We start from the raw sequence: 115,343 nt of genomic DNA on the forward strand, positions 1-115,343 counted from the left end.
CAAATTTTTGTTCCTCATCAACAATTAGCAAGCCAAGATTTTTAAACTTCACCGTTTTGTTGGCCAATTGATGTGTTCCAATGATGATGTCAACACCACCACTTTCTAGATTTTCTAGGGTAGTGCGCTTTTCTTTGGCGGTCCTAAAACGGTTGACATAATCTACGGTTACAGGAAAATCTTTTAAGCGTTCCCTAAAGGTGCGGAAGTGTTGGTAGGCCAAAATGGTGGTGGGTACCAAAACGGCTACTTGTTTTCCATTATCTACCGCTTTAAAGGCGGCACGAATAGCCACTTCGGTTTTTCCAAAACCAACATCTCCACAAACCAAGCGATCCATGGGGCGTTCACTTTCCATGTCCGATTTGATATCAGCCGTAGCAGTACTTTGATCTGGAGTGTCTTCGTAGAGGAAGGAGGCTTCCAACTCATGTTGCAGATAACTATCTGGATTGTATTGGAATCCTTTTTCCAGTTTTCTTTTGGCGTAAAGCTGAATTAGATTAAATGCAATTTCCTTAACTCTAGACTTCGTCTTTTGTTTTAGGGTTTTCCAAGCTTTACTACCCAGTTTGTGAACCTTTGGAGGCTTGCCATCCTTACCGTTGAACTTGGTGATTTTATGAAGGGAGTGGATACTCAAGTATAGTACATCTCTTTCACCATAAATGAGTTTGATGGCTTCCTGTTTTTTGCCTTCCACCTCAATTTTTTGAAGTCCACCAAATTTTCCTATGCCGTGATCAATGTGGGTTACATAGTCGCCAATTTCCAAATTGGTGAGTTCCTTTAAGGTAATAGCCTGTTTTTTGGCGTAGCCATTTTTAAGTTGGAATTTGTGGTAACGTTCAAAAATTTGATGGTCCGTGTAGCAGGTAATTTTATTGTCTTGGTCTACGAAACCTTGATATAAGGACAGTACAATAGTTTCGTAATGTACCTCCTGATCCATGTCGTCAAAAATGTCATGGAACCGTTTGGCCTGTTGCTCACTCACGCAGGCAATATAATTGGTGTAGCCTTTGCTGTAGTTGGTGTTTAGGTTGTCTATCAGGACATCAAATTGTTTGTTGAAGGACGGCTGTGGCGTGGTGTTGTAAACAATTTCTTTACCGTTGGAACCCGAATTGAAATAAGAAGTCGTACCAAATTCAACAATTGAAAAGTCTAAAAGTTGCTTTTTAAACAGTTCTGAATGACAAAACAATTCTTCAGGTTCGGAATGCTTGATTTCTGTGCTTAACTTCTCAAAGGCCTCTTCCGCCTTTTTGAAAAACTCATCGATACGGCCAAAGAGCATGTCGGCATTTTTGATAAACACCACCGATTTTTTCGAGATATAGTTGAAAAAACTCTGGCGACTTTCTTCCAAAAGCTTGTTGGCGACGTTCGGGATGATGGTGATTTTCTTGATCTGTTCTGTAGACAATTGGCTCTCTACATCAAACGTTCGGATACTGTCTACTTCATCTCCAAAAAACTCTATACGGTAAGGTTCGTCATGCGAAAATGAAAACACGTCTACAATTCCCCCTCGCACCGAAAACTCTCCTGGTTCGGTAACAAAATCGACACGTTTGAATTTATATTCAAACAGGATTTCATTGACAAAATCAATAGAAAGTTTATCGTTTACCGAAATCTTAAGCGTGTTTTTCTCAAGTTCCTTCCTGGTTACCACCTTTTCAAACAAGGCATCCGGATAGGTGACAATCACAGCCGGTTTTTTTCTGGAATTGATTCGGTTTAAAACTTCGGCCCTCAACAATACATTGGCATTGTCTGTTTCTTCTATTTGGTAGGGGCGCCTGTAACTTCCAGGGTAGAACAAAACATCCTTATCTCCCAACAGTAATTCCAAGTCGTTGAGGTAAAAAGCAGCTTCTTCCTTATCATTAAAAACCAGTAAAAAGGGAAGGTCTGTTTGTTGAAAGGTTTCGGCAATTACAAACGATAGTGACGAGCCCACCAACCCTTTTAAATGGGTTTTGGAAGAACTGTTTTGTTTGTCTGAATTTTGATTTTGGGCAATAGCAGTCTGCAGATTTTGCGTTTGCAACATCTGTGCATAGGTTTGCGAGAGAACGGTTTTACTCAAGGCAGTATATTTTATGCAAATATAAAGGTTAGAATTGAATTAAACCGTAATCTTCAAGGGCCTTAAATGAAGATGAAAATCATCATTTTTCGGTGTGTTTTTGGTGCAAAAAATTCTGTGGAAGGAATAGGAGGATTTGCTTTTTTAAGGAGTGGCAGGCTATTGATTGTGCTGTCTATTGGGAAAATGGGGCGTTTTTATAGGGTTGTATTGCAGGGTTTTATGTGTGTTTTAGAGGCTTTTGTGAAGTGATTTTAAAAAAGCGAAATTTATGTTTTAAAAGCCTACAAGTTTAACTATATTTGCACGACTTTTAAAAAAGAGAATATATGTCGATTTCAGATTTATTTGACAGTGGATTTAAAAAACGTAATGAAGATCATTTTGCAGCAATTGTAAGGGTTGCCATGAGTGATGGAATTATCAATGAAGAAGAACGCGCGTTTTTAGATAGATTGGCAAGAAACTTAGGTATTGATGACCATGAATATGCAACCATACTTAAGGATTATAAAACACATCCAATTAACCCTCCAACCTCTTACGAATTGCGTTTGGAGCGTTTGTTTGATTTGGCTAGAATGGTATGGGTAGATCACATCCAATCTGCTGACCAAGTGAACATGTTGGAGAAATTTTGTGTAGGTCTTGGTTTTAGACCAGACAACGCCAAATACATTACCGATAAGGCTTTACATTTGGTACAGGAAGGTGTGGACATTGAAATCTTCAAAGATGAAATGAAAGCAATGAACAAATAATTGCTTACAAATAAATTAAAAAGAAAAGCGAACCAAATGGTTCGCTTTTTTTATTTTGGGTCGGCTAGTTGAACGAATTCTTCTGCTTTTTCCACCATGTGTTTGCTGCCGCAGATAAAGGGAACGCGTTGGTGCAATTCGGTAGGCTGGATGTCCAATATTCTGGTGTAACCATCACTAGCTTTTCCGTTGGCTTGTTCAGCAATAAAGGCCATTGGGTTGCATTCGTATAACAAGCGCAATTTTCCGTTGGTTTTTGGTGAACATTTTGGATACATATAAATGCCGCCCTTAATCATATTTCTGTGGAAATCGGATACTAAAGAACCAATGTATCTTGAGGTGTAAGGTCTATCTCCTTCTTCCTTTTGGCAATATTTAATGTAGTCCTTAATTCCTTGTGGAAAGTGAATATAGTTTCCTTCGTTCACTGAGTAAATACTGCCGTCCAATGGAAATTGCATGTTGGGATGCGATAGGTAAAACGTTCCAATGGCGGGGTTCAATGTGAAACCATTTACTCCTGCGCCGGTAGAATATACCAACATGGTAGAGGTTCCGTAAACCACATAACCAGCGGCAACCTGTTGGTTTCCCTTTTGTAGGAAATCTTCCATAGTTACCGGAGTACCTACAGGGGTAACACGTCTGTATACCGAAAAAATGGTCCCTACAGACACATTCACATCGATATTGGAAGAGCCGTCCAGAGGGTCAATAAGTACTACATATTTGTTTTGGTTGTTTTTGTCCTGCGAGTTGATGGAAATGAAATCTTCTTCCTCTTCACTGGCAATACCGCAAACAATATTTCGTTTGGTAAGGGTTTGAATGAACTTTTCATTGGCTAGAACATCCAATTTTTGTTGGTCTTCACCCTGTACATTGGTGTCGCCAACAGCACCGATGATGTCTACCAATCCGGCTTTGTTCACTTCGTGGTTAACCACTTTGGCAGCTAACCTAATTGAGTTGATAAGTCGGGAAAGTTCTCCTGTTGAATATTTAAATGCGGCTTGATTTTCTATGATAAACTCACCTAGAGTTTGATGTTTATGAGACATGAAAGTAAATCCTTTGGTTTTTGCAAATATCGGAGAATTTTACGCAACTACAACGTTTTCGTAAACAATTATCACGGCATATTTTTAAGTTTAAATTATATTTGAAATTAGATATCTAATATTATGAATTGTACAATAAGGGAGGCACTTAAATCCGATATGCCCAAAGTGCTGGAGCTCATTCATGAACTGGCAATTTTTGAGAAAGAACCTGATGCCGTGGAAGTAACCGTTGAAGAATTGGAGCAAAAGGGATTTGGAGAAAACCCCAATTTTTATTGTTTTGTAGCCGAGGTTGATGATGTGGTAGAGGGGATTGCTTTGGTATATACGAGATTCTCCACTTGGAAAGGTGTCGTATTGCATTTGGAAGATCTTATTGTAAGGCAAAGCATGCGGGGTCATGGTTTGGGGACTAAACTTCTGGATGAGGTGATCAAGTATGGCAATGCCTTGGGAGTAAAACGAATTTGCTGGGAAGTATTGGATTGGAACACGCCTGCCATCGATTTTTATGAAAGTAAAGGCGCCGATGTAAAACGGGATTGGGACGTAGTGCATTTGGATGAACAAGGAATAGCTAACTACATTTCAAGATTGTAAGATGCAGGTATTTAAATTTGGAGGTGCATCGGTAAAGGATGCCAAAGGCGTTAAAAACCTTGTGTCGGTTTTGAAACATGTTGGAATGAAGGATGCCCTGATTGTGGTGTCTGCCATGGGTAAAACCACAAACGCTCTGGAAACGGTGATTCACAACTACTTTCACAAACCTAATGAGCTGCAAAGTTCACTTCAGGACGTCAAGAAATATCACAACGAAATTTTATTGGAACTGTTTGAGCAGGAACAGCATCCTGTTTTTCAAAAAGTAACGGCACTTTTTAATGAACTCTCCGGATTTTTCGATAGGAATAAATCGCCAGACTATAATTATGTGTACGATCAATCTATTGGGTACGGCGAGTTGGTGTCCACTACCATTGTTAGTGAATATCTTAATCATGTAGGAATTAATAATAATTGGTTGGATGTTCGAAACTGTATCAAAACCGATAATTACTATCGGAAAGCCAATGTTAATTGGGAAGAGACGTGGGCGAATATCACGGCACAGGTGAAACCAGATGTTTTGAATATCACTCAAGGATTTTTAGGGAGCGATGCCAATAATTTTACGACCACTTTGGGGCGTGAAGGGAGTGATTATACAGCCGCTATTTTTGCTTATTGCCTAAATGCCGAAAGTGTGACCATTTGGAAAGATGTTGCTGGGGTTTTAAATGCCGATCCACGGTATTTTGACCATGCCCAATTGTTGAATCGAATTTCTTACACCGAAGCTATAGAATTGGCTTTTTATGGGGCCTCGGTGATTCATCCAAAGACGCTTCAGCCTTTGCAGAAAAAGGAAATTCCTTTACATGTAAAATCTTTCTTGGAGCCCAAAAGTAAAGGAACTACGGTATGCAAGGGAATGGATATTGAGCCAAAGGTGCCTTGTTTTATCGTAAAGAAAAATCAAGTGTTGATTTCCCTGTCTTCTTTGGATTTTTCGTATATCGTGGAAGATAATATCAGTGCAATTTTCAACTTATTACATACTTACAAAATGAAGGTGGACGTTATCCAAAACTCGGCCATTAGTTTTTCCGTGTGTGTAGATAATTTGTACGATAATTTGGATAAGTTATTACAGGACTTGAAAGCAAATTTCAAGGTCACTTGTTACAAAAACGTCTCTTTGTATACCATACGGCATTACAATAATACGGCGATTGAGGCTTTGGAAGACGGTAAAACTTTGCTCTTGAAACAGTTAACGCAGGATACGGTGCAGATGGTAACCAATTGAACAATTTAGTACATTTGCTATTATGAGTAAACAACAAAATGCTGGTTTGGTAAGTGCTAAGGAAGTAGCCAAAGCCATACAAATGGATAAGTACGGGTTTGTAGGGACTTTCTCGGGATGGGTATTGATGAAGTTGCTGAAAATATCTAAATTAAACAAGATTTATAATCGTAATAAGCATTTTTCCGATCTTGAATTTTTGGATAAAATCTTGGAGGAATTTCAGATTAAATTTGAAATTCCAGAGGAAGATTTAAAGCGTTTGCCAAAGGATGGGGCCTATATCACAGTGTCCAATCATCCGCTGGGGGGCATTGATGGTATTTTGCTGTTGAAGTTGATGTTGGAGCAGCGCCAGGATTTTAAGATCATTGCCAATTTCCTTTTACATAGGATCGAACCTCTTAAAAAGTATATTTTACCAGTGAATCCTTTTGAGGATCGGAAGGACGTAAAATCAAGTTTGGCAGGGTTTAAAACAGCCATTAAACATTTAAAAGAAAACCATCCGCTAGGGATTTTCCCTGCAGGGGAGGTGTCTACGTATAGAGATGGCAAATTGGTAGTAGATAAGCCATGGGAAGCGGCCGCCATGAAATTGGTAAAGAAGGCAGAAGTGCCCGTGGTTCCTATTTATTTCCATGCCAAAAATAGCAAGTTGTTTTACGAATTGTCCAAAATCAACGATACGTTTAGGACCGCAAAATTACCATCGGAATTGCTGACGCAGAAACGTCGTGTGATCAAGGTGCGTATTGGTCGTCCAATTCCTGTTAGTGAACAAAGGGAACATTCAACCCTGGAAAGTTATTCAGAATTTGTACGCCGTAAAACCTATATCCTTTCCAATTCGTTTGATGAAAAAGGGAAGTTCCTCAGCAATATTTCTACAACGCTTAAAGCAACCAAACCACCAAAGCGTATTGTGACGCCTATTGCCACAGATGTGATGGTGACGGAAGTGGATGCCTTGCGAGAAAATGATATGAGGTTGTTGCAAAGCAAGAATTATGAAGTGTTTTTGGCACCGGCCAATGCCATCCCTAATATTTTAAGGGAAGTAGGAAGGCTGCGTGAAATAACCTTTAGGGAAGTAGGAGAGGGAACCAACGAGGCTATCGATTTGGATACTTTTGATACCTATTACCACCATATGTTCCTTTGGGATAATGAGCGCCAGTTGATTGCTGGAGCCTATCGTATGGGATTGGGAGCTGCTATATTTGAAAAATATGGAATTGATGGGTTCTATCTGCAGGATTTGTTCCGTTTTGAGCCGGAACTTTATAAAATGATGAGCCAGTCCATTGAAATGGGGCGTGCCTTCATCATTAAGGAATACCAGCAAAAACCGATGCCTTTGTTTCTTCTTTGGAAGGGGATTGTGCATACCACTTTGAGATATCCTGAACACAAATATTTAATAGGAGGGGTAAGCATTAGTAACCAGTTTTCAAATTTCTCGAAGTCTTTAATGATCGAGTTTATGAAATCGCATTATTACGATCCTTATGTGGCGCAATATGTACGCCCCAAAAAGGAGTTTAAGGTAAAGTTGAAGGATGCCGATAAGGATTTTGTATTTGACGAAACCGAAGCCGATCTGAACAAGTTTGACAAGATTATCGACGAAGTGGAGCCAGGAGCTTTGCGCTTGCCAGTATTGCTGAAAAAATATATCAAGCAAAATGCCAAGTTGGTGGCGTTTAATGTGGATCCGCTGTTCAATAATGCTGTGGATGGCTTGATGTACATTAAAATTGCCGACTTACCCGAAAGTACTGTGCGTCCGGTTATGGAAGAATTTCAAGCTGAGTTAGAGCAAAAACTCTCCGAACAAAATGACGTGGAGAGTGCGGGGTAACAGCATTGTGAACTTGGCTAGGCAATTAAAACCAAGGTTTTTTTCCTAATTGGTATGTTTTATAGAATTCCCCGTCGGTTTTCGTAAGGTAAATGATACCTTCTATAACGGTAAATACCCAGACCAAAAAGCCCAAGAACCCAAAACTAAGCACGGATAGTATGATGGTTGCTATCAATAGGATGAGCCCTTCTTTGTTGTATCCCAAAACAAATTTATGAATACCAAAGCCGCCCAATAAAATGGCCGTTACGCCAGCGAGTACTTTTTTATTAGTCCCCGTAGTTTTTTCGAAGGCTTCTTTGGCACTTTCTCTAAATTCCCTACTAGCTTCTTCGGCTTCCTTGCCAAATTCTTTAGCACTGTCCTTGGCTTCTTTACCAAATTCTTCGGCTTTTCCTGCAGCTTTTTTTGCTGTTTTTTTGGCGTCGCCCAACATTTCGTTAAGGTCGTCTCCTAGGCTTTTTTCATCAGACATAGCTTTGTGTATTAATGGTTAGAATATTAAAAGTACTAAAAAATACCATCCTTTTTGTTGATTATGTGTGATTTGAGTTCCAAAGAGAATGAGGTTTTGTTATTGGAATGCTTGATCGATAGGTTCCCAAAGTTCAATTTTGTTGCCTTCATTATCCAAAATCCAAGCAAATTTTCCGTAATCATAGGTTTCCATATCTCCAACAATGGTAACCCCTTCTTCCTTTAAAGCTTTCAGCAAAGCTTCCAAATCCTCAACCCGATAGTTGAACATAAAGTCTTTTTGAGAAGGTTCGTAATACTTGGTGTCTTTTGGAAAGGGACTCCATTGGGTGGAGCAATCGTTGCCTTCTTTGTCTTTCCACCAAAAGGTACAGCCGTAATCGTCTGTATTAAATCCTAAATGCTTGTTGTACCATTCTTTGGTAGCGTTTGGATCGTTGCTTTTAAAAAACAAACCGCCAATACCTGTTACTCTTTTTTTCATTTGATGTGATTGTGTGATTATTTTTTCTTTAAGGCATTTTCATATACCGAAATCCATGCGTCAGGCGTCATTTTACGGCATAATTCAGCAATAAGCTTCATTGGGATGTCATCAATTCTCTTAAAGCGAATACAGCTTTTACCCATGTCTAATTTGTACTTACTGTAGTTGGGATATTCCTTTACAAACCATTCATGGATTTCCGGTACGGCATAAATACCGCTATGGTAGAGATTGATGGAATTTTTCTGTGAAGCGAAACTCATAAACGGCAAGGGCTCTTCCGGAGTGCAATGATAACCGTTTGGATAGAGGCTATGCGGTACATAATAGCCTATCATGCCATATTGGATGCCTTCCTCGAATCCCTTTGGAAGGTTGTCTTTGATAGTCTGTCTGAGTGTTTTTAAAACGTTTTGACGTTCTTCAGGAACCTGACTGATATAATCCTCTGGAGAGGTGGCTTTATATTGCATATTGGAATTCTGTCGTGTTATATGCAACTAAAGATAGTATAAAAAGTAGTAATTCTGCTAGGGAACTGAAATGTGGTTTAGTAAAATTCAGCTTTGATTTTGTCCACTATGGTTTGTGCCAACTTCTCTTTACTTTCTACTGTCCAACCGGCAATGTGAGGCGTAAGCAATACGTTCTGGGCCTGTATCAAGTATTTGAAAGCTTCTGGCATTTCCTCTAAAAACAGATTTTCAAAGGAGGCCTTTTCATATTCCAAAACATCTAAACCTGCACCCAATATATTCCCTGTTTTTAGGGCATCTACCAAATCTTCGGTTACTACACTCTTGCCACGGGCTGTGTTGATAAACCAAAATGGCTTTTTGAATTTTTTAATGAATGCTTTGTCAATCATGCCTAGAGTGAGAGGTGTTTGCGGCGTGTGAAGGCTCACCACATCCACTTGTTTGCAGAACACTTCAAAAGGAACTTGTTCTGCATTGTTGTCGCCTACACCATCTTGTATGTCGTAGCACAAGACATCTACTTCAAAACCTTTCAGTTTTTTTGCGAAGGCTTTTCCCATGTTTCCATAACCAATAATGCCCACGGTTTTTCCGTCGAGTTCCAAGCCTCTATTGGCTTCGCGAAGCCATTTGCCTTGGCGCACTTCAGCATCGGCTTTATTGAGGTTATTGAATAGCGAAAGGAGCATGCCTAAGGCCTGTTCACCTACAGCATTTCGGTTACCTTCAGGTGCAGCAATCAATGAAATGCCTTTTTGCTCGGCATAATCACAATCTATATTTTCCAATCCAGCACCAACACGACCAATGAACTTTAGGTTTGTTGCAGCATCCAAAAACTGCTGGTCAATGGTAAATCTACTTCTAATAACGATACCTTCATAGTCCTTGATTTTGGATTCAATCTCGGTTTTTGAAGAGGAGTAATCTTCATGATTGGTGAACCCCAAATCATTGAGTTGCTCAATTAACAAAGGGTGATTGGTATCGAGGTGAAGGATGTTCATAATGGGTATTAAAAACCTAAAATCATTTTGGCGATTAGGAAGTAAATTAAGATTCCAAAAATATCGTTACTGGTGGTAATAAATGGTCCAGTGGCTACCGCTGGATCTACGCCGCGTTTATCTAAAAATATTGGGATAAAAGTGCCTACAAGGGCGGCAATTACAATTACCGTAATCAAGGCGATACAAATTGTAAGCGAAACCAAATAAGGAGTCCCAAAAAAGAAATGACTTATGGGGAGCACAATCAAGGCAATGCCAATACCATTTACCAATCCTAAAAGAAATTCCTTAAAAAGGCGTCTCACTATTTTTCCTTTTATCGTGTCATTTGCCAATCCTTGCACTACAATGGCCGAAGATTGTACTCCTACGTTGCCTGCGGTGGCCTGTATAAGCGGGACAAAGGATAACAGGATGGTATATTTTTCCATGGCTGTTTGGAACCCTGTAATAATGGTGGCAGCACCCAATCCGCCAAACATTCCAATTAATAACCAAGGCAAGCGCGCTTTGGTCAATTCAAAGATGGTATCATCGGCTTCAACGTCTTGCGAGATACCGGCTGCCAACTGGTAGTCTTTATCAGCTTCTTCACGGATAACGTCTACAATGTCGTCAATGGTAATGCGACCGAGCAATATCTGGTTTTCGTCCACAACAGGAATAGCTTCCAAGTCATACTTCTGCATTACTTTGGCTACTTCTTCCACATCTTCATCCACATGTACAAAATCCACATTTTTAATGTAGATATCGGCTATTTTTTGATCGCTTTTGGCTGTAATTAAATCTTTAAGGGAAAGACGCCCGATGAGTTTTTCCTGTTTGTCAACCACGTAAATGGAATGCACTCTGGTAACATTTTCTGCCTGACCACGGATACGACGTAAACATCCTGCAACGGTCCAAGTAGCATAGACTTTTACAAGCTCTTTGGCCATCAATCCACCGGCGGTGTCTTCATCGTAGGCCAAAAGCTCTGTGATTTCTGCCTTGTGGTCTTCATCCTCAATATTGGAAATAACCTCCAATTGACGTTCTTCGGAAAGTTCTGAAAGGATATCGGCAGCATCGTCGGTGTCGAGTTCTTCAATTTCTTCTGCAATTTCCTTAGCAGAAAGGTTTTTTAGGACTTTCTCCCGGTTGTCCTCATCCAACTCCATCAGGATGTCCGAGGTGGTTTCAGAATCGAGCAATTTGATGATATAGATGGCGTCTTCCAGATCTAATTCATCCAGAATCTCGGCAATATCGGCATAATGGAAGTCATGGAGGAGTTTGCGCAGCTCTTTGTTGTTTTGTTCTTCAATGAGTTGCTCAACCTGCTCGATCAGTCCATCTGTCAGTTCAAATTGTATGTGCTCTCTTTCTTCAGGCAACGTGGTATATGTTATTGGTTTTCAATTAGGGATGTGAGTTCGATAAACTCTTGAACGTTGATTTGTTCGGGGCGCTTGTCAAATATAACATTTGCTTTTAAATTTTCTGAAGAAATGAGTGTTTTTAAACTGTTGCGCATGGTTTTTCTACGTTGTTGAAACGCGGTTTTTACTACGTTAAAGAAAAGGGCTTCGTCTACTGGAAGTGTATAGTTTTCTTTGCGTTTTAAAAGCAGTACTCCAGAATCTACTTTTGGTGGTGGGTTGAAGACTGTTGGTGGCACGGTGAATAGGTATTCGGCATCATAAAAAGCTTGGGATAATACCGAAAGGATGCCGTAGACTTTACTGCCTTCTTTGGAACAAATACGTTGGGCGACTTCCTTTTGGAACATTCCCGAAAACTCAGGAATCTGGTCTCGCATATCCAAAGCCTTAAAGACTATTTGGGATGAAATATTGTAGGGGTAATTACCAATAATAGCGAAGGGTTGCTCTCCGAAAACTTCGGTAAGGTCGTATTTTAAAAAGTCCTTTTCAATAACGCGATCTGCTAGATTCAGGTAGTGACTTTTAAGATACTCTACAGATTCGGTGTCAATTTCAATAACATGTGTAGTGATGTTCTTTTTGAGAAGGTATTTGGTGAGAACTCCCATACCAGGGCCAATTTCCAACACGTGTTTGTAGCCTTCCAAGGAGAGGGAATCTGCAATTCTTTCGGCTATGGACTCGTCGGTTAAAAAGTGTTGTCCTAGATGTTTTTTTGCTTTTACCTGATGTTGATGTGCCATAATCGAAATGGTTTTAATAAGAATTTATGTAAGAACTGAGTGAGCTGTAAATTAGTTGAAATCTACCGTGTATTCATCGATGATTTCCAATTCGGTTCTAAAGGACAGCATCTTGTCTGCAAATTTTTTAAGCCCTTCATTTCTCAATTGCGTGGCAAATACTTCGTAATATTCGTTCAAGGCTTCTTTAGAAAGGGCTCTATATTGAACGGAAAAGGTCAACCCGCCTTTTTCTTCTTCTATCAAAACCCTGGTAAGTTTTGCTTCCTTAAACTTACCTGTGGCCAATACTTGAGGGATGTGCTCCGTTTTCATCCATTGCAACCATTCTTCTTTGATGGTATCTTCAATATGCGTGGTGACGTTGTAAATAATCATGATTTCGGTAATTTTTTGCAAATAACAGGAGTTCCCCGCCATCTTCAAAAGGTTTTATTCTTTTTTCATAAGATAAGCCTATTTTTTGTAATTCTAATCAAGGATCCGCGAATTGTTCAATTACAAAAAGTAGTGTTGTAGGTGAGAATGTTGCGGCTGAAAAAACGTGGTTAATTGATGGCATCACCACGTAGCATCCTAAACTTTTTTCTGGCATCGACAAAGTAAATACTGTCTTCGTGATTGAAAATGATTTTTTCATAAAGTTCTTTAGCTTTTTCGGGTTGCGCTAAATGGTTGCTATAGAGTTCTGCCAAATAATAATAGGCATCATCGGCCAGTATGTCATCGCGGTAATTGGCAATGATTAATTGATAGTTATTGGCTGCCTTTTCATATTGCTTTTTCTTTTCAAACAATTGGGCTTGTTTAAACAACGCTTGGTCTTCTATGCTTTCACCTTTGTGTTCTGTCAGTATTTTATCCAAGAGGTTGATGGCTTCTTCGTTTTTGTTTTGAAAGGCCATTAAATCGGCTTTTGCGTACAGTTTTAAAGCCACATGAAGTGAGTCTTCATATTTGTTGTCCGAAATCAGTAGCTTCAAGTCCAAAGCATCATTGGCGATAAGTTGGGACGTGGAGGCCTTTAGAATTTTCAGTTGGGATTCGGCCCATTCAAAATCTCCTTTGTAATAGCTGGTCTTTGCAACTTTAAAACGGGCTTCCTGTGAAATGGTACTGTTTTTAAGATTGGCTTGAATTTGTGAGTAGAATATCAAAGCTTCATTGAATTTTTCTTGGTAGACCAAAATGTCGGCCAATTTCAATTTAACAGTGGCTTCCTGAAAATCGGAAAGCTCCAATTGTAAAGATTGTTTTAAGAATTTACTCGCCGCTTCAGGCTCATGTTTGTAAAAGGCCAAAAAGTTACCATAGGCAATCTGAAGGGGGACTGTTTGTTCAAAAGTGCCATATTCTTTAAAAACGGCTTGGTATTGGGCATCTATGCTATTGTATTCCTTTGGGGAAGCATTGGCTGTTTTGATGTCTAGTAACAATTGATGAGCTTTCAAAATACTGGAAATGTCCTGTGAATTTTGAAGGATAAATTCTAAAATTTCAGTGGCTGTTTCATAGTCCTTTTCGGAGGTGGCTACCATGGCCAGTTCCATGATGCGGTCCAAACTTTCAGGATTTCTCTTGTAAAGAGCCTTTTCTTGGGTGAAGGATTTTGAGTAATCCTTTTCCTGAACATAGAGCCAACTCAAGAGTTCATACCAATAGACGTCCGGTTGCGATTGGATTTTCTTTAGCAGTAATTTTTTAAGGTAAACATTGTTTTCGTTCTCTTTGTTTTCCGAAACAAAATCGCTGAAAGCTCTTTTGGCGTTGTTGAGGAATTCTGGTTTATCTTCTATGTAGTCGATGTAATTGGAAAACATTTGCTCGACATCTCCTTGCTCACCATAAATTCTGGCCAATTGGATGTTGTAGTTCTGGTCTGGGTTGAGCTCTATACCGCGTTTGTATACAATGATGGCTTTGTCCAAAAGGGAATGTTCTTCAAACTGGCGGGCTATACTGCTAACATAAATGGGACGCTCTTCTATTTTTTGAATGGCTTGATCGTAATAATTATTCGCCAAGGCCATGCTGTCCTGCAGTTGGTAATTGTAGCCCATTTCAATTAGCAGGGTAGGGAAAGAACCTCTACTGATACGTTCAGAGAGCATTTGGCCAGCTTTGTCGTACTGTTCCAGCTGCTGATAGGTTTCTACGATTTTGTAGAGGTATTTGGTAGAGCCTGGTTTTTCTTCGTCCAATTGCTGGTAGATGATCAGGGCTTTTTCAAAATCACCTTGTTTAAAATAGTTGTCTGCAAGTTGTTCGCTTTGGGAAAAAACCAAAGTATTCCATAGCGCAATAACAAGTAAAACTATCTTTTTCATAAGGCTAATTTATGTAAATATAAGGAATGCGGCTGCTACTTGCTGTGAATGTTTTGATAAAAAAAATGCCCGAACCTAGGTTCGGGCATTACCAGCCAAAATAAATGTGCTATTAATCATTATTTTTTAAAATGATTCAATTATTCTGCTGTGGCAATTTTTAATGCTATATGTGGGCTTGTTGTAATTCTTTTTAAAAGAAAATTTTACTCACTAACACAATAAGTGACACAAGTATAATGATGCGCTTAAGATTTTTCATAAGTAGGTTAATTTAATCGCTGTACTAACTTCATACTTATTTACAAAAAATCAAAATAAAACTACAAAAAATCGACGAATGACATGTTTTTTTTGCCTTTCGTCGATTTTTTTAAGTATTTTCCTGCTAAATTATATTTTGTCGAAACCTGTATAAGGAATAAGCGCTTCTGGGATGTTGATACCATCTTCGGTTTGGTAGTTTTCCAGTATCCCTGCGAGTACTCTTGGTAGGGCCAAGGAACTACCGTTAAGTGTATGGCATAACTGCTTTTTGCCTTCCGCGTTTTTAAATCTTAATTTAAGGCGATTGGCTTGGAAAGTTTCAAAGTTTGAAACGGATGAAATTTCCAACCAACGATCTTGCGCCGTTGAGAACACCTCAAAATCATAAGTAAGGGCTGAGGTGAATCCTAAATCACCACCACATAGTCTTAAAATACGGTAGGGCAATTTTAGTTCTTGAAGAATACCTTTAACGTGTTCTACCATTTCATCCAAAGCCTTGTAAGATCTTTCTGGATGTTCCACACGCAGAATTTCAACTTTGTCAAATTGATGCAAACGGTTAAGACCTCTAACGTGTGCGCCATAACTTCCTGCTTCTCTTCTGAAACAAGGCGTATATCCTGTTAAGGCGATTGGTAAATCACTTTCATTCAACATTTCATCTCTAAAGATGTTTGTTGCAGGTACCTCGGCAGTAGGGATTAAGTACAAATTGTCTTCGGTAACATGATACATTTGCCCTTCTTTGTCTGGCAATTGGCCGGTACCAAATCCTGAAGCTTCATTTACCAAATGAGGCAATTGGTATTCGGTGTAACCTGCTTGGGTGTTTTTATCCAGGAAATAGGCAATCAAGGCACGTTGTAACCTTGCACCTTTTCCTTTGTATACAGGAAATCCAGCACCCGTAATTTTATTGCCTAGTTCAAAATCTATAATGTCATATTTTTTAGCCAATTCCCAGTGAGGCAATGCGCCTTCCGGTAGTTCAGGAACATCTCCTTCACGGTATACTTCTTCGTTGTCCTCATCGGTATTCCCTGCAGGAACAATTGCGTTAGGAACATTCGGTATTTTATACAAAAGCTGATTTAAAGCTTCTGTAGTTTCATTAAGCTGATCTGAAAGGGTCTTTGAATCTTCTTTCAGTTGGCCTGTTTTTTCCTTTAAGGCATTGGCTTCGGCTACTTTCCCCGATTTGAACAACATTCCAATTTCCTTGGAAATACTATTGGACTCAGCTAAAATGTTGTCCAATTGTGTTTGGAAACCTCTCCTGTCCTCGTCTAATTTAAGGACGGTTTCTATCATTTCGGTGGCATCGATATTTCGTTTTGACAAACGAGTAATGATATCGGCTTTGTGCTCTCTAATAAAAGGTACTTGTAGCATGTGCTTTAAAATTTAAGGAACAAATTTAAGGAATTAGCTATAAAATCAATCTTGTTTTGAAGGCAAAATCCAAGAACTGTGTTTGTAAGGTTCCCAAGGCACACTGGCCAAATCTACGTTGGAATCTATAAGCTCTTGTCTCGGTTTACCATTGACGCTTATATGGCAGGTAACATAGACTTCTACGTCAAATCCCTTCTCTGCAAAATCCTTTTTTAAATGTTGGGAAAACTGCCAGATGACGTCGGGTTTTACCATGGCTCCCCTTATTTGCTTTCTGGTAAGATAATCGCTCAGTCGTATAGGTAATTCTTTGCCTGTTGCCTTGTCAATTACTTTGTAGGTGGCCATGCCATTTTTGGCTCTCAGCATCATACGCCAAGAGAGACGATGGCCTTCTTCTGTCCAAAGTACATCATCCTGAATAAAATGATGGCGTAACGGAAGCGCAATTTGGAATAGAAAGTATACAGAAAAGACCCCGATCATAATTTTATGATACTTCGGAATGAAAATCTCTCCTTCGCTATAAAATTGTTTCTTTTTTAAGAATAGCTTTTGAATGGTTTTTGGTTCAAAGAAAAATAGGTTGAAGGCTAAGGATAAATAAGGGAAAATCCCAACTTGAAAGACAAATGAATTGAACAGGTGGAAGAAAATGGAAGCAATAAAAGCATATTTTCTAGTCCGTTTCCACAGCATTAATGGAATTACCAATCCATCAAACAAAATGCCTCCGTAACTCAAGCAGTAGTGTACCCATTTTTCTTGTAAAAGTTCACCAACTAAAAAATAGTGTTGTTTAGATTTTAAAATCAATCCTATGGCAGATGCGTTTAACCAATCGGGGTACATTTTAGCAATAGATGCATAGGTGTAAACGATAAACAGTTGCAGTACAAAAATGTATTTACACCATTGCGGCATGGAATTGCTTTTGATTTCGGGATGTAATTTAGCGTCCAAAGAAAAATATCTGTTGGCGGGTTGAATTACCATAATGGCGCTTAGAAGCATCAATAAATAATAATGATTATTGTAAGATGACTTCTGCATGAAATACGTTCCCGACCACATGATGGTGAAGGCAAGCATGCTCCATCTGTACTTATATCCCAACATGATAAACAATCCCAAAAGTCCCATAATGGCATAATAAACATACATGCCGTTTCCTGGTAAGGGCTGCAACCATTCAAAACCTATAAACGAAAAAGTGAATTTGGGTTCTATCAAGGTGCGCTTGATCCAGCCTGTAAAGATGGCTCCTATGCTTTCAAAAATTAATAACAACCCAAAAATGGCCCTAAATACAACAAGGGCACTGTTGTCTATATGTTTGAAGAGGATTTTATTCATCGATATTGGCAATGAATTTCAAGGAATTTTCTTGATCCAATTTCAACTGTTCTTGCAATAAGGCTACGGATGCAAATTTTTGTTCATCTCGAAGGCGGTGCAATAATTCAACCCGAATGGTTTTTCCGTAAAGATCTTCATTGGTTCCAAATAGATGAACTTCTATGGATTGTGTTTTGCCATCAACAGTGGGATTGGTACCGATGTTCATCATGCCGTAAACTGTTTGGTCGTTCCATTGTGACCTAACAACATAAACCCCATTTTTGGGAATGAGTTTATAGTCTTCTTCAATATGAATGTTAGCTGTTGGAAAGCCAATTTGCTTGCCTAGCCCTTTGCCTTGTGTGATGGCTCCCGTCAAAAAGTAAGGATAGCCCAAATAAGCATTAGCCGTGGCGATATCTCCATTGTTGAGGGCTGTTCTTATTTTTGTGGAACTTACCGCAACATTTTCAATGTCTTCTGCCGAAATTTCCTCGACTTCAAACCCAAACTGTTCTCCAAATACCTTAAGGTCTTCAATGTTGGCACTCCTGTTTTTTCCAAACCGATGGTCGTAACCAATTATAATGTGTTTGGCATGCAATTCATCAACAAGTATTTTTTTTACATAATCATGGGCTGATAAATTGGCGAAATCCTTTGTAAACCTTTTTACGATTAAATGGTCCAATCCAGTTTGCTCTAAGATTTCTTGGCGTTCAGTAATGGTGTTCAAAAGCTTGATGTTGGCATCTTTTTGAAGTACCATTCTGGGGTGAGGGAAAAAAGTGAGGATTACAGATTCCAGTCCTTTGCCTTTGGCCGTTGCAATGAGGCGCTCAATAATTTTTTGATGGCCAATATGTACGCCGTCAAAAGTGCCTATGGTAATTACGGAGGGTTTGTCTATATATGTTGTTGAAGAATTGTGAAGTTTCAAGCCTGCTTTTTTGTGTAAAAATAGGTATTAAAGCCATGAAAATAAAAAAGGAGGATTGAAAAAATCTATCCTCCCTTTTTAGTGATATATACTTCTTTTAGCCTTTTAATCAAATATAATTACCAAAGAAGATTAATATAAGCGGTTATTTCCTGATAAATCGCAATGTTGTACTACTTGATTCTTTAGTAAGTTTTATAAAATACATTCCATTGCTAAACGCAGAAGTATTAATGGACAAGTCAGAACTATTTGCTATTGATTTTTGTAGCATAGACTGTCCAAGAATATTAAATATTTCATACGAATCGGGAAGGTTATTAGAGCTTCCCAAAGATATATTCAGTTGCGAGCTAACAGGATTTGGGTATAAAGAAATAGCAGTTGTGCTAAAATAGTCTTCTGTACTGAGTGTAAATGTCGAAATTTTTGTTTCTTCGGAATTGCCGAAATCACTGCCAGTATAGATTACTGTATCATCATCTGTGGTTAAGGTGTAAGATCCGGCTCCTATTGTTAATCCATCTCCCCAAGAGTCTGTTATTAAAAATGTATAGCATTCATCTGCATTAACGTCAAAGGAGTAATTGAACGTCGTGTTCGAATCAAAATTTGAATAGCTTTCAGAATATAGAATTGTTCCTTCGCTGTCTCTGAATTCCCAATCTGTATCAGTAGCATAGTCGTCAGTTACTAAGGTTAAATGAACTTGCGTAGTTGAGGCATAGGATTCTGCGCTTGTGAACTGGTATGATATTAAATTGTTACAGTCGCGTTGATCTAAGTTGTTGTTGGCAGTTGCTACCTCGGCATTATAAATGTGATCTCCTCCCGTGGAATTTATTAATGTTGGGAGGGTTATATCTTCAAATTCACCGTACGCCAATGATCCGGTCCATGAATAAACTACAGAGTCTGATCCATCGATATCGCAGTTGATTTCAGTAGACGTCAATGTGCTTTCTCCATAGTTTGTGATTCTAACGTTAGCAGAAACGGTTCCTGTACAAGCATCAGTTTCCATGGCTCTTATCTCGATTGATGCGTCGTCATTTACAGCTGCTAAGGCTGTACAGGCATCTGAAGAGGTTGAATTAGGTCTGTTTGCCTCATTTTCCAATGTAGCCAAAATCCTTGCTTTTTGATCATTGGTAAAGACATTCATGCAGGCATCATTGGTGTAATCCATATAATTTTCTATCATGTCAGGCATGCCACTAGGGAAGGAGCAAGAATCTACATTGGAAGGACATCCGTAATTTTCGGAAGCAACGGCGGGTGTATCATCACAGTAATCCCCATTTCCAGTGCAACCATTACCTGTGCCACTACTTTGGAAGGTGTGATAGAGACCTAAATAGTGTCCAACTTCATGGGTCATGGTTCTACCTAAATTGTATACACCAGGAATAGTTACACCCTCGGCATCATTACTCCCGAAGAAACGATAGTCTGATACAACGCCATCTGTATTTGCAGGCCCACCAGGAAATTGTGCATACCCCAATAGGCCATTGCTTCCAAAGTTTACAGACCACATGTTCATGTATTGAGAAGGATCCCATACTGTGGCTGGTTTTAGAGTTGCATCAATGACGTCTGGAAATGCCCATTCGGTACTAATGTTTGACATGTCTATGCGATCTATTCCTGTGGTAATACAACCATCAGGAGTTCTTGAGGCGAGGCAGAACTCTATTTCTACATCTGCTCCATCTGGGTGGGTGTTAAATCCATTGGTGCCTACCATTCTTCGGTAATCCTCATTTAAAACTTGGATTTGTGAAAGTACTTGTTCGTCAGAAATATTGGCACCGGTCCCGATTGGTTCTCCATTATGGATAACGTGTACTACAACAGGTATAGTGTATTGAAGACTGCGTTGCCCATTTGAATTTTTAATTTTAGTTTTTAGCGTTTGAATTTTTGGAGCCAGACGATTTTCATAAGCTTCGCTACCCATCATATTTGGGTGCTTGTTCAATAATTCTTGGTTATGTTCATCTGTAAGACACATACGGAGTTGTGTAGGGCTATTCGTTTGTGCCTTAAGGGAAAGGGAAAGTCCTATGCAGGCCAAAAGAAGTAAGTTAAAAGTAGTTTTTTTCATTTTTGTAATTGTGTAATTTTGTGTTAGGAGGGCGAAAATATAAAATATTGACGATAAAAATGTTAAATCTCAGTAGGAATGTCTTGTGATTGCTTGGTGGCCTTTTGTGAAGTCTTCGTTAATTGTGAAATTTTGTGACGTTAATGAATTGGGGTAGCAAAAAAAATAAAAAGAGTTGTTTGCTGGAATTATGAAAATGAGAGTGTTAAAGTTCAGTATCCTAAGGGTACAAAATTTCTTGCTTATAATATTTAATAATATATTCGTACGGATTCCTAATAATTGATTGAAAATGAACATAAATTGCACTAAAGTTTTTTGGCTTTTGTTATTTGCACTAAGTAGCTCAATAATTTTTTCTCAGTCTAGAAATACATATTGGGCTAGGGCAGATTTAAGGAGTTTGGAAACGTCTAAAAAAATACAAAGGGCTTCTCAGCCCAATACATTTAAGGTGTTTACTTTAGATGTTGAAAAATTGAGGGGAGTGCTTGAAAATGCTCCCTTACGAGGTCTTATTTCTGGAAAATCCAATACCGTTATCGAATTTCCAACTGCTAATGGTGAGTTACAATCGTTCCGAGTTTTGGAGTCTCCAATTATGGATCCGGTTTTGGCTGAAAAATACCCGATGATTAAAACCTATAAGGCTTTTGGGATTGAAGATCCGACAGCCTCAATGCGTTTCAGTATTACACAATTTGGATTGCATGCAATGATTCTTTCAGGAAATCAGAGCACTTTGTATATTGATCCTTACACGGTCGATTATAGTGTCTATATGGTTTATGAGAAGGTTGCATTGGGTACCAATACACAAGATTTCTCGTGTCTTCAGGAGGAGGGTGCAAATTTGGATTCTTTGGAAGGTGATATCTCAACACAAAAAGCTGCCGATGATGAAACACTGAGAACCTTCAAGTTGGCATTGTCGTGTACTGGAGAGTATGGCGCTCTTTTTGCAGGAACAGGAACAATAGCAGAGCAAAAAGCTAATGTTCAGGCGCAAATGGTGATTACTATGAATCGTGTAAATGAAATTTATGAGCGTGATTTAGCAATTACAATGGAGTTTGTGGCAAATAACGATGAGGTTATTTACTTGAATGGAGCGTTTGATCCGTGGCAAGGAGAATATAACATTAAGACAGCTCAAACTCTAGATGATGTTATAGGTGTGGGAAATTATGATATAGGCCATAATTTTAATACTTCTGGAGGTGGAAATGCGGGGTGTATAGGTTGTGTTTGTGCTTCTACCTCCCAATATAGCTGGCACAAAGGAAGGGGGTACACTGGTAGTTCTAATCCTGTCGGTGATGCTTTTTATATAGATTATGTAGCTCATGAAATGGGGCATCAATTTGGAGGCTATCATACTCAATCTAGTGTCAATTGTGTTAGTGGTAATGGAGAAAGTGAAGTAGAGCCTGGTAGTGGAAGTTCTATTATGGGATATGCTGGAATTTGTTCCCCTAATGTACAAAGTAATAGTGATGCCCATTTTAATTATATAAGTGTTTTACAGATTACCGATAATGTAAAAACAGGTGTGGGTAGTAATTGTGCGGAGGAAACTGTCTTGGTAAATCAAGCGCCAATAGCCGATGCTGGTGAGGATTATACCATTCCAGCTAATACTGCTTTTGTTCTGACAGGTTCGGCTACAGATGCTGATGGAATAGAAACTTTAACTTATAATTGGTCGCAGAATGATCCGGCTGCATCTGGTAAATCTGGTTTCCCTCAAAGCAATTGGCTTACCGGACCTGTTTATAGATCATTGCTTCCTTCAGATTCTCCTCAGCGCTACCTTCCAAAACTAGAGGATGTTTTAAATGGTAATTTAACACCAACATGGGAGGTAACTCCTTCTGTGTCTAGAGATTTGAATTTTGCTTTCTTGGTTCGTGACAATGGGAGTGGAGTTGGGAATGGTGTTGGGCAAACAGATGCAGATCTTATGACCGTAACTGTTAATGCTGCTGCAGGTCCATTTGTGGTGACTTCTCAAAATGAAGAAGGTATTGTTTGGAATAGTGGTGAAACGGAAACTGTGACTTGGGATGTTGCGGGGACTACAGCAAACAATATTAACACTTCCCATGTCAATATTTTGTTGTCAACTAACGGTGGGGAAAGTTTTGATATCGTTTTGGCAGAAAATACTCTTAATGATGGGCAAGAGGATATCGTTATTCCTGATGTTCTGCCTTCGTTTTTTTGTCGGGTAATGGTGCAAGCGGTAGATAATATTTTTTATGCTGTAAATTCTCAAGTGTTTGCTTTGGGGTATACCTGTGCACAGTATGAGTCTGGAGATCTGAATTTAGGAATTCCGGATGGTGTTGGAGCAAACAGCCCCGGTGATATTTTGTTAAGTTCTATTAATATTGAAGATTCGCAGGTCATTCAAACAATTAAAGTGTACACAGATATTTCGCATAATTGGTCTGGGGACTTGTTTTTGGAATTGAGACATCCAGATGGGGAGACTGTAGTAACGCTTTATGATAGAAATTGCAATAATGGAGAAGATGACCTAGATGTCGTTTTTGATGATGAGGGAAGTGTTATTTCTTGTAGTAATCCTGTAAGCGGGATATTTATGCCAGAAACACCTTTAAGTACTTTTTTAGGTTTGAATGCGGAAGGAGAATGGCAATTGGCCATAACTGATTATTATTCATCAGACCAAGGAATTTTAAACTCTTGGTATATTGAATTATGTACCTTGACAGATAGTTCTTTGGGAGTTGGCGAATTTTCATCTAATGAATTTAGTATTTTCCCCAACCCTAATAAAGGAGAGTTTACTATTAAGTTGAATTCTCTATCGGGTAATGATATCAAGGTGGATGTTTATGATGTAAGAGGACGTTTGATCTACAAAAAATCATTTGCCAATTCATCAGATTTTAGCCAGACTATTGGATTAAATAATGTGCAATCTGGAATGTATTTGGTAACGGTAAATGATGGCGAACGCAGCGCTACCAAAAAGATTATCGTAGAATAATTTAAGAGAAGTTATTTATGTGAAAAAGGAGCGACAAATGTCGCTCCTTTTTTATTTCCCGTTGAATGTGTTCATGGTGTTGTTGACGCCTGCCAATCCAAAAGAGGTGATCAATTCTGTGGATTTTTCTAAGCGTTCCGGAAGCTTTTCGGTTTCTTCTGGAGTCCATTCTCCCAAAACATAGTCTACTTGTCTTCCTTTTGCGAAAGCATCGCTAATACCAAACCTAAAGCGGTTGTAATTGGTAGTTTGCAATTTGTCTTGAATGTCCTTTAGTCCATTGTGGCCGCCATCGCTTCCTTTGGTTTTTAGGCGAATAGAGCCAAAAGGAAGATTCAAATCATCGGTGATTACCAATAGGTTTTCCAATGGAATGTTTTCCTTGGCAAGCCAATACTGAACTGCTTTTCCGCTTAGGTTCATATAGGTATTCGGCTTTAGCAAAATAAATTGTCTTCCTTTGAATTTGTAAATAGCGATATCTCCCAATTTTTGGGTTTCGAATGTTAGGGCTTCCTTTTTAGCCAAAAAATCCAATACCTTAAACCCGATATTGTGCCTTGTTTCGGCATATTTGTCTCCTATGTTTCCTAAGCCTACAATAAGAAATTTTTTCATGGGGTGAATGTCTTTGTCTTTAACCGATGGGGTTCTTTTAAAGAAATTAAAAAACTTCTTACACATACCTGTTTGTTTGTGTAAAAATAAAAAAGCATCCCACAAATGGAGATGCTTTTTGAATATAAGATTTAAAATCTATTCTTGTGCTTCTGCTGCATCGTCTTCGTCTAGATCTTCATCATCGTCAGATACATTCATTGCTGCTCTAGAACGTCTTACTTGACATACTACAGTGTTGTCTGGGTGTAAGAATTTGTAAGCTTCGTTTTCTAAAGCTGTAATGTAAAGCTTGCTTCCAATTCTCAAAGGAGTAATGTCTGCCTCTACGAAATCTGGCAAGTTAGCAGGAAGAGCCTTAACTCTAAGTTTACGCTTGTTTTTACGTAATACACCACCATTCAATACCCCTCTAGAAGTACCGATAATGTGTACAGGAATATCCATAGTGATTTCTTTGTCCTCGAATAACTGATAGAAATCGATGTGAAGGATTTTATCGGTTACAGGGTGAAATTGGATGTCCTGCATTACGGCGTTGAAAGTGTCGCCATTTTCCAAAGCAATCACAACGGTATGCGCATCAGGCGTATAAACCAGTTTAGAGAATGCTAATTCAGGTGCTGAGAAATGAACTGGCTTGTCTCCTCCGTATAATACGCAAGGAACCTGTCCAGCATTACGTAGGGCTTTCGTTGCCTTTTTGCCCACGCTTTCTCTTTGAGATCCATTGATTGTAATTGATTTCATTTGTTGTTTATATTAAATTAAAAATTTATTACTAATTGATTTGTTGTAGTGCACGTTGTGCATTACATCGGCAAATAGTTCGGCGCAAGTCAATACGCGAATCTTTTTGTTTTCTTGTTTTAAAGGAATGGAGTCTGTAACGATCAACTCTTCCAATTTGGAATTTTCCAAACGCTCGTAAGCGCTACCAGATAGGATAGGGTGTGTACAGATAGCACGAACGCTCAATGCGCCTCTCTCTATCATCAAATCGGCTGCTTTGGTCAAAGTTCCTGCAGTATCCACCATATCATCTACCAAAACCACATTTTTACCAGTTACGTCACCAATGAGTTCCATGTGTGAAATCAGGTTGGCTTTGGCACGCTGCTTGTAACAAATTACCACATCACTACTCAAAGCTTTGGAATAGGCGTAAGCTCTTTTAGATCCTCCCATGTCAGGAGATGCAATAGTTAAGTTATCTAAGTTTAAGCTTTCCAAATAAGGTAAAAAGATTGTGGATGCAAATAAGTGGTCTACCGGTTTTTCGAAGAACCCTTGTATTTGATCTGCGTGCAAATCCATAGTGATGATACGGGTTGCCCCTGCAGCTTCCAACATTTTTGCCACCAATTTTGCAGCAATCGGCACTCTAGGTTTGTCCTTACGGTCCTGTCTAGCCCATCCAAAATAAGGCAATACCGCTGTAATGTGTCTTGCAGAAGCACGCTTGGCAGCATCAATCATCAATAACATTTCCATTAGGTTTTGAGGTCCCGGGTGAGTGGATCCAATAATGAAAATGCGAGTTCCTCTAATAGACTCTTCATATGAAGGCTGGAACTCTCCGTCGCTATAAGTTGAGGTAATCACGTTCCCCAATTTAACACCAAAGTTCTCTGCAATTTTTTCAGCGAGCTCCCTGCTTTGTGTGCAGGTAAAAATTTTGGCTTCTGTAGCTACATTAGGCATTGGTAAATGTTTGTTTTGTAACGAATTAAAATTCGGTTTGTTAAATGAGGTGCAAATTTAGGAATTTATTTTAAGTCTAAAAGAATAAAAGTTGCAAATTTTTCTTGTGAGAATGAAAATAATTTATAATTTTGCAATCCGATTTCAAGCCTTGGTGGCGGAATTGGTAGACGCGCTGGATTCAAAATCCAGTTTCTTCGGAAGTGTGGGTTCGATTCCCACCCAAGGTACAAAGACCCGGTTAATCTTAGATTGATCGGGTTTTGTGTTTTTAGTCTTTGTTATACGCTGTCTTCCTTTTTTTGTTTAAACCGATTTAAATTTCATACTTCAACAACCGTAAGGCATTTAGAACGACCACTAATGTTGAACCTTCATGACCTATAACGGCAGGACCAAGGTCCACCATGCCCAGTATTGTTAATGGTACAAGAATCGCAACCATTCCTAGGCTTATAATCAGGTTTTGCTTTATAATTTTCTTCGCTTTTCGACTAAGTCCAATGGCAAAAGGGAGGTTGTTCAATTTATCTGCCATTAAAGCGATGTCTGCAGTTTCCAAAGCCACGTCTGAACCAGCTGCTCCCATTGCGATTCCTACCGTGCTTTTTGCCATGGCAGGGGCGTCGTTAACTCCGTCTCCCACCATAGCGACACCGCCTTTTTCTTCCTCTTTTAATTTTTCAATGGCCTTTACTTTATCTTCGGGGAGCAGGCTGCCTAAAGGATCCGTAATACCTATGTTTTTGGCAATGGCATCCGCGACCTTTTGATTGTCTCCTGTTAACATTATCATTCTTTTAATGCCAAGTTCCTTTAAGGCTGAAAGGGTCTCTATGGCTTCTGGGCGGGCCACGTCCATCACTGATATGATCCCTAAATAGTTTTTGTCTTGATGAACAATCATGGCGGTATGCCCCTCGGACTCGAGCTTTGACATGTTTCGGTCAATTTCAGATGGAATTTTTTTACCTGTAATTTCTGTTAAGAGCCGCCTATTTCCTATATGAATAACGGAACCTAGCCAAAAGGCTTTAATGCCTCTTGCTACCAAGGCTTGTAGATTTTCAGCTTCGGAAATGTCTGTTGCTCCCAATTCTTTCTTTCCATCTTCCACAATAGCTGCTGCCAATGGATGGTCGCTCAATGCCTCTACGGCAATGGCTGCCTTCAATAGGTATTCCTTGGTCGTTTTTCCGTAAGGAATGGCATTGGTCAGTTTAGGTTTGCCTTCCGTTAATGTTCCTGTTTTATCAAAAGCAATGGCACTCAGTGCGCCTAAGTCTTCTAATGGTCTCCCGCCTTTTATCAAAACGCCTTGTCGGGCGGCTCTTGCTATTCCTGCCAAAACTGCACTTGGTGTGGAGATGGCTAGCGCGCATGGCGAAGCGGCAATTAATACTGACATGGCCCTGTAAAAGCTTTGCTGGAAGGTTTCGTCAATGATTAAAAATGCAAGCAATAGTAAAACCACCACTATTAAAACTATGGGTACATAATACTTTTCAAACTTGTCTGTTAAATGCTGTGTTGGGGATTTTTGAGTTTCGGCCTCTTTTACTAAAGTGATCAATCTGGATAGGGTACTGTCTTTTGCTTGCTTTAAAACTTTCACTTCCAAGACGCCACTGCCATTGATTGTACCAGCAAACACGCGATTTTCAGGGGCTAACTTATTTATGTCATTTTCATTTTTCCATTGTAGGCTGGGACGTTTGTCAATAGGAAGGCTTTCCCCTGTAATTGGCGCTTGGTTGACGGCACTTGTTCCTTTTATTATTACACCGTCCGCTGCAATTTTGGTGTTGGGCTTGACCACGATAAAATCTCCTATCATTAATTGCTCGATCCTTACTTCTGCCACATTATTATCTCTTTTGACCAAAGCTACGGGAGGTGTTAAATCGGAGAGGGCTTGGATAGATTTTCTAGCTTTCTTCATGGCATAGTGTTCCAAGGCATGACCCAAACTGAACAAAAATAGGAGTAGCGCTCCTTCGCCCCATTTGCCTAAGGCCGCTGCGCCTATTGCAGCAAATAGCATGAGAAAATCTATTTCAAAATGTCCTTTCAACAAATCTCTTCCTGCGGTGATGAAGGTGAAAAATCCACCCCAAAAACAACTGATAACAAAAAGGGAGGTGGGTATACTTTGGGCAGTGTTAAAAAACAGGGAAATGACCAACCCAAATAGCCAGAGTACACCGCTGATTATAGCAAAATATAATTCGGTGTTTTCACCAAAAAATAGCAGTTTTGATGAAATTTCGTGATGCTCAGTCGATTCATTTTTTATGAAGTCACTATGAATCTGCCCGATTTTAAACCCTAATTTCTCTATGGATTGGATGATGGAGGATTGATTGGTCTGACTATTTTTGTTGTCCCATTCTAATTGGACAATTCCCGAAGCTGAAACAGACACAAAATTGACGTCAATTTTCTTCCTTAAAATTTGCTCAATTCTACGAGCCTTCCTAGCATGTCTAATTTCTTTTATTTCAATATGTAGCTTTGGCATAATTAAAATATCAATGCTATTGGGTCGTTTTTTTTTGCAAAGGCGGAGAGCCGTTTTATAACTGATAGTTATAGGATAAATTTACTTTAATTTTGGTTTAGAGCGATTATATATTGTTGTGAGAAGTGCTTTTGGTGAATTTTTCTTTTTGATAAATTAATCTTAATTATGGTAAAAGTTAAGAAGCTATAATCAACCTGCGTTCTATTATTGGTTGAATGGATTAAATTTATAATCAAATATATAGTTCATGGCGAACCAAACAGTTTTCATGCTTAAATATTCATCACTCATTTCTGCATCACAGGCTTGCTTTAAAAATGAATTCAAATCTTCAATTGTATAAAACGCAGTGAATGTCCCTTTTGAAATATCATATATAATGCCCGCCCGATAAAGAGTGCCAACTCTCCAGTCAGTCAATCCCATACTGTGGAAAAAGCTTTCAATATAGATGTAGTTTTCATTACTACAGATGGCTCTGAAATAGCCATTTTTACTTACAGCTAATTTCTCATTTTCTTTATTGGTAAAATATTTTTTTATTGAATTCGCTCTAAAGTAAATATGTCTTCCGTCAGAGACTGCGAAAGGTTCTTTGATTCTTTTCCCTTGACTATCCCAGAGTTTAAATGTATTATTTGTGGGATTATAGTTCTTTTTTACTTTAATCGAGTCTTCTGCTCTAATATCGTTCATTAGAAAATTCATATGTGTTTTGAAAATACCTGGCAGATATTTTTTATCCGAAATTTGACCAAATGACAAACTTATATTTGTGATAAAAAGAATGATTAGGATTGTTTTCATATTACAATATTGAGCTAATTGGTTGGTGATTGTACTTTGCACAACATTTGATTGAGAGCTTTGGTGTGAGTATGCCTAAATCAATTTTTTCGAATAGTTCCTGTAGGTTACATTTAAAATAATTCAAACTATCATCCCGGCATTAATGCACTGGCTAATCAATTCTACAGTATTACTGGCGCCAGACTTTAGAGCAATATTCCTTCTGTGGGTTTTTACAGTTTCGGCAGAGATGTGTAACAAATTGGCAATGGTTTTGGTGCTTTCCCCTTTTGCCAAATGCTGTATGATTTCCTTTTCGCGTTTGGTGATGCATTCTATCCAGTCCTTTTTCTTGTCAATAGAGTTGTTTGGGCAAAAGCACCCCGATTGGCTGCAAATATTATAATAGGACTTTTCCCCATCCAAATGGATAAAGGATACCTCATTTGTCGATTTTACTTTTAGGTGACTAATGTCGGTATGGATACTAATAATATGTTTGGGGAGTATTTCTTCGCTTAGAGCTATGATTGAAGTTTGGACCATCATGGTTTTTATTTGCTCTGATTGATCAACCCGATTGTAAGTAAAAATGATTTTATAAGAAAGAATGTCACTTTTTGGTAAAAACCGGAAGAAGAAGTCCTGTATGGTCTGCTCTTTTTTTAGGATTTTTTGGAATTCGCATTCTTGAACTTTTTCAAGCATTTTTTCCATGGTGACTTCTTCAGGTGGGATGCCTAAAATTTTCTCAACGCTGGGGGAAATGTATTCTATGGTTAAGGTTTTAAGGTTGAGTATGTAATAGTAGCTGGCTCCGGGAGTAAAAATATTGGCAATTTTAATGAGTTGCTCCGAATTTCGGAAGGTATCATCAAGGGCAATGTTTTTGGTGTAATTTTCTTTCCAAAAGTTTATAATGGTGGCTGGTTGGTTGTTGGTTTCCATTTCATTTCATTTAAATTGTTTTAGCTTACTGGGTGTATTTAAATTATTGAGATATGCTAGTTGCAACAATTATTATAGATGAAGATTAAATTTCATCGACAAAATGCAGTTTGAAGGCTAAAGGGGGGCATAAATTAGATGAATATTTAAATGTAAGCTGTATTGGTTTCTATTATGTTGTTTGTTATCAATTGGTATTCATCATGTTACGTGTTTGGTTTCTTTGTTTTTTTAATAAGAAAGCAATAACTTCGTGAGACTAATCGAGATAACTAAAAACATAACAAGCGATGAAAAAGATTATTTTAATTGTAATGCTTTTGTTTGGTTTCCAGAGTTTTGCTCAGAATGCAGAAATGGAAGCCTTTAAGGATTTGTTCAATTCTGAAAAGAAAATGGCTCTTGGCGAATTTTTGGATTTGGAAACATCACAGAGCGCTAAATTTTGGGAAATCTATAATGATTATACCGAAGAACGAAAGGATTTGGCCAATAGGCGAATTGCCCTGTTGAAAAAATATGCTTACCAATACGGAACCTTTACCGATGAGCAGGCAGCAGACATTGTTAAGGAAACATTTTCCATTAGAGACCAGAGCGATAAAATCCTGTGGAAATATTATAAAAAGTATGAGAAGGAATTTGGAGCAAAAACGGCGGCTAAGTTTGTCCAATTTGAACTTTACGTTCAAACGTCTATAGATAATGAACTACAAACAGCCATGCCTTTAATAGAAACAAAATAAGAGTTGTTGATATTTTTTAAGAACCACCTATTAAAGGTGGTTTTTTTTGTTTTGTGTTATTTTTATTGAGCAGTTTGGGAATTCCTTTTTTAACTTTTTCCAAACTTTCGCTTGATAGCATGTTCTACTTTTAGTAGAATAGCAATTATTGAGACAATTAGCGCAGCGCTGCCTAAGGCATTAGCAGTTTCACGTGCCGGTTCGAACGCAAATCCCAGTAAACTAAATACTATAAGAAGGGCTCCAACTATCATTAATATTTTTGCGGCATAAACTTGGGCAAAATCCCAGCGTTCCTGATTTTTCATGGAACTGCCAGTTTTGTAACCGTAAATAGGGTTGATGGTTTTGGGTGGAAACTTAAGCATGACTAAGCCAAGTAACATAAAAATGGTTCCTGAGCTGGCTGGAATTAGAAATAAAGGATTGTCTACTGGCATCTGAAACTTTTTTGTCTAAAATACAATTTTTTCAAAAAGTAAGTAATGTCTGTACTTTAAAAAGGTGCTTCGCAAATGATGGTCATGACCTCTTTGGAAACAGGGTGCGTAAACGTTAAACGTTCGGCATGAAGGTGTAATCTATCGGTTTTGGTGCCGTACAAATCATCGCCTACGATTGGAATTTGCAGGCCTTTGCTATGCGCTGCATGGACACGTAGTTGGTGGGTGCGTCCCGTAATTGGGTAGAAATGAATGCGGGTTTTTCCGTTTTCTACAGACACTACTTCATACTGTGTTTTGGCAGGCTTTCCGTGGTCGTAGCAAACTAACTGTTGAGGCCTGTTGTCCAAATCAACGCGTAAGGGGAGGTCGATGGTGCCCTCGGTGGTTGCTAATTCACCGTCCAAAAGGGCTACATAGCGTTTTTTTACAGTACGTTCTATAAACTGTCTTTGCAGTAATTTGTGGGTGCGCTCGTTTTTAGCTACCAATAGTAAGCCAGAAGTAGACATGTCCAAACGATGTACTAGCAGCGGACCTTTTGCTTTTGGTAGGTATTGTTTCATTTTAGTCAACACCGATTCGTTTTGGGTTTTCCCTGGTACCGACAAAAATTCGTGTGGTTTGTTCACTAATAAAAGATGCTCGTCTTCAAACACAATGTCCAATTCCTTGTCATAGGTTATGGATTGTTCAATGGGATTGTCTTCCACGTTTAAGCCTTGCATCATGTGGCCTAAAATGGGTTCGCACTTACTACGGCAAGAAGGATAGAACTGTTTGTGTTTGCGTACTTCCGATTTAGGTGACGCACCCCACCAAAATTCTGCCATGGCAATAGGTTGCAATTGGTTTTGATAGGCGTATTGAAACAATTTAGGAGCGGCACATTCTCCCGATCCTGCTGGGGGAACAGGGGAAGATGTGTTTTTAAAAATGTCCAATAAATCTTTTGAAAGACCTTCGGCATTTAAAAAGCGGTACTGTTCATGAAGTCGCTTTTGTAGATTAGCCGATTGTGATGCGCGCTGTTCTTTTAGCTCGATTATGGGCGCTGTGACTTTGGCTAAGTTCAGTTCGGCAACTTTTATGGCGGTTTCCCAATGTTGTTTCAGTTGTTTCAACTGGATTTGATACCCGATACTTTCTGTTTTCAACCTTTCAAAAAGGGCTTGAAATTCACTGTCGCTTAAAATTTCTTTGGCTTCATCCCGTTGTTTATTGCGTTCTTTCTTTTTGGCCTTCATCATGGCCTTAAAGTCTGAAAGTTCTTTTTCTGCGTTTCTTTTACTATCAGCTAGCTGTTCTTTGGCCATTCGTAATTCGTCGGCGCTTTCAAGGGTTTCAATGGTTCTGTTGAGTTCATTAAGTTGGGCTTCTCCCTTTTTGTAAAAACCTTCTTTGTTTAAGGTGTCATATACGGTTGGAACAAAGCCTTTAAGGTGATTGCTTTCAGCCAGTTTTCCGGAAAAGGCTGCTAGATAAGCCAATTCGTCCTGTTGGTTTTTAACCACCATCACTCCAAACATTTTTCCAATAACCAAGCCTTGCATTTCTGGAGCTAAACCAAAATTATGCTCAAAATCGGTTTGGTTTTCCAAATAGATTTGCAAATCCTGAGCTGCCTGAATGCATAATGGATGGGGTTGGTAGTAAAATGGAAATGTGAATTTTTCCGGTAAGTCTACTCCCGAATCCGCCTTTAAAGGATGTATCAATGTGTCGCCAAAATGTTGCATAGCTTCTAAAAAAGTGCCGCAAAGAAACGAAATAATAATGAATGTTAGCTTTGTCGTTAAGGGAGGCTAAGGCTTGCAAGTGTGATTCTTAGGGTAACAAGTAGTTTCCGGAGTGGATCTGTTCTAGGTGCTCTGTGTCTAAATTGTAAATATACACCCATGATGAAACTGTGTTGCCATCTTCTAGATGGGAATCAACTTTCATACGTTTGTAGAGATCCGGTTCTGTGGAATGAGGATCCATGCCTTCGTAACTATCCAAAACTTCAAAAACACGAATGGTATTGCTAAGCTGGTAAATGCTTCCGTAGACTTTATCTTTGGAATCGTCACTTAAAATAGCTCCTGGATAATTGTCTACCTTAAACAGTTTACCGTAAAAATAACCATCGCCTATCCATTGAGCATGTTCAAGTAAAAAGCGGGACATCTCGTGTCCTGTATCTTTTAATAAAGTGCCATAAACAAATAAATAATCTTTTTCTAGGGGAGTCATGCTTAAAAGAATGTTGCCTTTTGGTTTTTAAAAATATAAAAAATTGGGTTTGACTTAGTGTAATTTTCTGTTCAATTACTGTAACCTAGGTCACGATAAAAAAGTTGGGTTTTCTTAACTTTGTATTTTAAATAACTGTAAATCAATCGATAAAAATATGAGTTATTATTTTTCAACAAACACAACGGGAACTTTTGATGAAACCATAGATAAAGTAACTGCTTTATTGAAACAGGAAGGTTTTGGTATATTAACGGAAATAGATATGAAGCAAACTTTGAAAAATAAGTTGGATGTGGATATCAAGAAATATAAAATTTTGGGCGCTTGTAATCCGCCATTTGCCTATAAGGCACTTCAGGCAGAGAATAAAATAGGAACCATGTTGCCCTGTAACTTTATTGTACAGGAATTGGGGCCTAACCAAATGGAGGTGTCATGTATCAACCCCATGGTGTCTATGCAGGCGGTGGGTAACGACACCTTGAAGGATGTTGCCCAAGAAGTGAGTTCCAAATTAGAAAATGTGATCAAAAACCTTAACAATGAAGCGTAGTTTTAATGATATTGTCAATGCCGATACCCCTGTATTGGTAGATTTTTTTGCAGATTGGTGTGGGCCCTGTAAAATGTTGGCGCCTATTTTAAAACAGGTCAAGGAAAGTCTAGGAGACTCCATTAAGATTGTAAAAATAGATGTGGATAAGAATAATGCCTTGGCAGCCAAGTATCAGGTTAGGGGTGTGCCTACAATGTTGCTTTTTAAAAATGGACAACAGGTTTGGCGACAATCTGGAGTGCTTCAGAAGGAAGATATTATTCAGGTGATTAAATCAAATTCTTAATTAGTTGGAATAAAAAAGGCGTGGGAGCTGAAACCACGCCTTTCATCTCGAGTTCATCGATGATTTAAGAAGACATGCTAATGACAGTCCCATCGATAGTTGTCCAGTTAAAGAGTGGCAAAGAAACTTATTACTGAGCGAAATGAAGGGTTTCTTGGGTTAAGGAATGCTTAACTTTAGGGGTGAAATGTTAAGTGATGGTTTTTGGAGTCTTGAAAATTTGCCTGTGGATAAATGTCGTATTTCCGCTGTTAAAACGAGTATATTTTTTCGTAACTTTCTGATAATTAAAATCATAGGGCCATGAAAATCAACAAAGAAAACATCCCCACTACCATGCAGTCTCCAGATTCGATTATGCGTGCTCAGGCCGATTTTGGAGCTATGACCGCTTGTTATAATGAGTTGCCAGCCGGAACCGATTTTACTCCACTTTTAGACGGCTTAGACAACAACAGTTGCCATTGCCCGCATTGGGGATACATTATTGAAGGGGCACTTTTGGTGCTTTACGATGATGGTAAGGAAGATCTATTGCAAGAAGGCGATGTATTTTATTTGCCTGCAGGTCACACGGCCATAGTTCAGGAAAATGTCAAGTTCATTGATTTTAGTCCTACTAAGGAATACAATGAGGTAATTACCCATGTTGGTAAGAAAATGGCAGAATTGGAAGGAGAGGCTTCCTGATTTCTTCGTGCGTTTGTTGCTTGTGTTTGGCCTTCGATTCATAAGTGTTTGCGATTTATTATTTTAGGGTTGGTCCTTTTTTCAGTATTTCTAAATTCAATCATCTAAAATCAGGGAATTCATAAAAGCAATACTTTTTTGCAAATTTTTAATGTTTAAAATTTGTTTGGGTTCTTCGCTTCTTTTAGTTTTGCCTCCCAAATGATTAGAACATTTCTCAAATATCTTTTATTTGTATGTGCGGTACTCGTGTTTGGGTACGGCCAAGCCTATGCCAATCTTACGGTGAATGGGCAAGGAGAAATTGTTGCTAATCAATCTCAAACTATCGAGCAACAACATCAGGAAGGAGCATTCGTTACCAAGGGATGGTCCAATTCCGAAAAGGAAACTCCACTATTGGAAGTTTCCATTGCGGAACCTGAAGAAGAAAGTGCTCACCTTTACGATTTTGATAAACTTCTCCAAAGCCAAGGCTATTACTTTGCGGCTATTTGTTTTGCCATAGCCACTGGCTTCATTCTTCTGGAAAAGAAGAAACACCTACCTTTTAGTAAGTGCCATGTGCATTTACCATCCCAAAAAATATCCGTCCTGTACCAAGTTTTCAGGATTTGATTTTTACGTATTAAGGCAATTTAGTATTGCCTAACTTCTGTAATGTGTCCTAAGGATCTAGACCTTTTAGCGGACATATTGCTTATTTCAATTCATACTTTTTTCAAACTATTCAAACATAAAGCCAAGGAGCTTTATACAAACAAAAATTATTATGAAGAGATTCCCAATTTACGTTGGTCTATTGGCCATGGTATGTAGTGTAGGTTGTAACTCGCACAAGGAAGAAAAGCACGAAGAACGGACCTTCCAGGTAACCAATCCTGTGTATAGGGACACTTCCATTACCAAGGAATATGTCTGTCAGGTGCATTCTATCCGAAATATCGAGATCAGAGCCATGGAAAAGGGCTACCTACAAGACATCAGAGTAGATGAAGGTCAAAAGGTGCAAAAGGGACAGATGATGTTCCAGATCATGCCGAATATCTATCAAGCAGAGCTTCAAAAGGCCAAAGCCGAAAGTGAGGCTGCTTCTATTGAATACCAAAATACCAAATTGTTGGCAGACAATGATGTTGTGTCTCCAAACGAATTGGCCCTGGCAAAGGCCAATTACGAAAAGTCTAAAGCCGAGGTTGCCTTGGCAGAAACCCATTTAGGATTTACCAATATTAAAGCACCCTTTGATGGGATTATGGACCACCTTCATGTACGGGAAGGTAGTATGTTGGATGAAGGAGAGTTGTTGACAACGCTTTCAGACAACAGTCAGATGTGGGTATATTTCAATGTGCCTGAAGCCGAATATTTGGATTATGTAATGAGCCAAAACAAAGACGATAATAAAGAGGTTCGTTTGTTAATGGCCAACAATAAAACATTCAACCAAAAAGGTGTTGTTGAAACTATTGAGGGAGAATTCAATAACGAAACAGGAAATATTGCCTTTAGGGCGACCTTTCAAAATCCTGATGGCATATTGCGTCATGGTGAAACAGGAACGGTCTTGATGACGACGCCTTTAAAACATGCCATGTTGATTCCACAAAAAGCCACTTTTGAGGTTTTGGATAAACGTTACGTGTTTGTGGTAGATCAGGACCACATTGTTAGACAAAAGGAAATAAAGGTAGGAGCAGAGCTCTCTCATTTGTTTGTGGTTGAAGACGGTCTTGATGAAAAGGATATCATTCTTTTGGAAGGCATCCGTTTGGTTAAGGACAGTCAGAAAATTGCCTATGAGCTAGAGCAACCAGATGAGGTTTTGGCCCATTTGGATGTTTACGCCGAATAATAATCACAAAAATTTTAGATCATGTTTAAAAAGTTTATTCATAGACCGGTATTGGCTATTGTCATTTCGGTAATGATAGTTTTTGTGGGGTTATTGGCGATAAAGCAACTGCCTATTTCGCAATTTCCCCAAATTGCCCCAACCACTGTTAACATATTTATTGCCTATCCAGGGTCGAGTGCCGACGTTTTGGTAAAGTCAACCTTGATTCCTTTGGAAACCGCCATTAATGGAGTGCAAGGAATGCGATATATTGCTTCCGATGCCACCAGTGCGGGTGAAGGAACGGTAAGAATTATTTTCGACCCAGGCACCGATCCCAACGATGCCGTCGTCCGGGTCAAGACCAGAGTGGACCAAGTAATGCCGCTTTTGCCAGAATTGGTGCAAAGGGAAGGGGTGATTATTACGCCGGTTCAGCCTAGTATGTTGATGTATGTGAACCTGTATAGCAAGAAGGACAATACAGATGAAAAGTTTCTTTACAATTATGCATACACCCGAATAGTTCCAGAGATTCAAAGGATCAACGGAATTGCGAGTGCCCAAATTTTAGGGAGCCGTAAATTTGCCATGAGGGTTTGGTTGAAACCAGACCGTATGCGTGCCTATAATATTTCGGCGGAAGAAGTGCTTGAGGCTATGGAGGACCAAAGTATTCTGGCACGTCCAGGACGTATTGGTAGGAGTTCGGGGAAAAAATCCCAATCCTTGGAGTATGTATTGACCTATCGTGACCGTTACAACGAACCTGAAGAGTATAAGGAAATCATTGTAAGGGCCAATTCCGAAGGGGAAATGATTACCCTTGGTGACATTGCCGATGTGGAACTGGGAAGTGAATTCTTCGATATCTATTCCAATCTCGATGGGGAGCCTTCAGCCTCCATAGTGTTAAAACAAACCTTTGGAAGTAACGGTAGTGATGTAATCAAGGCCGTAAAGGAAAAATTAAAGGAACTTAAGGAAGATTTGCCTCCAGGGGTGGATTATAAAATCAGTTATGACGTTTCCAATTTCTTGGATGCTTCCATAGAACAGGTATTGCACACGCTTCGAGATGCTTTCATCTTGGTGGCTATTGTGGTGTTCATATTCTTGGGAGACTGGCGTTCTACGTTAATCCCAATTATTGCCGTTCCGGTATCCTTGGTAGGGGCCTTTTTTGTGATGCAAATATTCGGCTTGTCCATCAACTTGATTACTCTTTTCGCCTTGGTATTGGCCATTGGTATTGTGGTGGATGATGCCATTGTGGTTGTGGAGGCCGTCCATATCAAGATGGAAGAAGAGCATCTCACGCCTTATCAGGCTTCCAGTAAAGTATTAAGTGAAATTGGAGGAGCTATTATTGCGATTACCTTGGTAATGGTTTCGGTTTTCATCCCTATTTCATTTTTGACTGGGCCAGTAGGGGTGTTCTACAGACAGTTCTCCATTACCATGGCAGGTGCTATTGTAATTTCAGCTGTAGTGGCCTTGACATTAACGCCTGTATTGTGTGCCATGATTTTAAAGAACAATCATGGGCAGCCTAGAAAGAAATCTTTGATGAACCGTTTCATTGATAGTTTTAACCGTCTTTTTGAAAGATTGACGGGACGCTATGTAGGATTTCTGAAGCTCATTGTTCATAGAAGGGTGATTACGTTTGGGGTGCTGATAGCTTTCTGTATTGGGACTGGATTGGTGAATAAAGTGGTGCCTTCAGGGTTTATTCCTAGTGAAGACCAAGGGATGATTTATGCCATCATTCAAACGCCACCAGGAGCTACTTTGGAGCGTACCAATGATGTCGCTAGAAAACTTCAGGCGATGTGTGAAGAGATTGAAGGCGTGGAATCGGTATCGTCTTTGGCAGGTTATGAAATTATGACCGAAGGTCGTGGTTCCAACGCAGGAACCTGTTTGATCAACCTTAAACCCTGGTCGGACCGTAAGCATTCGGTACACGAGATCATGGAAGAACTGGAAGAGGAAAGCAAGGATCTTGGAGCGGTCATTGAATACTTCGAACCACCTGCGGTACCAGGATTCGGGTCCTCGGGAGGTTTTTCCTTAAGATTATTGGATAAAACCAACGGTACCGATTATCATGAATTTGAAAGAATCAACAACGAGTTTTTGGAAGCGCTGGGACAGCGTAAGGAGTTGAGTGGTTTGTTCACCTTCTTTGCGGCCAATTATCCTCAATATGAGTTGAAGATTAATAATAAGGCCGCTATGCAAAAAGGGGTTTCCATTGGGAATGCCATGGAAAATCTCAATATTCTAATTGGTAGTACCTACGAGCAAGGGTTTATCAAGTTTGGACGCTTTTTCAAAGTGTATACTCAAGCGGCTCCGGAGTACCGTAGCTTGCCAACCGATTTGGAAAAGCTTTTTGTGAAAAACGAAGAAGGCGAAATGGTGCCCTATTCTTCTTTCATGACGTTGGAAAAGAAATTGGGACCTAACGAGATTACCCGATACAATTTGTACAATTCTGCTGCCATTCGAGGGTTGCCTTCTAAAGGCTATACTAGTGATGATGCCATTAAGGCCATTCAAGAAGTAGCGCAACAAACCTTGCCTCGAGGGTATGATATTGCTTGGGAAGGTCTTTCGTACGACGAAGCGCAACGCGGTAACGACGCCCTTTATGTATTTATCGTGGTGTTGATCTTTGTGTACTTTGTATTGGCAGCTCAATATGAGAGTTTCCTATTGCCGTTGGCAGTGTTGTTGTCATTGCCAATTGGAGTATTTGGATCGTTTTTAATGTTGAAGGCCATGGGGCTTTCCAATGATGTATATGCTCAAATCGGGATGATCATGCTAGTTGGATTACTCAGTAAAAACGCCGTGCTTATTGTGGAGTTTGCGGTGCAAAGGCACAGGCAGGGTGCTACCGTTTTGGAAGCGGCTATTGAAGGAGCCAAAATGAGGTTCCGACCTATTTTGATGACATCGTTTGCCTTTATAGCTGGATTGGTGCCCTTGGTAATCGCTACTGGTGCTGGGGCTATCGGAAATAGAACCATTGGAGGCTCTTCTTTGGGAGGTATGTTGATAGGAACTCTTTTTGGAGTGGTTGTCATTCCAGGGTTGTATTACATTTTTGGAAAAATGGCAGAAGGAAGAAGCTTGATCAAGGACGAGTACGAAGAGCCTATTTCAGAAGAATTTGTAAGACGTGGTGAAGAAGAAAGTGCTTTAAGACAGCGACTGAAAGAGATGAACAAACAAATCAAAAAACTAATGAAAGGAAACAATGAGAAATAAATCAGTTTTTAAAACCTTCAATTTCAAAATTGGAGCACTTGTGGGATTTGTGCTGTTCGCTTTTAGCAGTTGTGTGCCCACAAAGGAAGTTAGGGATGAGAACACAGCATTGCCAGAAACTTTCTCAGAGCAGGTTGTGGTAGATACGAGCAATTCTGCCAAGATCAATTGGAAGGAATTCTTCAAGGATGACTATTTAACAGCTTTGATCGATACGGCTTTGGTGAACAATCAAGAGCTTAATATCATGTTGATGAAAGTGGATATGGCTAGGAATGAAATTCGTGCTCGAAAAGGAGAGTATTTACCTTATGTCGATATTCAAGCCGCTGGTGAAGTAGAAAAAGTGGGACGTTATACCAGTCAAGGTGCCAACGATGCCAATACGGATATCAGACCTGGCGAAGAGTTTCCTGAGCCGTTGCCTAACTTTCAAGTGGCAGCTGTTGCTTCTTGGGAAGTGGATGTGTGGAAAAAGTTGCGCAATTCCAAAAAAGCAGCAGTCATGGAGTACTTGTCTTCGGAGGAAGGGAAGAACTTTATGGTAACCAATCTTATTTCTGAAGTGGCGGAATCCTATTATGAGCTTCAGGCTTTAGATAATAAATTGGCCATTATCACTCAAAACTTACAACTGCAGCAAGATGCTTTAAAGACCATTCGTCTTCAAAAGCAAGCAGCCAAGGCCACCGAATTGGGGGTTCAGCGTTTGGAAGCTGAGGTTTTCAAGAACAAGAGTGAACTGTATTCAGTAAAACAGGAAGTGGTAGAGGCCGAAAATCGAATCAATTTCTTGATAGGAAGGTCGCCTCAACATATCAATCGCGAATCTGAAGGGTTTATCGATACAGAAATGGACACGATTTTTGTGGGAATCCCATCGCAATTGTTAGCCAATAGGCCCGATATCCGTCAAGCTGAATATGAATTGGCAGCTGCCAAATTGGATGTCAAAGTGGCCAAGGCTAATTTTTACCCTTCCTTTACTATTAGGGCTGGTGTTGGCTTGGAGGCTTTCAGTTTAAAATATCTATTCAATACCCCAACCTCATTGCTGTACACTTTGGCAGGGGATATGGTGGCGCCGCTTATCAATAGAAATGCCATTAAAGCGGAGTATTTTAATGCCAATGACAGGCAGGTGCAGGCCATTTTTGAATACGAGAAGTCCATTTTGGGCGCCTACATTGAAGTGGTCAATGGGGTTTCCAAGATTGATAATTTGAGAGAAAGTTACCACTTGAAAGAGCAACAGGTGGAAGCTTTAACGAAGTCTATCGATATTACTAATAAACTCTTTAGGTCGGCGAGAGCAGACTATATGGAAGTGTTGTTGACCCAAAGGGATGCGTTGGAATCGAAGATGGAATTGGTAGAAACCAAAAAAGAGCAAATGACTGCTTTTGTAACAATGTATAAAGCCCTCGGGGGCGGATGGAATTAATTCCTTGGTATAGGAATTATGGTTGGTTGATGAGAACCCCCATGTGTACTGAAAAGTATAATGGGGGTTTGTTTTTGTTATTTCTTGTCTAATTTGAAGTTGAAACTCACTTTAACATCTTTGGAAATTTTATTCTCAACAATACTCGGTATTTTGATGTTGTAATCAGAAATGAGCACCACAAAACTTCCTGTTAGGACGAGTTGATCTCCTTGTTTTTCTATAGTCACGGGAATGTCCTTTAGGGTATTGGTAACCCCGTGAAAGGTCAGCTCACCATCTATAGTGAATTGCTGTTTCCCTGAAAGGCTATTCTTGTCAAAATCTTTGAAAGTGCCTTTAAAGGTCGCTTTCGGGAATTCTGAGGATTCCGCATAGTTTTCATTGAAATGTTCCTCCATGAGGGCATTTTTAAACCGAAATCCTTTTACCAATGCCAATGAGGCAAATTCACCATTGTCAGCATTTAAAATAGCGGTTACCGAAGTGTTTTTGGCGGCCACTTCCTCAAAGGAAGGTACTGAAGCTTCAAACTCTAGGGTTCCTGTTTTCGTGAGATACTTTTCCTGGGCAAAGCCTGTTGTAAGGCTTAGGCATAGCAGGAGGTAGGCAAGTGTTTTCATAATAATGGTATTTATTCTTCAAGTAGACCATCTGTTTCCCATTGCTCAACTTGGTCAATGAGGTTTTGTGGCAATTTAGGACCTCCAACAGGCATTAACAATGCTGTGTTATCTGTCGTGATACGTCCAAAAAGATTTCTGTTCAACATGGATTCTTTTACAGTTTCATAGGTTGTCAATGCCATTGGCGCCCCATTTACTGGTGGATTGCTGTGGCAGTTGATGCAATTATTATCCATGATTGGTTTAATATGCTCGTTATAGGTAATTGTTTCTGTAATAGGGGTATCGTCGGTTAAGTCGTCTTCGCTATCGCTAGAACAGTTAAACAATAGTAATAAGGCTAAAATTGAGGTGTAAGTTAATTTCATAGTTGTTTTTTTGTGTGTGTTATTAAAATACTCTACTTAAGTTAAATCCAAAATAAACGTCTCCATCGGCCCAGTCGCCAGTGCTTTGTCCTAAGAATCCGTTAGTGTTCATGGGTTGTGCATTAGTGAAATGCATTTGGAATACATGGCCTCCAGTTTCCAAATCTACCCCAATTGATAATGGGTTTTTGAATGGGGAATTTGAAGCACGGTTAAGATGCCATCCGTAGTCCATATTAAGGGACCATCTGGTTGATAATTTGTATCTCCCACCAAAACCAAGGGCAAATTGCGAATTGTCCTGTTCATCAAGCTGCACATAATTGTCATGGAAAAATGTTGGTGCCAATTCCAGAGATAGGTTTTTGGTCACTTTTCTTGAAATGAGTAATTGCGCTGTATATCCCAATCTATGTTTGAATTCTAATTTTGGAAGATTGTCTTTGTCCAAAGCAGTATTTATTAATAGGGAATTGTAACCCACAATAGTTAGGGGAAACCCATTGGTTTCCTGTCTGAAAAGGCGATACTTAATGGCGCTTTCATAAATTTTTTGATAGGAGCTTCTGGAAACGCTAATGTTGAAACCGTCACTAATACCATAGATGAAATTAAGTCGGGTTACGGCATCGTCAAGCCCAAAGAAGGTGTCAAAACCATTTTCGATACTGCCGAATCGGTGGGCCACTACAAAGGTAAATTCGTTTTTAGCGACGAGTTTGGTAGATTCAAAATTGACGATTTTAAGACCTTTAAATACGGCAGAAACATAAGGGTCTACAATAGTGTCTGTGTCTATTTCGCTTAATAAATCTTCTTGTGAAAAGGTTAAAAATGGAATGCAAAATAGAAAAAGTAAAAAATAGAGGTGCTTCATATGTGATAATAATTCAATAAAGGGTTGTTATGAGTTAGTTGTTGATTGGGTTGCATTGGTCTAATTTCAGTTCTTCCAAAAGATCATCATAGCCAATAACGCGTCCTTTGATGGTGATGGTTTGACCTTGTGCTATAGTTGTTTCAGCAGGTTGTGAGAGTTGGCAAAATATCTTGTCGTTAAGTGTGATACTTTGAGTTGAACTTTCGGTAACTATCCCAGATACTGCAATCGTGTTGTTTAGGTATTTTGTTTCAGCAGCTGTTGGGTCTGAATAGAATTCTGAGACTAAATCTTGGGCTTCCATTGTAAAGGTTGGAGCCTCATTTTCTATATTCCTATGGTCTTGATAAACGTAGTTGTATCCCAATATGGCCACGATGGCAATTATGGCGATAATGAAAAGCCAGTTGCGAGTTGATTTCATATAATGGAGGTTATATTTTTTGGAAAGTTAATGTATCGGTGCCTCCATTACCTCCACTAACATCGATGAGTTTAATTGTTGTACTACTATAGGTGTCTATATCCCAATCGTCATTTAGGTCTTCAAAATCATTAGTGTCTGGCACATTAAAAAAGATATTGAAATCGAGGTCATCGTCACTGTTGTTGTCATCGTCTGTACTATTACTACTATCGGTAATAGTCCAGATACCTGTATGGGTAGTTGTGCCGTTGGTTGCGGTTAGGGTGCCATTGCTTCCAAAAGTGAAGGTGTACCCTGTGAAATCACTGGTTTCATCCTCTCCCGAATCTATGAATGAAGTTATAATCCAATCTCCAGATTCAGCAATATTTTCAACCTCTTCAATAATTGCATTGTTGTTTGAATTATTGTTGTCATCATCAGAGGAGCAACTTGTAAGTATCCAAGAAAACCCTAGCGTAAGAAGCGCCAAAAGAAGTGATTTTTTCATAACAATTGAATTAAGGTTAAAGTTTAATCTAATTAGATTAAAGTGTCAAAATATCAATATTTTATGAGAAAGTTAAGAAAATAGTTGTGTTCTGTAAAATAAAATTGAAAAAATGCTATTTAGTCAGAGGTTGATAGGGTAAAGGAATCCATGGTTTGGCAAGACTAACTTTAAGGAAAAAGCCTTAAAATTGGTTGGGGGTATGATATGTGAAAATGTTAAAGATTACATTTTTTTGATCACATGGGTTACAATACCCCATATTTGGAAGTTACTTTCGCTAGAAACTTTTATAGGTTCATAGGCGGGGTTTTCTGGCATTAAAAAGATGCCCTCCGAAGTGACGTTAAGGCGTTTGACGGTAAATTCTCCATCAATAAAACACACAGCTATTTTATTATGCTTCGGGTTTATTCCTCTATCAACCACCAATAGATCGCCGTCGTCCAATCCAGCGCCTATCATGGATTGACCGCTAACTTTTGCATAAAAAGTCGTTTCCTTGTTGCGAACCAAGGTTTTGTCCAGACTTATTTTAGAGTCGTTGTAGTCTTCTGCTGGAGAAGGATACCCTGCCGAAATTCCAGTTTGTGCTAGTGTAATTTCAAGAGAATTTTCAGTGTCTGGAGTAAAAAACTCTAGGCTGTTTTTAGGGGTTAAAAACTTTAAGGGCATTTGGTTTAGTTTTGGATGTTAGTGTTTTGTAGAGTAAACGGAATCACGTTACACAAGGTTTTAAAATTACATTAAAAAGTATAAACATCTAGAAATTTTAAAGAGCTTCTTATGTTAAAATTTGTTTTGCCAGTTCCCTATTAATCGTAACTTTGACTTATCCCAAATTGTAATTAATTATGCTAGCCGATTTTTTGACTCACCTGCAGCAAGGCATGTACCACGTGCTGAATATTAAAGCCTACGATCACATTTTGTTTTTAATTGTTTTAATGGTGCCATATGCGTTTAAAGATTGGAAACGCATCCTGCTTCTCATTACGGTATTTACATTGGGACACTCCCTGTCTTTGGCCTTGGCTTCCTATAATGTGGTTAGGGTGAATGCTTCACTCGTGGAATTTTTAATTCCCATTACCATCTTAATTGTTGCATTGTACAATGTGTTTACCTCTGGTAAAAAAGCTCCGAATGAAAAAATAGGGATTTTGTTTTTTGCAACCTTGTTTCTAGGATTGGTCCACGGAATGGGCTATGTTGGGACTTTTGGTAAATTTGTACATGCATCGGATATGAAGCTGGTGACGCTTTTGGAGATTTCCTTGGGCTTGGAAATAGGTCAGCTCATCATTGCTTTTATTGTATTGTTTTTGGGATTTCTGTGCGAGACTATTTTTAGGTTCTCTAAACGTGATTGGGTCATGGTCATTTCGGCTATGGTTTTGGGTGCCATGCTTCCTATGCTCATGCGCAGCGGTTACCTTTCCTAAATAATGCATGAAATTTAGGGTTTTGATAAAACTTTAACTCTAAACGCATTGCAATTAAAATATGAACCCGTTATCTTCGTTATACCGTTTGCAGTCATGTAGGCGATATCCCTTTTTACCCCTTAAAGATTAATGGGGGAAACCATAATAGAATAAAATTTGTGCAAATATCCTGTACTTTTTTAGATAGGTACGGGAGCGGGCACACCCTGATATTGAAACTAAACTAAATGCCGAAAAAGAAACAGTTACGCTATGACAAGGCGTATTTAAGAATTGCTAAGGAATGGGGGAAATTATCACATTGTAAACGCAAACAAGTTGGAGCCCTAATAGTAAAAGATAGAATGATCATTTCCGATGGGTACAATGGAACTCCCACTGGTTTTGAAAATTATTGCGAAGATGATGAAGGATATACCAAATGGTATGTGTTGCATGCCGAAGCCAATGCTATTTTAAAAGTGGCCTCTTCCACGCAGTCCTGTAAAGGGGCAACATTATATATTACTTTGTCACCGTGTAAAGAATGTAGCAAATTGATCCATCAAGCAGGAATTGTGAGGGTGGTGTACCAACAGCCTTATAAGGATGATTCCGGAATTAAATTTTTGGAAAAAGCAGGGATTGAATTGGTGCTGATAGAAGCTTTGGAAGATTCATAAATTGTTGAGCTAAAAATGAATTGAAACCTCGAGAAGGGATTTGAGTTTTAAGAAAAAGTACATACCGCTTTTTATGGGAATGGCCGTGGCTATTGGCGTATTAATTGGAGGAAAACTGAATTTTGCAGATACCTCCGATAGGCTGTTTACGTCCAATAGCAAAAAGGACAAGCTCAACCGTTTGATAGATTATATTGAATACGAATATGTAGATGATGTTAATACAGACAGCATTGTAGACGTTACCGTGAATGGTATTTTGGATAATCTAGATCCGCATTCCACCTATATTCCTCAAGGGGAAATGGAACGTGTTACGGAGAATATGAAGGGGGATTTTGTAGGGATCGGCGTGAGTTTCTATACTTATAAGGATACGGTAACGGTCATCAGACCTGTGGAGGGCGGTCCTAGTGAAAAGGCGGGTATCAAGGGAGGTGATCGTATTATTGTGGCCGATGGGGATTCTATTTTCGGAAGGCAATGGTCTAACGATGATATCATTCAAAAGCTGAAAGGGGAGAAGAATACCAAAGTGCATCTAACGGTTTATAGAAAAGGGGAGGACGAGCTGCTTGACTTTGATGTGAAGCGTACCGTAATTCCTATCAAAAGTGTGGATGCCGCGTATATGCTGACTTCCAAATTGGGCTATATCAAAATCAACCGATTTGCAGAATCTACTTATCGCGAGTTTAAAGTTGCCTTGGACAAGCTTCAAGACCAAGGAGCGACGAAATTGGCCTTGGATCTTCGTGACAATCCAGGTGGGTTTTTGGGAATTGCAGAGCAGATTGTAGATGAATTTTTGGAAGATGATAAGTTAATTCTGTTCACCAAAAACAAAGCGGGTAAAATTGAACGAAGCTATGCTACTCGCAATGGCGATTTTGAAGAAGGCGAAGTCTATATTCTTATTAATGAAAACTCTGCTTCTGCAAGTGAAATAGTGGCGGGAGCACTTCAGGATAATGATAAGGGGACTATTGTAGGAAGGCGTTCTTATGGGAAAGGTTTGGTGCAACGGGAGATGGCTTTGGGAGATGGTAGTGCCGTTCGCTTGACAGTTTCTAGATATTATACGCCTACAGGGCGTTCTATACAGAGGCCTTATCATAATGGTGGTAATGATGAATATTATAACGATTATTATAAGCGTTTGCGTAATGGAGAGCTTAATGAAGAACAGAATATTGAAGTCGCCGATTCGTTGAGGTTTGTGACTCCTAAAGGGAAAATTGTGTATGGAGGTGGAGGCATCATTCCTGATATTTTTGTGCCATTGGATACTAGTTTTCAAAATGAAACTTTAAGTTATATCAAACGCAGAGGTTATATCAGCAATTTTGTATTTGAAGAATTGGATCGGGATAGAAGTGTTTATGGAGATGTAGACAAAGAGGATTTTATCAAAAACTTTGAGGTGAGTGACGATATCGTAGTCAAATTTCAGAATTACTTAAATCTCAAGGAAAGTACCAAAATGACCTTTGTGGCTTATCATGATGCCATTAAAAGAATGATCAAAGCAGATTTAGCAGACCAACTATATGGCGGCAATACTTACGAACGGATCATAAATGCCGCCGATGAAATGATCTTGGAAGTCGTTGAATTAAGCGAAGGTCAATAACTTCTTATAATTTGTCGTGCACGTGGCTATCTTGGCTGTTGTTCCAAAGTGTTAAAATGTCTGTGGCTACTTGAGCACCACTTCCTGCCGCAATATTGAATTGACTTCTCCAGCCTGCTAAAGTTCCAGCAACATAAAGTCCTTTTGTGATAAGGTGGTCTTCATTTTTTAGCCAAATGCGCTCTTTTTCAGCGGCGGCACGGGGATGAGGGCCTACAAATGTTTCAAGGCCCTTTATGTTCAAAAGATTGGTGTAGCCAACTGCGATTACGACTAGTTTGGAGGTGTAGCTGTGTTTGTTGGTGATAACCTCAAATCCTTCAGGTAAAGGTTTTATTTCCAAAACTTTTTCGCTTTCAATTTGCGTTACATGTGGATATTGAGTGGCGAGTTGTTTCTTTCCTAATTCTAGAACAGATTGCCCGGTAGTACCTGCCGGGAGCCCCAAAGCATTATTGAATAAAGCGGTTTGCAGATGGGAAGCCTTTTGGTGCATTATGATACCAATATGTTTGTCTTTGGCGTATTCTTTATTAACCGCGGAACCTAAAACCAAGGCGCAGGACATTCCTGCAGCGCCTCCTCCAATAATCAGGGCGTCAAACATTACTTTTTGTTTTTCAATTGTTTCTCAATACGCTTGGAAATGCGCAAAATTTGTAGCAAAACAATTCCGCAAAGGGCGGCTAGAATGGTAATTAGTGCAATGATACTTTGTCCTTGAAATGGTGCGCTAAAATCAATTTGGGTAATGTTGAATATAATAAGTGCCGCGGCAATGACTGTAAAAATGATAGTAAATAGTTTCATGATATAAGTGTTTAAGCGAGTTCAAAAAGGGCTTTAATGTTGTGAGCAAATAGTTTTACGGCTATGGCCAGCAAAATCACACCAAATATTTTTCTAATAACTGCAATCCCGTTTTGGCCAATCATTCGTTCAATCCTTGAAGAGGTTTTTAGTACAACGAAAATCAATAAAACATTCAGTATTACGGCTATGATAATATTCTCGATACGGTATTCTGCTCTTAGGGATAAAAGTGTTGTTAAACTTCCGGGGCCGGCAATCAATGGAAATGCTAAAGGGAATACACTCGCGTTCATAGCATTGCTTTCTTCCTCTTTGTAAAGGGTAATTCCTAAAATCATTTCCAAAGCAATAAAGAATAGTACAAAGGCGCCTGCTACGGCAAAGGAGTTCACTCCAATGCCAATCATGGACAAAATGCTTTTTCCTAAAAACAGGAACAGAATCATGATAATTCCTGCGATGATTGAGGCTTTTTCGCTTTGGATGTGACCTGCTTTTTTCCGAAGGTCTATGATGATTGGAATGCTACCTATGATATCAATCACGGCGAACAATACCATAAAGGTGGTGATGATTTCTTTTATGTTGAATTGTATCATGTTATGATGGAAATTTTTGGCAAATTTCGGCATTTACAAATTAATGGGCTTTATAAAGACTATAAAATTTAATTGCTTTTAAAGGGGTTACTTTTGACGGATTATTGACTTATCTTTGCGGCATGTTTCAGTTAGGTAAAACCATAGTTTCGGAGGAAATCATAGAGAATGATTTTGTGTGCAATCTTTCTGCCTGTAAAGGGGCTTGTTGTATCGATGGCGATGCGGGAGCGCCTTTAGATGAAGAGGAAGCTGCGATTTTGAAGGAGATTTATCCAAAAGTTAAACCCTATTTGCGTAAAGAAGGAATTGCGGCTATAGAGGCGCAGGGTACTTATATTACCACGGAAGATGACGAATTGGAAACCCCTTTAATAGATGGTGCTGATTGTGCCTACGTTATTTTTGATAAAAAAGGAACGGCCCTTTGTGCCATTGAAGAAGCCTATAACCAAGGCGATATTTCTTGGAAAAAACCGGTGTCCTGTCATTTGTATCCTGTAAGGGTGCAGGATTATAGTGAGTTTTCGGCAGTAAATTATCACAGGTGGCATATTTGTGATGATGCCTGTAGTTTGGGAAAGGAACTTCAGGTGCCTGTCTACAAATTTGTGAAGCAGGCGCTTATCCGTAAGTTCGGTGAAGATTGGTACGCCGAATTGGAAAAAGTTGCCGAAAAACTTCAGAAATCTAAATAGTTAGGCGGTTCTAAGTACATTGGATCGTGTTGGGATATGTATGATGACCTTGGTGCCTGTTGGTTTATGATTGGTGTCGTACAAATCTTCAACTTCAATTTTGTACGGACTTGTATAGGTTTTGTAAAAATTGGATAATCTTGCCTTCGTTAAGGCAATCCCAACCGACTTTCTTTTCAACAGTTTGTTCTTGTTGATCTTTTCAGATTCTATTCTTCCAATACCGTTGTCTTTGATAGAAATGGTTACGTAGTCATCGGTGGTTTTTGAGGCGTGCAGCACAATTTTCTTGTCTTCTTTTTTGGAGGAAAGCCCATGCCACAGCGCATTTTCCAAAAAGGGTTGTAAAATCAAAGAAGGAAGTTTTACGTTAGCAGTGTTGATGTTGTCGTCAATTTTAACCTGAAAATCTATTTCATTTGAAAATCGGATATTCTCTATGTTCATATAGAGTTTCATGGTGTCCAATTCGTCTTCCAAAGAGATTTCTTTCTCGGTGGAAGCAATCAAGATCTTTCTGATGAGTTTGGAAAATTTGTTGAGGTAATACACTGCATTTTCCTTTTCATTATTGATAATGTATAGCTTGATGGAGTTTAAGGAGTTGAAGATGAAGTGTGGGTTCATCTGACTTCTAAGCATGTCTTGCTCCAAGGTAAGAATCTGTTTTTCCTGTTTTAACTGGCGGTGTCTGTTTACGGTAATAATTCCTCCCGCAATAAGAATCAAGGCAATAAGGGAGTACCAAAATATTTTTTGGTTGCGCAGTAATTTTGATTTTACAAGTTCGTTTTCACTGGCAAGAACCCGTATTTGGTTGTTCTTGATTTCACTTTCGTATTGTATAATGATGTCGTTTACATATTGTAGGTTGCGTTCGTTTAATATGGTTTCTTCCTCAGCAATGTAGTCTTTATATTTTTCTAGGGCAGCTTTGTAGTTGCCTAATTCTTGGTAGAGTTCAGAAAGGTGTTTGTTGGCTTCCACTTTGGATCCTTTCAAACCGTATTTTGTGCCAATATCGAGGGCGGTTTTTAAGTTGTTTTCAGCCTCATTATGAAGTCCCAATTCGTTTTGTGCCCAACCTAAGTTGATGTAGGAGGACGCAATGTAAAGTTGGTCGCCTTCCATAAGGGCCATTTGCAAAGCGTCTTCTATGATTTCTTTTGCTTCTTGGGGTTTTCCTTGTTTAATGTAAATCTGGGCGATGCTATTGTTGCAGATGACACGGCCAATGTCTGAATTAATTTGATTGTTGTATTCCAGAGAGGTTTTGTAGTCAATCAGAGCCTCGTCCAAAAGGCCTTTGGCCTCGTTGGCATACCCTATGTTTTGGTAATTGATGGCTAGACCTAAAATATTATCCTGTTCCTTTTCTATGACCAAGGATTTGGTGAACTGTTTAAGGGCCATGTCATATTGGTTCAGGGCAAGGTAAATGTTTCCCATACTGTTTTGGGAAACCGCAATACTGTGTTTTAATTCGGTAGTGAGTGGTTGTTGTGAATTGGCTAGATCTAAAGCTTTTTTGTGGTAGTCTAGGGCCGGTTTTACCAAGTCCATCCTTCTGTAAACCACTCCCAGCATGTTAAGGCATATTACCTGTAGCTCGATATTGTTAGCCGATTCAGATAGTTCGTAGGCTTTCTTGTGGTTTTCTATGGCTATTTCGTAATGAGAAATATTTCGGTATATAACACCTAAAGAGTTATAGGCGTAACATTCGGCTTCCAAATAATTGGAGGCTTCAGCCATGGTGGCCAAAGTTTTCATTTTAATGCTGTCTCTTCTGAAATTTTTAAAGGCCTCGTTAATCTCTTCATAATTCTTTGGAGTTGTTTTCATGAGGGCCGTTGCTGTATCATAAAAGTCTCCCGAGGTCTGGGAATAGGCCTTTATACTAACAAGCATAAGTAGTCCAAAAAGTACTAAATTGTAGCTTTTAGACAGCAAGAGGGTTCTTGAAAATCCAGAAGAAAATGAAATTGACATTTTAAAATTTCTCTAAAAAATTTGATTTACGTTGCCTTGCTACAGGAATTTTATGGTTGGATTGCATGACAACATATCCATCGTTTTTGATGTATTCCTTAATTCGGTTGAGGTTGATGATAAAAGAGTTGTGGATTCTGAAAAAATACTGTTTTGGTAGAATGCTGTTCACCTCCTTCAGTTTTTTGGTGATAACGGTTTTCTGGCCATCGGCCATAACGATGGTACTGTAATTTCCATCAGATTCAATGAAAAGAATATCATCTACAGGGACGAACATGAGTTTCCCATCGGTATTGATGGTGATTTTTTTCTGGTCGAATTTGGTGTGAAAATTAATCAATACTTCTTCAATCTTGGAAGAATTGAGTAATCTGTAGTTGAATTTTTTAATGCGTTTGATGGTGTCCGCAAGATCGTCCGAATCTATCGGTTTCAGCAAGTAATCGATAGCTTCATGTTTTAGGGCCTTAATGGCATATTCGTTATAAGCTGTGGTAATTACAATGGCAAAATCCTTGTTTGGAAGTTTGTCCAAAAACTGAAACCCGTCCATTGTAGGCATCTGTATGTCTAAAAACAAACAGTCTGGCGGATTGGTTTCAAGATAGTCTAGGGCGGCCTCCGGAGAGGTGAATGTATTGACGATTTCTATATCATCGCTAAAGTTTGTCAGCTCCCAGGACAGACTTTGTATGGCTTTTGGTTCATCGTCAACTATAACGGCTTTTATCATAGCCTCAAATATAGTAATATTCTAGTATAGAAGTACATGCTGTTAATAATTTGAAATTAGTTAAAATAAATTGTGAATAATAGTATGGATTTTACACTATTTTGTCTAATTTAAAGAGTGTTCCAATTATACAGTTTTTTTAACCAACTATACAAGTAGGATATTATGGTTGAATTGAATTGAAGATATTTGAAGTGTTAAAGGGATAAATTTTTTGTAAAGTAAAAGTGATTTTTGTGATTCACTTTTTTGATTATACGCTATTAATCAATTGAAGCTAGAGCAATCTAGTTTCGTCATCACAAAATTTAAGGTAACTATTTCTTTAAAGTATAGTTTTAGTTAGTTTAGTTAATTATTGGGGAAAAGAGAGCTGGTCAGGCTCTCTTTTTATTTATGCCAATGGTAGATTGGCTTCTTCTCTTTTTATTGACCAAAATTTAATGTTTTGTTGTTGTCAATTGTTTGTGAAATTTGTAAATAATTGGGTAGTTGTATTTTGTTTAATTTCTTGGTATATAGGGGTTTGATGTATATTTTTTGTAAACTTTTGGCTTTTAGGTGATTTCTAACTTGTTAAAAACTTGTTGACAATGTTCATAAAATTAGCTTTCTTTTTCAGCTTCAATTTTGAATATTTGTTAAACCCAAATCAACAAAAATGTTCATTTAAATCATCAAAAAACCAAAACACTAATGTCTCAAACTACTGAACCAATTTTACAAGAAAACAAAGATCGATTCGTAATTTTTCCAATTCAACACCACGATATTTGGGAGTGGTATAAAAAATCTGAAGCTAGTTTCTGGACGGCTGAAGAAATAGATTTGCATCAAGATCTTACAGATTGGCAAAGTAAATTGAATGACGACGAGCGTTACTTCATAAAGCACATCTTGGCATTTTTTGCTGCCAGTGATGGGATTGTAAATGAAAATCTTGCCGAAAACTTCGTTAACGAAGTGCAATACAGCGAAGCTAAATTCTTTTATGGGTTTCAAATCATGATGGAAAACATCCATAGTGAAACCTATTCGTTGTTGATTGATACTTATGTAAAAGACGAAAAGGAAAAGAGCATGCTCTTTAATGCTATCGAAACATTTCCTGCGATCAAGAAAAAGGCCGAGTGGGCTTTGAAATGGATAGAATCACCAAGTTTTGCGGAGCGATTGATTGCTTTCGCAGCTGTGGAAGGGATTTTCTTTTCTGGAGCCTTCTGTTCCATTTTCTGGCTTAAAAAGCGTGGTTTGATGCCAGGGCTTACTTTCTCAAATGAGCTTATTTCAAGAGACGAAGGTGTACACTGTGATTTTGCGGTTCACCTGCACAATCATCACCTTGTCAATAAGGTTCCAAAGGCGCGCATCACCGAAATTTTGGTGGATGCTCTTGATATTGAAAGAGAATTTATCACAGAGTCACTTCCTGTTAGTTTAATTGGGATGAATTCTAAATTGATGACACAATACTTGGAGTTTGTTACAGACCGTTTGTTGAGTGAATTGGGTTGTGAAAAAGTCTATAATACTGCCAATCCTTTCGATTTTATGGATATGATTTCCCTACAGGGGAAAACCAATTTCTTTGAAAAGCGTGTGTCAGAATACCAAAAAGCAGGTGTGCTTAACAAAGAAGAGGAAGAAGATAAATTCAAATTTGACGCCGATTTTTAATATTTGGTGGTTTCTCAAATCTAAAAGAATAACCCTGTATTAAGGGAATCAATACTTATTATAAAAAATTAAGCTCTGCAGTTTTTAAGGTGGATTTTCTTGAAAACTTCAGGGCCTATCTTACCGAATTTTGAAAGCTTCAGGGTTCGGGCTAACTAATTAACCCATTTTCTGAAGTGATTCAGAAAGCTAAAAATTTGAAAAACATATGTATGTAGTAAAAAGAGATGGCCGAAAGGAACCGGTGATGTTCGACAAAATCACCGCTAGAGTTAGAAAATTGTGCTACGGATTGAACGAATTGGTCGATCCGGTAAAAGTCGCAATGCGCGTAATTGAAGGGTTGTATGATGGGGTTACTACCAGTGAGTTGGATAATTTGGCGGCCGAGATTGCTGCAACCTTGACGACTGCCCACCCGGATTACGCTCGATTGGCGGCAAGAATTTCGGTATCGAATTTACATAAAAATACAAAGAAGACCTTCAGTGAAGTCATGCACGACCTTTATACCTATGTCAATCCTCGTACTGGAAAAAAGGCGCCATTGCTTTCAGAGGAAGTATATAATGTAGTCATGGAAAACCGTGACATTTTGGATTCTACAATCATTTACAATCGCGATTTTGGTTATGATTATTTTGGGTTCAAAACTTTAGAACGTTCTTATTTGTTGAAGCTCAATGGTAATATTGCTGAACGTCCACAGCATATGTTGATGAGGGTAGCTGTGGGCATCCATCTTAATGATATGGATGCTGTAGTTGAAACCTATGAGTTGATGTCTAAAAAATACTTTACACACGCTACACCAACACTTTTTAATTCTGGGACGCCTAAACCACAGATGTCTTCTTGTTTCCTATTGACCATGAAGGAGGACAGTATTGATGGAATTTATGATACGTTGAAACAAACAGCGAAAATTTCACAATCTGCTGGTGGTATTGGATTGGCAATCCATAATGTAAGAGCTACAGGGAGTTATATTTCGGGAACCAATGGAACTTCCAATGGTATTGTGCCTATGCTGCGTGTATTCAATGATACAGCGCGTTATGTTGATCAAGGAGGAGGGAAGCGTAAAGGAAGTTTTGCTATTTATGTAGAAACTTGGCATGCCGATATTTTTGATTTTCTTGATTTGAAGAAGAATCACGGAAAGGAGGAAATGCGTGCGCGTGATCTATTCTACGCCATGTGGATTTCCGATTTATTTATGAAACGTGTGCAGGAGGATGGTCAATGGACTTTAATGTGCCCTAACGAATGTCCTGGACTGGATGAAACCCATAGTGAAGCTTTTGAAGAATTGTACTTGAGATATGAAGCTGAAGGAAGAGGGCGTAAAACCATTAAGGCTCGTGAATTGTGGGAGAAAATATTGGAATCCCAAATTGAAACTGGTACGCCTTATATGTTGTATAAGGATGCAGCAAATCGTAAGTCCAATCAACAAAATTTAGGAACTATCCGTTCGTCAAATTTATGTACGGAGATTTTGGAATATACGGCACCCGATGAAGTGGCTGTGTGTAATTTGGCATCCATTGCTTTGCCAATGTTTATTAAAAATGGAGAGTTCGATCATAAGGAACTGTTTAAAATTACCAAGCGGGTTACCAAAAATCTTAACAGGGTTATCGATAGAAATTATTACCCGGTTATAGAAGCTCAAAACTCCAATTTTAGACATCGTCCGGTAGGTTTGGGAGTTCAAGGTTTGGCAGATACGTTCATTAAATTGCGTATGCCGTTTACAAGCGATGAAGCTAAAAAACTGAATCAGGAAATCTTTGAAACCCTTTATTTTGCTGCTATTACCGCTAGTATGGAAGAGTCTATTGCGGATGGTCCTTACCAAAGCTATGAGGGGTCACCTATTAGTAAGGGGGAGTTTCAACATAACCTTTGGGGAATTAAGGATGAAGAGTTGAGCGGTCGTTGGGACTGGGAAAAACTTAGAAAGGAAGTTGTAAAACACGGGGTTCGCAATTCGTTGTTGGTGGCACCAATGCCTACGGCCTCCACATCCCAAATTTTGGGGAATAATGAGTGTTTCGAGCCTTATACCTCTAATATCTACACCAGAAGAGTGTTGTCTGGTGAATTTATTGTCGTGAACAAACATTTATTGGAAGACTTGGTAGATCTTGGGTTGTGGAATGAAACCTTGAAGCAGGAAATTATGAGAGCGAATGGCTCTATTCAGGATATTGATGGTATTCCAGAGGATATAAAAGAATTGTACAAAACGGTTTGGGAATTGAGTATGAAGGATATCATCGACATGGCGCGTCATCGTGGTTATTTCATTGACCAATCCCAATCATTGAATCTTTTTATGGAGGGAGCCACTATGGCTAAATTGACCTCTATGCACTTTTACGCATGGAAAAGTGGACTTAAGACTGGTATGTACTACTTGCGAACTAAAAGTGCCGTAGATGCCATTAAATTCACCTTAGATAATAGTAAAAAGAAGGAAGAAATTGTTGCTCCTAAAATAGAAACGGAAACCTTGATAGTAGAGCAACAGCAAGAACAAGCTGCTAAAACAGCAGCTAAATTTGTAAAGGAAACTACGGAAGTTGAAGTGGAGCCAATGAGTCCTGAGGAAATGAAAGCCTTGATTGAGGCTGCCAAAGCAAACGAAGGAGATGATTGCCTTATGTGCGGATCATAATAGAGTGTGTTTTATGGTTAAACAAAAAAAAGCCATCTCATTGAGATGGCTTTTTTAATTAGGAGTGTATAATTTATTCTTCTTCGTTTCCAGCAAATAGTTTTCCTAAGGTTGCTGGTTTCACAGAACTGTCATGGGCGTTGTGATACTCTTCCAATAAGTTCATAGTGGCATTAAGAAGGTCTTTTGTTTCCAATAGCATACTGAAATAAAGCGTCGTGTTTTTCGGGCTCGATTCTTCAGTTCTTGTACGCTCTACTTGTTTTTGGATTTTATCTGTTACCAAAGAAACAATCTCTTCTTTTCTGTTCAAGATTTTTCCGATTTCAGCAAATGAATGGGATTCAAAAGCATTTTTGGTGTTTTTGAAGAAACGCTCAAAACGCTCATCAACTTCCTTCAACTCCTTAATCTGGCTGAATTTTAATTTCTTGTGATTATTGTTGATGTGCTTATGACTCGCTTTCGAGATATAATCCAAAGACTGGGTCATATCTTGAAGGTAGCCTAAAATATTGATGTAAAAATTACTTGCGCTAACACTGGATTCGTCCAAGTTTTTGATGAAATAGAAGATGTTGTCACGTAATTCATCAATTTCTTCAGATAATTTAACTACCTGCTTTCTATTCTTTTTAAGCATTGCCAAATCTTGTCTTGCCAAACCGTTGATAGCGTTGGTGTAAATTCTGTTACCTCTCTCCACAACATTGGCAATATTGTTGGCGCTCTCATGGATAACTCCTTGTACAGAACTACTTTCTGCTTTTAATAGACGGTCTTCAGCTTTAAGCTCTTTGGATTTTTTGTTATGTTTTAGGTAGTTGCGTACCAAAATGATAGTAGCTAATAACAGCAATACAGGTACCATTACCTTTACATTCCAGTTTAGGAAGTAGGCAATAACTGCAGCCGATACAAAGGCGATAAGAGCTGTAAAGAACCATCCTCCAATAACATTCAATACTCCTGCTACACGATATACGGCACTTTCTGCTCCCCAAGCTTTATCGGCCAAGGATGTACCCATGGCAACCATAAAGGTTACATAGGTAGTGGAAAGCGGTAATTTCATGGATGTTGCAATAGAAATCAATACAGCGGCAACCATTAAGTTCACGGCAGCTCTTACCAAGTCGAATGCAGGCAATTCGTAAGTTTTGTCCTTTTTAAGGGTAATTACTGGTTTTTCAAATTGCTTGTCAATTTTCTCTTGCCATGATTTCGGCAATATATAAGAGGAAACTTGAGATGCTACGATAGTAGTTCTAACAAAGATTCTGGATAAGAAATTAGGTTGAAAACGCTCTTTGGTGGCTTCTTGACTTGAAAGGTCCAAGGATGTTTTTACAACGTCTTTAGCTTTGCTAGAGAACCAAAGTGTTACTACCATTACCAAACCTGCGATTACTAATAGGAAGGTTGGAGTTGGTACTTTGGAAGCTAAGCTGGCCATTGCAAAGGCATCTGGAGCAGCTCCTGACGCAGACCAAGCTTGGAATGACTGCCAACCTGCAATTGGTACACCAATAAAGTTTACCAAATCGTTTCCTGCAAAAGCTAGAGCTAGAGCAAAAGTTCCTACTAGGATTACTAATTTATAGATGTTGGTTTTAGCAAATTTGATTAAAGCTAAAGAGAATAAGGACCAAAATACCAAGCTGATTGCTACAATAAGTAACACTTGGTGCTCCAAAAAGTGGCTAATGGTTTCGCCTCCTAAAATGTCAAAACTTTCTTTGGCATAGTTGGTACCTTTGATACCCTTCATGAAGATGAAATAAGTAATGGCTGTTAGGGCAAATCCTCCGAACAATCCACCTACCCAAGATGCTTTCTTTTCAAAATCATAAGACAATAAAAGTCTAGAGACCCATTGTACCAAAGCTCCAATAGAGAAAGCTACGACTACCGAGAGCAGAATACCAAATATAATTTCAGTTGCCTTGGAAGTGTTGATGTAGTTAACAACATCAGTAAAGGTTCCGCCATCGTTGGCAATTTTAATCAGTGCCATGGCAACAGAAGCTCCAAGTAATTCAAATACAATGGAAACCGTGGTTGATGTTGGCATCCCGACAGAATTGAAAAAGTCCAGAAGCAGGATATCTGTTATCATAACGGCCATGAAAATGATCATGATTTCATTGAACATGAACTCTCCTGGGTTGAAAATTCCCTTTCTGGCAACTTCCATCATACCACTGGAAAATATGGCTCCAACGGCTACCCCAAGACTGGCAACAATCATGATGGTTTTAAAGGAGAACGCCTTGGACCCAATGGCTGAGTTCAAAAAGTTTACTGCGTCGTTACTTACCCCAACAATCAAATCGGCTATTGCCAATACGCCTAGGGCAACTATCATTAATAAATAAATGTTATCCATAATTTAACTTCAAATAATTTGCAAATATCTATAGTGTTTTTATTAGGTGCGTTACCTAATTGTTATCATTTGTAATGTTTAAAAATGGATCTCAAATTGCAGACGATAGCCTAATCTGTCCGATTGAACGGCAAAGTCTGCATAGGTGATATCCGATTGGACCTTAAGTTTATGTCCTACAATATACTTAGAAACTCCAAGAGTATACTCATTTGTGGTGTCTCTTCCTGTAATTTCTTTAAAATCGGTGTTTGCAAAGCGTCCTGCTACCTCCCAATTGTTCTTAAAAAGGTATCCCGCAGAAAAGTTGTATCCAGATCCCACTTGTACAATGTCTCCTGTAGGGGTTCCATCGCTGTTAACGGCTACAGGCGAATCAGCATTTCTATCGGCGTATTCTGCCATAATGGATAAACCACGGTATTTGAACATAGCATCTACAAATAGGGTTGTAATGTCGGTTTCAAATAAACCAGTGTCTGTTTCCATGTAAGAGCCGCTGTTGCTTCGGATTCTTACAGCATTGTCGTTAAAGTCGTAAGATACACCAAACGCCAACTTTGGGGTTGCTGTACGTTTAAGGTCACTTCCCATATAATCTTCTTTTCCTTCAAATTTACCAAAAGGATATAACTCTATACGACCCGTATATTGTTGTCCTCCTAAATTACCGGTAGTAACGTTTCTTCCTTCTCCTTGAGAAATGGCCAAGGCTTCTGTAATAATGAAATTTTCGGTGATTGCAATTTGGTGGTGTAATTGAATTCCCATATCACGATCGATGTTGAAACCAGCGTTAAGGATAGATCTGTCTACAAATTGCAAATTGGCAGATGAGATAACGCGCTCACGGTTTCCTGGCAATTTGGTTTGTCCAAACCAAAGTACAAAGTTACCATGGAAATTCCATTTCATCACAGCATCCATTACAAAACGAGGGGAATTGTGCGTGTAATAGGAAGCTCCAGACATATCACGGTTTGATAAACCCAATTCTATTTTATATTTAAGTTTTGGGGTCAAAGCATATCCGTCAAATTTTAAACGGGAACGTCTTACCAACATGTTAGTTTGTAAATTTCCTAAATCTCCGTCGTTTTCGGTCCAAGTGGTAGCGCCTAGTAATTGTACTCTTGCTCCAATCTTCATAGACCAGGTACTATCTTTACCTACGAGGTTGAAAAGTCCTTTACCAAATTTTGGGCTGTTTGTTTCAGTTTCTTGGGCGTGCGAAGTAAGCACACAACATAGCATAACTGCTAGGGCAGTAAGTTTAAGTTTCATATCAGGGTACTAGTTTTTGTCGGCGGCAAAGAACTGAACTCTATGTTAACTTAATGTTACGTGAAGATTAAGTTTATAACATTAAACAAAAGAGGCTACTTAGTTAAAAGTAGCCTCTAGAATTCACTATAATATAGTCGACAAAAACTAATAGATTATATGAATCTCTCATTGTTTGTCATAAGACTCTGCAAATCTGCCATTATAAAATGACTTTAATGTAATGATAATATTAACTAATTATTAATAACATTTAATATTCTCAAAGTCTTAACTGTCAGAAAAACAGTGTTATTGCGTTTCAATGTTAATTTAATGTTACGTAAATGTTTATTCAATGTAAATTTTTCGTAACTTTGAGTATATATGAACCTTAAACCCAAAGCAACATGAGAAAGATAGTCGTACTTGCAGCATTGCTTTTTGTAAGTCTTGGATTTGCACAGAGTGAAAGAACATTAACGTTAAATAAAGAAACCAATGTCATTGATGTGGTGTATTATCATGACAACGGAACCATTAGCCAAACGGGTAGTTATACCTTTGACGGCAAACTTCAGGGTGATTGGTATAGTTATGATGTGAATGGAAAGAAGATAGCTGCGGCAAAGTATGATAATGGTGTTAAGACCGGAAAATGGTTCTTTTGGGAAGAAAACACATTAAAAGAAGTAGATTATTTGAACAATAGAGTAGCTAGTGTAAATGAATGGGCTACCAAAAGTACTTTGGCTTCCAAATAATCGTTATATAGTTAATTAATAACAAAAAAAGCATCCTGGTTAGGATGCTTTTTTATTTGTATGGATATGGTTATTATAATCCAGTAGTCCAACCTGCAGCCCACTCAGGAGCGTCAGCACCGTTACCAGCACCAGTAGCAGTTCCTTCAGTGTAGAACGCTTGGTTAGCACCAGTATAGTCAGTTGCGATAAACCCTTCAGCAGTGTTATCGAACATTACGTTGGTCATGCTTAAGTCTCCGTTCTCAATTCTTACAGCAGCTTCAGCATCTGAACCTACAACTTTGATACCTAAGTTTACACCAGTAGTGTAGAAGTTATCAATAGTGAAGTTTCCTCCTCCTTCTTTGAAGTAAAGTGCTCCTTCTCCAACAGGTCCTACAATAGTGATGTTAGACAAAGTAGTTGTAGTTGTAGGAGTAGCATTTCCGTTATCTCCATTGTTAGACCCTTCAATACCGGCTTTAGCGCCACCTTTAATGTACCAGTTAGATCCATTTCCAGTCCAACCATCAGCAAAGTCGATAGAATCGTCACCACTGTTGATAGATACTAAGTAGTTACCTACTACAGATCCTCCGAAGAACTCGATACCGTCGTCACCACCGTTGTAAGATTGTACATATTCAAAGGTAGTACCAGCGCCAACACCGAATAAAGATACACCGTTAAACTCTTTAGCGTTCGAGTAAGTTGCACCTGTATATTCAACTCTTAGGTATTGGATAGATCCTGAGCTATCGTTAGTATCGTTTCCTCCGTAAGTCATATCTCCTACTTCAGAAGTAACAGAAACCCCTTTGTTGGTAGGTGCATTACCACAGATTACCAATCCACCCCAGTCGCCAGCAGCAGGAGAGTCCGCTCCAGAAGTCATTACTACTGGGTTGTTAGGCTCACCATTAATATTGATAGTTCCACCTTGTTCCACTCCAATAAAAGAAGCAACACCGCCAGTAGCTTTAATTACAGTTCCAGCAGGAATGTTTAAAACTCCGTTAGCTTTTACTTTTAAGCTACTAGTCAATAAGTATTCAGTATTAGCGCTAAGGCTTACAGTACCTGTGATTTCCCCTGCTAAGTTTATAGTAGCAGATCCACTGTTGCTTAAGCCAATGGTCCATCCTGCAGTCCAATCTGGTGCAGCTGCACCGTTTCCGGCTCCAGTGGCAATTCCTTCAGAGTAGAAAGATTGGTTGTCCCCAGTATAATCAGTTGTCATAAAATCTTCAGCAGTATCTGCAAATTGAAGGTTAGTGATGGTTAAGTCTCCATTTTCAATTCTAGCCGCTGCTTCAGCATCAGTATCCACAACTTTAACTCCTAGGTTAACATTGCTTACGTAAAAGTTGTTAATAGTAAAGTGTCCACCACCTTCTTTGTAGTAAAGTGCTCCTTCAGTTACAGGTCCTACTACAGTAATATTAGACAATGTAGTAGTAGTTGTAGGTGTAGCATTTCCGTTATCTCCATTGTTAGACCCTTCAATACCAGCTTTAGCACCACCAGCGATGTACCAGTTAGATCCAGTTCCATTCCAACCATCAGCAAAATCGATAGAGTCATCTCCACTGTTAATAGAAACTAAGTAGTTACCTTCTACAGTTCCTCCAAAGAACTCAATACCATCATCACCACCATTGTAAGACTGTACATATTCAAAAGTAGTACCAGAACCTACTCCAAATAAAGATACCCCGTTAAATTCTTTAGAATTGGAGTATGTAGCACCAGTGTACTCAACTCTTAAATAACGGATAGAACCAGAATTGTCGTTTGATACATCTCCACCATAAGTTAAATCACCAACTTCAGAAGTTACAGAAGTTCCTTTGTTAGTAGGGGCGTTACCACAGATTACCAATCCACCCCAATCACCTGCAGCAGGAGAATTGGCAGCAGAAGTCATAATAACTGGGTTATTAGGCTCTCCGTTTACGTATATTTTTGCTCCTTGAGCAACAGCGATATAAGCTGAAGTTCCACCTGTAGCCTTGATTACAGTTCCAGCGGGAATGGTCAAAGACCCGCTAAGAACTTTTAATGCTCCGGTTAATTGGTACTCTATAGAAGCATCCAACGTCACATCGTCAGTGATATTTCCTTCCAAAATGCTTAAGGTTTCGCAAGGTTCACAATCACCTCCACAATCGATACCTGTTTCATTTCCGTTTTGGATCCCGTCATTACATGTAGCTTGTGAACCCCCGTTGTCGTCATCACTAGAACAGGATACAACAGAAATCAAAGTCGCCACTGTAAGAATTAAGGTAAATAAATTTTTTCTCATTGTGTTTTTTGTTGTTTTAAAAATTTAAAGCGAAATACGGTAACAGCTTTAAATTGAAGATTACAGAATGGTTAACTTAATATGAATATATACTGATAAATATTTGGTTTGTTAACAATTACTTAAAATTGGTAAGACAAGGATAATTTAAAGTCTCTACCTTTTTTATAGGTAAGGACGTTAACATCTTGAGTGTCTTGATAACGTTCTACAGAAGGGTTCAATAGGTTTTTGAAAGAAGCTCCTAAAGTGATATGCTCATTTATTTGGTACTTGGTAATAAAATCCAAAGTGCCGTAACCTTTGTCAACCATGTTTCCTCTTCCTTGAACTCCCAAAGCATAAATACGATCAGAAAAGTAGTTGAATGCTAATGTGGTCATGAAGTTTCTATCTTCTGAAAAGTCTTTGTTGAAGCTAATGTCGGCATTCATTAAAAAGTCTGAAGCTCCAGATAGACGATCATTTTCGTTAGTGAAAACAGTGGTTATTGTTGTATTTTCTTCCGCTACTTTATCATCGTTCAATTCTTGGTCTGTGTACATGTACGCTGCATTCAAACCAGCAGAGAAAACAGTAGCTAAAGTGCTATCGTCTGTTTCAACTTCACTTTTGAATAAGTTTTTGCGTACTTCAAGTTCAGCTCCAATAGCCATGGCATAATCTCCAGAGTTTACCCAGCTAATATCGTTGGATGCAGAGGCGATTGTTACTTGGTTTATTGGATTTTCAATATATTTTCCAAAGGCTCCAAGAGAGAAAATCTCGTCTGATTCTGGGAAGAATTCCCAAATGATATCGGCATTGTAATCTGTAGAAGCATACAGGTCTGGATTTCCTATGTAATCCTGGTTTACTTCCTGATAAAGGAAAGGGGCACGTTCTTTAAACTGTGGCAAGGTATAGGTTTTACTTGCTGCAAATTTTAAGTTATGCTTTTCGTTTACTGCGTACTTTAAAGATAAGGCTGGAAGGATTTCAAAAGTATCAAATTTGTTGTCCTCAGGTTCTGGACTCGAGCTTATGGAAGTATCCCATCCAATAGTTTGAGTGATGTGCTCTCCTCTAAGTCCTGCAATGACACTGAATTTTGGAGAAAAAGTATATTCAAAATTCACAAATCCTGCATGAATGTTTTGGTCTCCTTTGTAGAACTGAGGATCTAATGCGTTTGGTGTATTTACATTTCCGCGGAAGGTCTCAATTCTAAATAAACCGGCATTCAAATTTTCTTGAGTAAAGTAGGCGTCTATGTTATAAGGATCTACTTCAGGTTGTGAGATTAGGTTGTTGTTGGCATCTCTTAGGGAAATTCTAAAGTTGAATTGTGTTGCTTCAAAATTTACTTTTTTCATTCTCCCGTTGTAACCTAAAGTCACTTTTCCCGCATATACGTCATCTTCATTTTTGCTGAATTTGAATGTAGTGGCAATGTTTGCGGCTAATTCATCTTCATTCAAATCTTGGTAGAATCTGTGGTTGTCAGAAGCAGAAGATACCAATTGCATAGATTTTGGTCCGTCAGGGTCGTTAGGGTTTACAGGTAGCAATGTAGTTTGTCTTCTGTTAGGCACATTGTTGTAAAGCATGTTGTATGATACACCCCAGTTGATGTCGAATTGCTCACCAATAGCATGGTCTCCCAATAATTGGTTTACAAACAGCTCTGTTCTGTCAAATACTGAACGCTGAATGATTCCTCCGCCTTCTGGTGCGTCATCATAAATGTTGATTACACCATCGTATTCCAATTGCTTTTGACTTGTAGAGTTTAGGTAAAGTACATTGTACTTGATTGATTGCTGTTTGTGCTTCAAACCAATATTTCCCATTAAGGTTGTGTTGGTTTTATACTCGTAGTTTTCAAAGTCAAAATTACTCAATGGTACTGCAGATGCGTTCACGCCTCCTCTAGAAACACCTTCTTTATAGGTGAAGCCATTACTGTAGTTACCTACTCCAAAGAAGCTTAATTTGGTTTCGTCTCCTAATCTTAAGGTTTCTCCTCCAACCAAAGAGATTCCAGAGTTTACAGGCATAGGCCCTTTTTCTCTATCCCAACTTGTAGTAAAATTGTAGTTGTTAAGTGGGTAATCAGGATAGTCTGTTGTGTAGAATCCGCTATAGTTTGGACCTTCATGTAAATAGAAGTCATCTGTACCAATAGCTTCTGTATTAGCACCAGTACTTAATCCTAATTGTAAGAATCCAGATCCTGTGTAGTCTTTTGAGATAATGTTGATATTTGCACCTGCAAAATCTCCGTAGTTAGCCGCATTGTAAGTTTTGTCAATACCAATAAACTCTACAATGTTTGTGCTGAAGATATCCAAATCGATATTCTTGTTTGCTGGATTGTTTGAAGGTAACGGCAATCCATTTAGGGTTGTGATGTTGTAACGGTCTCCTAAACCTCTTACGAATACACTTCCTGAACCTTCTTGTTGAGAGATTCCAGAAACTTTGGTAACTGCAGTTGCTACGTCACCAACGCCTTTTCTAGAAAGTTCCTGTGCACCGATGGATGTTTTGATTCCTGTGGCTTTTTTCTGTTCCAATAATAGAGCTGCTTCAGTTTCTTTTCTTGTGGTGGTCGTAATGATGACCTCATCCAAAGAAGCGGCACTAGCGCCCATAGGTACATCTACCTGGGTTACTTTTCCGGCAACTATTTCAACTGTTAATTCTTGGGTTTCGTATCCAACGAAGCTAAATATTAAGGTATAGCTTCCTGGTTCCAGATTGTCAATGGCATATAGACCATCAAAATCTGAAGTGGTACCAGTAGTCGTACCTTTGATTAATATGTTGGCAAAGGCCAACGGTTCATTGTTAAAGTCTTTGTCTGTTAATTTTCCCGCCACAGAACCAGTGTTTTGGGCAAAAAAAACGGTGGTGAAAAGCACCGAAAATACTAATAGTAATTGTCTCATATTATAGTTGTTGTAATTCGGTGCAAAGAAACCTTCATACTGTAAAGTCAATGTTAACACATAATTAAAACTAGGTAATAAAAAGGTTAGGCAAATGTTAAGAGATGAGGCTATTTTTGACTTTTGGAAACATTAATTTAACATTGAAAAGAGTATCTTGCGACGACTAAAATTTTTGAAATGAATTGGGAGGACTTACTATCCTTAAAGCGTTATGGGGATACCCATAAACGTTTGCGCAAGGAACAAGATGAAACACGTTTGGGTTTTGAAGTGGATTATGACCGGGTAATTTTTTCGGCTGAATTTAGAAGCTTACAGGATAAAACCCAGGTTATTCCCTTATCCAAAACAGATTTTGTTCACACACGACTTACCCATAGTTTGGAAGTGAGTGTGGTGGGACGTTCCTTGGGTAGAAAAGTAGGTCAAAAGCTTCTGGAGAAATATCCTTATTTGCAAACCGTTCACGGTTATCAGGCCAACGATTTTGGGGCTATTGTGGCTGCGGCGGCTTTAGCTCATGATATTGGAAACCCTCCATTTGGGCATTCCGGAGAAAAGGCTATTGGTGAATTCTTTAGAAATGGTAACGGTGCCAAGTATAAATCCCAATTGACGGATAAGGAATATCAGGACTTGTGTGATTTTGAAGGGAATGCCAATGGCTTCAAAATCTTAACAGAAAGTAGAAGTGGGAGAGAAGGAGGACTTAGATTGAGTTATGCCACTTTGGGAGCATTCATGAAATATCCCAAGGAATCATTACCCAAAAAACCTACCAAGCATATAGTGGACAAAAAGTATGGCTTTTTCCAATCGGAAAAGGATGTTTTTATGGATGTTGCTACCGATTTAGGCTTACTTACCCGTGGAGATAAAGGAGAGGTTAGGTTTTCTAGACATCCGTTGGCATTTTTGGTAGAAGCGGCAGATGATATCTGTTATACCATTATAGACTTTGAAGATGGTATTAACTTAGGTTTAATACAGGAAGAGTTTGCTTTGGAATACCTCATCAATTTGGTTAGAAATTCTATTAACACTGAAAAATACAATGCCCTTCAAAATACTCAGGACCGCATTAGTTACCTAAGAGCGCTTGCTATTAATACATTGATCAATGAAGCTGTGGAACTGTTTATGGCCAATGAAGAAGCTATTTTGAAAGATGAATTTCCTCAGGCACTTCTTGATAAAAGTCGTTTTGAGGCACAGATTAGTGATATTATAAAAATTAGCATTCAAAATATTTATGAATCTTCCGAAGTGATTGATAAAGAAGTGTCCGGTTATGAAGTAATCAATGGGCTGTTAACAGCGTTTACCGATGCAGTCTGTAATACAGCCAATGGCACTGCCTCCAATTACAATAAGTTGATTTTGAAAATGCTTCCTGAAACGGTACAGTCTTCTCAAGTTTCAACATACGACAGTCTTATGGCGGTGTCCAATTATATTTCAAAGTTATCGGATAGCAATGCTATATTGACCTACAGAAAGCTAAGAGGGGATTATATTTAAGGATTGTTAATAAGCTGTTTATAACTTCTGGGCTTAAGCGAAAATCTGTGTGATTTTCACTTACATTTGTGCTGTTTTAGAATCTGATAATCAGAGATTTTTTTACATAAAAATGTATTTTGTCGAAGAAATTTGTTTTTTATCGATTAAATATTATATTTGTCCTGTCGTTTATTTTTTAATCCTACAATGATGAAAAAGAACCTTTTAGGAGCTCTTGTTATTTTCTTTGTTACTGTGGCTTTTTTATTGATGCTTGACGATATGCGTTCTAGCAAGAATTCGCAATTGAATGAAAGTGTAGATATTTACAATGCTACGGAGCAGCCTAACATGGCTACTACAGACAGTGACGCTGAATAATCGTTTCTAGTTTTTCTGCAATTGCATCTACGTCAATTTTAGTGAGATGCTGTAAGGTTTCAATACTACCGTGTTCCACAACAATGTCAGGAACAGCCATAACGGTTATATTGTTTTTGTAGTTGTACTGAGCTGCAAATTCTAAAATAGCACTTCCAAAACCTCCTTTTTCACAACCGTCCTCAATTGTAATTATTTCAGAATAGGAATTGAAAGCTTGGTGTAACATGCTTTCGTCCAAAGGTTTTAAAAAGCGCATGTCAATGTGGGTTACATCGTCTTTCATTTCCAGTTTTTCAATGGCCTTTGTGACATTATCGGCAATAAAACCAAGACTTAGAACAGCGATGTTGTTCCCTTGTTTTAATTCTATGGCTTTGCCAATTTCAATAGGTTCAAAAGCTTGTTTCCAATCCAAAGTATTCCCTCTTCCGCGAGGATAGCGTATAGCTATAGGATGTTCAAGTCCTAATTGGGCGGTATACATAATGTTGCGTAATTCTACTTCGTTACGAGGTGCAAAAATAATGAGGTTAGGGACACATCTTAAATATGTTAAATCATACAAACCGTGGTGTGTAGCGCCATCTTCACCAACCAAACCTGCTCTGTCCAAACAAAAAATCACGGGAAGGTTTTGAATGGCCACATCGTGAATTACCTGATCGTAGGCTCGCTGTAAAAACGTAGAATAGATATTGCAAAATACCACGGCGCCTTGGGTGGCCATTCCTGCTGCCAAGGTCACGGCGTGTTGTTCTGCTATCCCTACATCAATGGCCCGATCAGGGAATTGCTCCATCATATATTTTAAGGAGCTGCCTGTTGGCATGGCAGGGGTAATGCCAATAATGGCTTCGTTTTTTTCTGCTAGTTCTACAATGGTGTGTCCAAAAACATCTTGGAATTTTGGAGGTTGCACGGTATCTGGTTTAGGGAAGAGCTCCCCGGTTTTGGCATCAAATTTACCAGGCGCATGGTATTTCACTTGATCCTTTTCTGCTTGTTTTAATCCTTTTCCTTTGGTTGTAATGACATGGAGTAGTTTAGGGCCTTCTATGGTTTTTAATCGCTCCATTTCTGAAATCAAAGCGGCAAAATCATGTCCATCAATAGGACCTGAATAATTAAAATTTAAGGCTTCAAACACATTTTCGTGTTTTTGTGTACCTTTTTTAACATTAGTTAAATATTGTTTCAAAGCCCCAACGCTAGGATCAATTCCAATGGCATTATCGTTTAATATCACCAATAAATTGGCATTGGTTACGCCTGCATGGTTAAGGCCTTCAAAGGCCATCCCACTAGCTATGGAAGCATCACCAATAACAGCTATATGCTGTTTGGTTGTGTCTCCTTTCAGTTGGGACACAATGGCCATTCCCAACGCTGCTGAAATGGATGTTGAAGAATGCCCAACACCAAATGTGTCGTAGGAGCTTTCGCTTCGCTTTGGAAAACCACTCAGGCCTCCAAATTGTCGGTTGGTATCAAAGACCTCTCTTCTGCCTGTCAATATTTTATGTCCGTAGGCTTGATGGCCAACATCCCAAATCAATAAATCTTTAGGGGTGTTGAACACATAATGTAGGGCAATGGTAAGTTCAACCACTCCCAAACTGGCTCCTAAATGCCCTTCTTTGGTAGCGACAATATGAATGATAAAGTCTCTTAATTCCTTCGCTAATTGGGGAAGTTGATGTGGCTCTAACTGCCTTAAATCCTCAGGAGATTGTATGTGATTTAATAACTTGGACATAATTACAAATGTACCATTTGAAATCGTATTTTTGGGATACAGAATTCAATTTTATAGCTATGGAAAGTCCTTTTGATGACGTGTATTTTATGAAGAAAGCCTTACAGGAGGCCGAAGATGCTTTTGAGAAAGGGGAAATTCCTGTAGGAGCCATAATTGTGGTGGATGATAGGATTATAGCCCGAGCACATAACTTAACGGAAATGCTGAATGATGTTACGGCTCATGCGGAAATGCAAGCCATTACCTCGGCTGCTAATTTTTTGGGAGGAAAATATTTGAACAAATGCACGCTTTATGTGACCTTGGAGCCTTGCCAAATGTGTGCAGGTGCTTTGTATTGGAGCCAAATTGGAAAAATAGTGTATGGAGCCAGGGACGAAGAGCGTGGGTGCATCAATTTGAAAACAAAACTGCATCCAAAAACCAAAATGGTAGGAGGCGTGTTGGAGGTAGAAGCCTCACGTTTGATGAAACGCTTTTTTATTGAAAAACGTAATTTGAATTAAAAAGTATAAAAAAACGCTTAACAAATTTGTTAAGCGTTGAAACTGTGCTTAAAGATATATACTCGTTAAACCACTTGCACGTTTGCTGCAACTGGTCCTTTTCTTCCTTCTTCTTCTGTGTACTGTACGCTATCGCCTTCACGTAGCTCAATACCGTTCAAGTTTGATACGTGAACGAAAATGTCTTTTCCTGTTTCGTTGTTGGTAATGAATCCAAATCCTTTTGAATCATTGAAAAATTTAACTGTTCCAGTCATGGTAAAAAAAATTATTATTAAAACATAAATGTATGATTAATAATCTTACAATGTGTTAAGTAATTGTATTTTTATTTAAAAAATTGATTATCAGTATTTTTTTTTATGATTTCTCATTTTTTCTAGATTCTCTTTATTAATCATATAGTCTTTCATGTCTTTGTCCTTCCAACGGTGGTATGAAAACAAAGGAAACACTACAAAGAAAAGTCCAACTACCCCAAAACCAATGAGTTTTTGTGAATAGTCAACTTCTAAGAGAAAACCACATGCTATGCTTATTAGAGAAAGTATCAAGGATATGGCAATAATGTATTTCATGTTTAATGGGTAATGTTGATCAATTTGCGGCGGTAGGCTGTCAATAATTTGGATTTAGAAATAAAGCCAACGTATACATTATTTCTAACCACAGGTAGGTTCCAAGCGTTACTGTCCTGAAACTTCTTCATAATATCGGTCATCTTGTCCTTTTCAATATCGATGATTTCAGGAGGGTTTTGCATGACTTCCTCAGCTTTTATTTCATTGTAAAGGCTTTGGTCAAACATTACCTGTCTAATATCGTCCAGTAAGATAATCCCTTTAAGGGTTTGGTCTTTACTTCGCACAACTGGGAAGATGTTTCTGCTAGATTTTACCACCGCTTTGTGGACAATGTCTCCTAGGTTCATTTCTGGATTCACAGGAATGAAATTGGTTTCAATTACTTTATTGATGTCCATGAGTGTTAACACCGCATGGTCCTTATCATGCGTAATAAGTTCTCCCTTTCTGCCAAGCTCCATACTATAAACGGAATGTGGGTAGAAATATTTGGTGATGGCGAAAGAAATAGTAGCCGTAAGCATCAAGGGAATGAAAAGTTCATAACCTCCTGTTAATTCGGCAATCAAGAAAATGGCTGTTAATGGAGCATGTAGTACTCCTGCCATTAATCCGGCCATTCCCACAAGTGTAAAATTACTTTCGGAAACGGGATTGTTGATTAGGATGGTGTGGTTTAGGACTTTCGCAATACAATTTCCCATGATGCTTCCCATAAAAAGGGTAGGGGCGAAAATACCACCAACACCTCCAGCGCCAAAAGTGATGGAACTGGCAATAATTTTGAAAAAAACCAATCCGGCCAAAAGCCCAATTACAATCCAAACATTGCTTAGGTCCAAATGGAGGAAGTTATTTACCAAGGCTTTTTCTGGTTTTCCAGCAATGAGGTTGTTCATCACATCGAACCCTTCCCCGTAAAGAGGTGGGATGAAATAAATAAGAACCCCAATGGCGGCACCTCCAACCAAAAGTCTTTTAACTGGCGAGTCTATCTTTTTGAAAAGTTTTTGAATACGTTCATATGCTTCTGTGAAATAAATGGAGGTAAACGCAGCAAAAACACCTAAAATGGCATAAAAGGGGACGTCGGAAGCTTTGAAATGATCTTCAATTCTAAAGGGCAACAAAATATCACTTCCAAAGAAAAAGTAAGAGGTCATGATCGCCGAAAGGGATGCCAATAATAATGGAAGCATGGACGCGATGGTCAAGTCCAGACTAAATACTTCAATGGCAAATACGATAGCGGCAATGGGCGCTTTGAAAATGGACGATAAGGCTCCTGCAGCAGCACAACCAATCAACAGGTTTTTGGTTTTTTGGTTCATGTGGAACATGCGTGCAATGTTGGAACTTATCGCCGCTCCGGTAGCCACAGTTGGTCCCTCTAGTCCTACCGATCCTCCAAAACCAACCGTAATAGGTGCGGTTAATATGGACCCAAACATTTGGTATTGTTTCATGATCCCTTTGCGTTTTGCGATGGCAAATAGGGTTGATGGTATACCATGGCTTACTTTGTTTCTGATTACATATTTAATAATCAGATATACCAAGGTAAACCCGATGATGGGAAACAAAAAGTAAAACGCATGGTGGATGGATTGCACCAAACGCCCTTCCAGTAAATGTTGAATAAAGTGCGTCAAGTTTTTCAGCACTACTGCTCCAACTCCGGAGGTGAAACCAACCAATATACTAAGGAAATAAACAAATTGCTTATGGGAGATGTGCTTGGCTCTCCAGATCAACAAGCTTTTGTACAACGATTTTGCAGGCATAACCTAAAACTACTAAAAAATCCTGCAATTTGCAGGATTTAATTTTTTATGAATTTAGATTTAGTTTTAAGCTTAACTCATCTAGTTGGGCATTGTCTACTGGTGCAGGGGCATCAATCATGACATCTCTTCCGGAATTATTTTTAGGGAATGCTATAAAATCTCTAATGGTTTCCTGTCCACCCAAAATAGCAACCAATCGGTCAAGACCAAAGGCCAAACCACCGTGTGGAGGGGCACCATATTCAAAGGCATTCATCAAGAATCCAAACTGTGCTTTAGCTTCTTCAGGAGTAAACCCTAAATAGTCAAACATTAAGGATTGTGTTTTTTTATCGTGAATTCTAATAGAACCTCCACCAATTTCATTTCCATTCAATACCAAGTCGTAAGCATTTGCTTTTACTTCGCCAGGATTGGTTTCCAATAATTCCAATTGGCCTGGTTTAGGAGAGGTGAACGGGTGGTGCATCGCGTGGTAACGCTCTGTTTCTTCATCCCATTCCAAAAGCGGGAAGTCCATTACCCAAAGTGGTGCGAACTCATCTGGTTTGCGTAAGCCTAGTTGTTCAGCCAATTCCATTCTTAAGGCACTTAGCTGTGTTCTTACTTTATGGGTGTTTCCAGAAAGAATACAAATTAAATCACCTGGTTTTGCTCCCGTAACTTCAGCCCATTTGGCAAGGTCTTCCTGATCGTAAAATTTATCTACTGAAGATTTGAAAGAACCATCTTCATTGTAACGACAGTACACCATTCCTAGGGCGCCAATTTGAGGACGCTTTACCCAATCGATAAGTTTATCGATTTCTTTTCTGGTGAAGGCATTTCCACCTGGCACAGCAATACCTACTACCAATTCAGCAGCATTGAATACTTGGAAATCTTTATGTTGGGTTACTTCGTTAAGTTCTCCAAACTGCATTCCAAAACGGATGTCTGGTTTATCGTTTCCATACAAACGCATGGCATCATCATAAAGCATTCTTGGGAACTGGTCAATTTCAACGCCATTGACTTCTTTCAATAAGTGTCTTGTAAGGCCTTCAAAGGTGTTAAGGATGTCTTCTTGCTCAACAAAGGCCATCTCGCAGTCTATCTGTGTAAACTCCGGTTGTCTGTCGGCACGTAAATCTTCATCCCTAAAGCATTTTACAATTTGGAAATACTTATCCATACCACCTACCATAAGCAATTGCTTAAAGGTTTGTGGCGATTGTGGAAGGGCATAGAATTGTCCAGGATTCATTCTACTTGGTACAACGAAATCGCGGGCACCTTCCGGCGTAGATTTTATTAAATAAGGTGTTTCAACTTCAATAAACCCTTGTTGTGAAAGGTAATTTCGAACCTCTTGGGTTACTTTATGACGGAAAATCAAACTGTTTTTAACCGGATTACGTCTGATATCAAGGTAACGATATTTCATACGCAACTCTTCTCCACCGTCTGTTTCATCTTCAATGGTGAAAGGTGGTAGTTTGGCACCGTTCAACAGGGTAAGTTCCGAAACCAAAATTTCAATATCACCAGTAGCCATGTTTGGGTTTTTGGAAGCGCGTTCTATAACGGTTCCTTTTACCTGAATCACAAACTCACGCCCTAACTTTTGGGCTTGTTCCATAATGGCCTTTGGCGTGCGCTCTTCATCAAAAATAAGTTGGGTAATCCCGTAACGATCACGTAAATCTACCCATACCATAAAACCTTTGTCTCTCACTTTTTGTACCCAACCAGCAAGAGTAACTTCACTATTGATGTGTGATGCATTCAATTCACCACAATTATGACTTCTGTACATACCTTAAATTTTGAAGTGCAAATTTAATGAAGATAACTGATTAAAAAATAAAAAAGCCCTAACATTTGTCAGGGCCTTCTCCGCTATTAATCAATGCTCGGGTGAGCTTCAACTTTCTCTTGTAACGAAAACGATTCTTCGATTTCGGGTTCTGCAGGTGAGATTTTACTTCTAATCCACATTTTGAACTTCACCGATAGGAAAAACAGTACCGGAACCACAATCAAGGTCAAGAACGTGGCAACGAAAAGTCCGAAGATTACGGTCCATGCCAATGGTCCCCAGAAGCGCACGTTATCTCCCCCTATATAAATGTGTGGGTTGAATTCACTAAACAGGCTAAAGAAGTCAATGTTTAGTCCTATTGCTAATGGAATCAATCCTAAAATGGTGGTAATTGCCGTAAGCAATACAGGGCGTAAACGCGCTTTACCCGCTCTCACGATACTTTCAAATAGATCCTCAACAGAAAGGTATTCGTCATCATCCAATCCTCTATCAATTTTCTTTCTATCAATTAAAAGTTGGGCATAATCCAGAAGTACCACCCCGTTGTTTACTACAATACCAGCAAGGGAGATGATTCCTACCATGGTCATCATAATTACGAAAGCCCATCCAGTAATTACAAGTCCACCAAATACCCCAATGAAACTTAGGAATATGGCCAACATGATGATGGCCGGTTTGGAGATGGAATTGAACTGGAAAATTAAGATGAAGAAAATCAATCCTAATCCCGTAAAGAAGGCGCCCACCAAAAACTTCATTTGTTTTTGCTGTTCTTCAATTTGTCCTGTATAATCAATTTTGATGTTTTCAGGCAAGCCTTCATAGGTTTTCATTTCATTTTGAATTTGCGCTACAATAGCGCCAGCATCCGTAAATCCAGGGGACAATGCCGAGTGAACTGTTACCACACGTCTGGTATCTTTGTGTTTTATGGCACTAAATCCAGAGTTGTTTTCATGTTTGGTAACCGCTGATACAGGAATGCTCTTGATTTTTCCAGTATTATCCCTAAAAGTGATATTCTGGTTAAAAAGGGCACTGGTATTGTATCTGTTTTCTTCATTGAAACGCACATAGATGTCGTAATCGTCGCCACCTTCTTTGTAAATTCCGGCTTTGGTACCAAAGATGGAGTTACGCAATTGTTGTCCTACTTGGGCAGCGCTTACGCCAAGTTCTCCCGCTTTTTCCCTGTCGATTACCACCTTCATGGAAGGCTTGTTTTTGTTTACGTCTATTTTAAGTTCGTCAATACCTTGGATATTTTTTGAGTTGATAAACTCTCTCATATTTTCGGCAGTAGCGATCAGTTCGTCATAGTCGTCACCTTCAATTTCAATGTTGATAGGAGAACCTGCTGGTGGTCCGTTGGAATCTTTTTCTACGGAAATCAAAACTCCAGGGTAGATGCCTACCAGTGCTTCCTGAACTTTTTGGCGCAATAGCTCACTATCTTCCCCTCTTCGGAATTTAAACTCCCTCATGGAAGCGGTAATTTTTGCTTTGTGAGGCATTTCGGCCGAAGAACCCCCGTCGGTTTGAGGATTTCCGGCGCCTTCACCTACTTGAGATACGGCACTTTCTACCATGAAATTATAGTCGCCGTCTTTATATTGAGTATTGTCTAGTACTTGATAGACGCGCTTTTCAATCTCTTTAGTAATGGCATTGGTTTTTTCAATGGCAGTACCTTGTGGATATTCTATGTAGACAATAATCTGGTTTGGTTTGTTGTCTGGGAAAAATTCGACTTTGGTACGTTGTTCCTTCAATGATATTCCGAAGGCTATAAACGAAGCTATCAATGCAGAAAAAGTAGCAATGGTTATCAATACAGGTTTCTTGCCAGAGAGTGCCCAACGCAATTGTCCTTCATACCAGCGTTCCAATTTTACCAACGTTTTTGTTTGGAAACTGTTGGCCCACTTTCTTAGGAATAATCGGTACACCCAAAGCATGATGGCTGTAAATACCATAAGGGTTCCTAAAGATTTGTATGAACCTCCAAAAATAAAGACCAAAATACCTATTACGGCCATTATTGCCGTGAGTTTTATGATCTTGTTCAGCGGCATATCTTTGTCTTCTGTCGTCATAAATTGTGATACCAGAACAGAATTGAAGAAGATGGCTACAAATAATGAAGAACCTAATACAATGGATAGGGTCTGTGGTAAAATCATCATGAATTCTCCCATTAAACCTGGCCATAATCCTAATGGAATAAATGCAGCTACGGTGGTGGCAGTAGAAATGATAATAGGAAAGGCAATTTCTCCAATTCCTTTTTTGGCGGCTTCCAAACGGCTCATACCTTCTTCATCCATCAGTCGGTATACGTTTTCAACCACCACAATACCGTTGTCTACCAACATCCCTAGCCCCATGATGAGACCAAACAGTACCATGGTGTTTAATGAAATTCCGAAGAAATTCAGGATCATCAAGGACATGAACATAGACATCGGGATGGCAAACCCTACGAAAATGGCATTCTTAAATCCGAGGAAGAACATCAATACCATTACTACCAAGATCACCCCAAAAATGATGTTGTTCACCAAGTCGTCTACTTTTCCAATGGTTACGGAAGATTGATCGTTGGCGATGGTAACTTGTAAATCTTGAGGAAACACATCTTCGATGGCGTGGTCTACGATGACATTAATTTGATTGGCAGCGTCCACCATGTTCTTTCCTGCACGTTTTTTAACATCCAGCATGACTACAGGTTGTCCAAATTCGCGAGCATAAGTAGTCCTGTCTTCTTCCTTAAAACTTACAGTGGCTACATCTTTAAGGTAGATGGCATTTCCATTTTCAGATTTTACAACGAAATTTTTCAAGTCGTTTGGAGATTCAATTTCTCCCAACACACGGATGGTTCGGCGCTGTCCACTGGCTTTTAAATTTCCTGCAGAAATGGTAACGTTTCCATTATTGATGGCATTGATTATGTCGCTGAAAGTAACATCGGCGGCCATCATTTTATAGATGTCCACGGCAACTTCTACTTCCTTTTCTTGAGCTCCACGGATGTCTACTTTTTTAATCTCCAATAAATCTTCAATTTCCTCTTGAAGGTATTCGCCGTATTCCTTTAGCTTTTCAATTGGGTAATCTCCCGAAATGTTAATGTTCAGGATGGGCATTTCTTCTGAAAGGCTCAATTCGAACACATCTGGTTCTACTTTGGCACCGTTAAAGGTTGGCCAATCTTCACTAGAGGTTTCCTGATCGATTTCGTCTTTTACCTTTTGTTTGGCTTCTTCAACAGTGATGTTTTCATCAAACTCAACAATCACCATCCCGTAATCTTCTTGTGAAGTAGAGGTGAGCTCTACCAAATTGCTTACCGTTTTAAGCCTGTCCTCGAGGGGATCGATGATGAGTTTTTCGATATCTTCAGCAGTGTTCCCAGGGAATACAGAACTTACATATATTTTGGTTTCATTAACCTCGGGGAAGCTTTCTCGAGGCATGTCGAAAAAAGCGCCAACTCCAAGGTAGAAAATCACCACAATAAGGACGTACATTGTGGTTTTGTTGTCGATGGCCCAAGAAGACCAACGGAATTCTTTGTCCACTATTTTTTTGTTCTTTTCTGTCATTGTCGTTGGATTAGTAAGTGATTACTTTAACAGTTTGTCCGTCTTTAACGCTACGGGCACCTTCTTCGATAATTTCAGCACCGTTTTCAATACCTTCCAAGACTTCAATGACGTCTCCTTGGGTTCTTCCGGTTTTGATGATCACTCGGTTGGCCTGTCCTTCACCATTACCATTTTTGTTATTGATGACGTAGATGTACTGCTCCCCATTGGCATTTTCAGAAATGATACTTTGCGGGATCAATAGGGCTTTCTCATTGGTGTAATCGTTGATTTTTAATCGCGCTGTCAAGTTAGGTTTGATAGATTCATCTTTGTTTGGAATGTCAACTTGAACCTTAAACGTTCTGTTGGCAGGGTTGATGTAATCTCCTGCTTGGCGAATCTCTGTATTGATTGTTTTGTTCAATAACGGGAATTCAACAATTACTTCTTTGCCTTTGGAAACATCGGTGATGTAGCGTTCTGGGACATCTGTTTCTATGTACATGTCCTTAAGGTTTACCAAACGTATCAATTGCGATTGTCCTGCTGCTACCACACTTCCTTTTTCAGTGATGATGTCGTCAATAGTTCCACTAAAAGGAGCGGTTACTCTTGTTTTAGCAATTTGTTGTTGCAATTGGTTGATGGCTTTAGTCTGTGCTTCGTATGAAGATTTTGCTTGTAAGTACTGTAATTCACTACCAATGTTGGCATCCCAAAGACGTTTTTGACGGTCAAAAGTGGTTTTGGCCAATTCGGCTTGAATTTCCAATTGTGCCAGTTGTTGGCTCAATCCACCATCATCAATTTTAGCTAAAATTTGACCTTTGGTTACTTGTTGTCCTTCCTTAACGTAGATGTCAGTTAAGATTCCGTTGAATTCTGGAGTGATGACCAATAGGTTTTTGGTAGTTACATTACCCTGTATGTCCAACATGTGTTTGAACTCTTGTTCTTTTGCCGTAAATGAGGTAATCAGTGGCATGTGTTTTACAGTATCCAATTTTGCAATAGCTTCATCCAATTGTTTTAGTTTGCCAGCAATGACCTGTTGTTCGGCAACAACCTCGGCTCTTTTGGTTCTAATTAATTCTAAGTTGTTGGAGCTTAAAACATTTTCTACGGAGTTCTTTTTCTTCTCGCCTCCGCAAGAAACCAAAAGAAATGCTAGTGTTATGATGGAAAATATGTTTTTCATGATTTGAATGTTCTGTGTTTTGTGATTGACTAGTTTATAAGGACTGTGTTAAGTGCTGTTTCCAATTCTGCTTTTGTGTTGATAACCTGCATCATGGCTTGAAGGTATTCTTCTTGTGCCGTGTAAAGTTGCGTTTGTGCCTGTCTCAACTCAAAGCTCGATCCAACTCCCTCAAAGAATTTGGTTTCGTTTTTGGTTTCGATACGTTCTGCAAGGTTGAGGTTTTTCTTTTTGTTTTCGTATTCTTCCATTGCCAATTGATAGTCGCTTTTTGCAGAGGCAATTTGAAGTTTCAATTGTTGTTCTATTTCTATAAGGTCTGTTTGTGCTTTTTCGTAGTTAATACGGGCTCTTTGTGTAGAAGCCATTCGCATGCCCGAACTGAAAATAGGCACTTTTAAACTTAGCCCAAACAGAGATGTGCCATACCATTCCTGTTCTCCTTTTAAGAAGCCAAATTCATTATTGAATCCTAAATAACCACCATTAACAAAAGCGTTAAGCGTAGGAAGGAATTTGCTCTTTTCCAATTTCAATAATAGTTCTTTTGAAACCATATCGTTTCTGGCAATTCTATAGTCGATGGTGTTTGCTATATTTTCATCGGCTCGTAAAATGCCCAAGTCCATATTTTCTTCTGTAAGAATGGCTAAATCGTCTGTTAAGGTCGTATTGGAATTTAAGTCGATCCCCAAGGTGATATTGAACATTTGATAGGCCAAGATTTTTAAACGTTTGGTGTTGTTTAATTGACTTTCAATGCCGGAAAGGGTGATTTGCAATTGCTCTACACTTTCTTCCTCTTCCAAACCATTTTCAAAGATTTTGGTGGTTTCTTCCAAATTCTTTTGAAGAACCGCTAAATTTTTGTTCAAAATATCCAAAGCTTCTTCTGAAAATAGCACATTGACATAGGCGTTAATAACTGCTTGTCTTACTTCAAGATCTGTCTTAACTTTTGCGTTTTGGGAAATCTCCAGATACACTTTGGCAGATTGCAGTCCAACCAGATAGGAACCATCAAAAATCTTTTGGTTTAAGGTTGCAGTGGCAGTCATAGAGTGTTTGGTTCCAAAAGTTACAGGGATAAAGGTGCCTGGCTCACCGCCAGCAAGTTCTCCTGGTAAAAGGGATACTTGTTGTTTTATCCAATTTTGGTAATCTACTGTGGCGTCAATTTGTGGTAATCCGCTAGCTGTGGTTTCCCATTTTTGTTTTTCGGCAGCTTCAATATCTCGCGTGGCATTTATGGAGGAGCGGTTATGCTCCAAAGCATAGTCTATAGCTTCCTGTAGGCTGAAGACATGAGTCTCTTCCTGGCCAAAAAAGGTCAAGGAGCACAGCAGGCTAAAAGTTAAGATCAGTTTGTGTTTCATTATGATGGATTTGTGTTTGTGTACTTTTTTAATATTTCCAAGCCCTTTTCGGTACAGATGCCTCTAAGGTGATATTCCAAATAATGGTTCATCAACTCGTGCATGGAGAAATGGTTCAACGGGAACAGTTCTTTGTCCTTTAGGGCCATCATACAGTTGAAATAAATTTTCGTGACAAACTGTATGTTAATAGTGTCTCGGTATAGTCCTTGCTCAACCCCTGCGGTTAAATTGCAGGCCACGCAATCTTCCATAACGCAAAATTGATTGTTCTTCAGGGATTCGAAAATCTTTGGGTAATACTTCTGCAACTGATATTGAGGGGAAGATTTTTCGTCCTTAAGATGTTGCATACTGAACCTTTTAATTTCGAAAATTTCCTCAATAGGGTTGAGTTTTTGTGCTCGTATCTCATTAATACCATTAGAAATGAGATTGAACATATAAAGGGTCGTAGCCTCTACCAATACGTTTTTGTTTTCAAAGTATTGATAGATGGTTTTTTTGGACATGCCAAGTGCGTTGGCAATTTCGTCCATTGTAACACTCTTAAAACCATAGGTTAGAAAGAGTTCGGAGGCGGTTTTTAAAATATCATCTTTCATAAGAAGCGGCAAATATACTATGGAAACTTTAAAAACAAAAAAAGTTTCCTAGGTTTTAACATAATGATAATAATAAAAGGAAACATTTGTGTCTATTGAGTCAATTGCCTTATTTTTGTCCGATGCAAAACGTGGAATACTACCAAGATACTTTTAGCAAGTATTTACAGACTTTTACGGTTCAAAGAGAGCCTGTTTCTTTATACAATCCTATTAATTACATTCTCAATTTGGGCGGCAAGCGATTGCGACCTGTGCTTACATTGATGACGGCAGAAATGTTTGGTTGTGAAGTGGAGAAGGCCTTGCATGCGGCTTTGAGTATTGAGGTGTTTCATAATTTTTCTTTGGTGCACGATGATATTATGGACGATGCACCGCTAAGAAGAGGTAATGAGACCGTCCATGAAAAATGGGATTTGAATACCGGTATTTTGTCTGGAGATGCCATGTTGATTTTGGCTTATCAGTTGTTTGAAAACTATGAGCCACATGTGTTTCAAGCCCTAGCAAAATTGTTCAGTAAAACGGCTTTGGAAGTTTGTGAAGGACAGCAATACGACATGGATTTTGAGTTAATGGATAATGTGTCCATTCCTGACTATCTAAAAATGATTGAGTATAAAACGGCTGTTTTGGTTGGTGCTGCAATGCAGATGGGAGCGATTGTTGCTGAGGTTTCTTTGGAAGATCAGACGGGTGTTTATGAGTTTGGGAAAAATCTTGGGATTGCCTTCCAATTACAGGATGATTATTTGGATGCTTTTGGGGATCCTAAAAGTTTTGGAAAACAAGTAGGCGGGGATATTATCGAGAACAAAAAGACCTATTTATATCTTAAGGCTTTGGAGTTTTCTTCAGAAAGTGATTGTTTGCAACTACAGCATTTATATGGTATCCAGCCTACGGATGCTTCTGAAAAAATTAAAACTGTTAAACAGTTTTTTGAATCTACGGGTGCTGCCCAGGCCACTAAGGAGGCCATAAAACATTATACCAATTTGGCGTTTGCTGTGTTGGAGGAATTGAATATTCCTGGAGATCGAAAAGATGTGTTGCGAGTATTTGGAGAACAGTTAATGGATAGGGAGGTATAATGCAATTACCATCAACATACGATGATTTGATTGCTCAAGCTAATGAGCAAGACCTTTACAAAAAGTTGATAAGGCAGTTAAATAAGGACTTTTTGTACGCCAATATCGATTTGGATTTTGATGAGCAGGTGTTGCCGTCTAGTTTAAAGTTGCTTTTGCAGGAAACGGTCTATAAACTGATCCATGAAAAATTCGCCGACTATTTAAACCTTCTTTATATTATAGATGTTTCCGAGGAGAAAATAAACCAACTTGATGGTAGTGATACCTTAAAGCTTTCGGAAGATGTCACCTTTTTGATTTTGAAGCGCGAATGGCAAAAGGTGTGGTTCAGAAACAAATATTCTTAAAAATAAACCCTCACAAACGGTGCCCAAGGGTCGGCATAAATACTTTTTTCCCTATCGTATAATACGTCATATCTAATCCCAATGGTGACATTGTGCGTGCTGTAACCGGCTCCCAAATAAAGGGCGGGATACCAATAGTTGTCATCTTTGTAAATTAAACGGCTGTCGTAGTTTCGGCTAATGTTCATTTCTTCAAATTCTGCCGAAAGTTGTATTTGTTCAATAGGCCTAAAAAGTCCAATTAGGCTACCTCCCACAATGGTGGATTTATAAAAATCTTTTTGAGTGTTGTAGGAAAAGTTGAGTCCTACACCAAGAGCAAATTGCCAATTAAATTCATAAATGGCACTAGGGGCCAAGGTGCCGCTAAAGAAACCATCTCCAAATCCAAGACCTATGCCGCCACCAAATCTTACATGGCGCCAAAACTCACTTTTCTGTTTAGGAGGGGTTTGCTGAGAGAATCCTGGGACTGAAAAAAGACAAAGGAAAAGTATGGACAATAGAATTTTCTTCAATGAAATTGAGGTTAAATCCGTCATATTTTAAATTGATGAGGTTATGTGTTATAAATATAATAAAAGCATATCTAATTTTTATAAAAATTGTATTTTTGGACAAATTTTGCAAAAGCGAAAAAGCAGTTAGTACACATAATGGATAAATATTCCTTTTTAAACGCAGCACATACAGCATACTTTGCTGACTTATACGATCAATATTTACAAAACCCAGATTCAGTTGAGCCAAGTTGGAGAGCCTTTTTTCAAGGTTATGATTTTGGTAGTGAAAGCTACGGAATGGAGGGTGAAATCGTTGAAGGGGTTTCGGCCCAAATTCCAGAACATTTACAAAAAGAGTTTCAGGTAGTAAGTCTTATTGATGGCTACCGCTCTCGTGGGCACTTGTTCACCAAGACCAATCCTGTACGCGAGCGCCGTCAGTATGAGCCTACCTTGGCAATTGAGAACTTTGGCCTATCCAAAACCGATTTGAATACCGTTTTCAATGCAGGAGAGATTCTTGGAATTGGGGCACAACCATTACACGAAATCATAAGGCACTTAGAAGCCATTTATTGCGATGCTATTGGTGTTGAGTATATGTATATAAGAAATCCAGAGCGTAAGCAATGGATTCAGGAGCGATTGAACATTAATGACAATCACCCGAAATTTTCTGTAGAACAGAAGAAGCACATTCTTAAAAAATTGAATGAGGCCGTTTCTTTTGAGAACTTTTTGCATACTAAATATGTAGGGCAAAAACGTTTTTCATTGGAAGGAGGAGAATCTTTAATCCCAGCTTTGGATGCCGTTATCGAACGTGCCGCTGAGTATGGTGTTAAAGAATTTGTGATGGGGATGGCCCACCGTGGACGTTTGAGTACCTTGACCAATATTTTTGGGAAATCTGCAAAGGATATCTTCAGTGAGTTTGATGGGAAGGATTATGAAGAAGAAATTTTTGATGGGGACGTTAAGTACCACTTAGGTTGGACTAGTGACCGTGTAACGGATACAGGAAAGAAAATCAATTTAAATATAGCGCCTAACCCTTCGCACTTGGAAACTGTTGGAGCCGTTGTTGAAGGAATTACCCGTGCAAAACAAGACGATAAGTATGCTGATGAACCATCATTGGTATTGCCAATCGTGGTGCATGGAGATGCTGCTATTGCAGGTCAAGGTTTGGTGTATGAAGTAGTGCAAATGGCGCAGTTGGATGGTTACGGTACTAGCGGAACCATTCATATTGTAGTGAACAACCAAATTGGTTTCACCACAAATTACTTGGATGCGCGTTCCAGTACTTACTGTACAGATGTTGGTAAAGTAACTTTATCTCCAGTGTTGCATGTTAACGCCGATGATGCCGAAGCTGTGGTGCACGCAATGTTGTTTGCATTGGATTTTAGAATGCAGTTTAAGCGCGATGTGTTTATCGATTTGTTGGGGTATAGAAAATATGGACACAACGAAGGTGATGAACCTAAGTTTACGCAGCCTTTACTATATAAAGCCATTGCAAAACATAAAAATCCAAGAGATATTTATGCTGAAAAATTAATTGGTGAGGGGATTATTACTCAAGATTATGTAACCGAATTAGAGGAGCAGTATAAAGCATCTTTGGAAGAGAAACTTGAAGACTCAAGAAAAGAAGATAAAACGGTAATCACCCCGTTCATGCAAAATGAATGGGAAGACTATGTTTCGGTTAAGGAAGACGAAATGATGAAGAAGGTGGATACTACCTATTCTAGAGAAGGTCTTGAAAAAATAACCAATGTCATTTCTTCTTTGCCAAAAGATAAAAAGTTCATTCGCAAGATTGAGCGTCTAGTGGAGTCTCGTAAAACAATGTTTGAAGAAGACAAGTTAGATTGGGCTATGGCTGAACACTTGGCTTACGGAACTTTGTTGGAGGAAGGGTACGATGTGCGTATTTCAGGACAGGATGTGGAGCGTGGAACTTTCTCTCACCGTCATGCAGTTGTGAAAGTGGAAGACAGTGAAGAAGAAATCGTATTGTTGAATACGATAAGTGATAAGCAAGGTCGTTTCTTTGTGTTCAACTCATTGCTTTCTGAGTATGGTGTAGTGGGATTTGATTATGGTTATGCTATGGCGAGCCCAAAAACCTTAACTATTTGGGAAGCACAATTTGGGGATTTCAGTAACGGAGCCCAAATTATGATCGATCAATACATTTCTGCAGCAGAAGATAAGTGGAAATTACAAAACGGTTTGGTAATGTTATTGCCTCACGGATATGAAGGTCAAGGAGCAGAGCACTCTTCAGCACGTATGGAGCGTTATCTTCAGTTATGTGCTAAGGACAACATGTTTGTGGCCGACTGTACAACACCAGCCAACATGTTCCACTTGTTAAGAAAGCAAATGAAGGCTAATTACAGAAAGCCTTTAATCGTGTTTACTCCAAAGAGTTTATTGCGTCATCCAAAATGTGTTTCATCGGTAGAAGAGTTTGCTAATGGAAGTTTCCAAATGTTGATTGACGATGCCGATGTAGCAGTTGAAAACGTAAAAACATTGGTGTTTGTAACAGGTAAGTTCTACTACGACCTATTGGAAGAGCGTGAGAACTTAAATAGAAATGACGTTGCACTAGTGAGAATAGAGCAGTTGTTCCCATTGCCAGATAAGGAAATTAGAGAAGTATTGGCTAAATATGAAGGTGTAGAGGACGTTGTTTGGGCGCAGGAAGAGCCTAGAAATATGGGAGCTTACAGCCACATGCTAATGCATCTTGATGAAGCTAGAACTTTCAGGGCTGCAACACGTAGACCTTATGGGGCACCGGCAGCGGGAAGTAGCGTTCGTTCCAAAAAACGTCACCAAGAAGTCATTAACTTCGTATTTGATAAAACAAAAAATAACCAGAGATAATAAAATCCAACGATAAAATTATAACACAATGATTTTAGAAATGAAAGTCCCTTCACCAGGGGAATCCATCACGGAAGTAGAAATTGCAGAATGGTTAGTTGCAGATGGAGATTATGTTGAAAAAGACCAAGCCATCGCTGAGGTTGATAGTGATAAAGCAACCTTGGAACTTCCTGCTGAAGCCAGTGGAATTATAACGCTAAAGGCGGAAGAAGGTGATGCTGTTGCTGTAGGTGAAGTGGTTTGTTTAATAGATACCAGTGCGGCAAAGCCGGAAGGTGACTCACCAGCAAAAGAAGCTGTAAAGGAAGAAGCGCCGAAGCAAGAGGCTCCAAAACCAGTTGCAGCTCCTGAAACCAAAACCTATGCAACGGGTTCTGCAAGTCCAGCGGCTAAGAAAATCTTGGCAGAAAAAGGAATGGAAGCCTCTGAAGTTGCCGGTACGGGAAAAGATGGTCGCGTAACTAAAGAAGATGCTGTGAATGCTAAACCTTCTATGGGAACACCAACAGGAGGAAGTAGAGGGGAGACTCGTTCTAAATTGTCTATGTTGCGTCGTAAGGTAGCAGAGCGTTTAGTGTCTGCTAAAAACGAAACCGCGATGTTGACCACTTTTAACGAGGTGAACATGACGCCAATTTTTGAATTGCGTAACCAATATAAAGAGGAGTTCAAAGCTAAGCACGGTGTTGGTTTAGGTTTCATGAGTTTCTTTACTTTGGCAACCGTAAGAGCTTTAAAAGAGTTTCCTGCAGTAAATTCGATGATTGATGGTAAGGAAATGATCACTTACGACTTCTGTGATATCAGTATCGCTGTATCTGGACCAAAAGGATTGATGGTTCCTGTAATTCGGAATGCGGAAAACCTAACCTTTAGAGGTGTGGAAGCGGAAGTAAAGCGTTTGGCTTTACGTGCTCGTGACGGACAAATTACCGTAGATGAAATGACAGGTGGTACCTTTACAATTTCTAATGGAGGTGTATTTGGTAGTATGTTGTCAACTCCTATTATTAACCCTCCACAGAGTGGAATTTTAGGAATGCACAATATTATTGAGCGTCCTATTGCTGTAGATGGTAAGGTTGAAATCCATCCAATGATGTATTTGGCATTGTCTTATGATCACAGAATTATTGACGGAAGGGAGTCTGTAGGGTTCTTAGTAGCTATTAAGGAGGCCCTTGAAAACCCAACAGAATTGTTAATGAACAATGATGTTAAAAAGGCTTTAGAGCTTTAAAAACATTCCTGATAATATTTAAAAAGGCGCCATTTTCAATGGCGCCTTTTTTTCTTGATAAATAACTAACTAATAACTAAAAAAAATTAACAAGAATATTTACTATTATTATTAAAATGGCACAGCTAACTAAGCTAATGACCACAATTTTATGTTGGTGTTCATAAGAATTTTTCATTGGGACAATGTTTAAATCATTAGACGTTAGGCTTTTGAAATAAAAGCTCCGAGTCAACAATAAACCCAGAGCTTTTATAATTCTCCCTAAGAACTAATTAATAGCAATGTAAATTTCGCCATTATCTAGATGCCAAACAATACGTAGTTCTACGTATTTTTTAAACTAAAAAAGCGCAAAATTTACATTTGCGCTTTTCTGGGTTGGTTTGGTTTTTGGTTGATTTGATTATTTTTTGATTGATGAACCTTAGGTTAAGTTCAATGAAAACATACAAAGATGTTCATAGAAATAATCAAGACAGAGCTCAAAATTAGGGCAATGATTAACGCAAGGTTAACAAAGGTGAATTTTGATTTCATTTTTACAGGTGTTTATTCCTAAAAGGAAATTATTAGGAATAAAACCTTGAACTCAATCAAGGTTTTACGACTTCCTAAATAAATTGATTAATAGCTCCGTAAAAGTCTTTAATATTCATGTGTTAAACAATACGTAGTACTACGTATTTTTAAGGAAAGCGTTGTTGGAGGCGATACAAAATGCAAGGGTATTTAATTGCGAAACCTAAATGCCAATACCTCAATTTGGGTGCTTTATAAAGTGTTGTTTCAGTGGGTTTTAAGGCAATTTGAGATAGAGGTACTTTTTTTCGTAATCAATAATTGCTTTTCCTTTTTTTAGAATATCCGCACCAATGATACCGTCTACTGGTTTTGAATTGTGACTGGTCAAGGCGGTGTTGACATGGGTGAGGTTGAATAGAATGATTGGCACTTTATCTTTTTTCCATTTGCCTATTTTCATTTTATTCTTTTTGGAAATCTGCGTGAGCATGTCTACTGCACCTGCTCCAGCCGCTTTGATTTCAGAATCCTTTACTTTTAAATTGAAGCGTTCAACTGTGTCAAAGCCTACACAGGTACTGGAAGCGCCGGTATCCAAAATAAACAATCCTTTAACACCATTAATAGTGGCTTTTATTTCAAAATGGTTGGTATGCGTTAAGTGTAATTTAATTTTGGTGTATCCCTTTTCCAGTAAAAAATCCTGTAATCTTTCCATTAGTATCTCTTTGGTGCAAAGATAATGATGTAAAACATATATTTTTGCAGCATGATAATTACAGATACCCATACCCATTTATATAGTGAGGCTTTTGATGAAGACAGGGCAGAAATGATGACTAGAGCACTAGAAACTGGTGTATCGAGATTCTTTATTCCCGCCATTGATTCTTCGTATACAGAGGCCATGTTGGATCTTGAAGCTAAGTTTCCTGATTATGTTCATTTAATGGCAGGATTGCATCCAACTTCGGTCAAGGAGAATTACAAAGAGGAGTTGGCCCATGTGGAAGAGCTTCTAGCTAAACGTTCCTTTTGCGCTATTGGGGAAATTGGGATCGATTTGTACTGGGATACCTCCACGCTTGAAATTCAAAAGGAAGCGTTTCGTCATCAAATTCATTTGGCCAAAAAGTACCAACTGCCAATTGTTATTCATTGCAGGGATGCTTTTGATGAGATTTTTGAAGTGTTGGAAACGGAAAGGGGAGAAGGTCTTTTTGGGATATTCCATTGCTTTACCGGAAATTTGGAGCAAGCACAAAGGGCTATTGGTTTTAATATGAAATTGGGAATTGGTGGTGTAGTCACTTTTAAGAATGGAGGATTGGATAAATTTATTTCCGAAATAGATTTGAAACATATTGTTTTGGAAACAGATTCACCATATTTGGCTCCGAAACCTTTCCGGGGTAAACGTAATGAAAGTGCCTATATAATTGAAGTGGTAGAAAAACTATCGGAACTTTATGGTGTTTCTCAGGAAGAAATAGCAAACATCACCACGCAAAATTCAAAAGACATTTTTAGTATATAATATGGAACAAGGCCACCCAAATATTCTTTTGATTTATACAGGAGGAACCATAGGGATGATCAAGGATCCCAATACCGGTGCATTAAAAGCTTTCGACTTCAATAATCTACTGAAACAGATTCCCGAATTAAAACTGTTGGATTGTGACATTAATACGGTCTCTTTTAAAGAACCCATCGACTCTTCCAATATGAGTCCCGAATATTGGGTGCAGTTGGCAGAGATTATTGAAGACCATTATCACGAGTTTGACGGATTTGTGGTGCTACATGGTAGTGATACCATGAGTTATACTGCTTCGGCCTTGAGCTTTATGTTGGAAAATTTGGCGAAGCCTGTTATTTTAACTGGTTCACAATTGCCAATTGGGGATTTAAGAACCGACGCCAAGGAGAATTTGATCACTTCTATTCAAATGGCTTCCTTGCAACATAGAGACCGTCCTGTCATAAGGGAAGTAGGGTTGTATTTTGAATACAAGTTATATAGAGGTAACCGCACCACAAAAATAAATGCAGAACATTTTGAGGCATTTGAATCTTTGAATTATCCACATTTGGCGGAATCTGGAGTGCACCTTAAAATCAATCACGATTATTTGTTTAAACCAAACGCTAGAAAGAAACTGGTTGTGCACAAATCTTTCGACACAAATGTGGCATTGATTAAGTTGTTCCCGGGAATTTCGAAGGCTACTTTGGAGTGTATGAGTCATAACCCCAATATCAAGGGGGTGATTTTGGAAACTTATGGAGCAGGAAATGCAACAACAGCGCCATGGTTTGTGGATTTTATAAAACAATTGGTGAAAAACGGTGTTCATGTGGTGAATGTGACGCAATGTTCTGGAGGAAGTGTCGCTATGGGGCAGTACGAAACAAGTTCTCATCTTCAGAATATTGGAGTGATTTCAGGTAAGGATATTACTACCGAGGCAGCTATTGTCAAATTAATGTATTTGCTAGGTGAAAAAGTTGCCGTGAAGACATTCAAAACCATATTTGAAACCGCACTGCGTGGAGAATTGTCTTAAAATTAACTCGTAAAATTTTCAGCTTTCAAAAGTTTTTTGGTTATTTGCTAAACTTTATTAAAAAGCAATAAACAGAGAGGTGGCCGAGTGGTCGAAGGCGCACGCCTGGAAAGTGTGTATACGCCAAAAGCGTATCGAGGGTTCGAATCCCTTCCTCTCTGCTCTTATTTTATTTTTAATTACAAATTTTTTATATCTTTAACACTTTAACTAATAAAATTAAGATTAAGAACAATGAAAAGACTATTTTCTATCCTAGCCATAGCAGGAACCATGGCTTTCGGAACTGTTAATGCTAATGCATACACTACTACTAGCGCAGCTACTGCAACTGTTGCCACTGTAACACAAGAGGACGAATCTGCTGCTCCTGCTGAAGAGACTCTTGGATTCCACCAAGAGCTTAAGAAGCGTTTTATTGAAGGTGGTCCTGGATTTATGGGGATTGTATTGCTTTGTTTGATCTTAGGATTGGCTATTGCAATCGAAAGAATTATCTTTTTGAACTTATCTACTACTAATACTAAGAAATTAACCAAGAATGTAGAGGATGCTTTACAATCTGGAGGTATTGAAGCTGCTAAGGAAGTTTGTAGAAACACTAAAGGGCCTGTTGCCTCTATCTTCTACCAAGGTTTGGATAGACATGATGAAGGTATCGATGCTGCTGAAAAAGCTGTTGTAGCTTACGGTGGTGTTCAAATGGGACAATTAGAAAAGAACGTTTCTTGGATTTCATTATTTATCGCTTTGGCACCGATGTTAGGGTTCATGGGAACTGTAATCGGGATGATTCAAGCATTCGATAAAATTGAAGCAGCTGGTGATATGCAACCATCATTGGTAGCGGGAGGTATTAAAGTAGCACTTTTAACAACGGTATTTGGACTTATCGTGGCTATCATCCTTCAAATTTTCTACAACTACATTATTGCTAAAATTGATAGCATCGTTAACGATATGGAAGATGCATCTATTACTTTAATGGATATGTTGATCAGATACAAAAAATAATCCGCAATAATTTTTATTAACTATGGGTTTACACAAAATTTTAAGAATACTAGTAGCTATCTTAAGTGTTTTAGGTGTTATTTTTCTGGGCCGTATTATAGGTGAAGGAGATGATGCTATTAAGGCAGCTGCTTTGGAAGGAGATACAGCAATTGTTGACCCTATCGCATATATTGCTTACGTTGTTTTAGGGATTATCTTAGCGTTTGTAGTGTTCTTCGTATTGAAAAACTTAGTAACACACACTGCTTCCCTTAAAGGAACTTTGATAGGAGTTGGACTTTTTGCTGCTATACTGATTGTAGCTTACGCCGTTTCTGGAGGAGACACTACAGTATATAAATACAACAACCAAGTGGCTACAGAAACTGAGTCGCACATGGCGGGCGCTGGATTAATTGCGTTCTACATTCTAATTATCGCTGCAGCAGCATCTATGTTGTTGGCAGGTGTTAAAAAAATGATTAAGTAATTATGGCAAAAAGAGCAGCACCCGAAGTAAATGCAGGATCGATGGCTGATATTGCGTTCTTACTTCTTATTTTCTTCTTGGTAACAACAACTATTGAAACCGATACAGGTTTGAGTAGAAAGTTACCGCCAATAGATGATAGTCAAGTTGAGCCACCAGTAATTAAGCAAAAAAACATTTTTACGGTGTTAATCAATAAAAATGATCAATTGTTGGTAGAGGACGAATTGATGGAGTTGAAGGATTTAAGAAAGGCAGCTGTTGAATTTTTAGATAATGGTGGTGGAGCAGGCGAAGATGCTTGTGGCTACTGTAAAGGAAAGAAAGATCCTAAATCTTCTGATAACCCTGATAAGGCAATTATCTCCCTTAAAAATGAGAGAGAAACATCATACGCAATGTATATTTCTGTACAAAACGAATTGGTGGCTGCCTATAACGAATTGAGAAATCGTCGTGCTCAGGAATTGTTTGGAAGACCATTCCACGAAATGGAACTTGCTTACGATGACTCCCGTTCACCGGAATTTAAAAGTGAGAAGTTAAAGGAAAAGATCGAGAAGATAAAACTTGAGTATCCTCAAAAATTATCTGAAGTTCAATAGTAATTTAGAAAACACAATTTTATGTCTAAATTTAAAAAGAAAAAATCAGGCGATTTACCGGCGATCTCAACAGCATCTCTACCCGATATTGTATTTATGCTTTTGTTCTTCTTTATGGTTGCTACCGTAATGCGTGATACTACATTAAAAGTGAAAAATGATCTGCCATTTGCAGACCAAGTTGAGAAACTTGACAAAAAAGACTTGATTATGTATATCTATGCAGGTAAACCATCTGATAGATTTCAAAGCACGTTTGGTAAAGAAGCCCGCATCCAGTTAAACGATAAGTTTGCGGATGTAAGCGATATCCAAGCTTTTATTGAAGCTGAACGCGCTTCTAAGCGTGAAGAGTTAGTGCCTTATTTAACTACTGCATTGAAAGTTGATAAGGACGTAAACATGGGAATTGTTGGTGATATCAAGACAGAACTTAGAAAGGTGAATGCCTTGAAGATTAACTACACAACCAGAAATGGTGATATTTCCCAAAATAAAGATTAAATAATTTTATTTGTTAAAAATATGGAGAACATCCTGGTGCTAGCATCAGGATGTTTTTTTATATCCTCATCTTAAGCCCCAAAAGTTTATTCTTCTATATTTGTTACAATGAAACACTTACTAACTGCTTTTTTTATAGTTTGCTTTTCTGGTTTGGGATTTTCTCAAGTCCTTCCCGATTCTGTTGTGGTTGATACCAAGTACAGGGAAGATCAGTTTTATGCTGGGGTAACCTATAATTGGTTGGTCAAGGAGCCTTCTGGTTTGTCACAAACAGGCTTTTCTTATGGATTACATTTGGGCTTTGTTCGCGATATGCCTATCAATAAAAGACGTAACGTAGCTTTTGGTTTGGGACTTGGATTTGCATTTAATAATTACCGTCAAAATATGGCTATAATTAATGAACCAAATCGTGGTTTTAATTATAGCATTATTGATGATAGCGAAAATCCATATTCAAAAAATAAATTTTCTACTTATGTCATCGAAGTCCCTTTTGAAATTCGTTGGCGTACATCAACACCCCAATCTTATAGTTTTTGGCGTATTTATGCTGGATTTAAGCTGGGGTACGTGTTTTACGACACTTCTAGATACGAAGGAAGCCTAGGGACGTTTAAATACAAAAACAATGATGATTTTAATGCTTTCCAGTATGGAGTTACTTTAAGTGCGGGCTATGACGATTTCAACCTTCATCTTTATTATGGCTTAAATTCTATTTTTGGGGATGTTCGGGTGGACAATGAGGCCTTAGACATGACTACATTGAAAATAGGATTAATGTTCTATTTTCTATAGCCAATAATTGAGCATTATCAACTGCGGTAAAAAGCCTATAAAAAATCCAATTACCAATTCAATAGGTGTGTGGGCTTTCATATGAAGCCTGGATGAAGCTATAGCACCTAAAACGATGCACATAAAGGCAATACTTCCATTAATATTTATCTGAAAATGGATGCCAATGGCAACGGCAAACATAAAGAACCCGGCTGCAGCAATCATATGGATACTAGCTTTGATGTCCATAAGGGCCAAAATCAGGCAAGTTAGGGTTGAGCATAGAATGCCGATAAAGAAAAAGTAAAGCTCTGGGATTTCGTTTTGGGGTAATACCCTAGTGAAAATTAAAATGACAATAGCACACTGCAATACCAACGGAAGCACCCTTTCCTTGGTAGTTTCTAAATGAAACGAATCTATTTTCTTAAGTGTTTTTAATAGATAAAATAATAGAATAGGAAGCACAATGGTTAGTATGGTAACGGAAAACAACTTTGCTTTTACAATTGGTTCAGGGATGTACCTTGGCGTTCTGGAAAAGTAAAAAAGTACCCCTAAAAGAGGCATTAGAACTGGGTGAAATATAAATGAAATGGCTCTTAGCATGCAAGGAAGCAGTCTTTGGGTTTGGAATTTCAATTATGGTTACAAGATAGCATTCCTTATTGATTTATATGAACTCTTGGCAATTGAAATTAATCCAATTAGTTTGATTTTAGGAAAGAGGGAATGTAAACCTTTAGAACTAGATTTTTTTTCGTAACCTTGCCACAGGAAAATCCAATTGTTCTCTGTACTTCGCGACGGTTCTTCGGGCGATAGGATAGCCTTTTTCCTTTAGAATAGATGCCAATTTTTCGTCAGTAAGTGGTTTGCGTTTGTCTTCTTCCTCTATAACCGTTTCTAGGATTTTTTTTATTTCCTTGGTTGAAACTTCCTCTCCTTGGTCATTGGTCATGGATTCTGAAAAGAATTCTTTGATGAGTTTGGTTCCGTAAGGGGTATCGACATATTTACTATTGGCTACACGTGAAACGGTTGAGACATCCATACCAATATTATCGGCAATGTCTTTAAGAATCATCGGTTTCAACTTACGCTCATCCCCTGTAAGGAAGTATTCTTCCTGATAATCCATAATGGCACTCATGGTTACAAAAAGGGTTTGCTGACGTTGTTTTATGGCTTCGATAAACCATTTGGCAGCATCCAGTTTCTGCTTAATGAATAGCACGGCATCCTTTTGTTGTTTGGACTTGTCCTTACTTTCTTTATAGCCCTTCATCATGTTGCTGTATTCTCTGGAAACATGTAATTCAGGGGCGTTTCTTCCATTAAGAGTCAATTCCAATTCGCCATCCACAATTCTAATAGCAAAATCTGGCACCACATGTTCCACCATTTTGTTGCCCCCAGAGTAAGAGCCTCCCGGTTTTGGATTGAGGTGTTCTATTTCCTCTATAGCATCCCTAAGCTGTATCTCGGTAACATCGAATTTTTGAAGCAGCTTTTTGTAGTGCTTTTTGGTGAATTGCTCAAAAGCATTATCTATAATATCAATGGCCAATTCTACGTCTGGAGTTTTTTCTTTGTGATGAAGTTGAATGCTCAAACATTCCTGTAAATTTCTGGCGCCAACACCTGCAGGATCCAATAAATGGACCGTATGAAGCACTTTTTCTACGGTTTCTACCTCTGTAAAGATATTTTGAGTAAAGGCTAGGTCATCTACAATATCGTTTAAAGAACGTCGTATATAACCACTTTCGTCAATGCTTCCAACCAAGAATTCGGCAATGTCCATTTCTTCATCCGATAGCCTGAAGGTATTGAGCTGGTTGGTCAAATGTTGTGTAAACGATGTCCCAGCCGCATAGGGCACACTTTTTTCTTCGTCGTCACTACTGTAGTTGTTGCTTTGTGTACGGTAGTCAGGGATCTCATCATCGCTCAGGTAGTCGTCTACATTAATGTCTTCCGCATTGATGGTTTCATTATCATTGATCTCATCGCCAGAATTGTCAAATTCCTCAAAGGTATCCTCGTAATCTTCGTGTTTTTCCTTTCCGCTTTCCAAGGCAGGATTTTCTTCCAGTTCTTGCTTCAAACGCTGCTCAAATGCCTGTGTAGGCAATTGGATCAATTTCATCAATTGAATTTGTTGCGGCGATAGTTTTTGCGATAATTTAAACTGTAAATACTGCTTGAGCATAAGGTAAATTTGCTTTCGGATAAAGGTAAAAAAAACAACCTATATTAAAATGTAAACATAGGTTGTTTTGGGAATATTTATGCTAATTTTTTATTAAAACTCGGCGTTTTGAGGCGTCCTTGGATAAGGGATGACGTCTCTAATATTGGTCATTCCTGTGGCGAACATTACTAAACGCTCAAAGCCAAGTCCAAAGCCAGAGTGAACCGCAGTTCCGTACTTGCGTAAATCTAAATACCACCAAAGCTCTTCTTCTGGAATGCCAATGGCAGCCATTTTTTGTTTTAATACATCCAGACGCTCTTCACGTTGTGCGCCACCAACAATTTCTCCAATTCCAGGGAATAAAATATCCATAGCACGAACAGTTTTGCCGTCGTCGTTCAAGCGCATGTAGAAGGCCTTGATGTTGGCTGGATAATCGAACAAGATAACAGGGCACTTGAAGTGCTTTTCAACAAGGAAACGCTCATGCTCACTTTGAAGGTCTGCACCCCATTCATCAATGATATAGTTGAATTTCTTCTTTTTATTTGGTTTCGAATTTCTAAGAATATCGATGGCCTCGGTATAACTTACACGCTTGAAATTGTTGTCTACAACAAACTTCAATTTTTCAATAAGGCTCATTTCGCTACGCTCGGCTTGAGGCTTGGTTTTCTCCTCGTCTAACAAACGTTGCTCCAAGAATTGAAGGTCGTCTATGTTGTTTTCCAACACGTAGTTGATAACATATTTCATGAAATCTTCAGCAAGGTCCATGTTGCCTGCCAAGTCCATAAAGGCTACTTCTGGTTCAATCATCCAGAATTCTGCCAAGTGTCTTGAAGTATTGGAGTTTTCTGCTCTAAAGGTAGGTCCAAAAGTGTACACTTTCCCTAAGGACATAGCGTAGGTTTCGGCCTCTAATTGACCCGATACTGTCAGGTTGGTTTCCTTTCCAAAGAAATCTTTGCTGTAATCTACTTCTCCAGTTTCATTTAAAGGAGGTTTTTTAGAGTCCAAATTGGTTACTCTAAACATTTCTCCGGCTCCTTCAGCGTCACTACCTGTAATAATAGGCGCATGCATATAGTAAAAGCCATTCTCGTTAAAGTACTTGTGAATGGCAAACGACAATGATGAACGCAAACGCATCACAGCACTGAACGTATTGGTTCTGGTGCGTAAGTGTGCATTCTCACGTAAGAATTCGAAGGAATGCTTTTTAGGTTGAATAGGATAGGTTTCTGGATCGGAATCTCCTAAGATTTCAATGGTCTTTACCTGGATTTCCACACGTTGTCCTTTTCCTTGGCTTTCTACCAATTCCCCTACAATGTGAACTGCAGCCCCAGTGGTAATGCGTTTTAGGGTAGAAGGATCGATGTTTTCAAAATCCACGACACATTGAATGTTGTGAATGGTAGAACCATCGTTTAAGGCGATAAACCTGTTGGCTCTAAAGGTACGTACCCAACCTTTTATTTCTATGTCATGAAATGTGATATCCTGCGATAATAAGTCGGCAATTGTATGTGATTTCATTTCTAAATCAATATTATTTTAAAGCTTATTTGCATGGAAGCAGTTGTAAACAAGTCGGCTTCAATTGCAAATAGGTTATTGGTTTTAAATTTTGAACTGCAAAGATAAAAAAGCCAAACGGCATTTTTATCGATAATTGCTATTTAAATACTTCAAGGTTTGTCAAGTAGAACCTGTCTTCCTGAAAAGGCAAATTCCAATGGATAACAATTCCCTTAAAGCTGATCTTCCTCGTCTTCCTCTGGAATAATGTTGATAGAAGGTTCTCTTAAAACTTCCTTGTTGGCAATACTTCTTTCCAAGGATAGCAATAAAGATGGGAGCAGCAATAAATTGGATAACATGGCGAACAACAAAGTGGTGGATACCAATGCTCCCAATGCTACCGTTCCTCCAAAACTTGAAATGGTAAACACCGAGAATCCAAAGAACAATACAATAGAGGTATAGAACATACTCACTCCAGTTTCACGCAATGCTCCAAATACCGATTTTCTGATTTTCCAATGGTTGGCTTGCAATTCCTGTCTGTATTTTGCCAAAAAGTGGATGGTATCATCTACCGAAATTCCAAAGGCAATACTAAATACCAAGATGGTTGATGGTTTGATTGGAACTCCCAAGAATCCCATCAATCCAGCAGTTACCAACAACGGCAATAGGTTCGGGATTAATGACACTATAATCATCTTGAACGAACGGAACATATAGGCCATAAACAATGATATTAAGAAGATGGCCAAGGACAATGAAATAATCAAGTTTTTAACCAAGTACTTGGTTCCTTTTTGGAATACCAAGGCTTTACCTGTAAGGGTAATGGTGTATTGTTCTTCAGGGAATACTTTGTCAATTCTAGTTTGTAAATCTTCTTCAATACGCTCCATTCTGTCGGTGCCAATATCCTTCATGAACGTAGTGATACGGGCATACTGACCTGTGCTGTCCACAAAATTTCTCATTAAATCCACATCCGAAGATGAGTTTTTGGCATAGGATAGAATGAAATTATTTTCCTGACTGGTTGGCAATTGATAGTATTTTGGGTTGCCATTGTAATAAGCTTGCTTTGAATATTTCAACAAACTCACTACAGAAATTGGTTTGGACAGTTCTGGCGTTTCATTGATGACTTCCTCCAACTCGCTCATACGTTTCAGGGTGCTCAGCTTCATCACCCCTTTTTTGCGTTTGGTGTCCACCATGATTTCCAAAGGCATGATACCATCAAATTCACTTTCAAAGAACCTAATGTCGTCAAAGAATTCGGTGTCCTTTGGCATGTCTTCAATTAAGCTTCCTGAGATTTTAATTTGGTAAATCCCAATAATGCTGGCCATGATCAAAATCAACGAAATGGAATAAATAGCAATATTGTGCTCTTTTACCATACGTACCATCCATTCTACGAAAGTGCCTATCCAACGTTTGTTTAAGTGCTCTAGGTGGCGGTCTTTTGGGTGCGGCAAGAAAGTGTAGATAATTGGAATGATCAATAAACACAGCACGAAAATGCCCAAAATGCTTAAAGAGGCTACAATACCAAATTCCTTTAAAAGCTTACTTTCTGTAAGGATAAAGGTGGCAAAACCAGAAGCCGTGGTAATGTTGGTCATCAAGGTAGCATTTCCAATTTTGGTAATGACACGCTGAAGTGATTTTACCTTGTTTCCGTGTAATTTCACCTCATGCTGAAATTTGTTGATGAGGAATATACAATTAGGAATCCCGATAACGATAATTAATGGTGGAATTAAGGCCGTTAAAACCGTGATCTCATACTTCAACAAACCTAAGAGGCCAAAGGTCCACATTACCCCAATACACACTACGATTAAGGAAATAAAGGTGGCTCTAAAGGACCTAAAAAAGAAAAAGAAGATTACGGACGTTACCAAAAGGGCAGCTCCAATAAACAATCCAATTTCATCAATGATACTTTTGGCATTCAACGTTCTGATGTAAGGCATCCCAGAGACTCTTACATCGAGGTTGTTGGCAGCTTCAAATTCTGCAATTTTTGGTTCCAGAATTTGCTCTATAAAATCTTTTCTAAGGGACGTGTTAACAATGTCCTTTTTCATGTAAATGGCCGATCTCACCGTTTTGGTTTCCTTATTGAAAAGGAAATTGTCATAAAAAGGATATTGTTCAAAGAGCTCTTGCTCTAGGGTGTCAATCTGCGACATGGAATGAATGGAATCCTTGATGAAAGGTTCCAAATCAAATTTTTGCTCATCGGTGTTTTTGACAAGTTTTTGAAGATCTTTTATAGAAACTACGGTTTCTACTTCTTCATACGGCTTAAAACTTTCGGAGAGTTTGTTCCAAGCGTTGAGTTTGTCTACGGTAAACAAGGTGGAATCCTTCACTCCAATTACAATCAGGTTTCCTTCTTCTCCGAAGATGTCAAGAAAATTGTTGTAGGTAATGTTTACTTCGTGGTCGTCTGGTAATAAATTGGCCTCGGTGTAAGTGAAGCGCATGTATTTCCATTGATAACTGAAAAACAACGTAACCGCTACAATACCAATTAAAATGGCAACTTTGTTACGTAAAATAAGTCTTGCAATGACTTCCCAAAAGCCTGTTGTAAATAGTTTGAGCATAGCTTGATAAAAACAGGCGACAAAGGTAGGAAAAACCTAAGGAACTGGTCGCAAAATAGGGTATTTAATTCTGTTAAAGGGTGAGGTTGAAAGTGAACTTTACGGCAATGTTATCTTCTTCCCTCGGTAAGTGATAAGCGCCATAGCGATAGGCAAAACTTAGCCCAAAGCCAAACAACAGTTTGTTGATTTCGAGACCAGATTCGGTATAGCCTTTATCCAAAGTGGCGAACGTGACATTTTGGTGTCGTTCAATATGGTCCATGTCACCTAGGGCATAGCGCGTAATCAATACCAATTGAGGTTGGTAACGTTCAGTTATTTTAAAGGGCTTAAAGAAATGTTTGATTTGAAAGGTTGTAAATCTATCGGAGAAAAACTCGTTGAAGTACATGGTCTCAAAACTGTTTAGTCCCGCTACAGAGAAACGTTGTAAAATGGTTTCTTTAGTGATGTTGTTAGGGTAGGTGTGGTACAAATGCGTCAGCGGTGTTTTTCCTTTTGCAATACCAGCACGCAATGTGAATTTTGTTTCCGAAGCATTAGGATATACAATTTGATAGATGCTTCTGAAATCTAATTTTAAGAAATTGAAGTTGCCATCAAAAATGTTCTTGTAACTCTGGGTGTATTGTAAAGTAAACTGTGGAAATCCCTTTTTAAGTTCCCTTAATTTATCGTCAACATATTCGTATCTACTAAAGGGACTCCATTGCAGGGATACAATTGAAGTGGTCAAATCGAAATCATGATAGGCCTTGTCATCCACCACAAAGGAATAGCCATAGGTTGGCAAAACATCGGTGCTGGCCAATTGGATTTCTGTCAGCAAGCGTGGCGAAATACGGTGTTCCAAGGAAATAGTCCGATTGATTAATCGGTGGAAGAGATCAATGTTAAGCAAGCGTGGTTGAAACAGTTGAAAAAAGCGCTTGTCGGTTAAAAAGGTGGAACTTCCCGTTTCCTGAAGATCGTCTGTGTAGGCCACATTGATCCAAGTGTTGGAACGCGGTCTTACCCTTGTGCCTCCACCAATGCTGTATTTCCATCGGTTGTCTCTAAATCCGTAAGACAGATATCCGGTGGCACGGTATCTGCTAGAAAAGGCGTCATTGGTAACAGCACCCATGCCTGTGCGAAAGCCTTCGTATTGGTTGAATTTCACTAAATATCTCAAATCAAAATTGAAATATTTGGTAGGGAAATAACCGTTGCCAATATTGGTTATAAAAGCCTTCCTTTTTAAGGAATCTTGTTTGGTGCTATTTAAGGAGTCTGTTGGTGCGGTTTGCGACTGTACAGCGATAGAGCATAGAACAATAAATAAGAAAATGCAGTGCTTACGCATGTAGAATATCGAAATGGTTATTAAAGGAAATCTAAAAAAAGCGACAATTGATGTCGCTTTCTTTTATACCGTCATGATCTCTTTTTCTTTTACAGCTAAAAGCTCATCTATTTTCTTAACGTACTTATCGGTCATTCCTTGTACATCAATTTCACCATTTTTTTGAAGGTCTTCAGAGACTTCAGTAAGTTTTTTGATGTCATTATTGGCATCTTTTCTCGCGCTTCTTACCCCAATTTTGGCATCTTCAGCTTCAGTTTTGGCTTGTTTTACCAACTCTTTACGACGTTCTTCGGTTAAAGGCGGTACATTGATTATAATAGTGTCGCCGTTATTCATAGGGTTGAAGCCAATGTTGGCCAACATGATGCCACGCTCAATTTCCTGGAGCATGTTCTTTTCCCAAGGTTGTACCGTAATCGTTCTTCCGTCTGGGGTGTTTACGTTGGCAACCTGGTTTAAAGGTGTTTGAGAACCATAATAATCTACCATAACGCTACCAAGCATTGCAGGGCTTGCCTTTCCTGCTCTAATGTTAACGAATTGCTTTTCCAAGTGCCTAATGGCACCATCCATGGCTTCTTTGGTAGCATCTAATATAAATTGAATCTCTTCGTTCATGTTTTTTGAAATTTAATGTGATTACAAAAAATAAGCTTCGTGGTAAGGGGCTATAGGTTTACTTTGGTTCCAATGTTTTCGCCAGAAATCACTTTTAGCAAATTGCCTTTGGTATTCATATCGAATACAATAATTGGCAATTGGTTTTCTTGGCTAAGGGTAAAGGCCGTTGTGTCCATGACTTTCAAACCTCTTTGTAAAACATCGTCAAAAGTAATATGGTCGAATTTTACTGCGGTCTCATCTTTTTCTGGGTCAGCATTGTAAATGCCATCAACACGAGTTCCTTTAAGGATGACATCGGCTTCTATTTCAATGGCGCGCAATACAGCGGCAGAATCTGTAGTGAAATATGGGTTTCCGGTTCCTCCACCAAAAATGACAACACGACCTTTTTCCAAATGGCGGATGGCTTTGCGACGAATGAACGGTTCGGCCACTTCATTTATTTTGATAGCTGTTTGCAAACGTGTAGGAATACCACTATTTTCTAGGGCACTTTGTAATGCCAATCCGTTGATAACGGTTGCCAACATCCCCATGTGGTCTCCCTGTACACGATCCATACCATTGCTGGCACCAGCCACACCTCTAAAAATATTTCCTCCTCCAATAACAATGGCAACTTCAACGCCTTTGTCTGTTATGGATTTAATGTCTTCGGCATATTCGGCCAATCTTACAGGGTCAATTCCGTATTGGCGGCTCCCCATTAGTGCTTCTCCAGATAATTTTAGAAGTATTCTGTTGTATTTCATTAGTTTGAGACGATTTGTTTTAAAGAAGCTGCAAACTTTAAGTGTCTTTTGTTCAGTAGATAAACAAGTTAAGAGCAGTTTATTTACAGTACTTTTTTAAGTTTAGCAAAACTACGTAATTTTTTTGTTTTTGGGTTATAAAAAAAGCTTCTCGTAAGGAGAAGCTTTTTTAAATATTTTGAACAGTACTGGACTATCCTACGCTTACACGTTTGAAATCTGTGATTACTACGTCGCCGTAAGATTCCACATATTTGGCCACGTTCATTTTTTCATCTTTGATGAAGTTTTGATCTAACAAACATTTCTCTTGGTCTAGAGTAGTGTTGTCTGAAATGAAACGCTCCATTTTACCTGGTAAAATTTTGTCCCAAATTTGTTCTGGCTTACCTTCAGCTTTCAATTGCGCTTTAGCTTCTTCTTCAGCTTCAGCCAATGCTTCAGGAGTCAATTGAGCCATAGAGATGAACTTAGGTACGTTTTTAAGGGTTTTACCCAAACGAGCCAACTCTTCGTTATCTTTTTCGATTACTGCAATTCTAGCTTCAGTTTCAGAAGCGATGTAAGCAGGATCAAAATCTTTGTAAGATAACGTAGTTGCTCCCATAGAAGCTACTTGCATAGCAACATCCTTAACCAATACATCAGCGTTGTCAACGTTAGCAGACAATCCAACTAAAGCAGCAATTTTGTTGATGTGCACGTAAGAACCAACGTATGGAGCTTCCAATTTCTCAAATCCAGTGATGTCTAGTTTTTCACCAATTACACCAGTTTGCTCAGTTAATTTGTCAGCAACAGTCATTCCGTCGATTGTAGCAGCCAATAAAGCGTCTTTAGAATCTACGGTAAGGGCCAAGTCAGCCAATTGGTTGGCAAGGGCCACAAAGTTTTCGTTTTTACCAACGAAGTCAGTTTCACATCCTAAAACGATAGCAACACCAGCAGTGTTGTCGTCGTTTACTTTAGCAACAGCAGCACCTTCAGAAGAATCTCTGTCAGCTCTCTTTTCTGCTACCTTTTGACCTTTCTTACGTAAAACCTCAATGGCTTTGTCAAAATCACCTTCAGCCTCAACCAAAGCTTTTTTACAGTCCATCATACCGGCTCCAGTAGCCTGTCTCAACTTGTTTACTTCAGCAGCTGTAATTTTTACTGTACCTTCCATAAGTATTTGAATTTTTTAAAAAAAAGTCGTTCAATTAATTTTCAACAAAGAAAAGAATTAAACGACTTATTTGTGTTTTGTAAATGTTATCTTATTCTTCTTCGTCACCAGCAACTTTAGCTTTTGCTGATTTCTTTGCTGAAGTTTTACCTTCTTCTTTTACAGCTTTGTCTGATTTTCTTTCAGATAAACCGTCAGCAATTGCTGAAGTAACAAGAGATAAAACTTTATCTATAGACTTTGAAGCATCATCATTTGAAGGAATCAAATAATCAACTTGACGTGGGTCAGAGTTGGTATCAACCATTGCAAAGATTGGAATGTTTAATTTTTGTGCTTCTTTAATTGCAATGTGCTCACGTTTGATGTCCACTACAAACAAAGCTCCTGGCAAACGAGTCATGTCGCTGATAGAACCTAAGTTTTTCTCCAACTTAGCTCTTAAACGGTCAACTTGTAAACGCTCTTTTTTAGATAAAGTGTTGAAAGTTCCATCTTTTTTCATTCTATCGATAGAAGCCATTTTCTTAACAGCTTTTCTGATAGTTACAAAGTTGGTCAACATTCCACCTGGCCATCTTTCAGTGATATATGGCATGTTTACAGCGCCTGCTTTGTCAGCAACGATGTCTTTTGCTTGCTTTTTTGTAGCTACAAATAAGATTTTCTTTCCAGAAGCAGCAATTTTGTGAAGAGCTTCAGCAGTTTCTTCGATTTTTGCAGCTGTCTTGTAAAGATTGATGATATGGATACCGTTACGCTCCATGTAGATGTAAGGAGCCATGTTTGGATCCCACTTTCTGGTCAAGTGACCAAAATGTACACCTGCTTCTAATAATTCTTTTACTTCTACTTTTTCCATTTTGTAATAGTTTACGTTCTGTTGATTAGCAATGGGCAAGTGGTCACGCGTTGCGTTCGCCTTGTCCATTTAGATGCTAAACTAAATCCTAGCCTTAACAGGCTATGGACAACAAAAACTGGGTTGTTTCTTTTACTGTGGGATTAACGTTTAGAGAACTGGAATTTCTTACGAGCTTTCTTCTGACCGAATTTCTTACGCTCTACCATTCTTGGGTCTCTTGTCAATAAACCTTCTGGCTTTAAAGTCAATCTGTTTTCTGCATCTACCTCACACAAAGCGCGAGAAATTGCCAAACGGATTGCTTCTGCTTGACCGGTAATACCACCGCCATATACATTAACAGTAATGTCAAAGTTGCCATCATTGTTAGTCATGGTCAAAGGTTGGTTTACCTTGTACTGTAAAGTTGCAGTAGGAAAATAAACCGCCATGTCTTTTTTGTTAACCGTGATGTTCCCAGAACCTTGGGCTACATACACACGAGCAACAGCCGTCTTTCTACGGCCGATTTTGTGAATTACTTCCATTAATTGAATTCGTTTAAGTTAATTGTTTTTGGTTTTTGAGCCTCATGAGTATGAGCTGCACCAACAACAACATTTAGATTACGGAATAAGTTTGCTCCTAATTTGTTTTTAGGCAACATTCCTTTTACTGATTTTTCTACTAACCTAGCTGGATCTTTTCCAAACATCTCGGTAGCAGTTAAACTTCTTTGACCACCTGGGTAACCTGTGTGACGAATGTAAGTTTTGTCGTTCCACTTGTTTCCTGTCAAGTTGATTTTCTCTGCATTGATAACAATTACGTTATCTCCACAATCAACGTGTGGTGTGAAGTTAGGCTTATGTTTACCTCTTAAAAGTTTTGCAACTTTTGAAGCTAAACGACCTAAAGTCTGACCTTCAGCATCAACCAAAACCCACTCTTTGTTTACAGTAGCTTTGTTTGCTGAAATAGTTTTGTAGCTTAATGTGTCCACACTAATTAATTTAAATTAAACATTCCTCTCTCAAAAAGAGTTTGCAAATTTACGATTATATATTTGATTACCAAATAGTGTGGACTGAAATTTTATCCGGCAATTAAATTGAATAGGTGCTTTAGTTTAACAAAACACTTTCAGGATGTTATGTCTTATGTAGGTGTTTGGATGTTGATAGCAATTGTTTATGTTGTTTTAGGTTGAACAATCTTTAACGGCGTGATTGTTATTTTTAAACAAGTTGCTTTTACAAGTATGGCTGTTAGACTTTGATGAAAATTTTTCTTTTATAGAGTAAATGGGCCAACATTATATAACATACAACAACCGACAGGGCATAAAGTAAAGATGAGAGTTCCTGCGGAATAGTGGAAAACGTAAAGAACTTTTGGTAAAGCCATGAATGTACATTATTTGATTCACCAATAGGAATTAAGTAAAACGACTTTGAAATCAAACTTGATAGGAAGTAAATGACTATTGCGTTCATACCAACCTGTTTAAATATGGACCCGAAAGATAGTTTCCTCACATCGGTAATATAATATATAATGGTGAGGATAAGTGATCCCCAACCACAGGTGACTAGTACAAAGCTGCTGCTCCATAAAGCTTTGTTGATTGGAATCCAAATACTCAATAAATATCCCGTTGCCAAAAGTATCACAATTGTTCTTATCAAATATCTTAATGGCGTTGGTCCGTCCAAAAGTTTCCCGATGAGAATTCCAGTAACACAACTCACGATGGAAGGAAATGTGCTCAACAATCCTTCTGGGTCGTAATCTTCTTGCCACATATGCTGCCCAAAAAATTTAAGGTCTATATAATTGGCCCAATTATTTGGTGCTCGATCCAAGCTTGGTAAAGTACCGTTTGGAAAAGGAATCAATCCTAAAAAAATTGAATATGACAATAAAATGGTAATGCTGATAAAAAGCAGCGTTCTTGGTTTGCAATTCAGATATAAGATGGAGGAAATCAAAAAGACGATTCCAATCCGTTGTAAAACTCCCGGAATTCTAAAAGTGCTTAGGTCCGTAATAAATGGGAGATATGGGACAAATAGGTTTAGAAAGAGTCCCAATTCAATGAGTTTTAAACTTCTAATGGTTATTTTTCGATAGGTTGGGACTGTGTTGGGTTTGTTTTTATACGAAAAATAGATAGAGATGCCCACAATAAATAGGAAGAATGGAAATATCAAATCTGTTGGCGTGAGTCCATTCCATTCAGCATGTAATAGTGGTTGGTAGACATGACTCCAATCTCCGGGGGTGTTGACCAAAATCATGGCTACAATGGTGAATCCCCTTAAGAGGTCAACGGCTTCAATTCTATTTTTCATCAAAGAAAATATTAGCTGTTTTTGAATCTTATTTTGTGTCCGTAAAGGGCGTAGAAAAGAATCAAAACATAACATGGAATTAAAATCCAATAGCTGGATGTGGAAGCTTCCGCAGCTGAATTTACGGCATCCGCACCACTGGCTAATAAAGCCTCCTTTTTATGGTCAACCAAGGTTCCGTACAATGGTGGGATTAAAGCGCCTCCAGAGATCGCCATAATTAAAAGCGCGGATCCTGTTTTGGTGAATTTTCCAAGGCCTTTTAAAGCGAGAGGCCAAATGGCCGGCCATACCAAAGCATTGGCAATTCCTAAGGCAGCAACAAACAGCACAGAAGTAAAACCACTGGTCAATAAAATACAGATGGAAAACAAAATCCCCAATACCGCACTGACTTTTAGGGCAAGTACCTGACTGATGTATTTAGGAATCAAAAAGACGCCTAATGCATAGGTGAATACCATGGCCATTAAGGTGAAAAGCGTAAAGAATTTAGCCTCTTCAACGGGTAGGTTTAATGAAATTCCATAAGAAATGATAGTGTCACCAGCAATTACTTCGGCCCCTACATATACAAAAAGTGCAATCACGCCCAACCATAAATGAGGGAATTGGAAGATGCTTACTTTTGCTGTTTCGCCATCCTTTAAATCTTCTGTTTCTGCTTCAACATGTGGAAGGTTTACTTTTCTTATCAAGATTCCCAAAATGAATAAAACAACAGCCATAACAATGTATGGCATGACTACGCTATCGGCCATTTGATTGAGCAAAGATGCTTTTTCAGTGGCATCTACAGTGCTTAGTTGTTCCTTAATGTCATCAATTCCCGAAAGTAAAAGAGCTCCAAAAATCACCGAACCCAAAGCTCCAGCAACTTTATTGGCAATACCCATAATAGCAATACGTTTTGCAGCACTTTCAATAGGCCCCAAAATTGTGATGTAAGGATTTGAGGCCGTTTGTAATAAGGTCATACCTGCGCCCTGAATAAAAATTCCGGTAAGAAACACCCAATAAGTTCTGGCTTCGGCCGCAGGAATGAATAATAAAGCACCCAAAGCAATGATGATTAGTCCAAGTGACATACTTTTTTTATAGCCAATTTTACCAATGATAAAAGAGGCGGGAAGCGCCATGACCACAAAGGAAATATAGGAGGCCGAGGCCACCAAATAGGATTGGGCATCGGTTAATTCGTTGATGGTTTTCATAAATGGAATCAAGGCGCCGTTGATCCATGTGATGAATCCAAATATGAAGAACAATCCGGCAATGACCAGAATTGGGAATAAGCTGCTTTGTTTTTGTGCAATGGGCATATCTATAGCTTTAGACATAAGTTAAATTTTAAGTAATAGTTAGGTTTCTATATCTTCGGTGGTATTGAAGATGCGTTCTTTGGTTTGTTTAAGGTAGTTTCTTCCGATAGGTATTTTTTTATTGGAAATCTCAATAGTATTTCCTTCAAGGGCCATAATTTTATTGATTGAAATGGTGTAGGACCTGTGCACCCTGATGAAATTGGATTGCGGCAATTCCTCGCTTATGGCTGTAAGGGATTTGTGAACCACGTAATCGCCCATGGTTGTGATGACTTTTACGTAATCCTTTAAGCTTTCTATGTACAGGATGTCTCCCAAATTCACCTTGATCAGTTTTTTATTTACCTTAAGGAAAATATGTGGTTCCTGTTGAAGGTTGGAATCATTGCTTACATTGTTAAGATAGACTTGTTGGTACACCTTATTCATTGTTTTTAAAAAGCGTGTAAAGGGAATTGGTTTAACCAAATAATCCAAAACATTGAGTTCGAAACTCTTTACGGCATATTCCCTGTAAGCGGTTGTAATAACAATAAGTGGTTTGTGATTTAGGTTTTCGATAAAAGTGAATCCGGACATTTGTGGCATATTGATATCCAGAAAAACAATGTCTATTTTTTCCTGTTCCAAGAGGCTGTAAGCCTTTAGTGGATTGTTGAAAGTGCCCAAAATTTCTACGTGGTCAAAGTTTTTTAGGTGACTTTCTATCACTTCAATGGCCAACGATTCGTCATCTATGATTACGCACTTAATTTTCATTGGATAGGAATTTTTAAGTAAATGTTATAAGTGTCGTCTAAAATATCAGTTTCAAGGACATAATCATTAGAAAATAATAAATTTAACCTTCGTTTGGTGTTGGCAATCCCAATGCCATGGTTGTTTTCTTGAACAGCTTCTGGGTTAAACGTATTGGATAATTTGAATTCCAGATAGTGTTTATTAAGGATTTCAAAACTCATATTAATCTTGATATTGTCATTCCCTTTTAAACCATGTTTGAAACAGTTTTCAATAAAAGATAAAAACAGTAGAGGAGGTACTTGGACGTCTTCAATGTCGCCAGTAATATCAAGTTCAGAATCTATGCGGTCCTTAAAACGAATATGCTCTATGTCGATATAATTATTGATATGGTTGATTTCTTCCAGCAAATTGGCCTTGGAGCTGTTCACTTCATACAGTACATATTGCATAATGTCCGAAAGTTTAATCACCAGTCTTGGAGCGTCATCCGATTTTTGTAGAGTAAGCGCGTAAAGGTTGTTTAAGGTGTTGAAGAAGAAATGTGGCTGTATTTGGGTTCTTAAAAATTTCAATTCCGTGCTCAATTGTAACTTGGCAAGGTCTTCATTTCGTCGCAGTTCTATCGGCCAATCAATAAGCAATTGTATGGCGGTTACAAAGGCCAAAACATATAGCTCTCCCAATATTACCGCAATGAGGTGGTTGGTCTCAAGGAACTTTCCGGCCTCTTCCGCTTCTGGCCAAATTTCCTTGGTTACCAAAAGATAGTTGAGTCCCGTTCTTACCAAATAAACTAAAATGAGTATTCCAAAGAGCCATGCTATGTAGGTTTTGTATTTCCGCCTTAAAATGAATTTCGGAATGAGATAATACACATTAATATACACCACAATAATGTGGATAGGAAATTCAACAAGGTTGGATTTTAAGGAGTACCAATAGTCATTAAAATAGCTTCCCCATCGTACCACATTAAACGAAAAGTACAGCAACCAAAACAGGATATGATACTTTAAAGGAATATTGTTAGCTATTTTTTTGTTAAGCAAGAGTTGAGGTTTTTGTTTTAAATGAATATTTGTGTTGTTGATTCTTTAAATAATTATGACAATTTTAGAAATATATTATGTGATTAGCAATAAAAATGACAATTGTTTATTTGTAGGAAATCGTTTATCGTTAATAGAATGTTGTCTGTGTGTTAATTCTTGTCGTTTATATATTTTTTTTCTTAATAATTTTCATCCTAGTTACTTTGGACATCAATAAACAACTAAACAATTCATTTTATGAAACACAATTTAAAAATGACGTTTTTGTGTTCATTGTTATTTTTTGCTGTAAACTTCACATTTGCGCAGGAAAAAACAGTGACCGGAACTGTTACTTCCCAGGCCAACGGGATGCCTATTCCAGGTGTCAATGTGTTGGTTGAAGGAACTACCCATGGGACGCAAACAGATTTTGATGGTAATTATACCTTAACGGCATCGGTTGGTGACGTACTTACTTTTAGTTATTTGGGAATGACCACCAAAAAGGTCACAGTTGCAGATAGCAATGTTATAAATGTGCAATTGGCGGAAGATACGGAGATGTTGGGAGAAGTCATTGTTACGGCTTTGGGGATTTCCAAAGAGAAAAAGGCCTTGACTTATTCTGCGCAAGAGGTAAGTGGTGATGAGCTTACCAAAGTGAAGCAAACCAACCCTATTAATAGTTTGTCTGGTAAGTCTGCCGGGGTTACAATTTCAAGAAGTTCTTCTGGTTTGGGTGGTGCTGTTAAAGTGGTTTTGAGAGGTAATGCCTCTACAAGTGATAATGATCCGCTATATGTAATTGATGGTATTCCAATGCTTAATAGTGGAAACGGTTCTAACGGAAATGAACCCGGTACAGATATTTTTGGTAGCCAAACAGGGAACCGTGATGGAGGAGATGTCATGTCCATGATCAATCCAGATGATATTGAAAGCATAACGGTTTTAAAGGGAGCTTCGGCTTCGGCTTTGTATGGAAGTCAAGGAGCAAACGGGGTGATTTTAATAACTACTAAAAAAGGTAAGGAAGGAACTTTAGCTGTAAACTTTACTTCTAATTTTACTGTGGACAATGTGATGTCTTTGCCTGAGCTGCAATCGGAATACCAAAGTGTTTCTGTAGGGCAACCCATAGCTGAAAATGGAAGGGTAGTAGACGCGAAATCTTGGGGAGATAAAGTAGGTGGTTTGTCTAATGACCCTAAAGACTTCTTCAACACTGGATTTACTTCTATCAGTTCCATGTCCCTAACAGCGGGGAACCAAAAGGCCCAAACCTATTTTTCTTATGCCAATACTATTGGGGAAGGTGTGATTCCTGAGAACCGTTTGGTGAGAAATAATATTACTCTTAGGGAAACAGCGAAGTTTTTAAATGAAAAAATTGATGTATCTGCAAGTATTAATTTATCAGACCAACGTATTTGGAACCGTCCAACAAATGGTTTGTATTCAAACCCATTGACGGGAGTGTATTTACATCCTGTAGGAATTGATAGAGATATCTACAAAAACAAATATGAATATTTTAACACGGCTTTGAACCAAATGGATCAATATGCTACGTCTTTTGATGAAAATATTCAACAAAACCCATATTGGTTAATTTATAGAAGTCCAAGTAAAGATATTGCGCAGCGTGTATATGCAAATTTGTCTGTTAAGTATCAAATTACAAATGCTCTTTCCTTGCAGTCTAGAGGAAGTTACGATAAATCGTTTTTCACTTTTGATAAGAGACAATTTGCGGGGACAGATCCTGTAAACTCTGGGGATAACGGTCGTTATATTCTTGAGAAAACAGAAAACTCACAACAGTACATCGACTTCATTTTAAACTATAACAAAGATTTTTCGGAGAATTTCACCTTTAGTGGAATTTTAGGATCTAGTTTGACAAAATACACGATTGGTGATCAGGTTTATTTGGATTCTGGAAGAGATGGTGCCGGCTTGATTTATCCTAATGTCTTTACAATTGCCAATTTTGCCAATACCAACAATATTCGCCAATCTGTAGGAAGAAGAGAGGTGCAGTCGGTATTTGGCTCGGCTAACTTTGGGTTCAAGGATATGGTATTCTTGGATGTTACTGGAAGAAGCGATTGGTCTTCAACGTTGGTGAATACCGATTCGAATTCCTTCTTTTATCCATCGATTGGTTTGACCACTGTATTGTCTGAAATGTTCGATATGCCAGATGGTATTTCCTTTGCTAAGCTTCGTGGATCTTATGCTGAAGTTGGATCGGATATTCCAGTATATGCTACTATTCCTCTTAATTCTATCAATGCTACCAATACGGGAATTGGAACGGCGCCTTTTGCACCTTTGGAAGGGGAAACATTGGAACCTGAAAGACAAAAGTCTTTTGAAATTGGAACCGAGTGGCGCTTTTTCAACAATCGCTTAGGATTCGACTTTACTTATTACAATACCAATACTTTCAATCAAATCTTTTATATCCAGGCAGAACCAAATCCAAATGGATATTCACAAAACATTGTAAATGCCGGTGAAATTTCAAATGAAGGTTTTGAGATTGTGTTGAATGCAACGCCGGTACAGACAGATAAATTCTCTTGGGAGACTTCTGTGAATTTTGCTCAAAATGATAATGAAGTGATTTCTGTACACCCATCCTTACAGGATGGTGAGGCAATTATTACCGCTAGAGGAGTGAATGGATATGAGTATTCCTTAATTGAAGGAGAAGATTTTGGAAGCATTAAAGCGCGTTCCTTGGTAAGAGACGAAAATGGCACACCTGTAATTAATTCTTCAGGAACCTTAATGTCTACCGATTTTGAAACTGTGGCGCACGCACAACCAGATTTTACCTTAGGGTGGAACAATACGTTTGAATTCGGAAACTTCACATTGAATGTGTTGATAGACGGGAAGTTTGGTGGAGATGTTATGAGTGTTACCGAAGCCGTAAATGACAAGTATGGAGTGTCTCAAGCTTCAGCTGATGTTAGAAATACCAACGGAGGGATGGTTGATGTGGTTGATGAAAGTGGTGAGGCTTCTCAAATAACTGCACAGGAGTATTTTAATGCTATTGGTGGAAGAGATGGTATGTTGGGTGAGTATGTATATGATGCTACCAATGTAAGCTTAAGAGAATTGTCTTTAGGGTATAGACTAAATCTACAAGACAAGTTTATTGATGATGTAAGCTTCTCGTTGATTGCCAATAATTTGTTCTTCTTTTATAAAGATGCACCGTTCGATCCTAATGTGGCTGCCAGTACAGGTTTAGGACTTCAGGGAGTGGATATCTATAACCAACCTTCTACAAGAAGTATCGGGTTAAACATTAACGTAAATTTCTAAAACGCTATGAAACACATAACAAAATATACACTAGCCTCTTTGGTGGCTATGAGTTTGATAAATTGTACTGGGGATTTTGAGGATATCAATACCGATCCAAATGGGATTTCCCAGGCCAGTTTAACGCAGCAAAACAACCATATTGGATCTCGTTTTTCACCACTTTTTTCAAATGTCATTCGTGTAGAACCTGCTTGGAACTACCAGTTGCAACAAAACTTGAATGCCGATGTGTTTTCTGGTTATATGACGGCGCCAACACCTTTTGCAGGAAACATCAATAACCAAACCTACGCCTTGGTAAATGGGTGGAACGGATTTATTTGGAGCGATGCATATGATGCGGCTAACGGAAATGGGGTCATGCCATATGCTCGTGAGATCTGGCAGCAAGTGGAATTATCGGGAGATGAGAGTGGATACAAATTTGTGTATTTGGCAAACATCATTAAGGTAATGGCCATGCATCGTGTTTCCGATGTGTTTGGACCTATTCGTTATACAAAATACAACGATTACGAAACCACTGGGCAATATGATTCGCAAGAAGAAGCTTATGTAGCCTTCTTTGCTGATTTGGATGAGGCAATCGATGGATTGGAGGCT

At 38.7% G+C, this 115,343-nt stretch carries 100 protein-coding genes and 2 tRNA genes (2 of these 102 cut by a window edge); 38 read left to right on the forward strand and 64 right to left on the reverse strand.

Annotation, left to right across the window (positions count from 1 at the left end; translation table 11 throughout):
* Positions 1–2,098, reverse strand: the 5' portion of a protein-coding gene (mfd, locus tag AC6I5C_RS03675) for a transcription-repair coupling factor (RefSeq protein ID WP_497903997.1). Its footprint begins 1,268 nt before the window's first position; the window shows 2,098 of its 3,366 coding nt (coding positions 1–2,098); its start codon is at positions 2,096–2,098; its stop codon lies off the left edge, out of view.
* 329 nt (positions 2,099–2,427) lie between these two features.
* Between mfd and AC6I5C_RS03680 the strand changes: the two genes are divergently transcribed.
* Entirely contained in the window at positions 2,428–2,859 is a 432-nt protein-coding gene (locus tag AC6I5C_RS03680) for a tellurite resistance TerB family protein (protein ID WP_053976329.1), read from the forward strand.
* A 50-nt stretch (positions 2,860–2,909) separates the two neighbouring features.
* On the opposite strand, the gene fbp is transcribed toward AC6I5C_RS03680, so the two are convergent.
* Positions 2,910–3,923, reverse strand: a complete 1,014-nt coding sequence (gene fbp, locus AC6I5C_RS03685) for a class 1 fructose-bisphosphatase (RefSeq protein WP_053976328.1) — start codon at positions 3,921–3,923, stop codon at positions 2,910–2,912.
* Between the two features lie 123 nt (positions 3,924–4,046).
* Between fbp and AC6I5C_RS03690 the strand changes: the two genes are divergently transcribed.
* From AC6I5C_RS03690 to AC6I5C_RS03700, 3 genes are read left to right on the forward strand one after another with little or no spacing between them, the layout of a single operon-like run.
* Positions 4,047–4,526, forward strand: a complete 480-nt coding sequence (locus tag AC6I5C_RS03690) for a GNAT family N-acetyltransferase (protein WP_497903998.1) — start codon at positions 4,047–4,049, stop codon at positions 4,524–4,526.
* A 1-nt stretch (position 4,527) separates the two neighbouring features.
* Positions 4,528–5,778 (forward strand): aspartate kinase, encoded by a 1,251-nt coding sequence (locus AC6I5C_RS03695; RefSeq protein ID WP_497903999.1) that lies wholly within the window; start codon positions 4,528–4,530, stop codon positions 5,776–5,778.
* A 22-nt stretch (positions 5,779–5,800) separates the two neighbouring features.
* Complete coding sequence (locus tag AC6I5C_RS03700) at positions 5,801–7,642, forward strand: GNAT family N-acyltransferase (RefSeq protein ID WP_497904000.1); 1,842 nt, start codon at positions 5,801–5,803, stop codon at positions 7,640–7,642.
* 25 nt (positions 7,643–7,667) lie between these two features.
* Here the strand turns inward: AC6I5C_RS03700 and AC6I5C_RS03705 are convergent, their stop codons facing one another.
* The 12 genes from AC6I5C_RS03705 to AC6I5C_RS03760 all read right to left on the reverse strand — a co-directional run bounded on the left by AC6I5C_RS03705 (position 7,668) and on the right by AC6I5C_RS03760 (position 20,654).
* A complete protein-coding gene (locus tag AC6I5C_RS03705) occupies positions 7,668–8,120 on the reverse strand; it encodes a TM2 domain-containing protein (protein ID WP_497904001.1) in 453 nt (150 codons plus the stop codon).
* Between the two features lie 99 nt (positions 8,121–8,219).
* Positions 8,220–8,606, reverse strand: coding sequence for a VOC family protein (locus AC6I5C_RS03710; protein WP_076662476.1), 387 nt, complete (start codon positions 8,604–8,606; stop codon positions 8,220–8,222).
* A gap of 17 nt (positions 8,607–8,623) precedes the next feature.
* Positions 8,624–9,082 carry a DUF1801 domain-containing protein gene (locus tag AC6I5C_RS03715; protein ID WP_497904002.1) on the reverse strand — a complete coding sequence of 153 codons (459 nt, stop codon included), beginning with the start codon at positions 9,080–9,082 and terminating at the stop codon, positions 8,624–8,626.
* A 77-nt stretch (positions 9,083–9,159) separates the two neighbouring features.
* On the reverse strand, positions 9,160–10,095 hold the full coding sequence (locus AC6I5C_RS03720; protein ID WP_497904003.1) for a 2-hydroxyacid dehydrogenase: 936 nt from the start codon (positions 10,093–10,095) through the stop codon (positions 9,160–9,162).
* Positions 10,096–10,103: 8 nt separating this feature from the next.
* On the reverse strand, positions 10,104–11,477 hold the full coding sequence (gene mgtE, locus AC6I5C_RS03725; RefSeq protein WP_497904004.1) for a magnesium transporter: 1,374 nt from the start codon (positions 11,475–11,477) through the stop codon (positions 10,104–10,106).
* Between the two features lie 11 nt (positions 11,478–11,488).
* Positions 11,489–12,271 (reverse strand): 16S rRNA (adenine(1518)-N(6)/adenine(1519)-N(6))-dimethyltransferase RsmA, encoded by a 783-nt coding sequence (rsmA, locus tag AC6I5C_RS03730; protein WP_497904005.1) that lies wholly within the window; start codon positions 12,269–12,271, stop codon positions 11,489–11,491.
* Between the two features lie 51 nt (positions 12,272–12,322).
* Positions 12,323–12,691: a DUF4286 family protein gene (locus AC6I5C_RS03735; RefSeq protein WP_497904006.1), complete on the reverse strand. Its 369-nt coding sequence runs from the start codon at positions 12,689–12,691 to the stop codon at positions 12,323–12,325.
* A gap of 128 nt (positions 12,692–12,819) precedes the next feature.
* Complete coding sequence (locus AC6I5C_RS03740; protein WP_497904007.1) at positions 12,820–14,598, reverse strand: tetratricopeptide repeat protein; 1,779 nt, start codon at positions 14,596–14,598, stop codon at positions 12,820–12,822.
* A gap of 393 nt (positions 14,599–14,991) precedes the next feature.
* Positions 14,992–16,260, reverse strand: a complete 1,269-nt coding sequence (gene serS / locus AC6I5C_RS03745; protein WP_497904008.1) for a serine--tRNA ligase — start codon at positions 16,258–16,260, stop codon at positions 14,992–14,994.
* A gap of 45 nt (positions 16,261–16,305) precedes the next feature.
* Positions 16,306–17,619: an HTTM domain-containing protein gene (locus AC6I5C_RS03750; RefSeq protein WP_497904009.1), complete on the reverse strand. Its 1,314-nt coding sequence runs from the start codon at positions 17,617–17,619 to the stop codon at positions 16,306–16,308.
* On the reverse strand, positions 17,612–18,544 hold the full coding sequence (locus AC6I5C_RS03755) for a bifunctional riboflavin kinase/FAD synthetase (protein WP_497904010.1): 933 nt from the start codon (positions 18,542–18,544) through the stop codon (positions 17,612–17,614). The genes AC6I5C_RS03750 and AC6I5C_RS03755 overlap by 8 nt, the downstream gene beginning before the upstream one ends.
* A gap of 145 nt (positions 18,545–18,689) precedes the next feature.
* The gene (locus tag AC6I5C_RS03760) at positions 18,690–20,654 is read right to left on the reverse strand and encodes a T9SS type A sorting domain-containing protein (RefSeq protein WP_497904011.1); all 1,965 of its coding nucleotides are present in this window, start codon (positions 20,652–20,654) and stop codon (positions 18,690–18,692) included.
* Between the two features lie 403 nt (positions 20,655–21,057).
* Between AC6I5C_RS03760 and AC6I5C_RS03765 the strand changes: the two genes are divergently transcribed.
* A complete protein-coding gene (locus AC6I5C_RS03765) occupies positions 21,058–23,673 on the forward strand; it encodes a zinc-dependent metalloprotease (RefSeq protein WP_497904012.1) in 2,616 nt (871 codons plus the stop codon).
* A 51-nt stretch (positions 23,674–23,724) separates the two neighbouring features.
* On the opposite strand, the gene pth is transcribed toward AC6I5C_RS03765, so the two are convergent.
* From pth to AC6I5C_RS03780, 3 genes are all read right to left on the reverse strand, one after another.
* Positions 23,725–24,291, reverse strand: coding sequence for an aminoacyl-tRNA hydrolase (gene pth / locus AC6I5C_RS03770; RefSeq protein ID WP_497904013.1), 567 nt, complete (start codon positions 24,289–24,291; stop codon positions 23,725–23,727).
* Between the two features lie 138 nt (positions 24,292–24,429).
* Positions 24,430–25,041 (reverse strand): 50S ribosomal protein L25/general stress protein Ctc, encoded by a 612-nt coding sequence (locus tag AC6I5C_RS03775; RefSeq protein ID WP_053976313.1) that lies wholly within the window; start codon positions 25,039–25,041, stop codon positions 24,430–24,432.
* A gap of 12 nt (positions 25,042–25,053) precedes the next feature.
* Complete coding sequence (locus AC6I5C_RS03780; RefSeq protein WP_497904014.1) at positions 25,054–25,995, reverse strand: ribose-phosphate pyrophosphokinase; 942 nt, start codon at positions 25,993–25,995, stop codon at positions 25,054–25,056.
* A gap of 148 nt (positions 25,996–26,143) precedes the next feature.
* Here AC6I5C_RS03780 and AC6I5C_RS03785 point away from each other — a divergent pair.
* Positions 26,144–26,225, forward strand: a tRNA-Leu gene (locus AC6I5C_RS03785).
* An 86-nt stretch (positions 26,226–26,311) separates the two neighbouring features.
* Here the strand turns inward: AC6I5C_RS03785 and AC6I5C_RS03790 are convergent.
* The 3 genes from AC6I5C_RS03790 to AC6I5C_RS03800 all read right to left on the reverse strand — a co-directional run bounded on the left by AC6I5C_RS03790 (position 26,312) and on the right by AC6I5C_RS03800 (position 30,256).
* Entirely contained in the window at positions 26,312–28,516 is a 2,205-nt protein-coding gene (locus tag AC6I5C_RS03790; RefSeq protein WP_497904015.1) for a heavy metal translocating P-type ATPase, read from the reverse strand.
* Between the two features lie 207 nt (positions 28,517–28,723).
* On the reverse strand, positions 28,724–29,326 hold the full coding sequence (locus AC6I5C_RS03795; protein WP_497904016.1) for a hypothetical protein: 603 nt from the start codon (positions 29,324–29,326) through the stop codon (positions 28,724–28,726).
* 123 nt (positions 29,327–29,449) lie between these two features.
* Positions 29,450–30,256: a response regulator transcription factor gene (locus tag AC6I5C_RS03800; RefSeq protein WP_497904017.1), complete on the reverse strand. Its 807-nt coding sequence runs from the start codon at positions 30,254–30,256 to the stop codon at positions 29,450–29,452.
* A 290-nt stretch (positions 30,257–30,546) separates the two neighbouring features.
* On the opposite strand from AC6I5C_RS03800, the gene AC6I5C_RS03805 reads away from it, so the two are divergent.
* Positions 30,547–31,002, forward strand: coding sequence for a hypothetical protein (locus tag AC6I5C_RS03805; RefSeq protein ID WP_157503109.1), 456 nt, complete (start codon positions 30,547–30,549; stop codon positions 31,000–31,002).
* 89 nt (positions 31,003–31,091) lie between these two features.
* On the opposite strand, the gene AC6I5C_RS03810 is transcribed toward AC6I5C_RS03805, so the two are convergent.
* The 3 genes from AC6I5C_RS03810 to AC6I5C_RS03820 all read right to left on the reverse strand — a co-directional run bounded on the left by AC6I5C_RS03810 (position 31,092) and on the right by AC6I5C_RS03820 (position 33,680).
* Positions 31,092–31,442 (reverse strand): SdpI family protein, encoded by a 351-nt coding sequence (locus AC6I5C_RS03810; RefSeq protein ID WP_497904018.1) that lies wholly within the window; start codon positions 31,440–31,442, stop codon positions 31,092–31,094.
* Positions 31,443–31,498: 56 nt separating this feature from the next.
* A complete protein-coding gene (locus tag AC6I5C_RS03815; protein WP_497904019.1) occupies positions 31,499–33,184 on the reverse strand; it encodes an RluA family pseudouridine synthase in 1,686 nt (561 codons plus the stop codon).
* 88 nt (positions 33,185–33,272) lie between these two features.
* Positions 33,273–33,680 (reverse strand): gamma-glutamylcyclotransferase family protein, encoded by a 408-nt coding sequence (locus tag AC6I5C_RS03820; RefSeq protein WP_497904020.1) that lies wholly within the window; start codon positions 33,678–33,680, stop codon positions 33,273–33,275.
* A gap of 157 nt (positions 33,681–33,837) precedes the next feature.
* On the opposite strand from AC6I5C_RS03820, the gene AC6I5C_RS03825 reads away from it, so the two are divergent.
* The 7 genes from AC6I5C_RS03825 (at position 33,838) to AC6I5C_RS03855 (ending at position 41,778) form a co-directional block, all read left to right on the forward strand.
* Positions 33,838–34,236, forward strand: coding sequence for a DUF302 domain-containing protein (locus AC6I5C_RS03825; protein ID WP_076662458.1), 399 nt, complete (start codon positions 33,838–33,840; stop codon positions 34,234–34,236).
* On the forward strand, positions 34,226–34,525 hold the full coding sequence (gene trxA, locus AC6I5C_RS03830; protein ID WP_497904021.1) for a thioredoxin: 300 nt from the start codon (positions 34,226–34,228) through the stop codon (positions 34,523–34,525). Before AC6I5C_RS03825 ends, trxA begins: the two co-directional genes overlap by 11 nt.
* 303 nt (positions 34,526–34,828) lie before the next feature.
* Positions 34,829–35,215, forward strand: coding sequence for a cupin domain-containing protein (locus AC6I5C_RS03835; RefSeq protein ID WP_497904022.1), 387 nt, complete (start codon positions 34,829–34,831; stop codon positions 35,213–35,215).
* Between the two features lie 201 nt (positions 35,216–35,416).
* Positions 35,417–35,833 (forward strand): hypothetical protein, encoded by a 417-nt coding sequence (locus AC6I5C_RS03840; RefSeq protein WP_497904023.1) that lies wholly within the window; start codon positions 35,417–35,419, stop codon positions 35,831–35,833.
* Positions 35,834–35,987: 154 nt separating this feature from the next.
* Positions 35,988–37,070, forward strand: coding sequence for an efflux RND transporter periplasmic adaptor subunit (locus AC6I5C_RS03845; protein WP_497904024.1), 1,083 nt, complete (start codon positions 35,988–35,990; stop codon positions 37,068–37,070).
* Between the two features lie 21 nt (positions 37,071–37,091).
* The gene (locus tag AC6I5C_RS03850; protein ID WP_497904025.1) at positions 37,092–40,334 is read left to right on the forward strand and encodes an efflux RND transporter permease subunit; all 3,243 of its coding nucleotides are present in this window, start codon (positions 37,092–37,094) and stop codon (positions 40,332–40,334) included.
* On the forward strand, positions 40,324–41,778 hold the full coding sequence (locus AC6I5C_RS03855) for a TolC family protein (protein WP_497904026.1): 1,455 nt from the start codon (positions 40,324–40,326) through the stop codon (positions 41,776–41,778). The genes AC6I5C_RS03850 and AC6I5C_RS03855 overlap by 11 nt, the downstream gene beginning before the upstream one ends.
* A 77-nt stretch (positions 41,779–41,855) precedes the next feature.
* Here the strand turns inward: AC6I5C_RS03855 and AC6I5C_RS03860 are convergent, their stop codons facing one another.
* The 6 genes from AC6I5C_RS03860 to AC6I5C_RS03885 form a co-directional block, all read right to left on the reverse strand.
* Positions 41,856–42,401 (reverse strand): YceI family protein, encoded by a 546-nt coding sequence (locus tag AC6I5C_RS03860; protein WP_497904027.1) that lies wholly within the window; start codon positions 42,399–42,401, stop codon positions 41,856–41,858.
* Between the two features lie 11 nt (positions 42,402–42,412).
* Complete coding sequence (locus tag AC6I5C_RS03865) at positions 42,413–42,772, reverse strand: hypothetical protein (protein ID WP_497904028.1); 360 nt, start codon at positions 42,770–42,772, stop codon at positions 42,413–42,415.
* A 22-nt stretch (positions 42,773–42,794) separates the two neighbouring features.
* Positions 42,795–43,649, reverse strand: a complete 855-nt coding sequence (locus AC6I5C_RS03870) for a DUF5777 family beta-barrel protein (protein WP_497904029.1) — start codon at positions 43,647–43,649, stop codon at positions 42,795–42,797.
* 34 nt (positions 43,650–43,683) lie between these two features.
* Complete coding sequence (locus AC6I5C_RS03875; protein WP_497904030.1) at positions 43,684–44,076, reverse strand: OB-fold protein; 393 nt, start codon at positions 44,074–44,076, stop codon at positions 43,684–43,686.
* A gap of 10 nt (positions 44,077–44,086) precedes the next feature.
* Positions 44,087–44,569, reverse strand: a complete 483-nt coding sequence (locus AC6I5C_RS03880; RefSeq protein ID WP_497904031.1) for a hypothetical protein — start codon at positions 44,567–44,569, stop codon at positions 44,087–44,089.
* Between the two features lie 225 nt (positions 44,570–44,794).
* On the reverse strand, positions 44,795–45,244 hold the full coding sequence (locus tag AC6I5C_RS03885) for a LexA family protein (protein ID WP_497904032.1): 450 nt from the start codon (positions 45,242–45,244) through the stop codon (positions 44,795–44,797).
* Positions 45,245–45,423: 179 nt separating this feature from the next.
* Here AC6I5C_RS03885 and AC6I5C_RS03890 point away from each other — a divergent pair, with 179 nt between their 5' ends.
* The 3 genes from AC6I5C_RS03890 to AC6I5C_RS03900 all read left to right on the forward strand — a co-directional run bounded on the left by AC6I5C_RS03890 (position 45,424) and on the right by AC6I5C_RS03900 (position 48,312).
* Positions 45,424–46,014: a HupE/UreJ family protein gene (locus tag AC6I5C_RS03890; protein ID WP_053976291.1), complete on the forward strand. Its 591-nt coding sequence runs from the start codon at positions 45,424–45,426 to the stop codon at positions 46,012–46,014.
* A 230-nt stretch (positions 46,015–46,244) separates the two neighbouring features.
* Positions 46,245–46,679, forward strand: coding sequence for a deoxycytidylate deaminase (locus AC6I5C_RS03895; protein ID WP_053976290.1), 435 nt, complete (start codon positions 46,245–46,247; stop codon positions 46,677–46,679).
* A gap of 40 nt (positions 46,680–46,719) precedes the next feature.
* Positions 46,720–48,312, forward strand: a complete 1,593-nt coding sequence (locus tag AC6I5C_RS03900; protein ID WP_497904033.1) for a S41 family peptidase — start codon at positions 46,720–46,722, stop codon at positions 48,310–48,312.
* Between the two features lie 4 nt (positions 48,313–48,316).
* Here AC6I5C_RS03900 and AC6I5C_RS03905 read toward each other — a convergent pair whose 3' ends face one another.
* From AC6I5C_RS03905 to AC6I5C_RS03915, 3 genes are read right to left on the reverse strand one after another with little or no spacing between them, the layout of a single operon-like run.
* A complete protein-coding gene (locus AC6I5C_RS03905) occupies positions 48,317–48,919 on the reverse strand; it encodes an FAD-dependent oxidoreductase (protein ID WP_497904034.1) in 603 nt (200 codons plus the stop codon).
* Positions 48,919–49,122: a hypothetical protein gene (locus AC6I5C_RS03910; protein ID WP_053976287.1), complete on the reverse strand. Its 204-nt coding sequence runs from the start codon at positions 49,120–49,122 to the stop codon at positions 48,919–48,921. Before AC6I5C_RS03910 ends, AC6I5C_RS03905 begins: the two co-directional genes overlap by 1 nt.
* A gap of 11 nt (positions 49,123–49,133) precedes the next feature.
* Positions 49,134–49,721 (reverse strand): MarC family protein, encoded by a 588-nt coding sequence (locus tag AC6I5C_RS03915; RefSeq protein ID WP_497904351.1) that lies wholly within the window; start codon positions 49,719–49,721, stop codon positions 49,134–49,136.
* A gap of 125 nt (positions 49,722–49,846) precedes the next feature.
* Here AC6I5C_RS03915 and AC6I5C_RS03920 point away from each other — a divergent pair, with 125 nt between their 5' ends.
* Positions 49,847–50,422 (forward strand): DUF3109 family protein, encoded by a 576-nt coding sequence (locus AC6I5C_RS03920; RefSeq protein ID WP_053976286.1) that lies wholly within the window; start codon positions 49,847–49,849, stop codon positions 50,420–50,422.
* Here the strand turns inward: AC6I5C_RS03920 and AC6I5C_RS03925 are convergent, their stop codons facing one another.
* Together AC6I5C_RS03925 and AC6I5C_RS03930 are read right to left on the reverse strand one after the other, a co-directional pair.
* On the reverse strand, positions 50,423–52,414 hold the full coding sequence (locus AC6I5C_RS03925) for a tetratricopeptide repeat-containing sensor histidine kinase (protein WP_497904035.1): 1,992 nt from the start codon (positions 52,412–52,414) through the stop codon (positions 50,423–50,425).
* A gap of 1 nt (position 52,415) precedes the next feature.
* A complete protein-coding gene (locus AC6I5C_RS03930; RefSeq protein WP_497904036.1) occupies positions 52,416–53,150 on the reverse strand; it encodes a LytR/AlgR family response regulator transcription factor in 735 nt (244 codons plus the stop codon).
* Positions 53,151–53,846: 696 nt separating this feature from the next.
* Here AC6I5C_RS03930 and AC6I5C_RS03935 point away from each other — a divergent pair.
* Both AC6I5C_RS03935 and AC6I5C_RS03940 read left to right on the forward strand, forming a co-directional pair.
* The gene (locus AC6I5C_RS03935) at positions 53,847–54,827 is read left to right on the forward strand and encodes a ribonucleotide-diphosphate reductase subunit beta (protein WP_053976283.1); all 981 of its coding nucleotides are present in this window, start codon (positions 53,847–53,849) and stop codon (positions 54,825–54,827) included.
* 208 nt (positions 54,828–55,035) lie between these two features.
* Complete coding sequence (locus AC6I5C_RS03940; RefSeq protein WP_497904037.1) at positions 55,036–57,513, forward strand: ribonucleoside-diphosphate reductase subunit alpha; 2,478 nt, start codon at positions 55,036–55,038, stop codon at positions 57,511–57,513.
* Positions 57,514–57,586: 73 nt separating this feature from the next.
* Here the strand turns inward: AC6I5C_RS03940 and AC6I5C_RS03945 are convergent, their stop codons facing one another.
* Together AC6I5C_RS03945 and AC6I5C_RS03950 are read right to left on the reverse strand one after the other, a co-directional pair.
* Complete coding sequence (locus AC6I5C_RS03945) at positions 57,587–59,902, reverse strand: inorganic phosphate transporter (RefSeq protein WP_497904038.1); 2,316 nt, start codon at positions 59,900–59,902, stop codon at positions 57,587–57,589.
* Positions 59,903–59,980: 78 nt separating this feature from the next.
* Complete coding sequence (locus AC6I5C_RS03950) at positions 59,981–61,186, reverse strand: porin (protein ID WP_497904039.1); 1,206 nt, start codon at positions 61,184–61,186, stop codon at positions 59,981–59,983.
* Positions 61,187–61,575: 389 nt separating this feature from the next.
* On the opposite strand from AC6I5C_RS03950, the gene AC6I5C_RS03955 reads away from it, so the two are divergent.
* Positions 61,576–61,929, forward strand: coding sequence for a toxin-antitoxin system YwqK family antitoxin (locus AC6I5C_RS03955; protein ID WP_076662443.1), 354 nt, complete (start codon positions 61,576–61,578; stop codon positions 61,927–61,929).
* A gap of 73 nt (positions 61,930–62,002) precedes the next feature.
* Here the strand turns inward: AC6I5C_RS03955 and AC6I5C_RS03960 are convergent, their stop codons facing one another.
* Together AC6I5C_RS03960 and AC6I5C_RS03965 are read right to left on the reverse strand one after the other, a co-directional pair.
* Positions 62,003–64,219: a beta-helix domain-containing protein gene (locus AC6I5C_RS03960; RefSeq protein ID WP_497904040.1), complete on the reverse strand. Its 2,217-nt coding sequence runs from the start codon at positions 64,217–64,219 to the stop codon at positions 62,003–62,005.
* A 122-nt stretch (positions 64,220–64,341) separates the two neighbouring features.
* Complete coding sequence (locus AC6I5C_RS03965) at positions 64,342–67,152, reverse strand: TonB-dependent receptor (protein ID WP_497904041.1); 2,811 nt, start codon at positions 67,150–67,152, stop codon at positions 64,342–64,344.
* Between the two features lie 180 nt (positions 67,153–67,332).
* Between AC6I5C_RS03965 and AC6I5C_RS03970 the strand changes: the two genes are divergently transcribed.
* Positions 67,333–68,676 (forward strand): deoxyguanosinetriphosphate triphosphohydrolase, encoded by a 1,344-nt coding sequence (locus AC6I5C_RS03970; protein WP_497904042.1) that lies wholly within the window; start codon positions 67,333–67,335, stop codon positions 68,674–68,676.
* Positions 68,677–68,868: 192 nt separating this feature from the next.
* On the forward strand, positions 68,869–69,039 hold the full coding sequence (locus AC6I5C_RS03975; protein WP_157503105.1) for a hypothetical protein: 171 nt from the start codon (positions 68,869–68,871) through the stop codon (positions 69,037–69,039).
* On the opposite strand, the gene AC6I5C_RS03980 is transcribed toward AC6I5C_RS03975, so the two are convergent.
* Positions 69,017–70,798 (reverse strand): 1-deoxy-D-xylulose-5-phosphate synthase, encoded by a 1,782-nt coding sequence (locus tag AC6I5C_RS03980; protein ID WP_497904043.1) that lies wholly within the window; start codon positions 70,796–70,798, stop codon positions 69,017–69,019. The genes AC6I5C_RS03975 and AC6I5C_RS03980 overlap by 23 nt on opposite strands.
* Positions 70,799–70,857: 59 nt before the next feature.
* On the opposite strand from AC6I5C_RS03980, the gene AC6I5C_RS03985 reads away from it, so the two are divergent.
* Entirely contained in the window at positions 70,858–71,307 is a 450-nt protein-coding gene (locus tag AC6I5C_RS03985) for a nucleoside deaminase (RefSeq protein ID WP_497904352.1), read from the forward strand.
* A 65-nt stretch (positions 71,308–71,372) separates the two neighbouring features.
* Here the strand turns inward: AC6I5C_RS03985 and AC6I5C_RS03990 are convergent, their stop codons facing one another.
* The 8 genes from AC6I5C_RS03990 to AC6I5C_RS04025 all read right to left on the reverse strand — a co-directional run bounded on the left by AC6I5C_RS03990 (position 71,373) and on the right by AC6I5C_RS04025 (position 82,263).
* Positions 71,373–71,564 (reverse strand): cold-shock protein, encoded by a 192-nt coding sequence (locus AC6I5C_RS03990; protein ID WP_053976275.1) that lies wholly within the window; start codon positions 71,562–71,564, stop codon positions 71,373–71,375.
* Positions 71,565–71,654: 90 nt separating this feature from the next.
* Positions 71,655–71,885, reverse strand: a complete 231-nt coding sequence (locus AC6I5C_RS03995; protein WP_076662438.1) for a hypothetical protein — start codon at positions 71,883–71,885, stop codon at positions 71,655–71,657.
* 2 nt (positions 71,886–71,887) lie between these two features.
* Positions 71,888–73,675, reverse strand: coding sequence for a chloride channel protein (locus AC6I5C_RS04000; RefSeq protein ID WP_053976273.1), 1,788 nt, complete (start codon positions 73,673–73,675; stop codon positions 71,888–71,890).
* Between the two features lie 46 nt (positions 73,676–73,721).
* On the reverse strand, positions 73,722–75,476 hold the full coding sequence (gene aspS / locus AC6I5C_RS04005) for an aspartate--tRNA ligase (protein WP_497904044.1): 1,755 nt from the start codon (positions 75,474–75,476) through the stop codon (positions 73,722–73,724).
* An 86-nt stretch (positions 75,477–75,562) separates the two neighbouring features.
* Entirely contained in the window at positions 75,563–79,099 is a 3,537-nt protein-coding gene (locus AC6I5C_RS04010) for an efflux RND transporter permease subunit (RefSeq protein ID WP_497904045.1), read from the reverse strand.
* 10 nt (positions 79,100–79,109) lie between these two features.
* On the reverse strand, positions 79,110–80,282 hold the full coding sequence (locus tag AC6I5C_RS04015) for an efflux RND transporter periplasmic adaptor subunit (protein WP_053976270.1): 1,173 nt from the start codon (positions 80,280–80,282) through the stop codon (positions 79,110–79,112).
* Positions 80,283–80,311: 29 nt separating this feature from the next.
* Complete coding sequence (locus AC6I5C_RS04020; RefSeq protein WP_497904046.1) at positions 80,312–81,658, reverse strand: TolC family protein; 1,347 nt, start codon at positions 81,656–81,658, stop codon at positions 80,312–80,314.
* The gene (locus AC6I5C_RS04025; RefSeq protein ID WP_053976268.1) at positions 81,658–82,263 is read right to left on the reverse strand and encodes a TetR/AcrR family transcriptional regulator; all 606 of its coding nucleotides are present in this window, start codon (positions 82,261–82,263) and stop codon (positions 81,658–81,660) included. Before AC6I5C_RS04025 ends, AC6I5C_RS04020 begins: the two co-directional genes overlap by 1 nt.
* 122 nt (positions 82,264–82,385) lie before the next feature.
* Here AC6I5C_RS04025 and AC6I5C_RS04030 point away from each other — a divergent pair, with 122 nt between their 5' ends.
* Positions 82,386–83,360, forward strand: a complete 975-nt coding sequence (locus AC6I5C_RS04030; RefSeq protein WP_497904047.1) for a polyprenyl synthetase family protein — start codon at positions 82,386–82,388, stop codon at positions 83,358–83,360.
* Positions 83,360–83,710 (forward strand): hypothetical protein, encoded by a 351-nt coding sequence (locus AC6I5C_RS04035; protein ID WP_497904048.1) that lies wholly within the window; start codon positions 83,360–83,362, stop codon positions 83,708–83,710. The genes AC6I5C_RS04030 and AC6I5C_RS04035 overlap by 1 nt, the downstream gene beginning before the upstream one ends.
* On the opposite strand, the gene AC6I5C_RS04040 is transcribed toward AC6I5C_RS04035, so the two are convergent.
* Positions 83,707–84,252, reverse strand: a complete 546-nt coding sequence (locus AC6I5C_RS04040) for an alpha-ketoglutarate decarboxylase (protein WP_497904049.1) — start codon at positions 84,250–84,252, stop codon at positions 83,707–83,709. The genes AC6I5C_RS04035 and AC6I5C_RS04040 overlap by 4 nt on opposite strands.
* A gap of 114 nt (positions 84,253–84,366) precedes the next feature.
* On the opposite strand from AC6I5C_RS04040, the gene AC6I5C_RS04045 reads away from it, so the two are divergent.
* Positions 84,367–87,123 (forward strand): 2-oxoglutarate dehydrogenase E1 component, encoded by a 2,757-nt coding sequence (locus AC6I5C_RS04045; RefSeq protein ID WP_497904050.1) that lies wholly within the window; start codon positions 84,367–84,369, stop codon positions 87,121–87,123.
* 28 nt (positions 87,124–87,151) lie between these two features.
* Positions 87,152–88,366 carry a 2-oxoglutarate dehydrogenase complex dihydrolipoyllysine-residue succinyltransferase gene (gene odhB, locus AC6I5C_RS04050; RefSeq protein ID WP_497904051.1) on the forward strand — a complete coding sequence of 405 codons (1,215 nt, stop codon included), beginning with the start codon at positions 87,152–87,154 and terminating at the stop codon, positions 88,364–88,366.
* Between the two features lie 799 nt (positions 88,367–89,165).
* Here the strand turns inward: odhB and AC6I5C_RS04055 are convergent.
* Positions 89,166–89,609 carry a retropepsin-like aspartic protease gene (locus AC6I5C_RS04055; RefSeq protein ID WP_053976261.1) on the reverse strand — a complete coding sequence of 148 codons (444 nt, stop codon included), beginning with the start codon at positions 89,607–89,609 and terminating at the stop codon, positions 89,166–89,168.
* Positions 89,610–89,660: 51 nt separating this feature from the next.
* Here AC6I5C_RS04055 and AC6I5C_RS04060 point away from each other — a divergent pair, with 51 nt between their 5' ends.
* The 8 genes from AC6I5C_RS04060 (at position 89,661) to AC6I5C_RS04095 (ending at position 94,860) form a co-directional block, all read left to right on the forward strand.
* Entirely contained in the window at positions 89,661–90,428 is a 768-nt protein-coding gene (locus AC6I5C_RS04060; protein WP_497904052.1) for a TatD family hydrolase, read from the forward strand.
* Between the two features lies 1 nt (position 90,429).
* Positions 90,430–91,461: an asparaginase gene (locus AC6I5C_RS04065; protein ID WP_497904053.1), complete on the forward strand. Its 1,032-nt coding sequence runs from the start codon at positions 90,430–90,432 to the stop codon at positions 91,459–91,461.
* A 73-nt stretch (positions 91,462–91,534) separates the two neighbouring features.
* A tRNA-Ser gene (locus AC6I5C_RS04070) sits at positions 91,535–91,622 on the forward strand.
* Positions 91,623–91,695: 73 nt separating this feature from the next.
* Entirely contained in the window at positions 91,696–92,475 is a 780-nt protein-coding gene (locus AC6I5C_RS04075; protein WP_053976258.1) for a MotA/TolQ/ExbB proton channel family protein, read from the forward strand.
* Between the two features lie 22 nt (positions 92,476–92,497).
* A complete protein-coding gene (locus AC6I5C_RS04080) occupies positions 92,498–92,947 on the forward strand; it encodes a hypothetical protein (protein ID WP_053976257.1) in 450 nt (149 codons plus the stop codon).
* Positions 92,948–92,949: 2 nt separating this feature from the next.
* Positions 92,950–93,552, forward strand: coding sequence for an ExbD/TolR family protein (locus AC6I5C_RS04085; protein WP_053976256.1), 603 nt, complete (start codon positions 92,950–92,952; stop codon positions 93,550–93,552).
* A gap of 21 nt (positions 93,553–93,573) precedes the next feature.
* Positions 93,574–94,056, forward strand: a complete 483-nt coding sequence (locus AC6I5C_RS04090; protein WP_053976255.1) for an ExbD/TolR family protein — start codon at positions 93,574–93,576, stop codon at positions 94,054–94,056.
* A 108-nt stretch (positions 94,057–94,164) separates the two neighbouring features.
* Positions 94,165–94,860 carry a porin family protein gene (locus AC6I5C_RS04095; RefSeq protein WP_497904054.1) on the forward strand — a complete coding sequence of 232 codons (696 nt, stop codon included), beginning with the start codon at positions 94,165–94,167 and terminating at the stop codon, positions 94,858–94,860.
* On the opposite strand, the gene AC6I5C_RS04100 is transcribed toward AC6I5C_RS04095, so the two are convergent.
* The 15 genes from AC6I5C_RS04100 to AC6I5C_RS04170 form a co-directional block, all read right to left on the reverse strand.
* The gene (locus tag AC6I5C_RS04100) at positions 94,855–95,451 is read right to left on the reverse strand and encodes a hypothetical protein (protein ID WP_497904055.1); all 597 of its coding nucleotides are present in this window, start codon (positions 95,449–95,451) and stop codon (positions 94,855–94,857) included. The genes AC6I5C_RS04095 and AC6I5C_RS04100 overlap by 6 nt on opposite strands.
* Before the next feature lie 139 nt (positions 95,452–95,590).
* Entirely contained in the window at positions 95,591–97,057 is a 1,467-nt protein-coding gene (gene rpoN, locus AC6I5C_RS04105; RefSeq protein ID WP_497904056.1) for an RNA polymerase factor sigma-54, read from the reverse strand.
* 93 nt (positions 97,058–97,150) lie between these two features.
* Positions 97,151–98,584, reverse strand: a complete 1,434-nt coding sequence (gene asnS, locus AC6I5C_RS04110) for an asparagine--tRNA ligase (protein WP_053976251.1) — start codon at positions 98,582–98,584, stop codon at positions 97,151–97,153.
* A gap of 215 nt (positions 98,585–98,799) precedes the next feature.
* On the reverse strand, positions 98,800–101,193 hold the full coding sequence (locus AC6I5C_RS04115; protein ID WP_497904057.1) for an efflux RND transporter permease subunit: 2,394 nt from the start codon (positions 101,191–101,193) through the stop codon (positions 98,800–98,802).
* Between the two features lie 73 nt (positions 101,194–101,266).
* Entirely contained in the window at positions 101,267–102,541 is a 1,275-nt protein-coding gene (locus AC6I5C_RS04120) for a DUF5686 family C-terminal domain-containing protein (RefSeq protein ID WP_497904058.1), read from the reverse strand.
* Positions 102,542–102,604: 63 nt separating this feature from the next.
* Positions 102,605–103,162 carry a ribosome recycling factor gene (gene frr / locus AC6I5C_RS04125; protein WP_053976248.1) on the reverse strand — a complete coding sequence of 186 codons (558 nt, stop codon included), beginning with the start codon at positions 103,160–103,162 and terminating at the stop codon, positions 102,605–102,607.
* 50 nt (positions 103,163–103,212) lie between these two features.
* Complete coding sequence (gene pyrH, locus AC6I5C_RS04130) at positions 103,213–103,920, reverse strand: UMP kinase (RefSeq protein ID WP_053976247.1); 708 nt, start codon at positions 103,918–103,920, stop codon at positions 103,213–103,215.
* Positions 103,921–104,113: 193 nt separating this feature from the next.
* A complete protein-coding gene (gene tsf, locus AC6I5C_RS04135) occupies positions 104,114–105,088 on the reverse strand; it encodes a translation elongation factor Ts (protein WP_497904059.1) in 975 nt (324 codons plus the stop codon).
* Between the two features lie 91 nt (positions 105,089–105,179).
* A complete protein-coding gene (gene rpsB, locus AC6I5C_RS04140; protein ID WP_053977069.1) occupies positions 105,180–105,950 on the reverse strand; it encodes a 30S ribosomal protein S2 in 771 nt (256 codons plus the stop codon).
* Positions 105,951–106,093: 143 nt separating this feature from the next.
* On the reverse strand, positions 106,094–106,480 hold the full coding sequence (rpsI, locus tag AC6I5C_RS04145) for a 30S ribosomal protein S9 (RefSeq protein WP_053976245.1): 387 nt from the start codon (positions 106,478–106,480) through the stop codon (positions 106,094–106,096).
* Positions 106,480–106,935 (reverse strand): 50S ribosomal protein L13, encoded by a 456-nt coding sequence (rplM, locus tag AC6I5C_RS04150; RefSeq protein ID WP_053976244.1) that lies wholly within the window; start codon positions 106,933–106,935, stop codon positions 106,480–106,482. Before rplM ends, rpsI begins: the two co-directional genes overlap by 1 nt.
* A gap of 265 nt (positions 106,936–107,200) precedes the next feature.
* The gene (locus AC6I5C_RS04155) at positions 107,201–108,286 is read right to left on the reverse strand and encodes an acyltransferase family protein (protein WP_497904060.1); all 1,086 of its coding nucleotides are present in this window, start codon (positions 108,284–108,286) and stop codon (positions 107,201–107,203) included.
* An 11-nt stretch (positions 108,287–108,297) separates the two neighbouring features.
* Complete coding sequence (locus tag AC6I5C_RS04160; RefSeq protein ID WP_497904061.1) at positions 108,298–109,626, reverse strand: sugar MFS transporter; 1,329 nt, start codon at positions 109,624–109,626, stop codon at positions 108,298–108,300.
* Positions 109,627–109,647: 21 nt separating this feature from the next.
* Positions 109,648–110,370, reverse strand: a complete 723-nt coding sequence (locus tag AC6I5C_RS04165; RefSeq protein ID WP_497904062.1) for a LytR/AlgR family response regulator transcription factor — start codon at positions 110,368–110,370, stop codon at positions 109,648–109,650.
* Positions 110,367–111,407 carry a sensor histidine kinase gene (locus AC6I5C_RS04170; protein ID WP_497904063.1) on the reverse strand — a complete coding sequence of 347 codons (1,041 nt, stop codon included), beginning with the start codon at positions 111,405–111,407 and terminating at the stop codon, positions 110,367–110,369. The genes AC6I5C_RS04165 and AC6I5C_RS04170 overlap by 4 nt, the downstream gene beginning before the upstream one ends.
* Before the next feature lie 240 nt (positions 111,408–111,647).
* Here AC6I5C_RS04170 and AC6I5C_RS04175 point away from each other — a divergent pair, with 240 nt between their 5' ends.
* Together AC6I5C_RS04175 and AC6I5C_RS04180 are read left to right on the forward strand one after the other, a co-directional pair.
* A complete protein-coding gene (locus AC6I5C_RS04175; RefSeq protein ID WP_497904064.1) occupies positions 111,648–114,737 on the forward strand; it encodes a SusC/RagA family TonB-linked outer membrane protein in 3,090 nt (1,029 codons plus the stop codon).
* 6 nt (positions 114,738–114,743) lie between these two features.
* A protein-coding gene (locus tag AC6I5C_RS04180; RefSeq protein WP_497904065.1) for a RagB/SusD family nutrient uptake outer membrane protein crosses the window boundary here: on the forward strand, positions 114,744–115,343 show its start. The gene runs 990 nt beyond the window's last position; 600 of the gene's 1,590 nt are visible here — the first part of the coding sequence; the start codon lies at positions 114,744–114,746; the stop codon falls past the right edge of the window.

This window comes from Mangrovimonas sp. sgz306409, from assembly GCF_059735265.1.

Coding starts and splice junctions, on each gene's coding strand:
- AC6I5C_RS03680 (WP_053976329.1), top strand. CDS start 2,428: ATGTCGATTTCAGATTTATTTGACAGTGGATTTAAAAAACGTAATGAA.
- fbp (WP_053976328.1), bottom strand. CDS start 3,923: ATGTCTCATAAACATCAAACTCTAGGTGAGTTTATCATAGAAAATCAA.
- AC6I5C_RS03690 (WP_497903998.1), top strand. CDS start 4,047: ATGAATTGTACAATAAGGGAGGCACTTAAATCCGATATGCCCAAAGTG.
- AC6I5C_RS03695 (WP_497903999.1), top strand. CDS start 4,528: ATGCAGGTATTTAAATTTGGAGGTGCATCGGTAAAGGATGCCAAAGGC.
- AC6I5C_RS03700 (WP_497904000.1), top strand. CDS start 5,801: ATGAGTAAACAACAAAATGCTGGTTTGGTAAGTGCTAAGGAAGTAGCC.
- AC6I5C_RS03705 (WP_497904001.1), bottom strand. CDS start 8,120: ATGTCTGATGAAAAAAGCCTAGGAGACGACCTTAACGAAATGTTGGGC.
- AC6I5C_RS03710 (WP_076662476.1), bottom strand. CDS start 8,606: ATGAAAAAAAGAGTAACAGGTATTGGCGGTTTGTTTTTTAAAAGCAAC.
- AC6I5C_RS03715 (WP_497904002.1), bottom strand. CDS start 9,082: ATGCAATATAAAGCCACCTCTCCAGAGGATTATATCAGTCAGGTTCCT.
- AC6I5C_RS03720 (WP_497904003.1), bottom strand. CDS start 10,095: ATGAACATCCTTCACCTCGATACCAATCACCCTTTGTTAATTGAGCAA.
- rsmA (WP_497904005.1), bottom strand. CDS start 12,271: ATGGCACATCAACATCAGGTAAAAGCAAAAAAACATCTAGGACAACAC.
- AC6I5C_RS03735 (WP_497904006.1), bottom strand. CDS start 12,691: ATGGCGGGGAACTCCTGTTATTTGCAAAAAATTACCGAAATCATGATT.
- AC6I5C_RS03740 (WP_497904007.1), bottom strand. CDS start 14,598: ATGAAAAAGATAGTTTTACTTGTTATTGCGCTATGGAATACTTTGGTT.
- serS (WP_497904008.1), bottom strand. CDS start 16,260: ATGCTACAAGTACCTTTTATTAGAGAGCACAAAGCCGATATCATTACT.
- AC6I5C_RS03750 (WP_497904009.1), bottom strand. CDS start 17,619: ATGAATAAAATCCTCTTCAAACATATAGACAACAGTGCCCTTGTTGTA.
- AC6I5C_RS03760 (WP_497904011.1), bottom strand. CDS start 20,654: ATGAAAAAAACTACTTTTAACTTACTTCTTTTGGCCTGCATAGGACTT.
- pth (WP_497904013.1), bottom strand. CDS start 24,291: ATGAAAAAATTTCTTATTGTAGGCTTAGGAAACATAGGAGACAAATAT.
- AC6I5C_RS03775 (WP_053976313.1), bottom strand. CDS start 25,041: ATGAAATCAATTACAATCAATGGATCTCAAAGAGAAAGCGTGGGCAAA.
- AC6I5C_RS03780 (WP_497904014.1), bottom strand. CDS start 25,995: ATGCCTAATGTAGCTACAGAAGCCAAAATTTTTACCTGCACACAAAGC.
- AC6I5C_RS03790 (WP_497904015.1), bottom strand. CDS start 28,516: ATGCCAAAGCTACATATTGAAATAAAAGAAATTAGACATGCTAGGAAG.
- AC6I5C_RS03795 (WP_497904016.1), bottom strand. CDS start 29,326: ATGAAAACAATCCTAATCATTCTTTTTATCACAAATATAAGTTTGTCA.
- AC6I5C_RS03800 (WP_497904017.1), bottom strand. CDS start 30,256: ATGGAAACCAACAACCAACCAGCCACCATTATAAACTTTTGGAAAGAA.
- AC6I5C_RS03805 (WP_157503109.1), top strand. CDS start 30,547: ATGAAAAAGATTATTTTAATTGTAATGCTTTTGTTTGGTTTCCAGAGT.
- AC6I5C_RS03810 (WP_497904018.1), bottom strand. CDS start 31,442: ATGCCAGTAGACAATCCTTTATTTCTAATTCCAGCCAGCTCAGGAACC.
- AC6I5C_RS03815 (WP_497904019.1), bottom strand. CDS start 33,184: ATGCAACATTTTGGCGACACATTGATACATCCTTTAAAGGCGGATTCG.
- AC6I5C_RS03820 (WP_497904020.1), bottom strand. CDS start 33,680: ATGACTCCCCTAGAAAAAGATTATTTATTTGTTTATGGCACTTTATTA.
- AC6I5C_RS03825 (WP_076662458.1), top strand. CDS start 33,838: ATGAGTTATTATTTTTCAACAAACACAACGGGAACTTTTGATGAAACC.
- trxA (WP_497904021.1), top strand. CDS start 34,226: ATGAAGCGTAGTTTTAATGATATTGTCAATGCCGATACCCCTGTATTG.
- AC6I5C_RS03835 (WP_497904022.1), top strand. CDS start 34,829: ATGAAAATCAACAAAGAAAACATCCCCACTACCATGCAGTCTCCAGAT.
- AC6I5C_RS03840 (WP_497904023.1), top strand. CDS start 35,417: ATGATTAGAACATTTCTCAAATATCTTTTATTTGTATGTGCGGTACTC.
- AC6I5C_RS03845 (WP_497904024.1), top strand. CDS start 35,988: ATGAAGAGATTCCCAATTTACGTTGGTCTATTGGCCATGGTATGTAGT.
- AC6I5C_RS03850 (WP_497904025.1), top strand. CDS start 37,092: ATGTTTAAAAAGTTTATTCATAGACCGGTATTGGCTATTGTCATTTCG.
- AC6I5C_RS03855 (WP_497904026.1), top strand. CDS start 40,324: ATGAGAAATAAATCAGTTTTTAAAACCTTCAATTTCAAAATTGGAGCA.
- AC6I5C_RS03860 (WP_497904027.1), bottom strand. CDS start 42,401: ATGAAAACACTTGCCTACCTCCTGCTATGCCTAAGCCTTACAACAGGC.
- AC6I5C_RS03865 (WP_497904028.1), bottom strand. CDS start 42,772: ATGAAATTAACTTACACCTCAATTTTAGCCTTATTACTATTGTTTAAC.
- AC6I5C_RS03870 (WP_497904029.1), bottom strand. CDS start 43,649: ATGAAGCACCTCTATTTTTTACTTTTTCTATTTTGCATTCCATTTTTA.
- AC6I5C_RS03875 (WP_497904030.1), bottom strand. CDS start 44,076: ATGAAATCAACTCGCAACTGGCTTTTCATTATCGCCATAATTGCCATC.
- AC6I5C_RS03880 (WP_497904031.1), bottom strand. CDS start 44,569: ATGAAAAAATCACTTCTTTTGGCGCTTCTTACGCTAGGGTTTTCTTGG.
- AC6I5C_RS03885 (WP_497904032.1), bottom strand. CDS start 45,244: ATGCCCTTAAAGTTTTTAACCCCTAAAAACAGCCTAGAGTTTTTTACT.
- AC6I5C_RS03890 (WP_053976291.1), top strand. CDS start 45,424: ATGCTAGCCGATTTTTTGACTCACCTGCAGCAAGGCATGTACCACGTG.
- AC6I5C_RS03895 (WP_053976290.1), top strand. CDS start 46,245: ATGCCGAAAAAGAAACAGTTACGCTATGACAAGGCGTATTTAAGAATT.
- AC6I5C_RS03905 (WP_497904034.1), bottom strand. CDS start 48,919: ATGTTTGACGCCCTGATTATTGGAGGAGGCGCTGCAGGAATGTCCTGC.
- AC6I5C_RS03910 (WP_053976287.1), bottom strand. CDS start 49,122: ATGAAACTATTTACTATCATTTTTACAGTCATTGCCGCGGCACTTATT.
- AC6I5C_RS03920 (WP_053976286.1), top strand. CDS start 49,847: ATGTTTCAGTTAGGTAAAACCATAGTTTCGGAGGAAATCATAGAGAAT.
- AC6I5C_RS03925 (WP_497904035.1), bottom strand. CDS start 52,414: ATGTCAATTTCATTTTCTTCTGGATTTTCAAGAACCCTCTTGCTGTCT.
- AC6I5C_RS03930 (WP_497904036.1), bottom strand. CDS start 53,150: ATGATAAAAGCCGTTATAGTTGACGATGAACCAAAAGCCATACAAAGT.
- AC6I5C_RS03935 (WP_053976283.1), top strand. CDS start 53,847: ATGTCTCAAACTACTGAACCAATTTTACAAGAAAACAAAGATCGATTC.
- AC6I5C_RS03940 (WP_497904037.1), top strand. CDS start 55,036: ATGTATGTAGTAAAAAGAGATGGCCGAAAGGAACCGGTGATGTTCGAC.
- AC6I5C_RS03945 (WP_497904038.1), bottom strand. CDS start 59,902: ATGGATAACATTTATTTATTAATGATAGTTGCCCTAGGCGTATTGGCA.
- AC6I5C_RS03950 (WP_497904039.1), bottom strand. CDS start 61,186: ATGAAACTTAAACTTACTGCCCTAGCAGTTATGCTATGTTGTGTGCTT.
- AC6I5C_RS03955 (WP_076662443.1), top strand. CDS start 61,576: ATGAGAAAGATAGTCGTACTTGCAGCATTGCTTTTTGTAAGTCTTGGA.
- AC6I5C_RS03960 (WP_497904040.1), bottom strand. CDS start 64,219: ATGAGAAAAAATTTATTTACCTTAATTCTTACAGTGGCGACTTTGATT.
- AC6I5C_RS03965 (WP_497904041.1), bottom strand. CDS start 67,152: ATGAGACAATTACTATTAGTATTTTCGGTGCTTTTCACCACCGTTTTT.
- AC6I5C_RS03970 (WP_497904042.1), top strand. CDS start 67,333: ATGAATTGGGAGGACTTACTATCCTTAAAGCGTTATGGGGATACCCAT.
- AC6I5C_RS03975 (WP_157503105.1), top strand. CDS start 68,869: ATGAAAAAGAACCTTTTAGGAGCTCTTGTTATTTTCTTTGTTACTGTG.
- AC6I5C_RS03980 (WP_497904043.1), bottom strand. CDS start 70,798: ATGTCCAAGTTATTAAATCACATACAATCTCCTGAGGATTTAAGGCAG.
- AC6I5C_RS03985 (WP_497904352.1), top strand. CDS start 70,858: ATGGAAAGTCCTTTTGATGACGTGTATTTTATGAAGAAAGCCTTACAG.
- AC6I5C_RS03990 (WP_053976275.1), bottom strand. CDS start 71,564: ATGACTGGAACAGTTAAATTTTTCAATGATTCAAAAGGATTTGGATTC.
- AC6I5C_RS03995 (WP_076662438.1), bottom strand. CDS start 71,885: ATGAAATACATTATTGCCATATCCTTGATACTTTCTCTAATAAGCATA.
- AC6I5C_RS04000 (WP_053976273.1), bottom strand. CDS start 73,675: ATGCCTGCAAAATCGTTGTACAAAAGCTTGTTGATCTGGAGAGCCAAG.
- aspS (WP_497904044.1), bottom strand. CDS start 75,476: ATGTACAGAAGTCATAATTGTGGTGAATTGAATGCATCACACATCAAT.
- AC6I5C_RS04010 (WP_497904045.1), bottom strand. CDS start 79,099: ATGACAGAAAAGAACAAAAAAATAGTGGACAAAGAATTCCGTTGGTCT.
- AC6I5C_RS04015 (WP_053976270.1), bottom strand. CDS start 80,282: ATGAAAAACATATTTTCCATCATAACACTAGCATTTCTTTTGGTTTCT.
- AC6I5C_RS04020 (WP_497904046.1), bottom strand. CDS start 81,658: ATGAAACACAAACTGATCTTAACTTTTAGCCTGCTGTGCTCCTTGACC.
- AC6I5C_RS04025 (WP_053976268.1), bottom strand. CDS start 82,263: ATGAAAGATGATATTTTAAAAACCGCCTCCGAACTCTTTCTAACCTAT.
- AC6I5C_RS04030 (WP_497904047.1), top strand. CDS start 82,386: ATGCAAAACGTGGAATACTACCAAGATACTTTTAGCAAGTATTTACAG.
- AC6I5C_RS04035 (WP_497904048.1), top strand. CDS start 83,360: ATGCAATTACCATCAACATACGATGATTTGATTGCTCAAGCTAATGAG.
- AC6I5C_RS04040 (WP_497904049.1), bottom strand. CDS start 84,252: ATGACGGATTTAACCTCAATTTCATTGAAGAAAATTCTATTGTCCATA.
- AC6I5C_RS04045 (WP_497904050.1), top strand. CDS start 84,367: ATGGATAAATATTCCTTTTTAAACGCAGCACATACAGCATACTTTGCT.
- odhB (WP_497904051.1), top strand. CDS start 87,152: ATGATTTTAGAAATGAAAGTCCCTTCACCAGGGGAATCCATCACGGAA.
- AC6I5C_RS04055 (WP_053976261.1), bottom strand. CDS start 89,609: ATGGAAAGATTACAGGATTTTTTACTGGAAAAGGGATACACCAAAATT.
- AC6I5C_RS04060 (WP_497904052.1), top strand. CDS start 89,661: ATGATAATTACAGATACCCATACCCATTTATATAGTGAGGCTTTTGAT.
- AC6I5C_RS04065 (WP_497904053.1), top strand. CDS start 90,430: ATGGAACAAGGCCACCCAAATATTCTTTTGATTTATACAGGAGGAACC.
- AC6I5C_RS04075 (WP_053976258.1), top strand. CDS start 91,696: ATGAAAAGACTATTTTCTATCCTAGCCATAGCAGGAACCATGGCTTTC.
- AC6I5C_RS04080 (WP_053976257.1), top strand. CDS start 92,498: ATGGGTTTACACAAAATTTTAAGAATACTAGTAGCTATCTTAAGTGTT.
- AC6I5C_RS04085 (WP_053976256.1), top strand. CDS start 92,950: ATGGCAAAAAGAGCAGCACCCGAAGTAAATGCAGGATCGATGGCTGAT.
- AC6I5C_RS04090 (WP_053976255.1), top strand. CDS start 93,574: ATGTCTAAATTTAAAAAGAAAAAATCAGGCGATTTACCGGCGATCTCA.
- AC6I5C_RS04095 (WP_497904054.1), top strand. CDS start 94,165: ATGAAACACTTACTAACTGCTTTTTTTATAGTTTGCTTTTCTGGTTTG.
- AC6I5C_RS04100 (WP_497904055.1), bottom strand. CDS start 95,451: ATGCTAAGAGCCATTTCATTTATATTTCACCCAGTTCTAATGCCTCTT.
- rpoN (WP_497904056.1), bottom strand. CDS start 97,057: ATGCTCAAGCAGTATTTACAGTTTAAATTATCGCAAAAACTATCGCCG.
- asnS (WP_053976251.1), bottom strand. CDS start 98,584: ATGAAATCACATACAATTGCCGACTTATTATCGCAGGATATCACATTT.
- AC6I5C_RS04115 (WP_497904057.1), bottom strand. CDS start 101,193: ATGCTCAAACTATTTACAACAGGCTTTTGGGAAGTCATTGCAAGACTT.
- AC6I5C_RS04120 (WP_497904058.1), bottom strand. CDS start 102,541: ATGCGTAAGCACTGCATTTTCTTATTTATTGTTCTATGCTCTATCGCT.
- frr (WP_053976248.1), bottom strand. CDS start 103,162: ATGAACGAAGAGATTCAATTTATATTAGATGCTACCAAAGAAGCCATG.
- pyrH (WP_053976247.1), bottom strand. CDS start 103,920: ATGAAATACAACAGAATACTTCTAAAATTATCTGGAGAAGCACTAATG.
- tsf (WP_497904059.1), bottom strand. CDS start 105,088: ATGGAAGGTACAGTAAAAATTACAGCTGCTGAAGTAAACAAGTTGAGA.
- rpsB (WP_053977069.1), bottom strand. CDS start 105,950: ATGGAAAAAGTAGAAGTAAAAGAATTATTAGAAGCAGGTGTACATTTT.
- rpsI (WP_053976245.1), bottom strand. CDS start 106,480: ATGGAAGTAATTCACAAAATCGGCCGTAGAAAGACGGCTGTTGCTCGT.
- AC6I5C_RS04155 (WP_497904060.1), bottom strand. CDS start 108,286: ATGAAAAATAGAATTGAAGCCGTTGACCTCTTAAGGGGATTCACCATT.
- AC6I5C_RS04160 (WP_497904061.1), bottom strand. CDS start 109,626: ATGTCTAAAGCTATAGATATGCCCATTGCACAAAAACAAAGCAGCTTA.
- AC6I5C_RS04165 (WP_497904062.1), bottom strand. CDS start 110,370: ATGAAAATTAAGTGCGTAATCATAGATGACGAATCGTTGGCCATTGAA.
- AC6I5C_RS04175 (WP_497904064.1), top strand. CDS start 111,648: ATGAAACACAATTTAAAAATGACGTTTTTGTGTTCATTGTTATTTTTT.